Consider the following 113290-nt stretch of genomic DNA (forward strand, 5'->3'; position numbering starts at 1 on the left):
GCTGAGTAATCTGGGCTTCGGTAGCATCGGGCCGCAATAAGGTGTGGTCGATGCGGGCGGCTAGGCCATTCGTAGAGTTTTGAGTCATAGGGTGGGGCTACAAACGCGGAGTGGCAGGCAGCTCCCAAAAGCTACCTGCCACTTAATACTACTCATTTTCCGGCGGGCCGGATCAGACGGGTATCGGTGGGGGCTTTGGCGCGGGCCAACGCGCCCGGCACAAAGATAATGCCGCCCCTGCTATTTGCCCTGCGAGCAGGGTGGGCGGGTAGAATGCCTACCACAAAAAAGGCCGGTAGCTTCCGAAGAAACCACCGGCCTTTTCTGCTTGGCAAAAAGCGCCGACTTGCTTAGTCAACCAGCACGCACCGCTCGTTGAGCAGGTCGTCTTCCACGCTCTTGTACTTCACGTCGCGCACGATGCGGCCGTCCATGTACTGCACGCTTACTTTCTCGTTGCGGTTGGCAACTTTCTGGCTGCGCACGGGTACCTGCTTTTCCAGCACCGGCGTAGGCTCGGGGCCCAGGTCCTCGGGGCCGGCACCCAGCGAAACCGAGGAAGTTTCTTTCTGGGCCTTCAGCTTGGGCGCGGGAGCCGGAGCGGGCAGCTCGTCTTCCACGAAGTACTCTACCTCGTCGGTGTGGCCGGCTTCCTGGTTCATCGGAATATCGGCCTTGAAGAGGAAGGATACGGTTTCCTCGTTCACCTTGCCAATCATCTGCTTGAAGAGCTCAAACGACTCGAACTTGTAGACCAGCAGTGGGTCTTTCTGCTCGTACACGGCGTTCTGTACCACCTGCTTCAGGTCGTCCATGGCGCGCAGGTGCTTGGTCCAGGCCTCGTCGATGATGGCCAGCACCACGACTTTTTCCATCCCGCGGATGGCCTCGTGGCCGCCGTTGGCCTGGGCCTTGCGCAGGTTGGCCACGGCCGTTACCTGCTTGCGGCCGTCGGTGAACGGAATGGCAATGTTCTCGTAGGGCGCATTGTTGCTCAGCAGGTCGTTCACCAGCGGCAGGGTATTGCCGGCAATGTGCTCGTTCTTGCTGTGGTAATACCCCATGGCCTCGTCGTAGAGCTTCTGGGTGAGGGCCGGAGCCTGCTGCGCGCTGAAGTCCTGCGGGGTGATGTAGGTATCGTAGCCAAACACGCGGATGATGGCCAGCTTGAAGTCCTCGAAGTCGCCGGTTACCTTGTGGCCCACCACGATGTCCTCGCAGACGTCGTAAATCATGTTCCAGATGTCCAGCTCCAGACGCTCACCAAACAGGGCGTTGCGGCGGCGCTTGTACACCACCTCGCGCTGGGCGTTCATCACGTCGTCGTACTCCAGCAGGCGCTTGCGGGTGCCGAAGTTGTTTTCCTCCACTTTCTTCTGAGCCCGCTCGATGCTGCTCGTAATCATGGAGTGCTGAATTACCTCGCCTTCCTCCAGACCCATACGGTCCATGAGCTTGGCAATCCGGTCGGAGCCGAACAGGCGCATCAGGTTGTCTTCCAAGCTCACAAAGAACTGCGAAGAACCCGGGTCGCCCTGGCGGCCGGCACGGCCCCGCAGCTGCCGGTCAACGCGGCGGCTTTCGTGGCGCTCGGTACCGATGATGGCCAGACCACCTGACTCCTTGGAGGTTTCACGCAGTTTGATGTCGGTACCACGGCCGGCCATGTTGGTAGCAATGGTAACCGTACCTGGGTAACCGGCAGCGGCCACAATTTCGGCTTCGCGCTGGTTCTGCTTGGCGTTCAGAACCTGGTGCGGAATGCTGCGCAGCTTGAGCATACGGCTTACCAGCTCCGAAATTTCCACCGACGTCGTACCCACCAGTACCGGGCGGCCGGCTTTCACCAGCGTCTGGATTTCCTCGGCTACGGCGTTGTACTTCTCGCGCACGGTCTTGTAGACCTTGTCGTGCTCGTCTTTGCGGGAGATGCCGCGGTTGGTGGGAATCACCACCACGTCCAGCTTATAGATTTCCCAGAATTCACCGGCTTCCGTTTCGGCCGTACCCGTCATGCCCGAAAGCTTGTGGTACATGCGGAAGTAGTTCTGCAGCGTAACGGTAGCGTACGTCTGAGTGGCGTCTTCCACGCGCACGTTTTCCTTGGCTTCAATGGCCTGGTGCAAACCATCGGAGTAGCGGCGGCCTTCCATCACGCGGCCGGTCTGCTCATCCACGATTTTCACCTTGCCGTCTTCGGTCAGGATGTACTGGTCGTCGCGCTCAAACAGCGTGTAGGCTTTCAGCAGCTGGTTTACGGTGTGTACCCGCTCCGACTTCTCGTTGTAGTCGGCCATCAGCTTTTCCTTCTGATGCAGCTTGTCCTCGTTGTTGATGGACTTGTTGTTCTCGATGGCCGCAATTTCCATCCCGATGTCGGGCATGATGAACAGGTGCGGGTCTTCGCCCTGGGCCGTAATCAGGTCAATGCCTTTTTCAGTCAGCTCAATCTGGTTGTTCTTCTCGTCGATGGTGAAGAACAGGGGCATATCGGCCTCAGGCATCTGCCGTGAGTTGTCGGCCAGGAAGTGGTTTTCCACCTTCTGCAGCACGGCGCGCACGCCGGTTTCCGAGAGGAACTTAATCAGGGGCTTGCTCTTGGGCAGACCGCGGTAGGCGCGGAACAGCATCAGGCCGCCCTCCCCTTCTTTCACGCCGTCTTTGCCTTCCTTGATGAGCTTGCGGGCCTGCACCAGGTAGTCCTGCACCAGCTTACGCTGGGCATCAACCAGCATCTGAATGCGGGGCTTGAGCTGGTAGAACTCGTGCACGTCGCCGCGGGGCACGGGCCCCGAGATGATGAGCGGAGTCCGGGCGTCGTCAATCAGCACGGAGTCCACTTCGTCGACCATGGCGTAGTGGTGCTTGCGCTGCACCAGCTCGCTGGTTTCGCGCGCCATGTTGTCGCGCAGGTAGTCGAAGCCAAACTCGTTGTTGGTGCCGTAGGTAATGTCAGCCGCGTAAGCTTTGCGGCGGGCATCGGTGTTGGGCTGGTGCTTGTCGATGCAGTCCACGGTAATCTTGTGGAACTCGAACAAGGGCGCGTTCCATTCGGAGTCACGCTTGGCCAGGTAGTCGTTCACCGTTACCACGTGCACACCGCGGCGGGCCAGGGCGTTGAGGAAGGACGGCAGGGTCGACACCAGGGTTTTACCCTCACCGGTAGCCATTTCTGAAATCTTGCCCTGGTGCAGCGCCACGCCGCCAATGAGCTGCACATCGTAGTGCACCATGTCCCAGGTGATTTCGGCGCCGGCTGCGGTCCACTTGTTAGCCCAGATGGCCTTGTCGCCCTGAATGGTGACGTTGCTTTTGCGGGTCGCAATTTCGCGGTCGAAGTCGGTGGCGGTAACAACCAGCTGCCCGTTCTGGGTGTAGCGGCGGGCCGTTTCCTTCACGATGGCAAAGGCATTGGGCAGCACCTGCAACAGCACTACTTCCAGCTCCTTGTTGCGCTGCTTTTCGAGGGCATCAATCTGGTCGAAAACCTGCTCCTTCTGCGCAATATCGAGGCTGGTGTCCTCATTGATGCGCTGGTGCAGGGCCCCGATCTGCTCGTCGATGCCTTTGAGGTGCGCGTCGATGCGGCTACGCACGTCGTCGGTGTGCTGGCGGAGCTCATCATCGGAGAGCTGTGCCAGTTTGGCATATTCGGCATTAACGAGTGCCACGTACGGGATAATCTCCTTCAAGTCCCGGTCCGATTTGGTCCCGAAAATCTTGGCGACGGTCTTCCCAAAAAAATCAAACATGCTGCTAGTTTTTAACTGAAACGCCGGGGCGTACCTCAAATTTACGGCGTTTTTTGGGAATTCCCCGGCCATAGCGTCGCTCCGACCCTTTAAACGACAAAACCCCGCCACCTCAAAGAGTGTGCGGGGTTTCTACGAAAGAAAAGATGTCAGGTATTTTGGGTCGGGAAGAGTAGTTTCTGCTACAAATGACGGAGTTTGACGGTTACGAGGCCACGGCCATCGGCTCTTCCGTCGTATTCCGCAGGGCGTGCATCAATTCGCTCACGCAGCCGTGCAGGCGGTGCTCCAGGCTAGGCAGCAGGTCGCCTTCCCGGCTACCCAGCACGCTATTCATAGGCCGGGCGGCGGGCAGACCCAGGGTCTGCATGGCCCGTGGCACCACAAAGGAAGTATCCAGGCCACCCATGTCGGCGGCCAGTCGGGCCAGTTCCGCCCAGGTATAGGCGCCCTGATTTGACAGGTGCCACACGCCTTTCTCTTCGTCGATGAGCAGGTCCAGGGCCACATTCACCAGGTCGGGAATGAAGGTGGGCGAGATGCGCACATCGTCGGCGGCATCAAAAGCCTGCTGCTGCTGCCCAGCACGCAACACATTGAACACAAAGTTGTCCTCGTCCCAAGGGCCGAACAGGGCACTGGTACGCACCACCAGGGCATTGGGCATACAGTGTAGCACGTCGCGCTCGGCCAGCCGCTTGCTGTTACCATACACGCTCAGGGGCCGGGGCAGGTCACTTTCCACGTAGGCCTCGGCTTTGCCCCCATCGAAGACCAGATCCGACGAAAAAGTCAGAAAATGAACGTCGCGGTAGGCGCAGGCGGCGGCCAGTACGGCCGGCCCCGTGCTATTGGCGCGGTAGCAGCGTGCAAAGTCCTTTTCGGCCTCATCCACTTTCACGTAGCCGGCCGCATTTACCACCGCCCACGGATTGTAGCGCGTCAGGGCCAGCTCAACGGCCAGTGCGTCGGTAATATCGAGTTCAGCGCGGCTTAGTGCCACGGTTTCGATGCCCCGGATGGCGCAGATGCGCTGGAAGGCCCGGCCTAGGGTGCCGTGGGCCCCGGTAATAAGCAGAGGTTGAATCGTGGGCTGAACCGGCCCCGTATTCAGGTCACTAAAATTAAGAATTTGCATAGCTCAGGAGGTTGTGGAGGTCGGACAATGATGGTGGTAGCGGAACCGGTCGTCCCGTTCCCACCACCCTTTGGTTTGGAGCAACGGGTGATGATAGTGGCCTTCGGTGGCCAGGCTTTTTACCATGTTGAACAGGGCCGTCTTGCGAGGTTTACCCCCGCGCAAATCGAAGACGCCGCTTTCGTAAAACGCCCCGTCCTGGGTGAGCAGCGTGTTCCAGTCGTAGGCGCCCAGCAACGACCAGATGGTAATGGCGCGCATATCTACGCCCTCTGCCCGCAGCTGGTTGGCCGCTTCCCAGGCGTAGTGCACCCAGCGCATCTGCTCTTCGCGGGTGCAGTTAAGGTGCACTTCCGTTACGGCAATGGGCAAATGATACCGGTCCCAGGCTTCGAGCAGCAGGTCGTGCAGACCGGCGGTTTGCACCAGGCGCACGCGCACGGCTTCCACATCCACGTAATCAACCCGCTCGGCGCTGCGGCACAAGTGGTGGCCGGCAAAGTGCTGCAGATTTTCGTCCAGAAACCGCTCACTGGTCACGTAGTGGTTGATGCCCAGAATATCGGGTGGACAGGGCCGCTTCACGAGCTGTAGCAGCTCGGCCTCGGAAGCACCGTTTTCCCGCAAATAGCCCCACAAGGGGTGCTGGGCATCGAGTTTGCCGCACAATAAATCGAACGTGAGCCAGCGGCGGTTGTTTTCAAACTCGGCCTGGCCGGTCAGCTGGGGCGTGCAGTGCGTTTTGCCCAGGTCCTCGGTCTGCACCAGTAAGGCATCAGGCGTCACTTCCCGGATGGCCCGCATAGCGGCGCAGGTGCCCTTGATGTGGTTGAGCTGGATGCGCACAAACGTAGTGTCGTCCAGCGCGTGGGGGTACCAGATGCCGTAGAGGCCGCTGAAGCGGGCCGTAGTCAGGGGCTCGTTCACGGGCGTGTAGTGCTTCACCCAAGGGTAGCGCTCGGCTACCATGCGGGCAAAGCGGGCCAGCCCCGGCACAAAGTTTTTCTGGTGCAGCGCCGTGTAGCGCGGGCCGCTGCCGTGGTGCAGCAGCGTTACAATCGGGTCGATGCCCAACTCCCGCAGGCGCGCCATGCGCTCATCGGTCCAGGTCCAGTCGGGCGAATCAAGGCTTTCGGGGGCCACCTGTTCCCAGAGAATGGGGTAGCGTAGCTTCCGAATACCAAGCTCGGCAATCAAGTCAAGGTCTTCCGGGCGGGTGCGGTGCCCACTACTCACGAGCTGGTCAGAGTAGCCGTCCCCGATTCGTCGGATGGTGCACTCCACCCCGCCCCATACGTCAACTTTCTCCATCACAGCTTCGGTTCGTGGACGAATTCCTACCCTGCCTAGTGTTCAGGTAAGGTAGGCAGAAAACAGGACTGTCATCCTGCGCAGCCTTACAGACCAGTTCTGGGCTCCGAATTGACTTCAGAAGGCCAAAAAGTGCTGCTTGCTGCGCAGGATGACAGTTCACCTGCGGCCGGCTTGCGCCGGTGTATTTAGATACTACTCTTTGGCCGGGTCACGCGGTACAAGCTTCTCCATAATGGAGGCTGAACCGGTAATAGAGGGCTTGTCGGCCACTTTCTCGGCTTTGTCGGTGAGCTTCTTGTAGAGCGTCAGGGCCTGGGCTACTACCTGGTCCATGTTGTAGTACTTGTACGTTGCCAGGCGGCCTACGAAGTGCACGTTGGGTGTTTCGTCGGCCAGCTTCTTGTACTTATTGTACAACTCGGCGTTTTCGAGGCGCGGAATTGGGTAGTATGGGTCGCCCTCGGCTTTGGGATATTCGTACACCACGCTGGTTTTGGGGTGCTGTTGGCCGGTGAGGGCCTTAAACTCCGTAATACGGGTGTAGAGGTGCTCGTTGGGGTAGTTTACCACCGGTGCGGCCAGGAACTTCTCGGTGTTCAGCGTTTCGTGCTTGAACTCGAGCGAGCGGTAGGGTAGCTTGCCGAACTTGAAGTCAAAATACTCGTCAACCGGGCCGGTAAAGATGATTTCCTTGAAGGGAATGAAGTCGATTACGTCGTGGTAATCGGTGTTCAGCATGATGCTGATATTGGGGTGGTCGAGCATGCGCTCAAACATCCGGGTGTAGCCGTGCAGCGGCATGGCCTGGTAAGTGTCGGTGAAGTACCGGTCGTCGCGGTTGGTGCGGGTGGGCACACGGCTCGTCACCGACTTATCCAGCTCCGAGGGGTCCATGCCCCACTGCTTGCGGGTGTAGTTGCGGAAGAACTTCTCGTACAGCTCGCGGCCTACTTTGCTGACCACCACATCTTCCGAAGTCTTGATGACCGGAATCTGCTCGGCCAGCGACTCCAGGAACTGCTCCACTTCGAAGCTGTTCAGCGAGAGGCCGTAGAGTTTGTTGATGGTGTCGAGGTTGATGGGCATGGGCACCATCTGGCCATCGACGGAAGCCAGTACGCGGTGCTCGTAGGGGCGCCAATCGGTGAAATTGGAGAGGTATTCGAATACGTCTTTCGAGTTGGTATGGAAAATGTGCGGACCATACTTGTGGACCAGAATCCCGTCCTCGTTGTAATGGTCGTAGGCATTACCGGCAATATGGCTGCGCTTATCCAGGATAAGCACTTTTTTATTCGAACGAGTAGCCAGCCGCTCGGCTAGTACACTGCCGGCAAATCCGGCCCCAACGATGAGATAGTCAAACATAGCGCGCGTGTCTTGGTGGCTGAAATGTGCAGTTGTGGAAAGGATAGGTAATGGCAATACGGAGGATGAAGCTTTGCAGTTCGGTCGAGCTTACTGTTTGTGTTTCAGCTTGTCCTGCATGAGTTCCACCATGCGCTGCCAGGTCAGATCCCAGGAAATGGTGGCCAGATAGTCGTCGGTGCGTTTCTGCCAGTCCTGGTCGTCTTTCTGGACGAGGGCCTTGGCAATGGCTTTGCCGAACTCATCGGCCGTAGCGGCTATCTGAACCAGGTTCAAATCACCGTAGGGCCGTACCACGTCACGGATGGGAGTACTCACCACTGGTTTACCGGCCGCGAGGTATTCGGGCGTCTTGGTGGGTGAGATAAACTTCGTGCTTTCGTTATCGGCGAAGAGCAGCGTGGCTACATCCCAACCGCATAAATATGTTGGGAGTTCCTTGTACTCTTTGCCGCCGAGGTAATGAATGTTCTTAAATCGAGGCAAAGTGGCCGCGTCGATCTTGACTACGGGGCCAATAATGACGAATTGCCACTCCGGGTGCGCTTCGGCCAGCTGGCCCAATAATTCAATATCCAGGCGCTCATCGACCACGCCAAAGAAGCCGACGCGGGGATGGGCAATGCCAGCTTGGTCTTTGGGCTCGGGCAGCGCGGTGCGGGCCTGGCCAAAATGGTCTTTATCGATGCTGCTGGGGAAAGAATGCGCATCGCTGTGCTGCAGACTCTTGGCTTCATAGAGGCTCTGGCCGCCGGTATACACTAAATCGGCTTTCTTGAACAGCTCCTGCTCCAGCTCGCGCAGCTTGGCGGGAGCAAACTTGAAGGCGGCCAGCTCGTCCATGCAGTCGTAGACGGTGAGCAGGGGCGTGAAGTGGCGCGACTTGCTCAGCGCCATCGGGGTATAGTACCAGAAAACGTACTGGTTGATGCTATTCTCGGCAAAATACTGCGTCAGGATTTTCGCCTGCAGCGCATCCGACTCATCTTCCGTCAGGCCAGCGGGTAAATGCACGACCAGCACTTTTAGGCCGTTGCGGTCCTTTTCCTCCATGTGGGCGAATTCGGACGCCTTCTGGTCGTGGTGAATGAAGGGCTCTTCCACGTAGAAGACGCGGCCATGCTGCCCAAAGCGCGACAGCAAGTGCTGGGGGCGCTGCCACACAAAGTCCCAGTGCAGGTGCGCGAAGCACACAAAATCGGGCAGGGAATACGTAAAATCGGAACCGGCAAGGCCAGTTTTAGCGGCAGAATCAGGGTTGGCTGTAGCAGAGGAGGAAGCGCGCGTTGGTGCCTCCGCCGGAGTAGAGAGCGGCATATCAAAGAAGCTAGAAAGTAGATGCGCCGCGGGAAAAGTGTTCAACACAGTCCCTGTTTCCGCGACACTGGTTTTTACGCAAGCCCCCCGGAAAAGGATACGTTCGGCTCCGCTACCCGCAAATCATTAAATAATGCAAGCTCAACACTACCAGCCGCACGGCTTTCACGTTGCTAGGTAATACATTCGTTATCAGCTGGTTTTTTCAACCAGAATATATTGCAGCTCAATAGCATCCTGCCAGGAAAAATCTTTTCGCAGCCACTCTTTGCGCACCCCAACCCGCCGGAACCCGGCCCGCCGAAACAGCCGCAGACTGGCTTTATTATCCGCCGCCACGGTACAATACAACTGGTGCAGACGCAGAGTGTGGCGGGCATATTCTAGCAATAGTACCAATACTTCCTGAGCATAGCCCTGGCGACGGGCATTTGCCTGAATGGTAATACCAACGCCGGCGCGCTGGTGCAGCGGCTCGAAGTTGAATAAATCCAACGTGCCAACAGGTTCTTCGTTGGCACAGACCACCAGACGCAGTTGGCGCACCTCAAAAAAGTCGGCGCCGGCGTGCTGAAGGTACTGGCGCAGCGCAAACCGGGAAATGGGCGCCAGCGTGTCAGACACGCCCCAGATGCTGGGGTCGTTTTCCAGGGCGTAGAGAAAGTCCAGGTCCGTTTCCTCCAACGCCCGAAGCCGTATACTTCCGTTTTGCAGCATCACTTCAAAATAAAATACCCCGGCCCTAGCAGTCAGACATACTAGGGCCGGGGTACTAAAACCGGGAAAAGCTAGACGTCAATCGTGCCGCCGTACACGCGCCGGGCGGGGCCGATGAGGTAGACATTGGTAAACGTGCCATCGGGGCGGGGCTCGAAGGACACCCGCAGGTCGCCGCCCCGGGTACGCAGGTGCACTGGGCTGCTGGCCCCGCGCCGCGACGCCGCCAGGGCTACGGCCGTAACGCCCGTACCGCACGACATCGTTTCGTCCTCCACGCCCCGCTCGTAGGTGCGCACCTGCCAGGGCTGGTCGGCCGCGGCGGGAGCTTCCACGAAGTTGACGTTGGTGCCTTTCTCGCGGAACAGGTCGCTGTAGCGGATGGCGCGGCCTTCGGCAAACACGTTCAAATCGACCAGGGAGCTGCTGGGCATAAACCGCACGAGGTGGGGCGAGCCGGTATCCAGAAACACGCCGTGGTCTTCTATTTCCTGCTGGCCCAGCACGTCGTGCATCCGCAGATGCACGAGTCCATCGGCATCGATGTGCGCGTCGTGGGGGCCATCGGCGGCCTGAAACCGGACTTTGTCCTGAATCACGCCCAGCTGCTTGGCAAAGGCCACGGTGCAGCGGCTGCCGTTGCCGCACATCGAGCCCACGTAGCCGTCGGCGTTGAAATACACCATCTCGAAATCAAACTCGGGGTGATTGCGCAGCAGCACCAGGCCATCGGCCCCGACGCCCAGGCGCCGGTCGCAGAGGTGGCGCACGAGGGCGTGGTTGTGTTCGTCGAACTGCCGGGCGCGGTCATCCAGCATCACGAAGTCGTTGCCGGTGCCCTGGTATTTATGGAAAGTAAGCGTAGTCATGGTCATAATAGGTGCAAAGATGGCAGGAATCGGTGGGTTCAGAAGCGGGAGAATATACAGGCTGGAAAAGCAGCTTACAGGCCCAGGGCTTTGCGCAGCAGCATAATCTGGCCGGCGTGGTAAAGGTTGTGCTGGGCCAAGCCGTGCAGCAGGATATACACCGTAGAGCGGGGGCTTGGTTCACTGCTGTCCGGCTCTGCAATTACCCGTTCCAGGTCGGCGTCGGTCAGGGTTTCGACGGTTGCCAGCAAGGCCTCGTGCGCGGCCCGCAGCTGGTGCACGGCCTGCTGCCAGAATTCTTCATCGAGCCGGGCGGGCTGCGCGGGCCAGTCCACCGCATCGGCCACGGGCTGCGTCTGCAAGGTCGTTAGGCGCTGCTGTACCACTTTCACCCAGGTGGTGAGGTGCAGCACCAGCTCCCAGATACTGTGGGCCCGGGCCACGGGATGCGCCGCGGCCTGGCTGGCGGTAAGATGCTGCAGCGAGGCCAGCAGCGAAGGCCCCGACCAGGCCTGGCCGGCGAAGGCGCGCTGGAGCTGGTCGTGGATGCGGTGGATTTCGGTCATGATGTGAGAATACGCAAAGACGCGCTGATTTCGTGGCTACCCGGGTTTTATCCGGCCCCTCTCCCACTCCTGCGGGCGGTCGGGGTCGTCGTTCAGCCCGGATGTTCTACCTTTGACGGGCCGCAGCGCGGCATTTTAGCGCATTCGTATGTATTCTTTTCTGACCACCGGCAACTGGCCTGACTACGAGCTGATCGACTCGGGCAACTTCGAAAAGCTTGAGCGATTTGGCAAGCACATCCTGGCCCGGCCCGAGCCCCAGGCCATCTGGGACCCCCACCTGCCCGCCAGCGAATGGCAGCGCGCCAATGCCACCTTCACCCGCGAAAAAGGCAGCCAGGAGCGCGGCCAGTGGAAAATAAAGCCTGGCACACCCGAGCAGTGGATCATCAATTACGGCCAGGACGACCTGAAGCTGAAGTTCCGGCTGGGCATGTCCTCGTTCAAACACGTGGGCCTGTTTCCGGAGCAGGACCCCAACTGGCAGTTTATTTACGAGCAAACCCGCCAGCGCAAGGCCGCCGTGCCCCGCGTGCTGAACCTGTTTGCCTACACCGGTGCCGCCACGCTGGCGGCCCGCGCCGCCGGCGCCGACGTGACCCACCTCGACTCGGTGAAGCAGGTCAACTTCTGGGCCCGCGACAACATGGAAGCCTCCGGCCTCGACGGCGTGCGGTGGCTCGTGGAAGACGCCATGAAATACGTGCACCGCGAGGTGAAGCGCGGCAACAAGTACCAAGGCCTGATCTTGGACCCGCCCGCCTACGGCCGCGGCCCCAACGGCGAGAAGTGGCAGCTGGAAGACGAGCTGAACGAGATGCTCAAGCTCTGCCAGCAGCTGCTCGACCCCGAGGACCACTTCTTCCTGATTAACCTGTATTCTCTGGGCTTCTCGGCGCTGATTCTGGATAACCTGGTTACGGAAATCTTCCCCAAAAACCACCGCACCCGAGAAATCGGGGAAATCTACCTGCACGACCGGGGCCAACGCAAGCTGCCGCTGGGCACGTTCTGCCGCTTTGCTACCTGAGCTGTTGGTTTTTTGTTGTTTGTTGTTGGTTATTGGCCCTGCCTCGGCAACTAATTATACCGGCGGGACAAAAACCACAACCCATTGACTACACCCCAATGACCACTCCCCGTCACCGACGCCTGGCCCTGATTGACATGGGCACCAACACGTTTCACCTGCTGATTGTGGAGCTGCCCGAGGCCCGCCACCCCGAGCCGGTGGTGCTGCTGCGCACCAAAGTGGGCGTGCGCTTGGGCGAAGACGGCATCAGCAAGGGCGAAATAGCCCCGGAGGCCTACGCCCGCGCCCTGCACACGCTGGCGGCCTTTCAGGAGGAAATCGAGCTGCACCAAGTAACGGAAGTGCGGGCCACGGCCACCAGCGCCGTGCGCAATGCCAACAACGGCCCGGCCCTGGTGCGCGACATTTTCGAGCAGACCGGCATTCGGGTGGAAATCATTCCCGGTGCCCGGGAGGCCGAGCTTATCTGCCAGGGTGTGCGCCAGGCCGTGTCCCTGGGCCCGGAGCCCCACTTGATTATGGACATCGGCGGGGGCAGCGTGGAGTTTATCGTGGCCAATCAGGAAACGATTTTCTGGAAGCAGAGCTTCGAAATCGGGGCCCAGCGCCTGCTCGACCGGTTCTTCAAAAACGACCCGCTCACCACCGAAGACGTGCACGAGCTGTGGCAGTACCTGACCACCAAGCTCGCCGCCCTTACCGCGGCCGTGCAGCACTACCGCCCCTCGGCCCTGGTGGGTGCCTCGGGCACCTTCGACACGCTCGGCGACCTGCAGGCCGCCCGCGCCGGACAGCCCCGCGGCAACAACCTGCCCCCGGAAACCCCGATTTCGCTCGACAGCTTCTACCAGAGCTACCACGAGCTGCTGCACAGCACCCACGCCCAGCGCGTGGCCATGCCCGGCATGACGCCCATGCGCGCCGATATGATTGTGGTGGCCTGCGTGCTGATTGATTTCGTGCTCAAGAGCTACGATTTCCTGCACATCCGCGCCTCGGCCTACGCCCTCAAAGAAGGCCTGCTCCAGGAAATGCTGACCCAGTAGTTTCTCGTTTGAACATCATCTTGTTTAAACTGTCCTCCTGAGCTTGCGCAGGAGGACAGACGCATTGTAATGGCAACGCCTGACCGCACTTGCCTAACGTTCTTCCCTCATGACCTTTCCCTACAACCAGCTTTTCACCTTCACCGAATCGGTTTTCCTCAGCATGGGCTGCCCGCCGGAAGATGCCACGCTGGCCACGGAAGCCTTACTGTCGGCCGATTTGCGCGGTATTGACTCCCACGGCGTGGCGCGGCTTATCGGTTACGTCCGGCTCTGGGAGGCGGGCCGCATCAACGCCACGCCGCGAGTGGGTGTGGTGTACGAAACGCCCAGCACGGCCGTCGTGGATGGCGACGGGGGCCTGGGGCTGGTAGTAGCACCCAAGGCTATGAACATTGCCCTAGAGAAGGCCCGGCTGGCCGGCACCGGCTGGGTGTCGGTGAAGAACTCCAACCACTTCGGCATTGCCGGCTACCACGCCATGAAGGCCCTGGCTCACGACATGATTGGGATGGCCATGACCAACGCCAGCCCGCTGGTAGCCCCTACCTACTCCCTGGACCGGCTGCTGGGCACCAACCCCATTGCCGTAGCCATTCCGGCCGGTGAGCAGCCCGATTTCGTGGCCGACTTCGCTACGACCACCGCTGCCAACGGCAAGCTGGAAATAGCCCAGCGCAAGCAGATTCCGGTGCCCGAAGGCTGGGTGCAAAATGCCGACGGCAGCGGCTCGACCGACGCCAATGCCGTGAAAAACGGCGGCGCTCTGCTGCCCTTGGGCGGCGAAACCGGCTCCCACAAGGGCTACTGCCTGGGCAGTGTGGTCGACATTTTCTCGGCTGTGCTATCGGGGGCCAACTATGGGCCGTGGGTACCGCCGTTTGTGGCGTTTCTGCAGCCCCCCGCCGACCCGGTGGGTCAGGGCATTGGCCACTTCTTCGGGGCCATGCGCGTGGATGCCTTCCGGCCCGCCGCCGAGTTCAAGGCCCACATGGACAACTGGATCAGCACCTTCCGCAACGCAAAGGCCGTGGAAGGCAAGCAGGTTATCATTCCCGGCGACCCGGAGCGCATTATGGCCCAGCACCGTTTGCTGGGTGGCATTCCCCTGCTTGACCCGGTCATCCAAGATCTGGAGAGCGTGGGCAAGAAGTTCGGTGTGCAGTTGTAGAAGTTAACCTATAACTATAAAAAAGGCTGCCTGTGTTCTACAGGCAGCCTTTTTTTATGAAGCGTAGCAGGACACTAGCTATTGGTCGTCAGCAGCGTATTCATGGCCACGTCCTGGTTCAGGTACTTCGACGAATACGAGCTGTCGTTGCCGTTTAGGAACAGACAGGTACCATTGCCGACGGTGTCAATAATCTGAGCGTACTGGTCCATGGGCAGAGCCGGGCAGCCGAGGCTACGACCCAGACGGCCGTTCTGGCGGATAAACTCCTCACTCACGTAGTCGGCGCCGTGCATCACCACCGAGCGCATAAGGGCGTTGTCGTTGTAGCCTTCATCCACGCCGTTGAGCTTGAGTGAGCGGCCATGCTTGCCGACGTACTCGGCCTGCGTGACGTAGAAACCCAGGCTGCTCATGTTCGACTCATTCTCGTTGGAGAAGTTCGTGGCCACGTTTTCGCCCGAGTTGTGGCCGTGTGCTACCAGCGTATGAAACACGGTTTGCTTGGTTTCCAGGTCCAGCACCCAGAGCCGCTTTTCGGTGGAGGGCAACTCGAAGTCGACTACGGTTAGCAGTTGCTTGTCGCTCAGCTTGCCGTCGTTTTTCAGGTTGAAATAGCCCGTTACGGCTTTTTCGAATACTTCGTAGCGCAGGCCCTGCGCTTCCACGTTCAGGTCGCGGTAGAGGTCGTGCAGACGCTGGTCGAAGAAAGCGGCCTGCAACGCCTTGGGCGTAGGCATCTTGGTTTCCATGCCAGCTGCCGTGGTCCGGGCCACGGGAGAAGCCAGCGGAGTAGCCATAAACAACGAAGCCACAAACGGCAGGATCCGGCGCGTCAGTCGACGGGCTCGGATTTTCAGTCGCTTACGCTGGGTTACACTTGGCTTTTCCATGGATACGTATCGTTTCGGTTATCAAAATATAGCCTTTGCGCGGCACAGGCCAGGCACAAGTAGCTATACGTAGAAGCCGCCCAGACGATGTAACTATCGACGGGCAGCATATACAACAATGGCCATATTCAATTAATTCCCTGCTGATGCCGCTGGCGTAGTGCCGGGGCAGGCCACAATCTTTTACTTCTCCTGGCATAGCGGTTTATTCCTATAAGCCCTTACCTTGTCAGTGAAATTAATTACGCAAGTAATTCTTTTCATCCCCGCGCTCCTCCAACCAATTCCCACAATACGCATGCACAACTCTACCCGCCGACCCAGCCGCTGGCTGCTGGTCGCCCTGTCCCTGTTTTTATGCCTCGCCAACAGCCCGGTACGCGCCCAGAAAGTGGTACTGCAAGGCTTCTGGTGGGACTACTGGAACGCCAACTACCCAAACGGCTGGGCCAACTACATTGCCGACCTGGCCCCGCGCCTCAAGGCCATGGGCATCGACGCCGTCTGGATGCCGCCTTCCATCAAGAACGGCAACCAGGGCAACGGCTACTCGCCATTCGACAACTACGACCTCGGGGATAAGTACCAGAAAGGCTTTTTGCCGACCCGCCTGGGCACCAAGGATGAGTTGCTGCGCGGCGTGGCTATTCTGCACGCTAACGGCATCGAAGTAGTGCAGGATATTGTCCTCAATCACATTGACAATGCCGGCTCGGCTACGGGCCAGGGCGGCGTGGACCCGGCCGCCTGGGACGACTACACGACCGGCAAGTACAAGAACTTCCGGTACGTGAGCTATAACAAGCCTGCCACCGACGAAACGGCCGCCAACTACCTAGCCCGCAACGGACGCTTTTCCAAGAACTGGCAGAATTTCAACCCCAACCCCGGCAACAACTCCACCTCCGGCGACTGGAACGCGGTGTACTTCGGCCCCGACGTGAGCTACTACAACGGCTCCTACGGCACCAGCTCCAACGCCACGTTCAACCCGGTGCAGAGCGCCGACTACATGCGCACCAACACCCGCAACTGGCTGGTGTGGTACAAAAAGCAGGTAGGTTTCGACGGGGTGCGCCTCGACGCGGTGAAGCACTTCCCGGACTTCGCCATGGAGGATTTCCTCTACAACCTGCAAAGCAACGCCGGCTGGGCCAACGGGGGCGCCACCATGTACGCCGTGGGCGAATGGGTGGGCTCCTCGGGGCAGATGGACGGCTGGGTGAGCAACGTGCAGAACCGCGCCGGCACCTTCGACTTTTCCTTGCGCAACGGCCTCTACAGCATTGTGAGCGGGGGAGGCAACTTCGATATCGGCAGCCTGCCGGGCTACCAGCAGGGCACCCGCACGGTGCTCATCAACGGGCAGTACGTGCACCGCACCGTGCCCTTCGTGAACAACCACGACACCTTCCGGCCCCAGGTGGGCAGCACCGGTAACTACACCGGCTGGAACACCGGCTCAGAGTTGGCGCCCCACATCGACCCGTTCGACCCGCGCTTGTCGGCCGCTTACGCCGCCGCGCTGGCCGTGGATGGCTCGCCCCAGATTTTCTTCGAGGATCTGTTTAACGTGGGCAATACCGGCAAGCGCTACTCGCACAGCCCGAAAAGCACCGTGGATCTGCCCACCCGCTCCGACCTGGAAAACCTGATCTGGTGCCACCAGAACCTGCGCTTCAAGGACGGCGCCTACAAAGTGCGCTGGCAGGCCGCCGACCACCTCGTGATTGAGCGCAGCACCAAGGCCCTTATCGGCATCAACGACAATTTCAGCGCCTGGCAGAACAGCACCGTGTCCTGCGACTTCGCCCCCGGCACCGTGCTGAAAGACTACTCCGGCGCCAACGGCACGGCCACCGTAACGGTGAGCGGCTCCCAAACGGTGGCCATTAATACGCCACCCTGCAACGGCACGGCTGCCGGTGGCCGCCGCGGCTACTCGGTATGGGCGCCCGTAAATATCGGCACCAACTACGTGCGGGCCGCCATGGCGACGACTCAGGAGTGGGAGCTGGCCGATGACCTAGGCGACGCCGATTCCCGCTCTTTGCAGCAGGGTGGTCAGCTACCTGCCAGCTCGACGGCCCTGCGCACGGCGGGCCGCATTTACTCGGGCGCCGGCAAAACGGTGACCTACACCCTGATTCCGACCGACGCCACCCGCAGCCTGACGGTAGCCCTTTACAACAGCGCCGGCACCTTAGTTAGCAGCAAAACCGGCACCGGCACGCTCACGGGCACCTACACCCCTACCGCCGACGGCTGGATTACGCTGCGGGCCCGAAACGCCGTGGCTACCAACCCCGCCCAGCGCGCTTTTGTGAAGGCCACCTACACCGCTCCCACGGTGGTGACGGGCTCAATGTCGGCCCGTACCGCGCTGGCTACTACCTCCACAGCTACGGCAGCACCCCGCACCGAAGCCAAAGCCGAGCTGCAGCTGTTCCCGAACCCCACCACAGCTGAGCATATCGAAATGGTGCTGCAAACGGCCTCGGAACAGCCCGCCACTATTCGCCTGTTCGACGTGACGGGCCGCCTGGTGCACCAGGAAACCGTGCGCCTGTACAGCGGCTCGAACCAGATTCATCTGGCCCCGGCCAAAGCCGTTCCGGCCGGTATTTATCAGCTGTCAGTAGCCGAGTTTGGCCTGACTCAGAAGCTGGTGATAAAATAAGTTGCCTGGTAATCTGACGCGAAAAAGGCGCTGCCCATGAAGGGCAGCGCCTTTTTTGTTTAGTAGCTGTCGGTTGTTTTCCTGCTGCCGGTTCACGCAGTATGTTCTACTGCCAGCCCCGGGCCGCCAGCTGCTGTCCGGCTACCGCGCCGTCGAGCCACTTCGACACCAGGCCGGGACCACTCAGCAGCAGGCAGGCTCCCTCTCCCACGGCCTTGATGATGGCACGGTACTGCTCGGGCGGCAGGGCCGGACAGCCCCGGCTGTAGCCTAGCTGCCCGTGCTTATTCAGGTATTCCTGGCCGGCATAGTCGGCGCCGTGCAGCACCACGTACCGGTCGAGGGCATTGCTATTCTGGCCCGCATCGAGGCCGTGCAGGCGGCGCGAGAGGCCATGCTTGCCCCCGTAGGTGTCGGCGGTGCGGTAGAAGCCCAGGGCCGTGCACGCCGACTTGATACGGTTGGAAAAGCGCTGGGGCCGCACCGTGCCCGAGCCGCGGCCGTGGGCCACGTAGCTGCGGTGCAGCACCTTTTTCTCGGTCAGACTCAGCACCCAGAGCCGCTTTTCGGTGGAGGGCAAATCCATGTCGGCTACGGCCAGCACCCCGGTGCGCCGGATGCGGCCGGCGTGGCGTAGCGTAAGGTAGCCCACGCAGGCCCGCTCCAACACTTCCGGCCGCAACGCCTCCGCCTCCGGGCCCAGCGCGGCCCGCAGGGCCGCTACTTCCTGGCGCAGGGTTTCGGATACGGCGGGTAGCGGCGGCAGCGGCTCGGGCTGCAATGAATCGGTGGGGGCAGCCGCCACAGGCAGGGGTGCGGCTGGCCGGGGCAGTGTTGTCGTGGCCTGGCGCGCAGCGGACCGCTCAGTATCCGCCACCGACTGACAGCCGACCATGCTGCCCAGTAAAGTTGCTATGAGGGTGGCTCGTATTTCTTGTGTATACCGCACGTTACCTGCTTGAGTGGGGCGCCCTGGAGCGGATTATGCCAAAATTCCGCATTCCGGCCTTGCTACGCAAATTTGGTGGGGCGCTGATTTAGTGAAGGACGGTTGGATGTAGCTTGGCGTGCTACGGGTTGGGGCGTACCAATCGAAACTAAAAAGAGTAAGTACGCCTGGCGAGTCAGCCTTCGTTGCAACTCTGGTTCATTGTTGAATAATGAGCCAAATGCCAACTGTCAGCTATACAGAAGCAGATTTCCCCGGTCAGATACAGACCATCGAATAAGAGTGGGGCGCGACAGGTAACAGGGAAAAGGACACCTCGAAAAATAAAAGCAGAAGGCCACCGCAAGTTTCTGCGGTAGTCGGGGCCTAAGCAGTAGCCGGGCGTTTCCTGGCTCAGCTTCTTCTGTCCGGAATATTTCTTTTCCCCTCCCTGCCCATGACCTCACTACTTGCCTACTTGGTTTGGAACCTGGACCCCATCATTGCCCATATCGGCCCGGTGGCGCTACGCTGGTACGGGCTGCTGTTCATGTTGGGCTTTGTGGTGGGTACGCCCGTGCTCCAGCACCTTTTCCGGCGCGAGCAAGTGGCGCCGCGCTGGGTGGACGTCCTGACCATCTACGTGCTGGTGGGCACCGTGGTGGGCGCGCGCCTGGGCCACGTCTTGTTTTATGAGCCCGAAATGCTGCTGAATGATCCGCTGGAAGTTTTTAAAACCTGGCACGGCGGGCTGGCTTCGCACGGTGCTACCCTGGGCATTCCGCTAGCCTGTTGGCTGTTTGCCCGGCACCACAAGTTCGATACCCGCTGGGTGCTCGACCGCATCGTGCTGGTGGTCGGCATCGGCGGGGCGCTTATCCGCCTGGGCAATTTCATGAACTCCGAGATTGGTGGCTACCCTACCACCGCGCCGTGGGCCGTGGTGTTTCCGCGCGACACCGAGCACCTGCTGCCCGCTACCCGGCCGCTGCCCGCCGGGGCCGTGCAGGTGGCCCGCCCCGAGCGCCTGCCCAGTGGCGAGGTAAGCCACCAGCTGTTGCCCGCCGACGCGCCCATCGGCCCCGGCGCGCTAATGGCCGTGCCGCGCCACCCCACGCAGCTCTACGAGGCCCTGTATTGCGTGCTGCTGGTGGTACTCCTCTACGCTCTATGGCACCGCACCAAAGAACATACTCCCCGCGGGCTGCTGCTCGGGCTGTTTATGGCGCTGCTCTTCGTCCAGCGTTTCCTGGGCGAATTTCTGAAGGAGGCCCAGGTAGATTTCGAGAAAGACAACCTGCTCAACCAGGGCCAGCTGCTCAGCCTGCCGCCCCTTCTGGTGGGCCTGTGGCTGCTGTGGCGCGCCGGCAAAGACCCGAAAAACCCCTACGGCCATGCCCCGCGCGATTTGAACGAGCCCTTGCCAACCGGGCTGTTAGTTGCTTCTTTACCCGTTGGGAACAACAAGTAAGCGCGCCTTATTGACTTGCTTCCCCCCGCTGTTCCATGGTCCTCCAGCTGATTCCCGCGTGAGCTACTCTCCCACCGACGCCGAGCTGGTAATCCGGCTCCAGGCGGGCCAGGCAGCGGCTTTCCGCGCGCTGGTCGAGCGGTACCAGGGGCCCGTGTACCGCACAGTCCTGAGTTTGCTCCGCTCCCCCGAAGAAGCTGAAGACGTGGCCCAGGAGGTATTTGTGGAAGTTTACCAGAGCATTGCCCGGTTCCGGGGCGAGGCGGCCCTTAGCACCTGGCTCTACCGCCTGGCTACCTCCCAGGCGTTGAAACAGCAGCGGAAGGCCCGGGCCAAAAAGCGCTTTGCCTTTCTAACTACCCTGCTGGGGGCCAACCAAGAGGTCTTGCACGAGCCCCCCGATTACCGGCACCCGCTGGCTCTGCTGGAAAGTCAGCAGCAGTACCAGCAACTGCTCGATGCCATTGCGCGCCTGCCCGACAGCCAGCAGGTGGCCTTCACCCTGCGTCATGAACAGGAGCTGAGCTACGAAGAAATAGCCGCTGTGCTGGACACCAGCCGGCCCGCCGTCGAGTCTCTGCTGTTTCGCGCCCGGCAAAGCTTGCGCAAGTTTCTCCACCCTCATCTAGCCTGACCTGCCATGCCCAACCCGTTTAACCTTCCCGAAGACGACGACCAAGCCTGGACCTCGCTGCTCCGCTCGTTGCCGCAAGCCCCGCCAGAGCCCCGGCCCTTTTTCTTCACCCGGCTCCAGGCCCGCCTCGCCGCCCAGCAACCCCAGCCCCCGGCCTTGCCGACGTGGCTGCGGCGCTCGGTCTACGCTTTTTCCCTGGCCGCTATGGTGCTGGCGTTGAATGCTGACACGGCCATGTGCAATGCGTGCTGACGACTTCGGCCGCTGAAGTTGGTATCGGTCTTGGTGATTATCAGAAGACCAGTCTTCCCCTCTGTTTGGCGCTCTTCTAGAAAAATACGCTGACGTTGCCTTTCAGGAAAAACGGCGTGCCCGGGGTGAAGTGTAGCTCCGACACACCCTCGGCTCCTTCGCCGGGCAGGCGGCTCTGGGTATCGAACTGGGCTTGGTTCCACTCTACGTTCAGCAGGTTTTCGGCACTGGCGCCTACCTGAAAGCGGCCGTGGGTGTAGCTCACCAAGGCATCGAACAGGAAGTAGCCGCGGGCCCGCACCGAGTTGTATTCGTTGGCGGGCCGGTCGTTGAGGTGGCGGTAGCGCAGGCTGGCGCTCAGGCCCGAGGGCTGCTTCAGCGTCAGGCCGCCGATGCTGGTAAAGGTGGGCGCCAGCGGAATCCGGTTGGAATCGGGGTGCGCTTCCACGAGGCGGCCGTGATTGTAGTTCAGGTCGGCATCCACGAACAGCGTGCGGGTCAGCTGGTAGCGCAACGACAGGTCGGCGCCGTAGCGGCGGGTGCGGCCGGCGCTTTCCGTGAAGCCCCCGTCGCCCACGTACACCAGCTCATCCTGCAAATGCAAAGCCCACAGCGCGGTATTAACCACCAGGCTGGGCACTGGCTTGAAGGTACTGCCCACCTCGTAGCCGATGGCGCGGGGCAGCACGTTGGCACCCGGGCTCAGCACCACGGCCCGGGCATCGTTGGAGTGAAAGCCGAAACCCGAGCGGGCAAACAGCTGCACGCTGGGCGTCAGGTCGTAGTACAGGTTCAGCTTGGGACTAACGCGCCCCTTGCCGGCCCGGCCCGACTGCGCCGCGTCGCGCTGCTCCTGAAAGGCAAAGCGGAAGTAATCCACGCGCAGGGCTGCATTCAGGGTCAGGCGCTCGGTCAGGGGCAAGGTTTCATCGAGGTAGGCATTGAAATTCTGCTCGTACACACGGCCCGACACGATGGTGTCGCGCACGGCGCGGTTCACCGTCTGGCGCAGGGCCAGGTCTACGTCATCGAGGCGGGTGCCTATGCCCAGCACCGAGCGCAGCGTGCGGCTGCCCAGGCGCGAAGTGCGCTCATACGTGCCGGTGTAGCCATACACGTTGCGCTGCTCGTTCTGCTGGATTTCGTCCCCGTTTTCCGGGTTGTCCAGGAAGAAGGTGAAGTTGGAGTAAAGGTTGAAATTGTAGTTGACAAAGTAGGCCTGCTGGCGCAGCACCGCGTCGTGGGGCAGCGTGGTGGTCAGCACGGCGGTGGCATTGGTACGGTCGGTGCGGCCGCCCTCACTGGGGTCGATGCTGCCGAAGCGCGAAATCCGCCCGTCGCGGATGGCGCGTTCCGGCACCTGGCCCGAGGCATCCCAGCGGGAGGTGAAATGGGAGCCCAGCACCATCAGGGAGGTGCGCCCCGAGAGCAGGCCGGTGTATTTGGCCAGCCCGTTGAAACGGTTGAAGTGCTGCTGGGCGTCGAAGTAGGAGTTCGTGAAAGAGTACTCGGTGGCCAGGTAGGCGCTTTCCGTGTGCTGGCTTAGCAGGTGCTTGCCCTGGGGCAGCAGATCGAGCATGAGCAGGGCGCGGCGGGTATCGAACTGCCCCAGCTCCAGCTTGGCTACGCTGTTAGCTAAGCTGGTCTTGGTGCTGAACTCCCCGGCGCCGGCAGTGGCAAAATCACCGAACCGGGCGGTGTACGGGCCTTTGTATACCTTCAGGGCCTCCACCGTTTCCGGAATCGTGAAGTGAAAATCGGCGTAGCCCTGGCCGTGGGCGTGGCTTACCATGTTCACCGGCAGCCCGTCTACACTTACATTGAAATCGGTGCCGTGGTCTACATCGAAGCCCCGGATAAAAATCTGCTCGGCCTTGCCCCCACCCGCGTGCTGAGCGATGAACAGACCGGGCACCAGCGGCAGCAGGTCCTGGGCCGAGTTCAGGGGCCGCAGCACCTGGTCGATCTGGGTGATGGTGGCCAGCGACTGGTTTGGGTCGCGGGGCTGCGACACGGTGACTTCGCTCAGATTCAGCGCCACGCCCGCCAGCCGCAGGTTCATCGTTTGGGTGGCGCCAGCCGCGACAGTGACGGTAACGCCCGGGCTGCGGTAGCCTAGGGCCGTGGCGCGCAGCACATAGGTACCGGCCGGCAGGTTGTCGAGGCGAAAAGCACCCAGCGCGTCGGAGGCCGTACCGCCGGGCTGCCCCTCCAGGCGAATACCCACGCCGGGCAGGCGCTGGCCGGAAGTCGAATCGGTGATAATGCCACGAATGCCGCCGGAAATGGTGGTTTGGGCCAGCGCGGCTGTACTCAGCAGGCTGAGCAGCACAGCACCCAGCAGGTGCAAGCGTAAAAGTTGAAAATGCATAGAGCCGGGAAACACGGCTATGCGCAACGCCCCTCGCCCGAGGCAACGCCGGATAGCCTTGTGAATAGGATAAGTAGCGGGTCAGCACTTCGCAAAGCGGCGGCTGAGGCCGGGCACGCAAGTGGGCCCGGCGCGGTACTCATCCCCGGCGGGGCGGCGGGTAAAAGCTGGTCTGGAAACCGGCGGGCATAGCCTCAGCGGCAGTTACCGGTACAACCTGCGGAATAGAATAAGAATAGAGCCTGACTTCTACTGCCTCGGTCAGGCAGTGCACATCAATGCTTTTAAGCACCGACAGCATATGCCGGGTATTCTCGGCGGCTGTGCGCTTTTGCACTACTTGCTGGTCGCCGTTGCAGGTATCAAAGCAGTCGACGCGGAGGTAGTGCTGCTGCTGGCAGTCGGCGCTGTGGGTATAGGGGTGCGCGGCGGAGTAGCGCGGGGCTTCAGGCCGGTTCACGAGGCCGGCGCCCACTACCAGCAGGTAGTGCGTGAGCAGCAGCAGCACGAGCCAGGAGCGTAGCATGGAGTTGTATATCTTAAAATCAGCTTAGGCAAAAAACACGCGCTCCACGGTCCAGTAGGCGGCCACCAGGCCAATAAGCACCGAAGCCGGCACCACCACGCGCTGCTTGTACCAGGGCTTGTCGGCAAACCAGCGGCCGACCAGCAGCCAGGCCAGCAGAATCACTGTTACCTGCCCCAGCTCGACGCCCACGTTAAAGGAAATCAGGGACTCGACGAACATGGCCCGCGGCAACCCGAGCGAGGTCAGCACGCTGGCGAAGCCCATGCCGTGAATCAGGCCGAAGCCGAACACGATGGCCACGCGCCAGGGGTTGAGCTTATCGGCCATGATGTTCTCGATGGCCACAAACAGGATGGACAGGGCAATAATGGGTTCCACGATAGAAGCCGGGGGCGAAATGAGGCCGTACATGGCCAGGCCCAGCGTAATGGAGTGGGCAATGGTGAAGGCCGTAGCCTGCACGAGTACCGGCTTGAGGCGGGGCTCCAGGAAAAAAATGCTCAGCACGAACAGAATATGGTCGAGGCCGAGGGGCAGAATGTGGGTAAAGCCCAGCTTGAGGTAGGTGCTGATGATGTCGGTGCGCGAGAGTTTGCTCACGTCCACATCCAGCACGTGGGCCGCGGCCAGCTGGGGCAACAGCAGTGCGGCCAGGAGCAGCAATGCTCCGCGCAGCATGAGTTTGCGGTGGCCGTGTAATGCCTTCATACTTGCAGCCCGGCCGGGTTAGTTAAAAGCCAGCAGCTTCTTGCCTTCATCAGCTAGGTCGAAGCTCAGGTACGGGTTCAGCGCCAGGGCCTGCCGGATGAGGGCTTGGCCTTTGGCGGCCTGCCCGTTTTTAGAGGCAATCAGCCCGGCGCGGCACAGCAGCGTGGGGTTCTGCGACTTGGTGCGCAGAGCCGTGTCCATCAGCTTCTGGGCCTGCTTATACTCGCCGCGCTTGTAGTGCACCCAGGCCAGGGTTTCGCACACGTCGATGTTGTCGGGGCGGCGCTCATACTCGATTTTGGCGTGCGTCAGGGCTTTGTCGACCTCGTTGGTTTTCAGGTAGGCATAGGCCAGCTCCCGGTCGGCGTAGTGGCCCATCTGCTCGTTGTCGTCGGCTTCTTTGGCGTCGTCGGCCAGCATGCCAATGGCTTCCTTAGCCATTTGGGTGGCTTTGGCGGGCTCGTTGTTCAGGCGGTACAAATCGGTCAGCTCGTCGGCAAAGGCGTAGTCCTGCACCGTGGCGCGGGCCTTACGGAAATAGTCGATGGCGGCGGGGTAGTTTTTGCGGGCTTTTTCCACGCGGCCCAGCCCGGCCAGCGCGTAGGCGTAGTAAGGGCGCTGCAGCAACGCCATCTGGTACTGCTTCTCAGCCTGCGCCAGGTCGCCAGTATTCTCATAGAGGTGGCCCAGCGTAATGCGCGACCATTCCGTTTGCTCCAGGCCGGGGTAGCCGGCTTTCACGGCCATGTCCATAGCCTCGATGGCGCCGGGGTAGTCGCCGTGGATTTCGCGCAGGTAGGACACGCGGGAGTAGGAGCGCAGATCGGGGCGCACCTGGTTCATCTTGTCGGCCATCTTCACGGCTTCGGGGTAGCGGCCCAGTTCCACATTGGCATCACAGAGCAGGCCATACACGAAAGCATTGTGCGGATTCAGGGCTACGGCCTGCTCGGCCACAGCCAGGCCTTCGGAGAAGTGGTGCTGGGTCAGGCAGAGCGAGGCTTTGCAGCACAGGGCCTCAAAGTTTTCGGGCTCCTGCTTCAGAATGCCGTCCAGCAGCTGCATGGCGGCCATATCGTAGTACGGATGGTCGCCGGTAACGCGGGCCTCCTGCATGTAAGCCTGGGCCAGCAGGAGCTTGGCTTTGTTGTCGTCGGGCTGGGCCCGCAGCTGAGCCAGCAGGCCGCCAATGGCATTTTTGGTGTTCAGCCACTCTCCTCCCAGCGCCAGGTCGCCGTGGCGCTCCTTGAGCGTGGGAATAGGCTCGGGCTTGCGGAAGAAGAACAGGGCAGCAACGGCCGCGCCAAAGCAAACCAGCAGAATAGGGTAAAAGTATTTACGCAAAGCAGCGGGGGCTAAAAGTGGGAAAAAGAGCCCGGCACGAAACCGGGCTCTTATGTTACCAGCAAGCTAGCCGAACTCACCCGGGTCCGGCTAGCTGAGTGACTACCCGATGGCAACCGGCAGATGGAGCAAGCCCCGACTGCCGGTTGTCAGGTAGTCAATTCTGCTTAGTTGGTGTGCACCATCTTGATGGACTGCAATACCGTTTCGCCCGACCGGACGGTGGCAATGTAGGTACCGGCGGCCAGGTTCTGCACTTTCCACGGCATTTCGTAGGTGCCAGGCTTGTGCTCCTTGTTGTTCACCAGCGTGGCTACGTGGCGGCCCATCATGTCGCTGACGGTAATGGTCAGCGGACCTTTTACGCCTACTTCGTAGTGAATCGTGGTTTTGTCGGTGAAGGGGTTGGGGTAGTTCTGAGCTACTTCCACCGGCGAGGCCATCAGGCCCAGGCCCACTGCCCCACGCTGCGATGTAACCGTCGGCTGGGCTTTGGTACCGCGCCACGGCGTCTGCATGTAAGGGAAAGCCGCTTTAAAGGTCGTGTCGTTGGCTTCAACGCCGGTGCGGAAGTTGACCACGCTCAGCAGCTGGGGCGTGAGCGGGCTGGTGGCCGTAGCCGAGTAGTCGTCGTAGAACAGGCCAATAGCGGCCAGCACTACGCCACCTACAGCTTGCAGCTCGATGCGGGTTACGTCATCTTCCAGACGACGACCATTGGGGAAGCCGTCCATGTTGGGAATAGCCTGCAGCGCGGCGCTGCCGTTAAAGCGCGTGTCGGTCAGGCCCAGCACAGCGGCGGCCAGCAGGCCTTCCGAGCTGAAGTCGGGGTTGGGCGTGCCGTTGGCCAGGGTGCGGGGCGTAGCGGGCACAGCCATGTTCAGGCGCAGCATGTCGCCCAGCGTAGGCAGGAAGTTATTGATAAACGGCTTGCCAGCGGCCAGCGGGTTACGGGCGGGTTTGCCGGTAGCCAGCTGGTACGGGGGCAGGTTTGGCACACCCGTGTGGAAGATGGGCAGAATATCCACCGAGCGGGGCTTACCGGCGCGCAGCAGGTAAGGACCGAAAGTGGGGTCGGCGAAAACGGTACCGGCGCGCTGAGCGGTGGTCAGATTGGCCAGGCCGTCCTTGCCGTTGCGGAAGTCAAAGGCCTGCAGCGAGCTGCTCTGAATGCGTAGAGCCCCCAGACCGGGTACGGCCCCGCCAAAGCGGCTGTCGTCCATGTACAGCGCCAATTCGGGGTTCATGGCGTTTTCGTCGAACTTGGCTACGGCACCATAGGGGTTGCCGGCGTTCCACTCATCTTTCTGCCCAATGGGAATTACCACCTCGTTGGTCAGCGGCATGCCCAGGCGCGACACTTGCACGTAGTTGCCCGACTGCGTCTGGGTGCCATCCACGTTCAGGGTGCGGATAGCCTGACGGCTGGCCGAGGCCCACACGCCGATGATGTAGTCCGAATCCAGGATGTTGGCAGCCTGCGCCCCTGTTTTGCCGTCTTTCTGCAGCACCGAAATCGGAATCTGCAGGGCAATGGTGTGGGTGTTCTTGCGGGCTACCCCGTCGCGGGCACCCGTCTGCCGCACACCACCCAGGTCAAAAATACCACCCAGGTCCACGAAGAACGGGTCATCCACGGGGCCGCAGAATACCTTGGTGCCATTGGCCAGCGTCCGGATGGCGTTGGTCATAAGCGTGTTGTAGGGTTGCCCCAGGCCGGCGGCGCCTTCAATGGAGCGGGGACCGATGTTGGGCGGGGGCACAACACCGCCGGTGACGATGGACGTAAAGGCGCCACCGTTCACGCTCAGCTCAGCGGTATAGGTCGTTTTCTGGTTTTCCTTGCCCAGGCGGGTGCGGAAAAACGTGGTGGGGTCCTCGTTGGTGCGCGTGAACGTGAAACGATACGTCAGGTCGTCACCCGTCGAGGTCGTTTTGTTCTTGATGTGAATTTCGTAGCGTATGTTTTCCCCAAATGTGTTGTAGATGGGTCCACCCTGGGGCAGCTCCAGCGGAATGTAGTTGGCAATGATGTTGATCAGCTCCGGATTATTCGGGTCGCGGAAAGCGTACAAATCGGTGTTGTCGGCCAACGGGTCGTCGGCAATAAGTGGGGCTTCGCGGTGGCTGGAGGCCTCGATGCGGGTGTTTTGCCCGCTCCAGGCCAAGGCGCCTACGATGGCAGTAGCCGCTAGTCCCATATGGAATAGCGGGCGGGTAAAGGTGTTCTTCATGATGAAGGGGTTGAGTGGAAAAAAATAGGGCATACCTCTTCCGGCATGCCGGAAAGCATTTAAAAAAAACAGGCAGGAAACACGCGCAATACGCGCCAGACAGGCACGCTAGTGTGGGAATTCACCCGAAAGAGTCGGGCGGAACGGGGTGAGCAGGACGCTCAGCAACAGGGGTGCAGAAAAAGGTTAGCGGACTTGTTGGGCTATACGCAACTACTCGCGCGCTTGGATTGGAACTAATGGAACTTTATTCGCAAAAAATAGAACTGCCTTCAAAGCCAACGCTGCCAGTGGTTTGTTATCCGGCCTCAGCCGTATTTCTTCGCTACTTTTGCCCGCGCATCGTAGGTGAGCGTAGCCCTTTTTTCACCTTCCCGTTTAGCTTACTCCGCGCTTCGGCGCGCCGATTCCTATTACCATGGCCAAAGTCGCAATCAACCTCTCTACGGGGAGCATACAGCAGGAAGAAATCATTGTCGGTATTGACCTGGGCACGACCAACAGCCTAGTGGCCTACATCCATCCCGACAGCCGGCAGCCGCTGGCCATCAACGACCAGGGCCGCGGTACCATCGTGCCGTCGGTGGTACACTTCCCCGCCGATGCCGCCGACCCCATCGTGGGCACCGATGCCAAAGACTACCTGCTTACCGAGCCTCAGAATACGATTTACTCGGTGAAGCGCCTGCTGGGCAAGTCTTACCGCGACCTGGGCGAGCAGGCCGCGCAGCTGGGCTACAAGGTTATCGACGATAATTCCGAAGGCCTGGTCAAGATTCGCGTCGGCGACCGGTTCTACTCCCCTATTGAACTGTCGGCCGAGATTCTGAAGGAGCTGCGCACCCGCGCCGAGCACGCCCTGAAAACGCCCGTCAACCGCGCCGTGATTACCGTGCCGGCCTACTTCAACGACTCCCAGCGCCAGGCCACGCGCGACGCGGGCCGCCTGGCCGGCCTCGAAGTGCTGCGCATCGTGAACGAGCCCACCGCCGCGGCCCTGGCCTACGGCATTGGCCTGAGCCCCGACGAGGAGAAAACCGTGGCCGTGTACGACCTGGGCGGCGGCACTTTCGACATCAGCATTCTGCGCATCCAGCAGGGCATTTTTGAAGTGCTCAGCACCAACGGCGACACTTACCTGGGCGGCGACGACCTTGACCGCGCCATTTCCGACTTCTGGACCAGCGAGTATCAGCTCAGCGCCTTTCTGTTTGAGGACGTGAAAGCCCAGCAGCAGCTGCGCCTGCTGGCCGAAGAAGCCAAGCGCCACCTGAGCAGCAACAACTCGTTCGAAGTAATTTTCGGCGACACCACCCTGTTCCTGACCAAGGCCAAGTTCAATGAGCTGATCCGCCCCCTGGTAGAGCGTACCATCGACTCGTGCCGCCGTGCCTTGGCCGATGCTAAGCTTACGGCCGCCGACCTGAATGCCGTGCTGCTCGTGGGCGGCTCGACCCGCGTGCCGCTGGTGTACGAGTCGGTATCGGAGTTTTTCCAGCAGCCGGCCAACAACTCGCTCAACCCCGATGAGGTAGTAGCCCTGGGCGCCGCCATTCAGGCCGATATTCTGGCCGGCAACCGCCGCGACGTGCTGCTGCTCGACGTGACGCCCCTCACGCTGGGCATCGAAACGCTGGGCGGCCTGATGGACTCCATCATTCCACGCAACTCCAAGATTCCGACCAAAGCCGGCCGCCAGTACACTACATCGGTCGACGGGCAGGTAAACCTGAAAATCTCGGTGTACCAGGGCGAGCGGGACCTGGTGAAGGAAAACCGCAAGCTGGCTGAATTCGACCTGCGCGGCATTCCCGCCATGCCCGCCGGTTTGCCCAAGGTCGATGTGAACTTCCTGCTCAATGCCGACGGCATTTTGCAGGTCGAAGCCATCGAGCTGCGCTCCAACACTCGCCAAGCCGTGGAAATCAAGCCCCAGTACGGCCTGACCGACGAGCAGGTGGAGCAGATGCTGATGGACTCTCTGACCCACGCCCGCGCCGACGTGTCGGCCCGCATGGTGATTGAGGCCCGCACCGTGGCCGAGCAGATGCTCTACCAGGTGGAGCGGTTCGTGGAGAAAAACTCCCAGTACCTGACCGAAGACGAAATCACCCTCACGGCGGCCCAGACGCAGGTGCTGCGCGAGTCGCTGGAATCGAACGACAAGGACACGATTCTCAAGGCCGTTGATGAACTGGAACACCTCACCAGTCCGTTTGCCGAGCGGGTAATGAATATTTCCATCAAGCAGGCCATGACGGGCAAGAAAATCGAGTAGGCAGCTCCGGGCATGAATACGAATCTTACCCGGCTCTTCACGCTGGCTCAACAACCAGCGCGGCGCATTATCGGGCTGATGTCGGGCACCTCACTGGATGGTCTGGATGTGGCGCTGTGCCGCTTTTCCGGGCACGGCCCCGCTACGCAGGTAGTCGTCGAGCATTTTGCCACGGTGCCGTACTCGGAAACGGTGCGCCACGAAATCCGGCGCATCTTTGCCCAGACCACCGTGGAGCTGCAACACCTGACGCTGCTGCACGCCTGGCTGGGCACGCTGCACGCCGACATGGTGCTCGACTGCCTGGCCCGCTGGCAGGTACCGCCCGGTGAGGTCGATGCCATTGCCAGCCACGGCCAAACCATGTTTCACGCGCCCCGCCACCAGCACGGCCTGAGCAACTGGCCCAATGCCACCCTACAGCTCGGCGACGGTGACCACCTGGCTGTGCGTACCGGCATTCTGACCCTCAGCGACTTTCGGCAGAAGCACGTGGCCGCCGGCGGGCAGGGCGCCCCGCTGGCTGTGTATGGCGACTACCTAGTTTTCTCCCAGCCCGGCGAAGACCGGCTGCTGCTCAACTTAGGCGGCATTGCCAACTTCACTTACCTGGCCGGCAGCCTCGACGCCAGTCAGGTGTTTAGCACCGATACCGGCCCGGGTAACACCCTGCTCGACGCCTTCGTGCGGGAGCTGTACCCCGGCACCCAGTACGACGAAAACGGTGCTCTGGCAGCTCAGGGCCGGGTACACGAAGCTTTGCTAGCAGCCTTGCTGGCCCACCCGTTCTTCGCGGCCGATATTCCCAAAACCACGGGCCCCGAGCTATTCAGCTCGGCCTACGTGCGAGCCGCGCAGCACGTCAGCGGCTCCACTGGCCTCTCTCCCACCGACCTGCTGGCGACGCTCACGGCATTCAGCGCGGCCGGCGTGGGACGGGCCGTCCGGCAGGCCTTCGGCCCCGAGCGAAGCTTCCCCGTCTACGCCAGTGGCGGCGGCATGCACAACCCCACGCTGATGGCCGCCTTGAGCCGGGAGCTGCCCCACTGCCGCTTTTCCACCACCGCCGCCCTCGGCATTGCCCCCGATGCCAAGGAAGCCGTGCTGTTTGCCATTCTCGCCAACGAAACCCTAATGGGAGAAGCCCGCCCCCTGGGGCACGGCGCCCAGGCCGTGCCGGCCGTTGCGCTCGGCAAAATCTCGTTTCCGGGCTAAAGTGCGGCGCTACTTGCCGGAAGTTTGCGGGGCCGGAATCAACCCAAAGCTCTGAATGCGGGTGGCCGTGGAATCCCGGAAGGTAACGTCGAGCTGCACCACGGGCCGAGCTGCCAGCGTGTCGCTCTTGAACATGAAGCTGTAGAAGTTGCGCACGGTGTTGGCTTCGTCGATACGGTAGCCGAGCTTGTAGAGGTCGATGGGCAGGCCGCGCCGCTGGCCCTGGGCGTAGAGCGGCTGCGCGGCCACCCGAAACCCGTCGGCCGTAACCGCAGCCTGCACCTCGGGAGCCAGCAGCTGATAGGCCACGGCATACTCCCCGCGCAACACGGCCAGCAAAAACTGGCGGGCTACCTGCACCTGCGAGGGCCGGGCTATGCCAGGAGCCGTCAGAAGCAAACACAGAACGAGCAGGATGCTGGTACGACGCCAGAAGGGGGTAGTGCGAAAAGGGGCCATGGGGAGGGACATTTATACGAGCACGCGTTTCAAATACGGGGCCACGTCTGCGGGCTACTGACAACAAACGGCGGCACCAGCGCCGGAATTCCTTTCCAGGCTGATGCCGCCGTTACGCGGAACGCTATGTTGTCGCCGGCTATTCGATAACGATGCGGCGGGTTACGTTCAAATCATCACCCGTGATGCGCAGCATATAAACGCCGCTACCCAGGCCCGTCGTCAGAATGCGGGCCGGGCCACGGCCGCTGGTCAAGGCCAGTGACTGCAGGCTTACCTGCTGGCCGATGCTGTTGTAGAGAGCCAGCTGGGCTACTTTGCCGGTGCTGGCGCCATCCAGCCGAACCGAGAACTCACCACCGGTGGCAGGGTTAGGATAGATACTGACCGTTAAGCCATTGAGCTGCTCTTTCACCGGCGTGTTCACCGTCACCATGAAAGCTAGGCTGCCCACGTTGTTCTGCTCGTTCGATTCAGCCACGGCATTCTGGGCGTCGGCTACATACAGAATGTAGTAGCTGCCGGGAATGGTAGTGGTCGGAATAGCAAACGAAGCGGCCCGGGTCATACCCGTGTTTATGGGCATGGCAGCCGTAGCTACCGAGCCCAGCAGCACGTCGTTGGCGCTGAACACGTTGTCGGCCGACAGGTAGAAGCCCATGCTGCTGGCGTTAGCGGCCAGCGTGCCGGTGTTAGTCAGCAGGCAGGAGGCCGAGATGGTACCACCCACCGGAGCCGAAGTCGGGTTTGCCGCCATCTGCGACACGCTCAGGTCGGCCTGGGCCGCAACGATGGTTACTGTCAGCGTGGTGGTGTTGTTTGTTTCGTTGCTTTCCGTAACCAGAGCGGCGGGGTCGGCGGCGTAGAGCAGGTAATACGTGCCCGGTGTTACGTTCGTAGGAATGGAGAATACCCCCGTACGGCGCACCGAGGCGCTGGCGGCCAGGGTTCCGCCGCTGCTGGTACCCAGCAGCAGGTCGTTGCTGTCGAGCGTAGTATTCGTCGACAGGAAATAGCCCAGCTGGCTGCTGCTGGCTTCACCGGCACCCTGGTTGGCAACCGTGCCGCCGACCGTGATAGTGTTACCGCTGATAACCGTAGTAGCCGACTGGGAAGGAGCCTGCACAATCAGGTCGGGCTGCAATGCTACTACCGATACGCAGGTAACGGCGGCTTCGAAGCCCGTGCTTACCACGCTGCCATCGCTGGTGAAGACCAGCGTCAGGGCGCCGGAAGCATTCTGGGCCGTGATGGTGCCGGGCAGGGAAGTATAGGTGCCGATAATGGGCGCGTTGGTGTTGGCACCGTCATAAATCGTCAGGGCATCGCAGCAGGATTCTACCGAGAAGGAGCTGAACGTGAGGCGCACCTTGTTGCCCGCAATGCCCGGGTTGATAGTCAGGGAGCCGTTCGAATAATCAGCGTAGTCCCCGTTGCCCCCGTTGTCGGTTACGGTGGTGCCGCAGGTAGTCACGCTGGTGCTGCCGGTTTGCGGCACGAGCACGCCATTGAACGGAGCCGAGATGGTAATAGCCAACGCGGCCACGTTGTTGGTTTCGTTGGTTTCCGTTACCTGCCCCTGATGGTCGGCCACGAACAGCACGTAATAGGCGCCGGCTGTGGTAGCCGAGGGCACGGTGAAGGTACCCGAGCGGTAGCTATAATCTCCCGCGAAGAGGGTCGAGCCGTTAACCGAGCCCAGCAGTACGTCGCCCGTGCTGTAGGTATTGTCCGTCGACAAGTAGAAGCCCATATTGCTGGTCGCCGCGGAAGTGGTGCCCAGGTTGTTGATGTTGGCTCCCATGCCCAGCGCAGTACCGGCAGGCATAACCGTGCGCGACAAAGCGGCTTGGCTAACAGTCAGGTCGATGCCGGGCTGCACGACGGTCAGACCGATGGCGTACACGTTGTTGGTTTCGTTGGTTTCGGCTACCTGGTTCAGGTGGTCGGCCACAAACAGCACGTAGTAGCTGCCCGAAGCCGTACCAGCCGGAATGGCCAGCGCAGGGTACCGCGAGATATAGCCACCGGCGCCCAGGGCACCGCCCGCAACGGAAGAGAGCAGCACGTCGCCGGCCCCAAACGTGTTGTTGGTAGAAAGGTAGTAGCCAGCATCAGAAGAAGAAACCGTGGTATTACCCTGGTTGATGATGGTATAGCTGCTGTTGACCGAGCTACCCGCCGCCACCGTGAAGTTGTTCAGGTAAGCCGACTGAATAACCAAATCGAAGCCGGGCGCCTGCAGCGTCAGCGACGCGTAGGCCACGTTGTTGTTTTCGTTGGTTTCGGCCACCTGGTTCAGGTGGTCGGCGGCAAACAGCACGTAGTAGCTGCCCGAAGCCGTACCGGCCGGAATCGTCAGGTTGGGGTAGCGCGAAGAGTAGTCGTTGCCCTGCAGCGCCCCACCCGCGGTGGAGGTCAGCAGCACGTCGTTCGAGCTGAGGGTAATGTCGGTGGAGAGGTAGTAGCCCACGTTGGAGCTGCTGGCGACCGTGTTGCCCTGGTTTACGATGTAGTGGTTGGCGCTGATAAGCGAGCCGGCCGTCGTGGTGTTGGTCGAGAGGTAAGCCGACTGAATAACCAGGTCGATGCTGGGCGTTATCACGTTGATGGCTACGCTGCGCACGTTGTTGGTTTCGTTCGATTCCGTCACGGCGTTCAGATAGTCGGCCACAAACAGGATGTAGCGGGTGCCGGGCGTAGCCGAAGCGGGAATGGTGATGGCGGAGCTGGGGTAGTTGCCCTGGCTGGCGGCCAATGCGCCACCGATGGTGCTGCTGAGCAGTACGTCGTTGCTGGAGAGCGTGGCGTCGGTCGAGAAGTAGTAGCCGACGTTGCTCGAGGGCGAGGTAATGTTGCCCTGGTTGTAGGTGTAGCCGTTGGCATTGATGGTGGTACCGGCCGACATGGTGTAGGTACTCAGGCTGGCTTGATTTATCAGCAAATCCACGCTGGGCGCGGCCACGGTTATCGTCGCGCTGGCCACGTTGTTCTGCTCGTTGCTCTCACTCACTACGTTCTGGTAGTCGGCGGCAAACAGGATGTAGTAGGTGCCTGGCGTAGTGCCTGGCGGCACGTTGGTCGTCACGTTGCGGTACGACGGATAGTTGGACGTCAGCTGTCCGCCATACGCGGACGTCAGCAGCTGATCATTGGTATCAAGCGTAGTGTTGGTCGACAGGTAGAAGCCCACGCTGCTGTAAGCGGCCGTGGCATTGCCCTGATTGGTGATAGAGCAGGCCAGACTCAGCACGTTGCCGGGAGCGGTAGTGGTTGGCGTGGCCGAGGGCTGCTGAATGATCAGGTCGACGGTGGGCGGCACCACATTCAGGTACACACTCGCCACGTTGTTGCTTTCGTTGCTCTCCCCTACCACGTTCAGGTGGTCGGCGGCAAAGAGGATGTAGTAGGCGCCGGGAGTCGTGTTGGCGGGCAGCAGCGCGTAGTTGTTGCGGCTGGAGTAGCCGCCCACAGCTATCTGGCTACCGGTCGAGCTGCCGAGCAGTACGTCGGCGGCATCCAGGTTGGCATCCGTCGAGAGGTAGTAGCCCACGCTGCTGCTGCTGGCCGTCGTGCCCGAGAGGTTATAGATGGTGCTGTACAGCGAAATGCTGCTGCCGGGCACGGCCGAAACCGGGGTTACTGAGGCGCCCTGAATGGTCAGATCGGGCTGGGGTATGGTGGTCACACACGAAATATCGGCCGCAAAGCCACTGTAGCCGCTGGTGTAGTAGTCCGTGGCGAAGCGCAGCGTCAGCGTACCGGTGCTGGTGGTTGCATACACGGTGCCGGGGCTGTAGTAGTCGTAATAGGTACCAATAACCGGTGCCGAGGTCGACGAACCGTCATAAATCGTCAGCCGGTCGTAGTAGCCCACCGCAAACGAGGAAAACTGCAGCCGGACTTTGCTGCCAGCCGTAGCGGGCGTAATCGTGATGGTGCCGTTGGCATTGGCGCTGTAGTTACCCGTGCCGCCATTGTCGTAGAGCGTACCGGCGCACGTGGTAACGGCCGTTGTGCCGGTTACGGGCACGGTGTAGGTTTGGGCACTGACCTGTCCGGTCAGCAGCAGCAGCAGAGCAGCCATGATTCCCCACCACGGTTTGGTAGTGGACTTGGACGCCCGATAAGCGTAGTTGTGTTTCATACGGTTTTGCAAAGGGTATAAAGTAGGGTAAGCGCACAAGAAACGCCTGCTGGCAGAGGCTGCCAGGGCGCGAAAAAACAAAGTGGGGTGGTCGGAAATAAGCCCTAAAAAAGGCCCGGCGCCCGAAACGACGCTATTCCTCTTGCTGAGGCACGAGAATAAACACGTCCTCGCCGGGACGCTTCATAATGTATTTTTCGCGGGCAAATTTTTCCAATAGCTCCGGGCTGCTCAACAGCTCCGCCCGGTCCTTTTTCACTATTTCAATGTTATTCAGGTAGTACTCCTTTTCAGCCTGCAGCTCGCGCCACTTGGCATACATATCATATTGCTTCAGCAAATCATTGGCGTCGAAAACGACCATCCATACTAGGAAGCCTGTGCCAGCCAGGAAATAAAAGCTGCGCAAAAAGCGGGGAACACGCTGAAATAATTGAAGCAACTGCATAGCTCTCAAAGATAAAGCAAAGAGCCCGGTCTGCATGCAGACCGGGCCCTTAATTTTTACGCGTAGCCGTGGAATTGTCCAACAACTACCCGCCACCTACATCTTACGGCCGGGGAAATAAGCAATTTCGCCTAATTCTTCCTCGATGCGGAGCAGCTGGTTGTACTTCGACATTCGGTCGGAGCGCGAAGCCGAGCCGGTCTTGATTTGGCCCGTGTTCAAGGCCACGGCCAGGTCGGCAATGGTATTATCCTCGGTTTCACCCGAGCGGTGGCTCATGATGCTCTTGTAGCCGTTGCGGCGGCCCAGGTTCACGGCGTCGATGGTTTCGGTAAGCGTGCCAATCTGGTTTACCTTGATCAGGATAGAATTGGCAATCTTCTCGTCGATACCGCGCTGCAAACGCTGCACGTTGGTCACGAACAAGTCGTCGCCCACCAGCTGAGTGGTGCTGCCGATGCTGTTGGTCAGGTTTTTCCAGCCAGTCCAGTCGTCCTCATCCATGCCGTCCTCAATGCTGATGATAGGGTACTTTTTGGTCCAGTCGGTCCAGTACGCTACCATTTCGTCCGAAGTCAGCTTATCGCCGGTGCTCTTCTTGAAGTGATAGTGCGAGCCGTCGTAGAACTCGGAAGCGGCCGCGTCCATGGCAATCATCACGTCGTCGCCGGGCTTGTAGCCCGCGGCCTCAATGGCCTGCAGTACCACCTTAATAGCCTCTTCATTCGACTTGATGTTGGGAGCAAAGCCGCCTTCGTCGCCTACGTTGGTGCTCAGGCCCTGCTTTTTCAGCACGTTCTTCAGGTGGTGGAAAATCTCCGTACCCCAGCGCAGCGCCTCCGAGAAGGAAGGAGCACCCACGGGCATAATCATGAACTCCTGGAAGTCGATGCTGTTGTCGGCGTGCGAGCCGCCGTTCAGGATGTTCATCATCGGCACGGGCAGCGTGGTAGCACCTACCCCACCAATGTACCGATACAGCGGCATGCCGGCCTCCTGGGCCGCCGCGCGGGCAATAGCCAGGGAAGCACCCAAAATAGCGTTAGCACCCAGGTTAGCCTTGTTCGGCGTACCGTCGATTTCGAGCATGATCTTGTCGAGCAGGCCCTGCTCAAATACCGAGAAGCCAATTAGCTCTTCGGCAATTTTGCTGTTGACGTTTTCAACCGCGTTCAGCACGCCCTTGCCCATGTACTTCGACTTGTCGTCGTCGCGCAGCTCTACGGCTTCGTGTTTGCCGGTGCTGGCTCCCGAGGGTACCGCGGCCCGACCTACAACGCCGGATTCAGTGGTTACATCTACCTCGACGGTTGGGTTACCGCGCGAATCAAAAATCTGCCGGGCATGGATGGCTGATATAATGCTCATGTTGAAAAGAATTGTGGTGAGGAATTCGTTACCACAGCCGCCGAACCTAAACCTAGGCCCCACATCCGGCTGCGGGGCCGAAAGGTAAGGAATTCACTACGTACCCTCCTACCCTTTCAGCCACTTCAGGAGCTGCGGCACTTAGCCGGCATTGGGAATAAGTACAGCACTGCGGCTCCAAATCAGATGGCCTTGCAGTCTTTAGAGCACCCTATGGTGGCCGGCCTTGAAAAGCAAAAAGGGACGTACCAGCTGGCACGTCCCTTTTCTATCTTCGATAAGCCCGAAACTACGAAGCAGCTTCTTCGCTCTTCTCATCACGAGTTTCGCCTTCTTTCAGCGTCTCGGTTGGAGCATCCGTGGCAGCGGCGGCCTCTTCGCTTACTACGGCAGCCGGAGCTTGGGTAGCAGCTACTGGGGCGGCAGCGTCAGTCGTGTCAGCTTTCTTCTTGCCGCGCGAACGACGGGTAGTCGTTTTGGCTTCGCCGGCCGATTTGGCTTCCAGCAGGGTTTCGTTGTAGTCAACCAGCTCGATGATGCAAATCTCAGCGTTGTCACCGAGGCGGTTGTCGCTCAGCTTGATGATGCGGGTATAACCACCGGGGCGGTTGGCAATTTTGCCGGCTACTGCGTCATACAGCTCCTTGATCGACTCTTTGTTCTGCAGCGTAGCAAATACGGTACGACGCGAGTGCGTGGTGTCGCTCTTCGACTTGGTCAGCAGGGGCTCCACGAACTTGCGCAGGGCTTTGGCTTTGGCCACCGTAGTGGTCAGGCGCTTGTGCATGATCAGCGACGAAGCCATGTTCGACAGCATCGCATTGCGGTGGGAGGTGGTACGACCGAGGTGGTTGATTTTCTTACCGTGTCTCATTGTGTTGTGCTTCTCAGCAGGAATGTGTGTGCTTGCGTGTGACGACCACGGCGGGCAGCTAAAGATTAAGTGGCTACCTCATTAGAACCGTCATACCTCGGGCACACTGGTGAAAAAGTGTAAAGGAAGTATTCAAAGCAATAGGCTGACTGCTGCAGGCCAGCCCGAAGGTCAGCGTAGCGGCAATCAGCCTATCGGGGTATGCTAGTCTTCGTCGAGGCGGTACTTGCCCAGGTCCATCCCAAAGGTCAGACCCTTTTCCTCTACAAGGTTTTCGAGTTCGGTCAGCGACTTCTTACCGAAGTTGCGGAACTTCATCATGTCGCTCATGTCCAGCTGCACCAATTCGCCCAGCGTCTTGATATCCGCGGCCTTGAGGCAGTTGTAAGCGCGTACGCTCAGGTCCATATCCGCCAGGGGCGTCTTCAAAACCTTACGCATGTGCAGCGTCTCTTCGTCCACCGTCTCTTCTTCCTCGGCTTTGGCCGTTTCGAAGGTCATGGTGTTGTCCGAGAACAGCATGAAGTGTTGAATCAGAATGTTGGCAGCACCTTTCAGCGCGTCCTCGGGGTGAATCGAACCATCCGTCTGAATCTCGATAAGGAGCTTCTCGTAGTCGGTTTTCTGCTCTACGCGGGTGTTCTCAATGCTGTACTTCACGTTCTTGATGGGCGTGAAGATGGCATCGATGGCAATTTGCCCGAACACTTGGTCGGCAGGACGATTCTCCTCGGCGGGCACGTAGCCCCGGCCTTTCTGAATCGTGAACTCAAATTCCAGCTCGATTGCGGGGTCAATGTTACAGATAACCATCTCTGTATTGAGCACCTCGAAACCAGTCGAGAATTTGTTAATATCGCCGGCCTTGAACGTCTCTTGGCCCTTGATGCGGACCGTGATTTTGTCCTCGATGGCGTCGCTCACTTTCTTGAAGCGAACCTGTTTCAGGTTCAGGATGATTTCGGACATGTCCTCAATCACACCTTCAATTGTCATGAACTCGTGCAACACACTGGAAGTGCGGACCGACGTGATGGCATAGCCCTCCAGCGACGACAGCAGGATGCGGCGCAATGCGTTGCCGATCGTGACGCCGTAGCCTTTCTCCAGCGGTTTGAATTCAAATGTTCCGTAGAAGTCGTCGGATTTCTCCATCACTACTTTCTCCGGCATTTGAAAAGCTAAGATTGACATAAGTGGGGCTTTAAAAATACAACAAGGAAAAAACGAAGTAAGAACCCGACCATAAGCCGGGTTCCAGTAATTACTTCGAGTAAAGCTCGACGATGAGCTGCTCCGTGATTTTCTCCGGAATCAGGTCACGCGAAGGGGCGTTCAAGAACTTGCCCACTAATTCCTTGCCGTCCCACTCCAGCCACGAGAAAGCACGCGCGTTGCGAGCACTCAGGCTGGTGGTAATGGCTTCCAGAGACTTCGACTTTTCGCGAACACCTACTACGTCACCAGCGCGGAGCTTGTACGAGGCGATGTTTACTACTTCACCATTCACCGTGATGTGCTTGTGCAACACCAGCTGGCGAGCAGCACGACGGGTCGGAGCGATACCAAAACGGTAAACCGTGTTGTCCAGACGCGACTCGAGCAGCGCCAGCAGGTTGTCGCCGGTGATGCCGGGCAGAGTAGCTGCTTTGTGGAACAGGTTTTCGAATTGCTTCTCCAGTACACCGTACATGTACTTTACTTTTTGCTTCTCCATCAGCTGCACCGCGTATTCCGACTGCTTCTTGCGGCGGCCACGGCCGTGCTGGCCTGGAGGGTAGTTCTTTTTGTTGAGTGCCTTGCTTGGGCCGAAGATTGGCTCTGCGAAGCGACGGGCAATCTTGGTTTTAGGACCAGTATAACGTGCCATTTCGGGGTATTTGAGTTTTGCAGGGGTTGAACCACGCGTGTCGGGCTCCTCGGATGCGGCTCACCCGTAGGGCAAGCCGGATCGGAAACCCGACACAAGGGCGAACAGAATAGTTCGCGAGTTCAGTATATCAGACGCGACGACGCTTAGGAGGACGGCAGCCGTTGTGGGGCAGCGGGGTCACGTCGCGGATGGTGGTTACCTCAATGCCCACGTTCTGGAGGGTACGGATAGCCGACTCACGGCCAGCACCCGGACCTTTCACGAATACTTCGGCCTTGCGCATGCCCAGGTCGTGGGCCACTTTGGCGCAGTCCGTAGCTGCCATCTGAGCAGCGTAGGGCGTGTTCTTCTTAGAACCTTTGAAACCCATCTTACCAGCCGATGCCCAGGAAATAACCTGACCATTGTTGTTGGTGATGGAGATGATGATGTTGTTGAAGGAAGCCTTGATGTGAATCTGGCCTACCTGCTCAACAACGACAACGCGCTTTTTGGCTTTGTCTTTTCTCTTTTGTGCCATTTGGTTATCGCAAAAAACTGCGGAAGGTGTTGAAGCCGGTTCAGAATCCTGAACCGGCTTCGATTCCCGCTACAATTTATTTAGTAGCTTTTTTCTTGTTGGCAACGGTTTTCCGCTTGCCTTTGCGCGTGCGCGAGTTGTTCTTGGTACGCTGACCACGAACTGGCAGACCTTTGCGGTGACGCAGACCACGGTAGCAACCGATGTCCATCAAACGCTTGATGTTCAGCTGCACTTCCGAGCGCAGAACACCTTCGGTCTTAATTTCGGCAGCAATGATGCTGCGGATTTCGCCAGCTTCTGCTTCCGTCCAATCCTTTACTTTCTTGTTCAGGTCGATGCCGGCCTTGATCAAGATTTTCTGTGCGGATGGACGGCCGATGCCGAAAATGTAGGTCAGCGCGATTTCACCGCGCTTGTTGTCCGGGATATCTACCCCTGCAATACGAGCCATTTGCTTTATTAAAAAGTCTGGTGCTACTAACCCTGACGCTGTTTGAAGCGTGGGTTCTTTTTGTTGATGACGTACAGCTTGCCGTTGCGGCGAACCAGCTTACAGTCAACACTGCGTTTCTTGACCGAGGTTTTGACTTTCATGTCGTCGGGTTATTTGTAACGGTAAACAATTCGGCCCTTCGACAAGTCGTAAGGGGACATTTCCAGCTTCACCTTATCGCCCGGCAGGATTTTGATGTAGTGCATTCGCATTTTGCCCGAAATGTGAGCAACGAGCTGGTGACCGTTTTCTAATTCCACGCGGAACATGGCGTTTGAAAGGGCTTCCAGAATGACTCCGTCCTGTTCAATGGAGGATTGTTTGGCCATAAGGCTACTGTAAGGCTTTTTCTATGTATTCAAAGGAAGTGAGAATCTCCGCTTTGTCTTTACGTACTACTACTGTGTGCTCAAAGTGAGCCGAAGGTTTGTAATCCTTGGTTCGGATAGTCCAGCCATCCTTCTCTTGCACTACATTCTTCGTTCCCAGATTCACCATGGGCTCAATGGCCAGAACCAGCCCTGCCTGCAGCTTTAGTCCCGCCCCACGCTTACCGTAGTTTGGCACTTCTGGCCGCTCGTGGAGCTTCTGACCAATTCCGTGGCCAACAAGTTCCCGCACAACTCCATAACCCTGTTTCTCAACGTGATTCTGGATGGCGTAACCCAGGTCGCCCATTCGGTTGCCCGCCACTGCCTGTTCAATGCCCAGATACAGTGACTTTTTGGTTTCCTCCAGAAGCTTGAGCACTTCTGGCGCCACCTCCCCTACTGGGTAGGTGTAGGCACTATCGGCGTGGTAGCCGTTCAACAAGACTCCGCAGTCAACCGATACAACATCTCCGCTCTTGAGCTGATAGTCACTCGGGAAACCATGCACCACGACTGAATTAGGCGAGATGCAGAGACTGTATTCAAAACCATTATACCCTTTGAAGGAAGGTAGTCCGCCATGGTCCCGGATGAATTCCTCCGCTCGCTGATCGAGTGCGCGCGTCGTAACTCCTTCCTTGATCATGCCCGCAACTTCTCCGTGGGCTTGAGCCAGCACTTTCGCGCTGGCCCGGATGAGTTCTATTTCTTCTTCGGTCTTGTAAACAATCATGACCGAATTAAGAGGCTAAGGCAACGTTAGGCGTGTTACGGCCGCGTAGCTTACCCGTCTTCATCATGCCATCGTAATGACGCATGAGCAAGTAGCTTTCCACTTGGTTGAGCGTATCCAACACTACCCCTACCATGATGATCAGTGAAGTACCACCGTAGAAAGCAGAGAACGGGCGCGTAACACCAGCAAGCAAAGCCAAAGCCGGGAAAATGGCAATCAGTGCCAGTACAATTGCACCGGGCAGCGTGATGTGCGTCAGAATCTCGTCGATGTGCTCTGAGGTGTCACGGCCGGGTTTGACACCTGGTACGAACCCTCCACTGCGTTTCAGGTCATCCGCAATCTGATTGGGATTAACGCTGATAGCAGTATAGAAGTAAGTGAAGACAATAATTAGGGTAGCAAACACAAGGTTGTACTGCCACGAGGTATAGTCCGAAAACTTCTGCCCAATGTAGCTGGCTGTATCACTATCGTTCTGCCATACCGAGGCCACAATGGCGGGGACGAACATCAACGATTGAGCAAAGATGATTGGCATTACGCCAGCAGCATTCACCTTAAGAGGAATAAACTGACGCTGGGCGTTGAGCTGGGTAGTACCACCGACTTGCTTAGCATACTGCACCGGAATCCGGCGAACAGCCTGCGTCAGCACAATTACGGCCATTACTACCAAGAACAGCACAACCAGTTCGATCAGGAAAATCAGTGAACCACGCATGCCTTTGGCAGCAGCCTCACCAATAATAGCTCCTGGAAAGCGCGATACAATCCCGATCATAATGATCATGGAAATACCATTGCCGATGCCCTTGTCAGTAATCTTCTCCCCTAACCACATGCAAAACAGCGTGCCGGCTGTAATGATGAGCATTGTGGAAAAGGTAAAGAAGGTGCCGGGAGCAATAATAGCATCCTGGCTGATGGTTGCAATAAAGCCGACCGACTGAGCCATTACGATCGGAATAGTAAGTATCCGAGTGTATTGGTTGATCTTCTTACGGCCTGACTCGCCTTCTTTCTGCAGCTTCTGAAAGTATGGTACTGCAATGGTTAGCAGTTGCAATACAATTGATGCCGAGATATACGGCATGATGCCCAAAGCAAAGATTGAGGCATTGCTGAAAGCACCGCCAAGCAGCGTATCCAGAATACCAAACAACCCCTCTGCCCCACCATCTTTCAGGCGCGTCGGATCGACACCAGGCAGGACTACGAAGGAACCCAGCCGATAGATGGCAATGAAAAAAAGCGTATTGAAGATCCGCGTACGCAGATCTTCAATCGCAAAAATGTTCTTTATCGTTTCGATAAACTTTTTCATCGCCGATAAGACTTTACAGCGTCACAGCTTTACCACCAGCTTTCTCAATGGCTTCAACAGCCGATTTCGAGAATGCATGGGCGTGTACTTCCAGAGCAGTGGTAACTTCACCACGACCCAGAATTTTGATTTTGGCGTTTTTCGACACCAAACCAGCTGACACGAAGTAAGCAACGTCCATAGTGGAAGTGCTGCTCTTCTCGTTCAGGCTGGTCAGAGCATCCAAATTGATGCCTTTGTATTCCACACGGTTGATGTTCTTGAAGCCGAACTTCGGAACTCGACGCTGCAGAGGCATCTGGCCACCTTCGAAGCCAGACTTCTTGGAATAACCCGAACGAGACTTTTGACCTTTGTGACCACGCGTCGACGTGCCGCCGCGGCCGGAACCCGTACCACGGCCAAGACGCTTATTATTGCGCGTTGAGCCTTCGGCGGGTGAGAGATTGCTGAGATTCATATCGAGGGTAATCCTAGAGTTCAGTTACTTCCAAGAGGTGCTGCACAGCGGCCACCATACCGGCAACCTGAGGCGTGTTTTCAACAGCCTTCGTGCTACCAATTTTACCGAGGCCCAGGGCCTTAACGGTACGCTTTTGACGCTCAGGGCGGTCAATAACGCTTTTCACGAGTTTGATTTGGATCTGCGCCATCGCTGCTTAACCGTTAAAAACTTGGGCAAGAGTGATACCACGCTGCTGGGCAATCTGCATGGGGTCACGCATCTTCAACAGAGCGTCGAAAGTTGCCTTTACTACGTTGTGGGGGTTCGAAGAACCTTTCGACTTAGCAAGTACATCCTTGATACCAGCGCTTTCAAATACGGCACGCATAGCACCACCAGCAATTACACCGGTACCAGCTGCGGCTGGCTGTACCAACACGAAGCCACCGGAATATTTGCCTTCCATCACGTGGGGAACGGTGTGCTTATACAGCGGCACCTTCACCAGGTTCTTTTTAGCGTCGTCAATGCCTTTGGCAATAGCATCGGTTACTTCGTTGGCTTTGCCGAGGCCGTAGCCTACAGTGCCGTTGCCGTCACCTACTACTACGATGGCCGAGAAGCTGAAGCGACGACCGCCTTTTACTACTTTGGCAACGCGGTTGATAGCTACTACCTTCTCTTTCAGATCGGATTCGCCGGCGCGAGGCGCCTGGTCACGGTTGCCACCACGGTCATTGCCACCACCCCGACGGTCATTACCGCCACGGTCATTGCCACCACCACGGGGGTTGTTGTTAAATTCTGCCATGATGATTTAGAAATTGAGGCCGCCTTCGCGGGCTCCTTCTGCCAATGATTTTACGCGGCCGTGGTAGAGGTAACCCGAACGGTCAAATACCACTTTCGAAATTCCTTTTTCCTGAGCACGGGAGGCAAGTTCTTTGCCTACTGCGGCAGCTAGGGCGACTCCGTTGCCCTCTTCCACCGAAACGTGCTTCGAGGAAGCAGCCGCCAACGTACGGCCAGTGGTGTCGTCAATAATCTGAGCATAGATGCCCGTATTGCTGCGGAACACTGACAAACGTGGACGCTCGGACGTGCCAGCCACCTTGGTGCGGATGATGCGCTGGATCCGTTTTCTTCTAGTTGCTTTATCGAAAGCCATGATGCGAAATTATTTCGAAGCCGTTTTACCAGCCTTACGACGAATTTGCTCACCCACGAAACGCACGCCTTTGCCTTTGTAGGGCTCAACTTTGCGCAGCGAGCGAATCTTAGCAGCTACCTGACCCAGCAATTGATTATCAATGCTGTTCAGCGTAACAATTGGGTTCTTACCTTTTTCGGTTACGGCCGTAGCAGTAACTTCTTTCGGCAGGGCCAGGAAGATGTTGTGCGAGTAACCCAGCGACAATTCCAGCGTAGTACCGGCCATTGCTGCTTTGTAACCTACACCTACCAGCTCCAGCTTCAGCTCAAAACCGTTGCTTACACCATTGACCATGTTGTTGATCAAAGAGCGGTACAAACCGTGCATGGCCTTATGGCGCTTCTGCTCGGTAGGACGCTCAACAACCAGCTGGCCATCGGCTTGGGTAAGGGTAATGTCGCGGTCAACCGGGGTAGTCAGGGTGCCTTTCGGGCCCTTCACCGTAACGGTGTTTTCGTTGCTTACTTCAACCTGAACGCCCGAAGGCAGGCTGATCGGCAGTTTACCAATGCGTGACATAGTCTCGTTTTTCCTCGATTAGTAAACGTGGCACAATACTTCGCCACCCACGTTCTGGGCTTTCGCCTCTTTCTCCGTCATTACCCCTTTCGAGGTCGACAGGATGGCAATACCCAAGCCGCTGAGTACACGCGGCATGTTCTCCACGTGAGCATACTTACGCAGACCAGGGGTGCTTACGCGCTCCAGTTTGGTGATAGCAGGCAGCTTCGTAGTAGGGTTGTACTTCAAGGCAATCTTGATGGTGCCCTGTACCGAAGAGTCATCAAAGCGGTAGCTCTGGATGTAACCCTTGTGGTAAAGCACTTTCGTGATTTCCTTTTTGATGTTGCTGGCCGGAATTTCGACTACCCGGTGGTTTGCCTTGATGGCATTGCGCACCCGGGTCAGGAAGTCGGCAATTGGATCTGTATTCATTGTGTAGATGAGAGCAGCCCATTTTTTAGGGAGCCGCAAAGATATGAAAATTTCGCCGCCATTTGAAAGTGGCGACGAAATTTTCGGTTAAGACTACTTGGCTCGACTTATTGAGGCTCGGCCAATGGTTTCTTTCGGCAACCTGCCAAATATCACTGCCTTAGTGTGAGTAAGGCAAAAGCTGTATTACCAGCTCGACTTCGTTACGCCGGGGATCTTACCAGCCAGCGCCATTTCGCGGAACGTAACGCGGCTGATGCCGAACTTACGCATGTAACCACGAGGACGGCCGTTAATCTTATCCCGGTTGTGGACGCGTACGGGCGAGGCGTTGCGGGGCAACTTATCCAGGCCTTCGTAGTCGCCGGCGGCTTTCAGAGCCTTACGCTTCTCAGCATAACGCTCTACCGTGGCGATGCGCTTTCTTTCTCTTGCTTTGACGGATTCCTTAGCCATTGTTCTGTTTCTTGGCGTTAGCGAACGGCATTCCGAAAGCTTTGAGGAGCTCATAGCTCTGCTCGTCGTTCTCGGCGGTCGTTACGAAGGTAATGTCCATACCCGAGATTGACTTGATCTTGTCGATCGAAATTTCGGGGAAAATGATCTGCTCCTTGATGCCGAGGGTATAGTTACCACGGCCGTCAAAGCCCTTATCATTGATGCCTTTGAAGTCACGCACCCGGGGGAGAGCAACCGTCAGCAAACGGTCCATGAACTCGTACATCTGCTCACCGCGCAAGGTTACGCGGGCGCCGATGGGCATGCCTTCACGGAGTTTGAAGTTCGACACCGAACGCTTGGCAATGGTCGCAACGGCTTTCTGACCGGTGATGGTCGTCAACTCGTCCACGCCATTGTCAACCAGCTTCTTGTCGGCTACTGCCGAGCCAATACCGCGGTTGATGCAGATCTTGGTGATGCGTGGTACCTGCATGATGCTCTTGAACTGGAATTTCTCCTGGAGCGCGGGTACTACTTCTTTTTGATATATATCTTTCAGTCGGGCCATTGTCGTCGTACCGGGTTAGGCGTTTTTCGATTCAACTGCCTTCACGTTGGATACGTGGATGGGAGCTTCGATCTTGGTGATACCCCCTTGCGGGTTCTTAGCACTGGGTTTGTTGTGCTTGGTCACCAGGTTCAGGCCTTCCACGATAACGCGCTGCGTTGAACGGTTTACCGACTTGATAACGCCGGTCTTGCCACGCTCATCACCAGCAATTACCAGAACGGTATCACCGGTTTTGACGTGCAGTTTCACGGGCTGAGCTTTCGTCTTCGTTGCCATATGCTTAGAGAACTTCAGGAGCTAGTGAAACAATCTTCATGAACTGACGCTCACGCAACTCACGAGCTACGGGGCCGAAGATACGGGTGCCACGGGGCTCATCGTTGTTGTTGAGCAGCACGGCGGCGTTGTCGTCGAAGCGGATGTACGAACCGTCCTTGCGGCGTACTTCCTTCTTCGTACGAACTACCACAGCCTTCGATACAGTGCCTTTTTTGGCGTTGCCCGAAGGAATAGCCGACTTGATCGAAACAACGATCTTGTCGCCTACGCTGGCGTATTTCTTGCCCGTGCCACCGAGGACACGGATGCAGAGAACTTCTTTGGCGCCGCTGTTATCAGCGACGGTCAGACGGGATTCTTGCTGTATCATCTTACTTGGCGCGTTCTACAATTTCTACCAATCTCCAGCGCTTGTTCTTGCTCAGCGGGCGGGTCGACATAATGCGAACCGTATCGCCTTCGCCACACTCGTTATTTTCGTCGTGAGCCATAAACTTGGTCGACTTGGTAACGAACTTGCCGTAGATCGGGTGTTTCATTTTGCTTTCCACTACTACCGTGATGGACTTGTCCATTTTGGTAGAAGCTACGCGCCCGATGATTTCTTTCCGCAGGTTCCGCTCTTCGGCGGTTGCTACCTGCTGTTCTTCGTTGCTTGCCATCGTTATTTAGCAGTTTGGTTTGCCTGCTCGTTTTCGCGACGGGTCAACTCAGTCTGCAGACGAGCTACGTTACGGCGGCTATGCTTCAGGCGAACTGGGTTTTCCAGGGGAGAAATGGCATGCGCGAAACGCAGTGCCTGGCCGCTGGCTTGTTCAGTTTTGATTTGCTCCTTCAGCGCTTCTAGCGAAAGGGCTTGGATTTCTGCGTTCTTCATCTTACTTGTTCTCTTCGTAGTCGCGACGAACAACAAACTTAGTTCTCACTGGCAGCTTCTGCGCAGCTAAACGCAGGGATTCCTGAGCCACTTCCAGCGGCACACCGTCCGACTCGAACATGATGGTACCGGGCTTCACGCAGGCTACCCAATATTCTGGGGAACCCTTACCCTTACCCATGCGAACCTCAGCGGGCTTCTTGGTGATTGGCTTATCGGGAAAAATACGGATCCATACTTGACCTTCCCGTTTCATAGCGCGGGTCATGGCGATACGAGCTGCCTCAATCTGGCGAGCCGTAATCCAAGCCACTTCCAACGACTTGATAGCGAAGGAACCGAAGTCTATGGAGCTGCCGCGGTAGGCTAGGCCTGTTACGCGACCCTTTTGCATCTTGCGATACTTGGTCCTTTTCGGTTGTAACATGAGTTATCGAAAATTGAAATTCAGAAAAAGAGAAAAGGACTAGCGACGTGGGCCGCCTTGACCGCCACCGCGGTTAGCACCACCAGCACCTGGGGCACCACCGCCACGACGCTGACCACCGCCGGCTTGACCGCCACGGTTGTCGCCGCCACCCTGACCACCGCGGTTGTCACCGCCACGGTCATTGCGAGGGCCGCGTGGGCCACGGTCACCACCACGGTCACCACGCTCACCGCGTGGGCCACGGTCGTTACCACCGCCACGCGTATCGTTACCCTGGTTGGCAGGCTGCTGGTTAGGCGACAAGTCGGGCTTGCCAAATACCTCACCACGCATGATCCACACCTTGATACCGATTTTGCCATACACAGTCTGAGCTTCCGACAGAGCATAGTCGATGTCAGCGCGCAGCGTGTGCAGCGGGGTACGTCCTTCTTTGTACTGCTCGGAGCGGGCAATCTCAGCACCACCCAAACGACCACCGCACTGCACCTTGATGCCTTCAGCACCCACGCGCATTGCGCCTTGGATGGCCTGCTTCATGGCGCGACGGAAGGAGATACGAGCCTGCAGCTGCTGGGCGATGCTTTCGCCTACCAGCTTGGCGTCGAGTTCCGGACGCTTAATTTCAAAGATGTTGATCTGAACGTCCTTATTGGTGATCTGCTTCAGCTCGTCTTTGATCTTATCAACCTCTGCACCGCCTTTACCGATTACCACACCCGGACGAGCCGTGTTGATGGTAATGGTGATGCGCTTCAGAGTACGCTCAATCACGATGCGGCTAATGCCACCTTTCGGGATACGAGCCATAACGTATTTGCGGATTTTTTCGTCCTCCACCAGTTTGTCGGCAAAGTCCTTGCCGCCATACCAGTTCGAGTCCCACCCTTTGATGACGCCCAAACGGAAGCCAACCGGATTTACTTTCTGTCCCATAGTGCTTATACGGTGGCTTCAGCCGAGGTTTCGTTGGATTTCTTAGCCGAGCTGCGACGAGTAGTTTTCTTCGGAGCCTCAGCAACAGCGTCGGTAGCTGGTTTGGTTTCAGCAGCCTGCTTTACAGCAGCCTTGCTTCCCAGAGCCTCTACTTTCGTGTCGATAGTCAGCGTCACGTGGTTGCTACGCTTGCGGATGCGGTGGCCACGGCCCTGAGGGGCGGGACGCAGACGCTTCAGCTGACGCCCTTCATCAACGAAAATCTCTTTGATGTAGAGGTTAGCATCCTCGATGCGCTCGTCCTCGTTCTTCTGCTGCCAGTTGGCCAGAGCCGACAGGAGCAGTTTCTCGATTTTCTCAGCACCCGAGTTAGCTTCGAACTTCAGCAAGCCCAGAGCACGGGTCACTTTCTGACCACGTACCAGGTTGGCTACCATACGCATCTTGCGAGGCGAGGTAGGCACATTACGGAGTTTAGCGGTAGCTTCCATATTAGCGCTTGCCTTTATCTTTCTTGGCGATGTGGCCGCGGAAGTTACGGGTGGGAGCAAACTCACCGAGTTTGTGACCTACCATGTTCTCCGTTACATACACCGGGATGAACTTATTGCCGTTGTGAACAGCGAAGGTGTGGCCTACGAAGTCGGGCGAAATCATCGAGCGGCGAGACCAGGTCTTCACCACCGACTTTTTGCCGGAATCTTCCATTGCCGTGACTTTCTTCTCGAGCCGGAAGTCAATGTACGGCCCTTTTTTTAGCGAACGTGCCATTGGTTACTTCTTGCCTTTACGGTTAACGATGAGCTGCTCGGAGTACTTGTTCTTGTTGCGGGTCTTCTGACCCTTGGAGAAGATACCGTTGCGGCTACGCGGGTGACCACCCGACGACTTACCTTCACCACCACCCATTGGGTGATCCACTGGGTTCATGGCAACACCACGAACACGTGGGCGACGACCCAACCAACGGTTACGACCGGCTTTGCCGAGACGAACGTTCATGTGGTCACCGTTAGAAACCGTACCAACCGTAGCCATGCAGGTAACGAGTACCATGCGCATCTCACCGGAAGGCAATTTCAGGGTTGCGTATTTCTCTTCACGAGCTACCAGCTGGGCATAAGTGCCAGCCGAGCGCGCCATCGAAGCACCGCCACCGGGCATCAGCTCGATGTTGTGAACGATCGTACCCAGCGGAATTTCGCGCAGGGTCAGAGCATTACCAACTTCAGGAGCAACACCAGGACCCGATACGACTACCGTACCTACAGCCAGACCGGCGGGCGCAATGATATAGCGCTTTTCGCCGTCAGCGTAGCTCAGCAGAGCAATGCGGGCAGTGCGGTTCGGATCGTATTCAATCGTCTTGACAGTAGCTGGAACACCAGCCTTGTCGCGCTTGAAGTCGATTACCCGATACTTCTGCTTGTGACCACCGCCGATGTAGCGGTTAGTCATTTTTCCGGATTCATTCCGGCCACCGGATTTTTTCAGGGGTGCCAACAGCGACTTCTCCGGCGTCGACGTCGTAATCTCGTCGAACGCGGGTGCGATGCGGAAGCGCTGACCCGGTGATGTTGGTCTTAGTTTTTTGAGTGCCATTTTATCTTAAAATGCGCGTTTCGTTCGGTTGCCCGAACCTTAGATACCGTTATAGAAGTCGATTACGTCGCCTTCCTTCACGGTTACAATAGCCTTCTTTCCGTGGGGGCGACGACCCGAAACGGAGCCGCCCTTCGTGAATTTCGACTTCAGCTTGCCGTTGGTGCGGATCGTGCTAATGCCCGTTACCGTTACACCGTACAGCTGCTCGATTTCCTTTTTGATCTGAACCTTGTTGGCAGTGCGCTCTACTTGAAAAGAGTACTGACCTTTTTCGTTCAGGGCCGTGGCCTTCTCGGTCACGATAGGTTTCTTCAGCGTGCTCATTACTCAGCGGTAGTATAGAGTTGTTCCAAGGATTTCAACCCGTCTTCCGACAGCAGCAGAGTGTCCGTGTTCAGCAAATCGTGCGTGTTCAGAGCTACGGGAGTAGCGACTTTCACGCGCTGAATGTTACGGGCCGACAGCACCACGTTCTTGTCGACTTCGCCGGTCACGAGCAAGGTTTTCTTGCCGTTGTTCAGCTTCAGACCCGACAGGATCGAGAGGAAATCTTTCGTTTTAGGAGCGCTCAGCGAGATGTTCTCTACCAGAGCGATTTTGCCATCCTGGGCCAGTACCGACAGAGCGGACAGACGAGCCAGGCGCTTGGTCTTTTTGTTCAGCTTGAAGCCGTAGTCACGGGGCTCGGGACCGAATACACGGCCACCACCGATGAACACTGGCGACTTCATGCTACCAGCACGAGCACCGCCCGTACCTTTTTGCTTCTTGAGCTTCTTCGTAGTGCCGTGCACTTCGTTGCGCTGCTTCGACTTGTGCGTGCCCTGGCGCTGGTTGGCCAAGTACTGCTTCACGTCGAGGTACATCACGTGCTCGTTCGGCACTTGGCCGAAGATGGCGTCGGACAGGGTAACCTTGCGGCCGGTGTCCTCACCTTTGATGTTATATACTGAAAGTTCCATCTTGCGTTATTTTTCCAGGACCACGTAAGAGTTCTTGGCACCGGGAATAGAGCCGCTCACCAGAATCAGATTCTTGTCGGCTACTACGCGCATTACTTTCAGGTTCTGCACTTTTACCCGGTCGTTGCCCATACGGCCACCCATGCGCATTCCTTTGAATACGCGCGAAGGCCAGGAGCAAGCACCGATAGAACCAGGGTGACGCAGACGGTTGTGCTGACCGTGGGTCTGCCCGCCTACACCGGCAAAGTTGTAGCGCTTAACTACGCCCTGGAAACCTTTGCCTTTTGAGGTGCCTACTACGTCTACGAACTCGCCTTCTTCGAAGAGGCTCGCGTCGATGGTGGCGCCTGCAGCGTAAATTGACTCCGCGTCGAGGCGGAATTCAACCAGCTTTTTCTTGGGGGTGGTACCGGCTTTAGCGAAGTGACCAGCCAAAGCTTTGGTCGTGTTCTTCGCTTTTTTCTCGCCGTAGCCGATCTGAACGGCGGTGTAACCGTCGTTGGCCAGCGTTTTAACCTGCGTCACTACGCACGGACCCGCCTCGATGAGCGTGCAGGGAATGTTTTTCCCGTCCGGAGTGAAGAGGCTTGTCATACCGATTTTTTTACCGATGATGCCAGGCATTCTGTTAGATTTTGTGAAAAGACGCAATAAGAAAACGCCCAAATAGCGTTTTCGGAATGGGAGTGCAAAGCTAGGCAATTGTTACCTCATAATCCAACCCCGTTCTGAAATATTTTCAGAATCACCTAGTTGGCTTATCCGTGTTCCTATTCTCTCAGTCTCAGGCCCTTCCTAAATCTTTGTCCAAGTTAGCCCTGACGGCAAGGCAATGTCTGTTTGGCAACAGCACAAGGCTGCACTTACCACGGCTACAAAAAAGTACAATAATTGGCTATAGCATCTTGCCTAGCTGGGGCGCCAGCTGGCAGAGTCGTTTGGTGCCGGCATCAGGCCATTTAGACCCAGCAGAATAAAAAACAGAGAGTACGTTAAGCCAATCTGGGTCTCCAGAGTGTACTCCACCAGAAATGACAAGGAGACAATAGCGTACTGCATAACCACCAGCGGCGAGAAGCGCGGCCAAGTCCAGAGCAAAGGGTAATAGAAGCTTAGAGTGAATATCAATACTCCGATAAGCCCGAATGCTACTGCCGAATAGATAAACTGATTGTGAGGCTGTATATAGGAGGCCGTGCGGATGGTGGGGTAATCCTGCTGGTAATGAACGGCCATCTCCCCTTCCATATCGGCTTTTCCCACCCCAAACCAGGGATTGGCATGTACCAGCTTGGCTGCTACTTTGTAAGAGTACACCCGCGCTACGAGGGAATAATCGTTAGCGGCAGCCGTATTGTTCACCTTGCTAAGGTCCTCCCGTGTGTTGGTAAACTTGTTCCGAAATGTAGGAAAGGCCAGATAGCTCGCAGCCGGCAACAAGAGCAAAACCACTGCTAGCAGAACCGCTCGTTGAAACTGCCGGGCCTGAACTATCAGCCAGCCAATCGTTAGCAAGCCAATCGCATAAAAGGTAACCAAGCCGCTACGCACCGCTAGCAGATGCTGGAACAAGGCAAGTACTACGGCAGCCAGAATCAATAGCCGACGTTGCAATGAGGAATGCTCATCGTCGAAGCATAGTAGCACCAAGGCCGCCGCTGTAGCCAAAGTTACCATGAGACTAAACCGAATATGGTCAGGTTCGGTGGGCATAATCTTCGAGTGTAGATACATCTCATTGATTTCAGCCGTATGAAGCAAATAGTTGCCGGTAGCTACCAACGCAGCCACCACGACACAACCAATGAAAAGCTGCCACAGCCTTTTCAGGTAGCAGGTAGGCAAACCAGGCAGCAGCCAGAACGACAACGGCAACAAAAGAAACGGGGACTGCAGCACCACGTCCTGTCCATACTTTCCCAGGTTAGCTGCCTCCGTGTTCAAGCCAGCTGCTACGTGCAATAGAAACACGACCGACAGCGCCGCAAACACTTTCCAGTCCTTCCGAACAGTCTCCTGCCTCCGATGTAAAGCGGCGTAACAGGCAGCCGTTAGCGTAAGACCAACAATGCCGATACTGGGCAGAATCCGAAAAAAGCTGGCGACGAACAATCCCACAATAATGAAGGAGCAAAAAACTGCTGCGGCCAGGGTTAGACGTGGAACTGTTAGAAACGACTGCATAGATACTGGAGAGTACAAACAACTAGAGTTGGTGACGAATTTAGGTCAACTCAACGGTGCAAGTTGGCTAGTATATATAAGAAAACACCCCATCGGTCCGAAAACCAATGGGGTGTTTGTCTTAATTAACTAGAGAAACCGGTCCTCAGACTTTGATTTCAACGTCAACGCCGCTGGGCAGCTCAAGCTTCATCAGGGCATCTACCGTCTTCGACGAAGTCGAGTAGATATCCACGAGGCGCTTGTAGGTGCAGAGCTGGAACTGCTCACGCGACTTCTTGTTCACGTGGGGCGAACGAAGAACGGTGAATTTTTCCTTGTCGGTCGGCAATGGAATCGGACCGCTTACGATAGCGCCCGTAGCCTTCACCGCCTTCACAATCTTCTCCGACGATTTATCCACCAAGTTGTGGTCGTAGGATTTGAGTTTAATGCGAATTTTCTGGTTCATGTGATTTTGAATGAAAGCGGATTAGCGAATGGCGTTACCCTTTTGCTTGGCAATGATGCCTTCGGCAAGGTTCTGGGGAACCTGGTCGTAGTGCGAGAACGTGAGCGACGCCGAAGCGCGGCCCGACGAAATCGTACGCAGGGTGGTTACGTAGCCGAACAGCTCCGACAGCGGAACGTCAGCCTTGATAACGTTGGCGCCACCTTTGGTATCCATGCCTTTCATGATACCACGACGACGGTTCAAGTCACCCGTTACGGAACCCGTGTACTCGTCTGGCGATACTACTTCTACGGCCATGATTGGCTCGAGCAGTTTAGGACCAGCCTGACGACCTGCTTCGCGGAAACCACCGCGGGCAGCCAATTCGAACGACAGAGCGTCCGAGTCAACGTCGTGGTAGGAACCGTAGAACAGACGCACGCGCATGCCTTCGATGGGGAAGCCAGCCAACGGGCCGTTCTTCATGGCTTCTTCGAAACCTTTCTGAACCGGAGCAATGAATTCGCGGGGAATAACACCACCCGTGATGTCGTTGACGAACTCCAGACCGGGTTTCTCCGGATCGGTCAGTTTCGGACCGAGTTCGAAGACGATATCACCGAATTTACCACGGCCACCCGTCTGCTTCTTATAGGTCTCGCGGTGTTCCACGGACTTCGTCAGAATCTCTTTGTAGGCAACCTGAGGAGCACCCTGGTTGATTTCAACCTTGAACTCACGACGCATCCGGTCGATGATGATTTCAAGGTGAAGCTCACCCATGCCTTTCAACACAGTCTGGCCGGTCTCGGGGTCGGTCTGAACAACCAGCGTGGGGTCCTCTTCCACGAGTTTGGCAATAGCCATACCCATTTTATCAACGTCAGCCTGAGTTTTGGGCTCAATGGCGTAGCCGATTACGGGCTCAGGGAAGCTCATCGACTCCAGTACCACGCGCGACTTCTCGTCGGTCAGCGTGTCGCCGGTTTTGATGTCTTTGAAGCCAACACCAGCAGCAATGTCACCCGCCTGAATCTTATCGATTGGGTTCTGCTTGTTGGAGTGCATCTGCATCAGACGCGAGATACGCTCTTTCTTGTTCGTGCGGTTGTTGTGCACGTACGAACCGGCGTCCAGCACGCCGCTGTAGCAGCGGAAGAAGCACAAGCGACCTACGAAGGGGTCAGTTGCGATTTTGAAGGCCAGAGCGGTGAAAGGCTCGCTATTGTCGGGGTGACGCTCCACTTCAGCACCGGTCTCAGGATCGGTACCGATGATGGCGGGCATGTCGAGCGGCGAGGGCAAGTAAGCCATAACGCCGTCCAGCATGGACTGCACACCTTTGTTTTTGAAGGCCGAACCGCACATTACGGGCGAGAACTTCATGTCGATAACCGCCTGGCGGATAACAACCATCATTTCCTCACGCGTGATGCTTTCTGGGTCTTCGAAGAATTTCTCCAGCAGACGGTCGTCGTATTCGGCAACGCTTTCTACCAGCTTCTGACGCCACTCGGCTACGGTCTCTACCAGATCCTCGGGAACGGGGATTTCGTGGTACGACTTGCCCTGAGTAGCATCATCCCATACGATTGCCTTACCAGTCAGCAGATCGACAACACCCTTGAAGGTATCCTCGGCACCGATTGGAATCTGCAGCGGCACGGGGTTAGCGCCAAGCTTATCCTTAATCTCGTTAACGGCCTTGAAGAAGTCAGCACCGGCACGGTCCATCTTGTTGACGAAGCAGATGCGGGGCACCTTGTACTTGTCAGCCTGACGCCATACAGTTTCCGACTGGGGCTCAACACCCGATACGGCACAGAACAGAGCAACAGCACCGTCGAGTACGCGCAGCGAACGTTCTACTTCTACCGTGAAGTCAACGTGGCCGGGGGTGTCGATGAGGTTGATCTTGTACTGCTTGGTCTCCGCCGTTGGGTCACCGTTTGCGTCGGTGGGGTAGTTCCAGAACGTGGTGGTAGCAGCCGAAGTGATGGTGATACCACGCTCCTGCTCCTGCTCCATCCAGTCCATCGTGGCGGCACCTTCGTGCACTTCCCCGATTTTGTGGGTCTTACCGGTGTAGTAGAGAATGCGCTCCGAAGTCGTGGTCTTACCGGCGTCGATGTGCGCCATAATCCCGATGTTCCGGAGATATTGCAGGTCTTTATTAACAGCCATTGCTTTTATTGGGGTCTTAGATACTTAAGGTCTTAAGGTCTTGGGCTACTCAACAGAACAATCCGTCAAAAAAATCCAAGCCCTTAAGACCCTAGAGTGCCTAATAACAATTGTTAGAAGCGGAAGTGCGAGAAGGCCTTGTTGGCTTCAGCCATGCGGTGGGTGTCGTCCTTCTTCTTAACAGAAGCACCTTCACCTTTAGCCGCGGCAATGATTTCGCCAGCCAGCTTGTCCTTCATGGTTTTCTCACCACGACGACGAGCGTACTGAATCATCCACTTAGCACCTACCGAGATACGACGGTCGGGGCGAACTTCGATTGGCACCTGGAAGGTAGCACCACCTACGCGGCGGCTCTTTACTTCTACGGTGGGCATTACGTTGTTCAGAGCCTTGCGCCACATTTCGAGACCGTTCTCCTTGGTGCGCTGCTCAACCAGTTCGCAGGCATCGTAGAAAATGGTGTAGGCAAGGTTTTTCTTTCCGTCATACATCATGTAGTTGACGAAACGAGTTACCAACGTCTCCTTGTACTTCGGGTCGGGAAGCAGGATGCGCTTCTTTGGTTTTGACTTTCTCATGAGTTTAGAAATGAGGGTGAGCAGCGGGAAGTGGGATAAGAACCATGTGCTATCCAGCACTGCGCGCTACCACACTCGTATCAATTACTTTTTCTTGCCGGGTGCTGGTTTGCCGCCTTTGCCCGTAGCAGCAGGCTGACCTGGCTTGGGACGCTTGGCGCCATACTTCGAACGACGCTGGGTACGGCCGTTAACACCAGCGGTGTCAAGAGCACCACGGATGATGTGGTAACGCACGCCGGGAAGGTCTTTCACACGGCCACCACGGATCAGCACGATGCTGTGCTCCTGCAGGTTGTGGCCTTCACCGGGGATGTAGGCGTTAACTTCTTTGCCGTTGGTGAGACGCACACGGGCCACTTTGCGCATGGCCGAGTTCGGCTTCTTAGGCGTGGTGGTGTACACGCGGGTGCATACGCCACGGCGCTGCGGGCACGAGTCAAGAGCCGGCGACTTCGACTTCGTCGTCAGCTTCTCGCGGCCTTTTCGTACTAATTGGTTAATGGTAGGCATCTACGGATTGGTTTGTCAAGGAGGGTTCTCTCCCAAAAAATTAGGCTTGCAAAGGTATAAAAGCTACTCGGAAATAGCAAACAGGTTGAAATAGTTTGTTTTAGGAAACAAACGAAGTGCTTCTTCTGGTCGGTTTCAGACTTCTATCAAATGCAAAAAAGCCTTACGGATGAGTTCATAAGGCTTTTTTAGAGTAAATACGTTCGTTGACGAGGAGCCTTTTGCTCTACAGTTCTTTTGTCATACAGCCCGACTTGGCTCGTTCATTTTATCCTGCTTTTGTATTCAACGAAGAGCCGGCCTCTGTTTCCTCGATAAAAGCCGCTTCAGTTACTGTATTATTCCGAGGGATTAGGCCTCCCCCATCGTGCCACCGAAACCTACCGGGTAGCTGGGCATGTCGTTTTGCTGCTTGATCGGGCCGAAGGTCTGCTCGAAACGTTCTACGTTATCCGCTAGGGCTGAGAGCAGCCGCTTGGCGTGCTCAGGCGTGACGATGATGCGGGCTTTCACCTTGGCTTTAGGTACACCCGGCATCAACCGAATAAAGTCGATGACAAACTCGCTGCTGCTGTGGGCTATCATAGCTAGATTGGCGTACTCGCCTTCAGCTATGGCTTCTGAGAGTTCGATGTTGATGGCATTAGGGTCCTGAGGTCCGGGAATTTCCTGGGGTTCGTTCATGGGGTGTTTTTTTTACTGATTGCTGAAAGTAGACTCGATGAAGTCCATTACTTCAGCTACTGTTACGCTAAATGTTCCGGCTTGTCCGGCCAGAAAAGCTTCCCGCCAAAGTCCATAGCCTCCTTCAAACTCAGGAAGCGGGTCTGCGTGGCGTACTACATGTGTGACACTGGCAGTCAAAGCTTCCTCCGAAAAAGGCAGGTGGGACGCCGTAGTGCCGGGCTTTCCGTTCGGGTCAGCCGTTTTTAGCCTTAACCCATCTACGTGGACATGCACGACAACGGCGGTTCCGTGCTGCAGTTCCACTTTGACTACGGTCAACAACGAATCTGTTTCGGCTGGTCTCGTGTGGTACTCCCAAACTTGTCCGACCTGAAACCGGGAAGTAGTAATGTCAACTAAAGGAACCGGAGCGTCGGCTGCCATACATAGTAATTAAGAAGAGGATGAGTTGCTGCTAAAGCTAGTAAAAAGAAAAAGCCGACCGGATTTCTCCAGTCGGCTTCTCCAGTATTCACTTCAGCCTACTCAGCCGACACCTCACGCTTGGCACGCGAAGCACGAGTCTTCGGCTCGGGAGCATCCGACTTGGCAGGAGCCGTAACCTCGGGCTCATCTTTCGAACCGACAACCTGACGCGTGTACTCGCGCAGACCGGTACCGGCCGGGATGAGGTGACCTACGATTACGTTCTCCTTCAGGCCCAGCAGTTCGTCGGCCTTGCCACGGATGGCGGCTTCCGACAGCACCTTGGTCGTTTCCTGGAAGGACGCGGCCGAGATGAACGACTGGGTACCGAGCGAAGCCTGGGTGATACCCTGCAGCGTGGGCCGCGATACGGCCGGCTGGGCTTCCCGAACTTCTACCAGTGCCAGGTCGCGACGACGCAGCGAGGAGTTCTCGTCGCGCAGGCGACGGGCACTCACAATCTGGCCGGGCTTCAGGTTCGTCGAATCGCCGGCATTCGTTACCACCTTCATGTCGATGATGGTATCGTTTTCTTCCATGAAGACGATTTTGTCGATAACCTGGTGCTCAAGGAAGGTCGTGTCACCGGCGTCCAGAATCACAACTTTCTGCATCATCTGGCGAACGACCACCTCAATGTGCTTATCGTTGATCTTCACACCCTGCAAGCGGTATACTTCCTGAATCTCGTTCACGAGGTATTCCTGCACGGCGCCGGGGCCCTGAATGCTCAGGATGTCCGAAGGCGTAATGGCACCATCCGACAGCGGCATACCGGCGCGGATAAAGTCGTTGTCCTGCACCAGAATGTGCTTGGACAGCGGCACCATGTACTTCTTCTTCACGCCGTCTTTCGACTCGACGAAGATTTCGCGGTTACCACGCTTCACGGTACCGTAGGTTACTACACCGTCGATTTCCGACACAACAGCCGGGTTCGAAGGGTTACGAGCTTCGAAAAGCTCGGTAACGCGGGGCAGACCACCAGTGATGTCGCGGGTTTTACCCACGGCCCGAGGAATCTTAGCCAGAATGTGACCAGCCTTGATTTTCTCGCCGTTGTCGACGTTGATGTGCGAACCTACCGGGATGCTGTAACCACGCTGGCCTTCCTCGGCGTCCTTCTTCCCAGCCTTCACAATGATGGAGGGGTTCTGGGCCTTGTCACGGCTTTCGATAATTACTTTCTCGCGGTGACCGGTCTGCTCATCCGACTCCTCACGGTAGGTGACACCTTCCGTAATAGCGTCGTACTGGATAGTACCGTCAAACTCGGCCAAGATAACGGCGTTGTAGGGGTCCCAGTTGTTGAGCTCCTGACCTTTCTCTACCTCCTGGCCTTCATTGACCAGCAGGAACGAGCCGTACGGCACGTGGTTCGAGATATAGACCTTACCGGTGCCTTTCTCCACGATGCGGATTTCGCCCGAACGACCCATTACCACTTTCACCGGCTCGCCTTCGGCGTTTACGGAATCAACGGTACGGATATCTTCGAACTCAACCACACCGGCGAACTTGGCGCGCAGGCTGGCTTCAACGGCAATGTTGGAAGCCGTACCACCTACGTGGAAGGTACGCAGCGTGAGCTGGGTACCAGGCTCACCAATCGACTGAGCGGCAATTACACCTACAGCTTCGCCTTTCTGGACCATGCGGCCCGACGACAGGTTACGGCCGTAGCACTTGGCGCAGATACCACGCTTCGATTCGCAGGTCAGCACCGAGCGGATTTCTACCGATTCGATAGCCGTAGCATCGATGCGGCGGGTAATTTCCTCGGTAATTTCCGTACCAGCGGGCAGGATAACCTCGTCCGTCAGCGGGTCCACGATGTCGTGAACGGCTACGCGACCCAGGATACGCTCAGCCAGCGGCTCTACTACGTCCTCGTTGTCTTTCAACGCGAAGGTCTCGATGCCACGTAGGGTACCGCAGTCGTTTTCGTTTACGATTACGTCCTGCGACACGTCCACCAGACGACGGGTCAGGTAGCCGGCGTCAGCCGTCTTCAGAGCCGTATCGGCCAGACCCTTACGGGCACCGTGGGTCGAAATGAAGTACTCGATTACATCCAGGCCTTCTTTGAAGTTCGACAGAATCGGGTTTTCGATAATCTCACCAACCGAACCCTGCAGCGACTTCTGCGGCTTAGCCATCAGACCCCGCATACCGCCGAGCTGACGAATCTGCTCACGCGAGCCACGGGCACCGGAGTGCATCATCATGTAAATCGAGTTGAAGCCCTGGTTCTCCTTTTCGAGGCGACCCATGAGGGTTTCAGTGATTTGGTTGTTGATACGCGTCCAGATGTCGATAACCTGGTTGTAACGCTCGTTGTCGGTAATCAGACCCATCTGGTAGTTCTGAGTAACGGCCTTCACGTCGTTCTGCGCCTGCAGAACCAGAGCATCTTTCTCTTTCGGAATCTGGATGTCGCCCAGACCCATCGACAGACCACCTTTATAAGCCGACTGGAAGCCCAGCGTCTTGATGTCGTCGAGGAACTGTGCGGTGCGGGCCATACCGGTCCGCTTGAACACCATCGAAATGATCTGCTGCAGCTTTTTCTTGGTCAGCAGCTCGTCCACGAAACCAACCTCGGCTGGTACCATTTGGTTGAACAGCACACGGCCGGCAACCGTCTCGATGATCTTCGTTACGAGGTTATCTTTCTCGTCGCGAATCTGCGTGCGCACCTTGATATAGGCGTGCTTCGAGAGCTGACCTTCGTTGAGGGCAATAACAACTTCCTCGTCGGAATAGAAGATGCGGCCTTCGCCCTGAATCTTCTCCTCGTCGGTGCTGCGCTTGCCTTTGGTCACGTAGTACAGACCCAGAACCATGTCCTGCGACGGTACCGCAATGGGCGCGCCGTTGGCAGGGTTCAGGATGTTGTGCGACGCCAGCATCAGCATAGAGGCTTCCAGGATAGCGGCCGGTCCCAGGGGAACGTGCACTGCCATCTGGTCACCGTCAAAGTCAGCGTTGAAGGCCGTACAAACCAGGGGGTGCAGCTGAATAGCTTTACCCTCGATGAGGCGGGGCTGGAACGCCTGAATACCCAAGCGGTGAAGCGTAGGAGCCCGGTTGAGCAGCACTGGGTGGCCTTTCAGCACGTTCTCCAGAATGTCCCATACCACGGCGTCCTTGCGGTCCACTATTTTCTTGGCCGACTTTACCGTTTTCACGATACCGCGCTCAATGAGCTTACGGATGATGAACGGCTTAAACAGCTCGGCCGCCATGTTCTTAGGCAGACCGCACTCATGCAGCTTCAGCTCAGGACCAACGACGATTACCGAACGACCAGAGTAGTCAACACGCTTACCGAGCAAGTTCTGACGGAAGCGGCCCTGCTTGCCTTTCAGCATATCGGACAGCGACTTCAGGGCACGGTTGCCTTCAGCGCGCACGGCGTTAACCTTACGCGAGTTGTCGAAGAGCGAGTCAACGGCTTCCTGCAGCATGCGCTTCTCGTTCCGCAGAATCACCTCGGGAGCCTTGATTTCGATCAGGCGCTTAAGACGGTTGTTACGGATGATAACGCGACGGTACAGATCGTTCAAGTCGGAAGTGGCAAAACGGCCACCGTCCAGCGGTACGAGGGGGCGCAGCTCCGGCGGAATAACGGGCACCATGCGGATAACCATCCACTCGGGCTTGTTTTCCACGCGGGTCGCAGCGTCACGGAAAGCTTCCACTACGCGCAGGCGCTTCAACGCCTCAGCTTTACGCTGCTGCGAAGTCTCGTGGGCGGCTGAGTCGCGGAGGCTATAGGACAGCTCGTCGAGGTTGGTGCGCTCCAGCAGGAGTTGCAGCGCATCAGCACCCATGCGGGCAATGAACTTGTTAGGGTCCTCGTTTGGCAGCATCTGGTTCTCGCGGGGGAGCTTGTCGATGATGTCGAGGTATTCGTCTTCGGTCAGGAAGTCCAGCTGCTGTACGCCTTCTTCGGCAAGCACACCAGGCTGCACAACTACGTACCGCTCGTAATAGATAATTTGGTCGAGCTTCTTGGTGGGCAGGCCCAGCAGGTAGCCGATTTTGTTTGGCAACGACTTAAAGTACCAGATGTGCGCTACGGGCACCACCAGTTCGATATGGCCCATCCGCTCCCGACGTACCTTCTTCTCGGTCACCTCCACGCCGCAACGGTCGCAGATGATGCCCTTGTAGCGAATCCGCTTGTACTTGCCGCAGTGGCATTCCCAGTCCTTCACAGGACCGAAAATCCGCTCGCAGAACAGGCCGCCCATCTCGGGCTTGTACGTCCGGTAGTTAATGGTCTCCGGCTTCACAACTTCGCCGTTCGACCGCTCCAGAATGGATTCGGGCGAGGCCAGCGAAATAGTGACTTTCGAGAAGTCCTGTACCAGTTTTTTGTTTTTTGCAAACGCCATGTAGTAGAGCTGTTAGCTGTTGGCTTTGTGGCTGCCTTGAATAATCGGCTCTTCTTAAGAGGAGTCCGAAAAACCAAAACAGTTCGACTCTGATAAAAGTGCTCTGCCGATCGGATAGGTACGTCAGGCAGCAGGTTCGACCAGGTCTGATGGGTAATAGCGCAGGTTTTGGCAAACCTGAGCTTGTTGCGGCAAGCTACTTTCAGCTGGTAATGCCGTTCTGACCATATCTCGGAACGACGCTGGGAGTAGCTATTCTCGGTTGCCCGAACCGCGGTACTCTTTATGGTATAAAGCCCGAAATAGGAGTTGCCGGTACCAAGGCACCAACAACTCCTAATTTCAACTGGCCTTACTAGTCAAGCGTGATTTCCAGGGCCAGACCGCGCAACTCGTGGATGAGTACGTTGAAGGACTCGGGAATATTCGGCTTAGGCAGAACGTCGCCTTTTACAATGGCTTCGTAGGCTTTGGCCCGACCGATAACGTCATCCGATTTCACCGTCAGGATTTCCTGCAGTACGTTCGACGCACCGAAGGCTTCCAGAGCCCACACTTCCATTTCACCGAAGCGCTGACCACCGAACTGAGCTTTACCACCCAGCGGCTGCTGCGTGATGAGCGAGTAAGGTCCGATGGAACGGGCGTGCATCTTGTCGTCGACAAGGTGACCCAGCTTCAGCATGTAGATAACGCCTACGGTTACTGGCTGGTCGAACTGCTGACCGGTCAGACCGTCGTGCAGATACGAGCGGCCGAAGGTTGGCAACCCGGCTTCCGTCAGTTCGCGCGATACTTCCTCTTCGGTAGCACCGTCGAAAATCGGGGTAGCGTAGGTACGGCCCAGCTTGAGGCCGGCCCAGCCCAGTACGGTTTCGTAGATCTGACCGATGTTCATGCGGCTTGGTACACCAAGCGGGTTGAGCACGATGTCCATCGGCGTACCGTCGGCCAGGAAAGGCATATCTTCATCACGCACGATGCGGGCTACTACACCCTTGTTACCGTGACGACCAGCCATTTTATCACCCACCTTCAGCTTACGCTTCTTGGCGATGTATACTTTGGCCAGCTGTACGATACCGGCGGGCAGTTCATCCCCTACTTCCAGGGTAAACCGGTCACGCTTGAAACGAGCCGTGATGGTGTTGCGGCGCTTGGTGTAGTTTTTCACCAGTTGCAGCACCATGCCATTCACTTTCTCGTCCGCGGTCCAGTTCTCCAGGATCAGGTCCTTGAACATGTTCACCTCTTCCGGTACGGCGTAGTTGCTCTCATCCTTATAGGGGTTCTTTTCGGGGAACAGCGCATCGGCAATGTTCTTCTTACCAAATTTCACGCCCTTGCTCAGAATCTCGTCGCCGAACTTGTGCTTTACACCCTGCGACGTCTTGCCTTCTAGCAACTGCACCAGCTTGTCAACCATCACGGCTCTTACACCGCGCAGCTCCTTGGCGTAAGAATCCTTCAACTCTTCTACTTCCTTCTTCGACTTGGCCCGCAGGTTTTTGTCTTTTTTCGGACGCGAGAACAGCTTGGTGCCGATAACAACACCGTTCAGGGATGGCGGCGCCTTAAGCGAGGCATCTTTCACATCGCCGGCTTTGTCACCAAAAATGGCGCGGAGCAGCTTCTCTTCCGGAGTCGGGTCCGTCTCGCCCTTGGGCGTGATTTTACCGATCAGAATGTCGCCTTCCTTCACTTCAGCACCCAAACGGATAATACCGTTGTCGTCGAGGTTGCGAACGGCTTCTTCGCTTACGTTCGGGATTTCCGACGTCAGCTCTTCCTCGCCGCGCTTGGTTTCGCGCACTTCGAGCTCGAACTCCTCAATGTGAATCGAGGTGAAGATGTCGTCGCGGACAACCCGCTCCGAAATAACGATGGCATCCTCGAAGTTGTAACCCTGCCAGGGCATAAATGCCACCTGCATGTTACGACCCAGAGCCAGCTCACCGTTGTTGGTGCCGTAGCCTTCGCACAGCGGCTGACCCTTCGTCACGCGCTGACCGCGCTTAACAATAGGAGTCAGGTTGATGCACGTATCCTGGTTGGTCCGACGGAACTTGATCAGATCATAGGAAATCTTCTCCGCGTCGAAGCTTACCAGAATGTCGTCCTCGGTCAGGTCGTATTTCACTACGATCTTGTTGGCATCAACATAGTCGATGATACCATCACCTTCGGCAACCACCAGGGCACGCGAGTCAATAGCGGTACGACCTTCCAGGCCGGTGCCCACGATGGGCGCCTGCGGACGGAGCAGCGGCACAGCCTGACGTTGCATGTTCGAACCCATCAGGGCCCGGTTGGCGTCATCGTGCTCCAGGAATGGAATCAGCGAAGCAGCCACCGACACAATCTGGTTCGGCGCTACGTCCATGTAGCTGTACTCGTCGGGACCAACCACGGGGAAGTCACCTTCGAAACGGCCTTTTACCAGCTCGTTGATGAAGTTACCGTTCTCATCAATGCGGGCGTTGGCCTGGGCAATGTGGTGAGTATCTTCCTCTTCGGCAGTCAGGTATTTTACGTTCGAGCTGGTATCCACCTTGCCGCTCTCTACCGTGCGGTAGGGCGTTTCAATGAATCCCATCGAGTTTACCCGGGCGTGCACGCACAGCGACGAAATCAGACCGATGTTCGGTCCCTCCGGCGTTTCGATGGTGCACAGGCGACCGTAGTGCGTATAGTGAACGTCACGTACTTCGAAACCAGCCCGCTCACGCGACAGACCTCCTGGCCCCAGTGCCGATACGCGACGCTTGTGCGTCACCTCGGCCAGCGGGTTGGTTTGGTCCATGAACTGCGACAACTGGTTGGTGCCGAAGAACGAGTTGATTACCGACGACAGCGTACGAGCGTTGATCAGGTCAACGGGCTTGAAGTCCTCGTTGTCCCGCACGTTCATACGCTCCTTGATGGTACGGGCCATCCGAGCCAAACCTACGCCAAACTGGGCATAGAGCTGCTCGCCTACGGTACGTACCCGACGATTTGACAAGTGGTCAATGTCGTCGACTACTGCCTTCGAGTTGATCAGGCCAATCAAGTACTTTACAATCAGGACGATGTCCTCGTTGGTCAGTACCCGAGCTTCCCAGTTCTTGTCGAGGCCCAGCTTCTTATTGATACGGTAGCGGCCTACGTCCCCGAGGTCGTAGCGCTTATCCGAGAAAAACAGCTTTTGAATGATGTCGCGGGCAGTTTCTTCGTCGGGAGCTTCCGTGTTCCGGAGCTGACGATAGATTTGCTCCACGGCTTCCTTCTCCGAGTTGGAGTTGTCTTTCTGCAGCGTGTTGTAAATAATTGCGAAGTCCGCAATGTTCACGTTCTCACGGTGCAGAATTACCGACTTGGCTCCTGCATTCAGGATGGTGTCGATGTCGTCCTCCTCAATGGTCGAGTCGCGCTCCAGCAGCACTTCGTTGCGGTCGATAGATACCACTTCACCGGTATCCTCGTCCACGAAGTCTTCCGTCCAGGTGCGCAGTACCCGGGCAGCCAGCTTACGGCCCACGGCTTTTTTCAGAGCCTTCTTCTCAGCCTTTACCTCTTCCGACAAACCGAACAGGTCCAGAATGTCTTTGTCGGTACCGTAGCCGATGGCCCGCAGCAGCGTGGTCACCGGAAATTTCTTCTTCCGGTCGATATAGGCGTACATCACGTTGTTCACGTCCGTGGCAAATTCAATCCACGAGCCCTTGAACGGAATGATACGGGCCGAATACAGCTTCGTGCCGTTGGTGTGCTTGCTCTGGGCAAAGAACACACCGGGCGAGCGGTGCAGCTGCGAAACGATAACCCGCTCGGCCCCGTTAATAACGAACGAGCCTTTTTCGGTCATGTACGGGATGTTGCCCAAGAACACTTCCTGCTCAATCGTTTCGAAATCCTCGTTGTCCGAGTCATTGCAGACCAAGCGCAACTTAGCTTTCAGCGGAACTGAGTACGTTAGGCCACGGTCGATGCACTCGTCAACCGAATACTTCGGCGGATCGACGTGGTAGTCCATGAACGTCAGTACGAAGTTCTCGCGTGAGTCCGAGATGGGGAAGTTCTCGGCGAAAACCTTAAACAGGCCCTCGTCGGTGCGGCTTTCGGCCGCCGTCTCCAGCTGGAAGAAATCCATGAACGAGCGAACCTGCACGTCCAGGAAATCCGGATACTCGATAACTTTCTTAATCTTGGCGAAATTGATTCGCTCGTCGGCTTTCTGCAAAGCCTGTGCTTTCGGTGTAGCCAATGCGTTGAAGGTTAAAAATGGACACTGAAGCGTACTATACTATCGGCAACCCTTGCCGCGCCCTCGTCCGTTACCCGTAGGCACAAAAAGCCGCAATGCGGCGTCTGGGGGCAACCTGGTAAAGCTTGTAGCCTACAAACAGGAAAAGACCTGGCTTAGTTGCCAGGCCTATCCATGTTTCTAAGAGAAAAAGCGCGGGGCAGCTTACTTAACTTCTACTTCAGCGCCGGCTTCTTCCAGTTGCTTCTTCAACGAATCAGCTTCGTCTTTAGCAACACCTTCTTTCAGGGGCTTAGGAGCACCGTCAACCAGTTCTTTGGCTTCTTTCAGGCCCAGACCGGTCAGGTCTTTCACCAGCTTAACTACGGCCAGCTTGCTTGCGCCAGCCGACTTCAGGATTACGTCGAACGACGTCTTCTCCTCGGGAGCTTCAGCAGCAGCGCCTGCGCCACCACCAGCCATCATTACGGGAGCAGCAGCAGCGGGCTCAATGCCATACTCGTCCTTCAGGATAGTAGCCAGTTCGTTTACTTCTTTCACCGTCAGGTTAACGAGCTGCTCAGCGAATGCTTTCAAATCTGCCATTTCTGTAGATTGTTAAAAAAAGAGGGGGTTGTTGAATTTGATTGAGGGGGAAAAAGGTAGGGGCAATTAAGCAGCCGCCTCTTCTTTTTCGGAAAGCGTCTTGAGGATGCCAGCCAGTTTATTGCCACCGCTCGACAGAGCACTGATAACATTCTTAGCAGGCGACTGGAGCAGACCGATAACTTCACCGATAAGCTCATTTTTGCCTTTCAGCGTGCTCAGGGTTTCGAGCTGCTCAGCACCCAGATAGATGCTGGCATCGATGTAAGCACCCTTCAGAGCAGGCTTTGGAACTGCGTTCTTACCGTAGTTCTGAGCCTTATAGAAGTCCTTCAGCAGTTTGCCAGGTGCGTTGCCGGCCTCTTTCGAGAACAGTACACCCGACTGGCTTTTCAGCGCTGCGTCCAGTTCTGCCGTGTCGGTGCTCAACGTATCGAGTGCCTTACGGATCAGCGTGTTCTTGTACACTTTGAACTCCAGGCCACGGTTGAAGCACAACCGGCGGAATTCATTGATTTTCGCCACCGACATTCCCGAAGCATCGGTAATGTAGAACGCGTTGTGCGATTGAAACTTTTCGCTCAACTCGTCGACGAGGGCTTGTTTTTCTTCCCGGGTCATATCGTCTTGATTGTGAATTAAGCGGAAGTAACCGTGGTGTCAACCGGAACGGCGGGGCTCATCGTGCTGCTCAGCGTGATGCTCTTGATGTAAGTACCTTTAGCCGACGAAGGCTTCAGACGGATAAGCGTCTGGATTACTTCGATGGCGTTTTCAGCCAGCTTCTGGTCATCAAAAGACACTTTGCCAACGCTGGTGTGAATGATACCGGTTTTGTCAACTTTGAAGTCGATTTTACCAGCCTTCACTTCCTGTACTGCCTTGGCCACATCGGTCGTTACCGTACCCGACTTAGGGTTTGGCATCAGACCACGGGGACCAAGCACGCGGCCCAGGCGACCTACTTTGGCCATAACCGACGGCATCGTGATAATCACATCGATGTCGGTCCAGCCCTTCTCGATTTTCGAGATGTAGTCGTCCAAGCCTACGAAATCAGCGCCGGCAGCGGTAGCTTCGGCCTCCTTGTCGGGAGTAACCAGAGCCAGAACGCGGACGGTTTTGCCGGTACCGTGGGGCAGCGTGGCGACGCCACGCACCATTTGGTCGGCTTTGCGGGGGTCAACGCCCAGACGTACGTCGATGTCAACGGAAGCGTCAAACTTGGTGTAGGTAATGTCCTTCACCACTTTGGCTGCCTCAACAAGGTTGCGTACCTGCGTCAGGTCGTGTTTGGCAAGGGCTTCCTTGCGCTTTTTGCTAACTTGTGCCATCAGTTTTCTTCTCCTTTAAAGTTATTCAGCAAAGGGAGAATCGCCCTTGATGGTAATACCCATGCTGCGGGCCGTACCTGCCACCTGCTTCATGGCCGACTCCACCTGGAAGGCGTTCAAGTCGGGCATTTTCACTTCGGCAATCGTGCGGATTTGGTCCCACGTAACCGAACCTACCTTGTTCCGGTTTGGCTCTTTCGAACCACCCTGAAGCTTGGCAGCTTCCAGCAGCATTACTGGCGCTGGAGGGGTTTTCACCACGAAGTCAAACGACTTGTCGGTGTACATGGTGATCAATACGGGACATACTTGGCCGGCCTTATCCTGGGTGCGAGCGTTGAACTGCTTGCAGAATTCCATGATGTTAAGGCCTTTGCTACCAAGTGCAGGTCCAACCGGCGGCGAGGGGTTCGCAGCGCCTCCCTTTATCTGAAGCTTCAGATAACCTCTAATTTCTTTGGCCATTGGTTTGAAAGGCTTCGGGCTGTATGTCGTAACACAAGCAACCCTCCGTTTATTTTAAATGTGCTCTAGTGGAAGCCCCGCCGGTTCAGAGCGAATAACCGACGACGTTCTTTGCAGAAGTTAGATCAGAGAGCGTAGAAATAGGAGGAGTCTCCCACTTCTACGCTCTCGTCTTGTACTAACTGACTTATGACTCTTTCTCGACCTGGGTGTAGCTTAGCTCCATGGGCGTGCTACGGCCGAATATTTTCACAATTACGTTGAGCTTCTTCCGCTCTTCGAACACTTCCGAAACGTTGCCCGAGAAACCGCTGAAGGCTCCGTCAACAACTTTCACTAGCTCTCCTACTACAAAAGGAGTTTCAAGGCTGGCCGTTTCTTCTTCGGCTTCATCCACAATGCCCAGAATCCGGTTTACCTCGGACAGACGCAATGGAATCGGCTTGGTGTTGGTGCTCTTGCCTTCTTTGTCGCTCAGGAAACCAATTACGCCTGGTGTGCTAGTAATAATGTGGTCAACTTCACCGTGGGTCAGATCGGCGTGGATTAGAATATAGCCGGGAAAGAAGTTCCGTTCCCGAACACGCTTCTTGCCGTTGCGCATTTCGTAAACCTTCTCGGCCGGAATCAGAACCTGGGGTACTAACTCGGAAAGACCGTGGCGGCCAATCTCAGTTTCCAAGTACTGCTTGGCTTTCTTCTCTTGTCCGCTAACCGAGCGAACCACGTACCACTTCAACTCTCCCATCTCTTCTGAATTCGATTAACGGAATGAGTTGTAAAATGCTTCGAGGCCAGTTTTGAACACGATGTCCATAATGCCCACGACGGCAGCAAACACGAGCGAACCGATGAGCACCAGACCGGCACTCTTCTGCAGTTCCTCAAAAGAAGACCACGTTACTTTGTAACGCATCTCCTCCGTGGTATCGCGGAAATATTTCGTCAGCTTGCTCATGGTGCCGGTTTTGGCTTTAACTACTGCAGTCACTTCTCCGTGACCAAACTTGCACGGGCGGAGAGATTCGAACTCCCATCAAAGGTTTTGGAGACCTCTATTCTACCCTTGAACTACGCCCGTGGATGCGTCCTAAACCGAGTAAAGCCGGATTGGGACTGCAAATGTACAGAACTCTTTATACAAAACAAATCCGCCCCTGAAAAAATCAGAGGCGGATTGTATTGATTTACTGGAATTCCAGCAGAAACTAGTCGAGGATTTCAGTTACCTGACCGGCACCTACCGTACGGCCACCTTCGCGGATAGCGAAACGCAGACCTTTCTCCATTGCCACCTTGTTGAGAAGCTCAACTTGGATGGTGATGTTGTCACCGGGCATTACCATTTCAACACCTTCTGGGAGGGTGATGATACCGGTTACGTCAGTGGTACGCAGGTAGAACTGAGGACGGTAGTTGTTGAAGAAGGGCGTGTGACGGCCACCTTCTTCTTTCGACAGCACGTACACCTCAGCTTTGAACTTCTGGTGAGGCGTTACGGAGCCTGGCTTGCAAATAACCATACCACGACGGATGGCTTCTTTTTCAATACCACGCAGCAACAGACCTACGTTGTCACCAGCTTCGCCACGGTCGAGGATCTTGCGGAACATCTCAACACCGGTTACGGTCGATTTCAAACCTTCAGCACCCATGCCGAGGATGTCAACCTGCTCACCCGAGTTGATGATACCACGCTCGATACGGCCGGTAGCTACCGTACCACGACCCGTGATAGAGAATACGTCCTCTACGGGCATCAGGAAGGGCAGGTCGGTCAGACGAGCGGGAATCGGAATGAACGAGTCAACAGCGTCCATCAACTCTTCGATCTTGGGAACCCAGTTGGCGTCGCCGTTCAGGCCACCCAGAGCAGAGCCCTGAATAACTGGAATGTTGTCACCGTCGAAGTCGTAGAACGACAGCAGTTCGCGGATTTCCATTTCCACCAGCTCGAGCAGCTCGGGGTCGTCTACCATGTCCACTTTGTTCATGAACACTACCAGCTGAGGTACACCTACCTGGCGAGCCAGCAGGATGTGCTCACGCGTCTGGGGCATTGGACCGTCGGTAGCAGCAACTACCAAGATAGCGCCATCCATCTGGGCAGCACCCGTTACCATGTTCTTCACATAGTCAGCGTGACCGGGGCAGTCAACGTGAGCGTAGTGACGGTTCTCAGTAGCGTACTCTACGTGAGCGGTGTTGATGGTGATACCACGCTCTTTTTCTTCGGGAGCATTGTCGATCGAAGAGAAGTCACGCTTAGCAGCCAAACCTTTGTTCGCCAGTACCGTGGTGATAGCAGCAGTCAGGGTGGTTTTGCCGTGGTCGACGTGCCCGATCGTACCGATGTTCACGTGCGGCTTGGAACGATCAAAATTTTCTTTGGCCATTGTAAAGAGATTAAAAGGAGATTTTGTGGGATGAGAGTAAAACGCGACTGAGCTATACTACAAGAAAGCGAAACGCAGCTCCACCTATGGCCTGCACGTCGCTTTACCTGTTTGTCAGATCCAAACAGTGCAGTCGCGCTGCTCCGTCGGTATTTGTAATGTAATGTGAGCCATTTATGGGATTTGAACCCATGACCTCTTCCTTACCAAGGAAGTGCTCTACCACTGAGCTAAAACGGCTGATTGGTTGTACTCGGTATTCGCTTGCGAGCGGGAGACGAGGTTCGAACCCGCGACCTGCAGCTTGGAAGGCTGCCGCTCTACCAACTGAGCTACTCCCGCGGTTGTGAAGTTAGAGTAGTGTTTCGACGAACTTAACTCGTCGAATCACTACTCTAATCTTTTCACTTACTGTGGGGGTAACAGGACTCGAACCTATGAACCCGAAGGAGGTGAGTTACAGTCACCCGCAATTGCCGCTATGCGATACCCCCAGTTAGTTTTTCAACACCGTTTGTGTTGACTTTCTCCCTTTTCAGCCGACCCTTAAAAGTGGGGTGGTTGCTAAAGGAGTTGCAAAATTAGTGGCTTTCTGATGCAAGTCAAGCCTATGACCAAAAATCGTTGCAATATTTTTCTGCTGGCAACCCAGGCTTTCTTCTGATTTGGCAGCTAAGCGCCTGATTTCAGCAGACTAACGGCTCTGACTTACCAAATCCTGCCCCACTCATTTTTTTTCAAAATTTATTGCAGCAGGCTGTAAAATGCTTTCAACTGTGTGTCTTTCTCCTTGGCTTTGATATCCTGCAAGACTGGTTTCAGACTCGGAGTGCTTGCCACAAGTGTATTCAGCGCACGGTAGGCCCCCAACTTTACGGTATAGTTGGCGTGGGTGCGGGCCAGGGTTTCGAGCTTTGCAATACCCTTCTCCCGCTCAATGGGCGGAATGCGCGTCATCAGAGTCCCGAAGTTCTGCAAGTAGTTGTACAGGTCTTCCTCTGGCACATCGTTCAGGCGGCGCAGGAACCAAGGGTAGTGGTCGAGGTTGCCGTTGAGGGAGTAATAGTTGGCCAAGGAATTTAGGATGGTCGTGCTGCTGGTTTCCTGCAAGGCATTAACCCGCTCCCGGGTGTTTACCGTTGGGGCTTTGGCCAACGCATCAATGGCAGCACCGGCCACGAGGTAAGAACTGTCGTTGAGGGCGGTGCTGTATACATCCCCAAAGTCTTCGTTGGGAAAGGCCGACAGCGTAGCTAGAGCCGTAGCCCGTACTTGGCTTTTAATGTCGGTAGCAGCCACCCGCCGGATATCCTTGCGCACGGCATTGCCTTCCGGACCCTTGTATTTGCGCAGAGCTTCCAAGGCAGCATTGCGCACGGCCCAGAAATTATCATTCAACGCGTTGCGCAGCATGCCGCTCACGGCAAGGTCACCGACCTTGGTGCGCAGACCGTCAATAGCCTCGTACTTCTGCAGGTAGCTGCGGGCGTTGTAGTACTGGAACAGCAGCTCATCCTGCGTGCGCTCCTCCTGGATTTTTGCCAGCAACTGCCCTTCCGAATCGAACTTGACCAAGTTAGGGCGCTGCGGAGCCGCCCACTGGAACGTCTGATCGGCTTTGGTCACGACAATGCGCGTGTCGGTAGGCTGCTTGTTAATCCAAGTAGTGACCGTGAGGGGCAGCCGGTAGATAGGCGTGAAGGTGGAATCCTGGAGCTGCTGCACGCGCATGGTCACCTGGCCGTTGGCGTACGAGTGCGTTACTCGCAGCTCGGGATGGCCCCGCTGCATAAACCACTGGTCGAAAAACCACATCAGGTCTTCACCTGTCGTTTCCTCGAAGGCGATGCGCAGCTTGGCAACTTCCGAAGCCGAAAACTTATTGGCGGTCAGGTAGCGGTTTAGCGAGGCGAAGAAGGCGTCGTCGCCGACATATTTGCGCAGCATGTGCAGCACCCGTCCCCCTTTATCGTAGGAGTGCCGGTCGAACATGTCTTCCCGCTCCGCATAGTGGTAGCGGATGAGCGGCTCCCGCTTGCTTTCGGCTTCGGTCAGGTATTGGGTCACCTTTTCCTGCTGCACCAGTTCGGCCGCGTCGGCGCCATACTTGTGTTCAGCCCAGAGCAACTCCGAATAGTCGGCAAAAGCTTCGTTCAGGGGCAGGTTCGCCCACGATTCGGCCGTCACGTAGTCGCCAAACCACTGGTGAAACAGCTCGTGGGCAATGGTGCCTTCGGTGATGTAGGTCTTGTCCAGCATTTCCCGCGGCGTCAGCTGCGTCCACTCCTGCCGGATGGTGGTAGCCGAGGTGTTTTCCATGGCTCCCGACACGAAGTCGCGGATGGAAACCTGGGCGTACTTCTCCCAGGGGTATTCTACGCCCAGCTTTTTCGAGAAAAAGTCCAGCATAGCGGGCGTGTTGCCAAAGATAGTCTTGGCCGTATTCTGAAACTTAGGCTCGACGTAGTAGTCTACGGCCTTGCCGTGCCAAGAATCATTCACCACGGCGAAGTCGCCGACGGCCATCATCGTCAGGTAAGGCGCCGCGGGCAGGCTTTGCTTCCAAATGTCAGTGCGGGTGCCATCGGCGTTTTTCTTGGAAGAAATCAGCAGACCGTTCGACAGCGTTTTGTACTGCGCGTCAACGGTCATGGCAATTTCCTGGGTCATGCGCTGATTGGGCTTGTCAATCGTCGGAAACCAGCAGGAGTTGGCTTCCGTCTCGCCCTGGGTCCAGATCTGCTTGGGCTTGTTCTTATCGGTGCCCAGCGGGTTGATAAAGTACAGGCCCTTGTTGCCGGTAATGGCCGCGCTGCCTCCAGCCTCCAGCTCGTTCGGCTTGGCCGTGTAGCTGATGCGGATCTGGTAGGTTTCGGTGCGCGTGTACTGCCGGTCGAGGTTGACGGTAATCTTACGCTTGTCGTAGCTGTAGTTCAGACTTTTTTCCTTGCCGCCCGTCAGCAGCCGCACGCTCTTTACGTCAAAGCCCTTGGCGTCGAGCACCACCTGGTTCTGGGGGTAAAAGTGCGGGCGCAGGGTCAGGGAAGCCGTTCCGAGCAGCCATTGCTTGGCCCAGTCGAAGCGCACTTCCAGCTTGGTATCGAGCAGATCGGTAACGATAGTAGCCGCGGGCTGCACCGGGTTAGTGGGTGGCAGCCAGGATGGTACGATGATGGTGCTCGTCGTAGATTCCGTGGCTGGCAGTTCGGCAGCAGGCGTAGCTTTCTTGCGTGCAGCTGGCTTCTCCGAGGACGGTTTGGCCGTTTTCGAAGTCTGGGCGGGAGCTGTCAGATGGCACGTAAGGACCAGGCCAAGAATGCCGAGGACCGAATATTTCATGCAGTGGGGCAATAGGGGTATGTGGGCTAAAGTTCCGAAAATATTTCAGATTTGGCCTATCTTTAAGCCCTTTTCCGCCCTCACTGCCCTCTTGCTATGCTCCAGATCAGCACCGGTTCTTCCCAGACCTGGGATATTGACTATCGTCCCAACGGTTCCACGCTCGTCAATGGGGAGGACTTTGCCTGGGATTTGGTTTCGCTGGGCAACGGACGCTACCACGTGTTGCACGAGGGCCGCTCCTACTCGGCCGAGCTGATCAGCGCCGATTACACGGCTAAAACCTTCGTGCTGAAGCTAAATGGTCAGCTACTGGAGCTGCAGGCCAAGGACCGTTTCGACTTGCTGCTCGACAAACTGGGCATGAGCAACGCGGCGGCCAGCAAAGTAAACGAGTTGAAAGCCCCCATGCCGGGCCTCATCGTGGCTATTCGGGTAGAAGCCGGGCAGCAAGTGCTGAAAGGCGACCCGCTGCTGGTGTTGGAGGCCATGAAAATGGAGAACATTCTGAAAGCCCCCGGCGACGGTACCATTGGCAGCATCAAGGTCACCCTGCGCGACAATGTTACCAAAGGTCAGGTGCTCATTCAATTCAGCTAAGATTTTAACCTGTTCGTTGATTGGCAGTATACGCTTGCAGGCTGCTTTACTCAGCCGGCATATCTGTTTGCAACCAACATTTCACGCTTAACCCCCCCACCTTTGAAGTACAACCGAATTCTGCTGAAACTGAGCGGTGAGGCCTTGATGGGCCAGCAGCAATATGGCATTGATGCGGTCCGCCTGATGCAATACGCCGAGGAAATCAAGACGGCAGCAGCTACCGGGACGCAGGTGGCCGTTGTCATTGGCGGGGGCAACATCTTCCGCGGAGTGCAGGCCGAAGCTTTCGGTCTCGACCGGGTGCAGGGCGACTATATGGGTATGCTGGCCACGGTTATCAACTCCATGGCCCTGCAAAGCGCCCTGGAAAAGCTCAACGTCAACACCCGGCTGCTGTCGGGCGTTACGATTCAGCGGGTGTGTGAGCCCTACATCCGTCGCCGGGCCCTGCGCCACCTGGAGAAAGGCCGCGTCGTCATCTTCGGGGCCGGCATTGGCTCCCCCTACTTCACCACCGACTCGGCCGCTTCGCTGCGGGCCATCGAAATCGAGGCCGACGTGGTGCTGAAAGGAACCCGCGTGGATGGCATTTATACCGCCGACCCGGAGAAAGACCCTACGGCCACGCGTTACCCGGAAATTACGTTTGATGAGGTGATGGAGAAGAACCTGAACGTAATGGATATGACGGCTTTCACGCTGTGTAAGGAGAATAACCTGCCCATCATCGTGTTCGATATGAACAAGGCTGGCAACTTGCAGCGCCTCATCGAAGGCGAAACTGTAGGTACCCGCGTGTCGATGCACGGTTCCAACGCCAAGCCCCTGGACGCAAAGCACAGCGCGCTCCAACCTACGATTACCACACCGACCGAGTAAGCGCAAGCTCTCGGCCCCTTCCCCGTCACTACTTTCATTCACCGTTTTACTATGGACGAAGAAATTCAGTTCTACCTCAGCGAAGCCGAAGAGTCAATGGCCAAGTCGCTGCAACATACCAGCCTTGAGATGAGCCGCATCCGGGCCGGTAAAGCGTCGCCCGCTATGCTCGATGGCCTGCGGGTTGATTACTACGGCACCCCGACGCCCGTTAGCCAGGTAGCCAACATCACCACTCCCGATGCGCGCACCATCTTTATCAAGCCCTGGGAAAAGAACATCATTGCGGAAGTAGCCAAGGCTATCAAGAACAGTGACCTGGGCCTGAACCCACAGTCGGATGCGGAAGGCGTGCGCCTGAACATCCCGCCCATGACGGAAGAGCGCCGCCGCGACCTGGTGAAGCAGGCCAAAACGGAATCAGAGTCCGGCAAAGTGCGCATCCGTGGCATCCGTAAGGACGTGAACGAATCGCTGCGCAAGCTTCTGAAGGATGGGGCCGCTGAAGACTCTATCAAAGACGCCGAAGCCAAAGTGCAGAAGGCTACCGACTCGTATATCAGCAAGGTCGATGACCTGTTGAGCAAGAAAGAGTCTGAAATCATGACTATTTGATTTCAAACATCATCAAAAAAGCCCCGCCAGGTATCTGACGGGGCTTTTTCGTTTTCAGGGGCTCTCAAACTCAGTGTAGCCTAGTGCCAGAAGCCCTTCTCCAGAATCCGGGCCTCTACGGCCTCGGGCACCAAGTATCGAATGGATTTATTGGTCCGGACACAGTCGCGGATAAACGTGGCGGAAATGTCCAGCAGCGGGGCATCGACTACCTGCACGCCCGGATGCGTATTCACGTCGGTAGCATCTACGCCCGGGCGCGGGTACACATACACGGCATGCTCTGCCAGAATCCGGTCGGCCTGCTTCCAGCGGGGCAAACCCGGTAGGTTGTCTTCACCCATGAGCAGCACGAAGCTATGATCGGGGTACTGCTGGCGCAGCTCGTCCAGCGTGTCGATGGTGTAGCTGGGCTTGGGCATGGCAAACTCAATATTCAGGGCCCGGAGCCGGTCGTTGTGCTGAATAGCCAGGCTGACTAGCTCAAACCGCTCCTCCTCCCCTAACATCTCCTGCCCTACTTTAAACGGGCTTTGGGGCGATACAACCAGCCACACCGCATCGAGGTCGGTGTGCGTAGCCATGAAATGCGCCAGTATTAAGTGGCCGGTATGAATGGGATTGAACGAGCCAAAGAGCAGCCCGACTTTAGGGGCTTGCTTCACAAAATGGCGGGCTCCATGGTAATAAAGTCGCGCACCAGTTTGGCTGCTTCTGCCGTGGCATGGTCGAGGTCGTCGTTTACCACGGTCACATCAAACCGATCCTCAAAGGTCAGCTCGAAATTAGCTTTGTACAGGCGGGCGGAAATACTGGATGCCGAATCGGTGGCGCGGGTGCGCAGGCGTTCCTCCAGGATTTCCAGGGATGGTGGCTTTACGAATACCGCTAAGGCACGGTCCTTGTAAAACTCCTTGATGCTAAGCCCGCCTTTTACGTCCACATCCAGAATGGCATGCTTGCCGCTTTCCCAAATCCGCTCAATCTCTGATTTGAGCGTGCCGTAGAAAGCGCCTTCGTATACCTCCTCCCACTCGACAAACTCGTCGTGACGAATTTTCTCCTGGAATTCCTGGACGGAAATGAAGTAATAGTCTTTTCCATTGGCTTCAGTGCGGCCGCGCTTGTCACGCGTGCAAGCCGAAATGGAAAAGCTCAGCTCCGGAATCTGGTCCATGAGCCGGTGGACGATAGTCGTTTTGCCAGCCCCGGAGGGAGCCGAAAATGCTATGATTTTACCCTGCATGGGGTAAAATTAGGCCATTTCTGCTTGAACGCGCGAGAGAATTGTTTGCGAAAGCGAAGATGGCACCCCTTTCCGGCCTACGTGCTGAGCCAGGAAGTCAATGAAAATCTGCTGCTTATCAATGCTATCAAAGCATGGCGAGCAGTCTTCGGCGTGGCTCACAAAGTATTCTTCGTCTTCCACGCTCGGCTCATGGCCTACGATGATTTGGTCGAGAATTGTATTCACGCGTTCACAATCGGCCCCTTCCACTTGAGAAGCAGCTTGCTGATTGGTTGATGTAGTAGCAGTGTTTTCCATAACCGAGCCCGGTGTAAAGTTTATTCGTTTTCGTCCTCAACATCAGAGCCATCGATATCGTTACCGTAGCCCATTGATTTTGCGTATTTTTCTAATTTCTCCTTCAAAAAATTGCGCGCCCGGTGCAGGCGGGAGCGGACAGTCCCGATCGGAATATCCAAAACTTTCGCCATTTCCTCATACGTGAAGCCTTCCAGGTCACAGAGGATAATGACGGTACGAAAGTCAACGGGCAGCGAGTTCAGGGCGCTGGCCACCTCATCGCCGATAAGGTCGCGCACGGCCTGCTGCCGCATGTCCGACGACGTGCTACCCGCGTCGCCTTCGGCCTCCACATCTTCCGTATTGTAGTAGCCCTCTATCTCGCTGTAGTCGACTTTAGCGGGCTGCTTGCTTTTCTTGCGGAAGTCGTTGATGAACGAATTTTTCAGGATGCGAAACAGCCAGGCTTTGGCGTTGGTTCCCTGCTCGAAGTACTCAAAGAAGCGATACGCCTTCAGATACGTCTCCTGCACGAGGTCATTGGCATCGTCCTCGTCGAGGGTCAGGCGAAAAGCAAAATTGTACAAGGAATCGAGCACGGGCATCAATTCCGCCTGGAAACGGCGGTCTTTTTCCTCTTTGCTCAACTTCGGAACCCGTTCGGGAGAATCGCTCATGGGCGCTAAAAGATTGCGGCTGCGTCAGGTGTGAGGTGGCAGTCGTGTAAACAAATGTACAGATTATACTAATCCGCTCAAGAAGGGTTTTGTTGGGCCATTTGGACTTCCCTTTCCGTGCTTACTACGAGAAACCCGTAGAGAAAAACGAAAAGGTTGAATCCAATCTGCACTTCCAACAAGGAATCGACCAGCATAGCCGCTCCCATAATCAATAAGAAATGCACTACGTACGGGTTCTGCCGCTGTGCGGGTTGCAGCAAGGGCGTGAGAAGCACCAGCAGCCAGAGAAACAGCCCGACAAAGCCACCCGCTACCAAGTAGTGCAGGTATTGGTTGTGAATCATGGCCCGGTTTTCGGGTTTAAGGCCGTAATCGTGCCAGTCGTACTCGCGCATCATGGCCTCATGAGCGTCGGCGGCCCCCACGCCTAGCCACGGGTTGCGGCCCGCAACATTCTGCGCGGTCTGCCAGGCCGCCAGCCGCTGCGAGAGGGAAGACGTGTTGATATCCTGCTTCAGGGTAAACTGTTCGATGTCGTAGAGCGACCCGCCCACCCGGCGCTGCACGGAAGGCAGGCTGCGGTAGGCTACCAGCGGAATAATAACCAGGCAGGCCAGTAGCACTAAGCCCATGGTGAACTGCCGCTTAAGCACCACAACCAGCACCGCATCGGCCAGCAGCGTGGCGTACAACGCCAGCAGCCCCGTGCGGTAGGCCAGCACGTGCAAGACGACCACTGCTACCACCACAGACAGGCGCAGCAGCCACCGCACCAGCACCGGCGCGGCCTTCTCGCGCTGAAGCAGGAAGCCAAAATACACGGCCAGCACCAGCATGATGCTGAAATGGATGTGGAAGATGCGGGTGACCGACGGAATATTCTGGCCCTGGTCAATGAGAAGGTTAGCCGGAGCGGGGTCCAGCAGGTACTTTCCCAGCGTGACGGCTCCAATCAGGGCAACCCCAACAGTGAAAAAGCAGCCCACGGTATAGCGCTGGGCACGTGTGAGCGGCACCGCCAGCGCGAAAATCAGCGGCACCCCGAGCAGTGGAAGTTGCCGGAACACCTCGTGCCGCCAAACTTCCCAGGCCGTAGTGTAGAGCCCACTAACCAGCAGCAGCGCATAAAGCAGGGCCAGGCGCAGGGCAGCGCCGTTGCGGAGCCAGCGCGGCACTGCCTGCCGAAGATTAGGATTAAGCAAAGCCGCTACTGCCCCAGCCACTGGGCTCAACGATACCAGAGCCCGCGCGGCAAATAGCCCGATGATGCCGGCAAGGCAGGCCACCACCAACAAATACTGCGACAGGCGCCCATCCTGATAAGCCCGACTGAAAGCACTCCCCGATGAGGATGGCATCATAGCATAGAATTGAAAGCTGCAATAACGTCAGGATTGGGCACAGGGCAACTGCTTCCAGCGCAGAACCCGGGCCGCTACCGTCACGGGCTCTATGGCCTTGATGCAGGTGCAGGCGGCGGGCATTTTCCGGCAGTCGGAACAGTCGGGACGGTCGAAAACCAGATATTCAGCGTGTGCCCCCAGGGGAGCCCAGCGGCCGGGGTGCGTGGGGCGCATAGGCGGGTAAAGGCCCAGGGCATGGCGCCCCAGTGCCGCTGCCAGGTGTAGGGGCCCAGTGCTGGCCGCTACCAGACCATCGGCCTGCTGAATAAAGCTGAGTAGCTGGGCCAGCGTGAGGCGCCCGGTCAGATTGCCGGCCAGAAAAGCCGCATGCGCGTGCAGCCAGGGAGCTAATTCTTCTCCTTCGGCGGCTGTACCGGTGATAAAGACTCGGTGCCCGGCCTGATGCAGCAGCCGTGCTAGCGTCCCGAAATGGTCGAGGCCCCACTCCCGGGCGCTGCCCCGGCTACGGGGATGCAGCACCACATTCAGCTGCCCGGCTTTGCGGGCCGCCAACAGAGCATGTACGTCAGCAGGCAGCTCGGCGGTGGCGCGCAACTGCACCAGTGGGGTAATCTCAGTCAGGGCAAGCTCGGTGGGCAGCCCCAGGGGCTGCAGCAGCTTCAGGTTGAGCTGAGCTTCGTGGAGCAACGAGTTGCGGCGGCTTAATGACACCAGCCGGTTGCAGGTAAGCCAGTGAATCCAGCGGTTGCGCGTTCCTACCCGGATAGGAATGCCGGCTTTCTGGGCTACCCGCGCCAGCAGCTTATTCGGAAAAACGTGCAGTATGGCTTCGGCCTTATACTGGCGCAGGGCCGCCACCTGACCGGCTTCCGGCAGCTTTATCAGCTCGTCATAGTTGAGAAAATCATCTACCCAGGGGCAGGCTTCGGCCACGGCCTGGGTGTAGGTGCGGCCCACGAGCACCACCCGGCAGCCGGGCACCAGTTGCTTGAGCTGACCACACACGGGCAGCGTCAGTACGACGTCGCCAATGGCATCGGTACGACTAACCAGAAAAGTCCTCATGCGGGCAGAGCAGCGGTGGCAGATTTGGTACGCAACTTGGCAAATTTCAGGAAAACGCCCCAGGCCGAAATTGTCGCTATGCACAAGCCGGCAAAGCCGTCCAGAAAGCCCAAGCGGAAGAAATAGCCGTGCACAAACTTCCAGACGGGCTTCAGCAGCAGGTGAAACAGCGTGACGCGGTACTTGCCGCGCAGAGTCAGCTCGGCGGCCGAAATACTGGTAAACCGGTTGAGCTGACTCACGTGCTGTTCCACGGAATGGTAAGAGTAGTGCAGCGCGTCGCCAGCCAAAGCGCCCACCGACTGCCCAGCCGCCACTTCGAACCGCTCGTGCAGGAGCAGCCCTTCCCACTGGCCAAGGCGCCGGTCGTAGAGGCGCAGCTTCCGGTCAGGATACCAGCCGCCGTGCCGCACCCAGGTTCCGCAGTAGTTGGTGAGACGGGCCAGCATGTAGCCCGCGTGCTGCCAGCTGCTCTTTACAGCCCTGATAGAGGCCCGCAGCTCGTTGGTCAGCACTTCGTCGGCATCGAGCTGGAGCACGTAGTCGTGGCGGGCCTGGGCGGTGGCGTAATTTTTCTGCTCGACGTAGCCGGCAAAGGCATGCTGCACTACCCGCGCCCCGTGCTGCCGGCAGATGGCAACGGTCTGGTCCGTGGAGAAAGAATCGACCACGAGAACTTCGTCGGCTATATCCCCTACTGCCGCCAGGCAGCGGCCAATGTTGGCTTCTTCATTGAAGGTGATGATGACGACGGAGAGGAGAATTGAAGGCATACGTGGAGCAAATATCGGCAGGAATACCGGGCAAGTTGTAGTTTTACTCAGGTACGGTCTTGCCGAGCCGACTACACTCTTCTTCTGCCATCATATGCGTTTAGCGTTTCGTTTGCTGGCCTTGTTGCTGCTGTTGGCAGTACCCGGTTTTAGTCAGAGCCAGTACTATTTGTACGGCAATGTGGCGGTTTTGCCCCGGCAGATAAATACCGTCAACCTGATTCATGTAAACTTCGACTCCAGTATCCGGAAAGGCGACACTATTGAGAAAGGCCAAAGAATAGGCACCACAAGCCTGACGCCCAAGGTGCGCTCGGCACGGTACGGACTCCAGATTCTGGATTCAGAAGCAGCTTACAAAAAGGGAGACTATGCCACGGCCGCCGCCGTGCTGGAAGATGCCGCGCAGCAAGAAGCCGATAATCCGTTTATCAGCTACCAGCTGGCCCGCGCCCTCTACAAAATGGACGCCAGCAAGCCCCGGGCGTACACGCTCTACCAACGGCTCATTACCCAGCTCGATAAGGCTGGCGAAACCAACGATTCGACCCTGAATGTGGATGTCTGGTTTGCTGAGGCCTATTGGAAACTGGGCACCCTGTACATGGATAATGCCCAGTGGCCAGAAGCTATTCTCAGCATTTCCCAGGGAATTATAGCGGCGCCCAAGGAGGATCTTGCCAATACTCCCTTGCAGGAAGAAATGCTGGCATACTTGACCGAGTGCTTCTACCATATCGGCGACCGGGCCATGTGCCAGCACTACGGGCAGCTTACCCTGAAGCTATTTCCGCAGAACCAGTACGTGAAACCATATCTGGCGCAGCTGCGCCGCACTGCCCCCCCGCAGGCACAAAAAAAGCCCGCCCGAAAAGCTTCGGGCGGGCTGCAAAAAAAGCGCTAGGCCGTTATTCCTAGTAGCGGTACAGGTCCGACTTGAACGGGCCCTGTACATCGACGCCGATGTACGAAGCCTGCTTGGGCTTCAGCTCGTCCAGCTCCACGCCGATTTTGGCGAGGTGCAGATACGCTACTTTCTCGTCGAGGTGCTTAGGCAGGGTGTACACCTTGTTTTCGTAGGCGGCCGAGTTCTGCCACAGCTCCAGCTGCGCGAGCGTCTGGTTGGTGAACGAGTTCGACATCACGAACGACGGGTGACCGGTGGCGCAGCCCAGGTTTACGAGACGGCCTTCAGCCAGAATGATTACTTCCTTGCCGTCGATGTTGTAGAGGTCCACCTGGGGCTTCACCGTGTCTTTGGTGTGGCCGTAGTTGTTGTTCAGCCAGGCCATGTCGATTTCATCGTCGAAGTGACCGATGTTGCAGACAATGGCCTTGTCCTTCAGGGCACGGAAGTGCTCCTCGGTGATGATGTCGCAGTTGCCGGTAGCCGTTACCACGATATCGGCTTCCTTGATGGCGTTGCTCATCTTCTTCACCGCGTAGCCGTCCATAGCGGCCTGCAAGGCGCAGATGGGGTCAATTTCGGTTACGATAACGCGGGCCCCGGCACCACGCAGCGAAGCGGCAGTACCTTTTCCTACGTCGCCATAGCCAGCTACTACGGCAATTTTGCCGGCCATCATCACGTCGGTAGCACGGCGGATAGCATCCACTGCCGACTCTTTGCAGCCGTACTTGTTATCGAACTTCGACTTGGTAACCGAGTCGTTGATGTTGAAGGCGGGCATGGGCAGCGAACCATTCTTCACGCGGTCCAGCAGGCGCAGTACACCGGTCGTGGTTTCTTCCGAAATGCCTTTGATACCGGCAGCCAACTCGGGGAAGCGGTCCAGCACCATGTTGGTCAGGTCGCCACCATCATCGAGAATCATGTTCAGGGGCTGACGATCTTCACCGAAATACAGCGTCTGCTCGATGCACCAGTTAAACTCTTCCTCGTTCATACCCTTCCAGGCATATACCGGGATGCCAGCGGCAGCAATAGCGGCGGCGGCGTGATCCTGGGTCGAGAAGATGTTGCAGGACGACCAGGTAACGTCGGCGCCCAGGGCGATAAGCGTTTCAATGAGAACCGCCGTTTGAATGGTCATGTGCAAGCAGCCGGCAATACGCGCGCCTTTCAGGGGCTGCGAAGCACCAAACTCTTCGCGCAAGGACATAAGACCCGGCATTTCGGCCTCAGCCAACCGGATTTCTTTGCGGCCCCATTCGGCCAGCGACATGTCCTTTACTTTGTACGGTACGTACGTTTTCGTCGTGGTTTCAACCATGATGCAGAAGATATTTGCGATTCAACTACAAAGGTAGCCAAAATGTTAGCGAAGCCAAGAAGCCTACCCCGACGGAGTAGGCTTCTTGGCTTCGCTAGCAGGGAGTTAAGCGAAAAAAGCGAGCTTAGTTATTCTCGATGAGAATAGCTTTCAACCGCTGAGCGTCGGGGATGCTGTTGTTTTTCACACCGCGCAGAACCACGGTGTAAATTTTGCCCGCGGCGTATGCCTTAGTCGCCGTGGAAGAATTGGTGCCGCCGGTGCCGTCACCCACCGAAGCCTCGGTGGTAGCCGTGGCGCCCGAGCCAATCGATACGGCCAGGTTGTAGGTGCCTGGGTTGATTTCCGTGAAGCCGGAAGCCGTGCTGAAGGCTACATTGGAGATAATATCGGTGGTGCCAATGGTGGGATTGGGTACCGACAGGCTTACCGAGTTTGGCGAGCCTACGCCGAGGTGTACCAACCGGATTTTGGCTTTGCCGGTAGCAGGAGCCGTCAAGTCGTCAGATACGGCCAGGCTGGCTACCGAGCCCAGCGCCGAGGTGGGCGAATAGGCAAAAACGGAGTAGCTCTTATCCTTCTCCACGGCCAGAGCCTGGGTCAGGGCCGTGGTGCCAGTAGTGGCATCGTTGATTTTGATGGACTGGGCACCGGCCACCACACTGGTGTAAGGCGAGTTGGTGCCGAAGGTGAGCGAGCCCACTTCTTTGTTATCGTTGGCGACAAACTTCACGGCGCCAGCAGAGGAAGCTGCCGCGTGCACGAAGAGTACTCGACCTTGGTCAGGCGTAGGCGTGACGGACTCGTCGTCTTTGCTGCAGCCGGCGAAGACCAGAGCAGCTGGTACTACTGCCAATAAAAAACGGCGCTGCAGGATGTTTACGATGGTTTTCATACGCTAGAAAAAAAGTAAGTGCGGTTTCAACTGCCGACAGAACGTAAGACCCGTTGTTTTTGTTGGATGGGGTAAGCAAAGTTTTTCCGGACGAATAGGATTATTTCCTCGACCAACGTCTTAGCTAGCTATTGCACAGTGTAGTACATTTGCATTCACGCCTATTCCTTCCTTGCAACATCCTATGTCTCTTCTTCGTCGTTCGGCGCTTGCGCTTTGCTTTTCGCTACCCGCTACCGCCGTTTTTGCCCAGCAGGCTCCCGCCAGCACAGCTCCCGTCATCCGGTTGAGCCCTGAAGATCAGGCCCGCGGGCTGAACGGGGCACAGCGCAATTTCTTCTTCACGACGGGAGAAAGCACGCGCGAGGAAGACTATATCAATGCCGGCTTTTTCGGGCAGCGGCTACGGCCTTACTTGGCGGGCAACCCGGAAGCTTTGGCCAACCTGAATGCTTATCGGGCGCAGAAGTGGCTGTACCTGGGTGAGCGGCTCACGTTTGTGGGCGCTGTGGCTTTCTACAGCCAGCAGGTACTCTCCAGCGACAGTGAGCATCAGTACTTTAAGGACACGCAGAAGGCAGCTATCGGAGTTGCCACGCTGAGCTTGCTGTCGAATATTTTTATTACCCGGCATACCAATGAGCGGTTTCAGCGCGCGGTATCGACCCACAACGCCGGGCTTTCCTCGGCGCACAACATGCTGCAGCGCCTCACCCCGACCGGCGTTGGGCTGGCGGCATCGGCAACTGGCCAGCCGCTGCTAGCTTTGCGCTGGAACGTGCGGTAAGCCGTTTGCGCTGTTTTCCCGTAATTACCTTTCATGAACTATCCGCTTGCTGCAGCGGCCCGGCAATACGTTGCCGACCATTTGCATGACGACCCCGCTCAACTGGCTTTGCAGGCCCGGCGCTATCCGGGCCTGCCGGTGCCGGACTTGGTGCGGCAAATCCAGGCCCGCCAGAAAGCCCGTACCAAGCTTCCGTCCTGGGCCGATAACCCCGACCTGATTTTCCCCCCGGCTTTATCCGTCGAGCAGGCTTCTTCGGCCCGCTCGGCGGCGTTTAAAGCCAGTTTGGTGCAGGGCCAGCGCCTGGTAGATCTGACCGGCGGCTTCGGGGTGGATGCCACGCACTTTGCCACCCAGATTCCGGAGGTGCACTACGTGGAGCGCGACCCGGCGCTGGTGGCGGTGGTGCAGTACAATCTGGCCCAGCTCGGCATTACCAACATCACCTGCCACGCCGACGACGCGCTGAGCTTCCTGAAAAGCACGCCCGATACGTTCGACTGGATTTATCTGGACCCAGCCCGTCGTAGCTCCGCCGACAAGAAGATTTACCGGCTGCAGGACTGCGAGCCGGATGTGCTGCGCATTCTGCCCCTGCTGCTGCACAAAGGCCGGCGCGTGCTGCTCAAGACCTCGCCGATGCTGGACATTGAGCAGGCATTGCTGGAGCTGAAGCAGGTGCGGCGCTTGTGGGTCGTGGCCGTCGATAATGAGTGCAAAGAGGTGCTTTACGAACTCGGCCCCGAGGCGGCCGTCGACCCGGAACGCTACACGGTGAATCTGCTGCGGAACGGGCAGCAGCAGGAATTCCGGCTGAACAAGGCCCGCGAAACCCGCGCCATTGCCCGCTACGCCGAAGCCCAGGGGTTCCTCTACGAGCCCAACGTGGCCATTCTCAAGGCCGGTGGGTTCAAGAGCGTAGGCACGGCCTTCGAGCTGCTCAAGCTGCACCAGCACAGCCACCTCTACACCTCCGACACGCTCCGGGCTGACTTCCCCGGCCGCATTTTCCGGATTGTGGCCACCGAGCGCTACGACCGGGACGCGCTGCGGGCCCATCTCGGCCCCGAAGCCCGCGCCCACGTCACAACCCGCAACTTCCCCGACTCGGTAGCTGATTTCCGCCACCGTACCGGTATCCGCGAAGGAGGCAATCTGTACATGTTTGCCACCACTGACTTGCAGGGCAGACTGGCGGTGCTGGTGTGCGAAAAGCTGTAACGATACAAGTGACTATAAACGGCTGTGGGGGAGCATTCCAGAACTTGGAATGCTCCCCCACAGCCGTTTATAGTCATTCCGAAATCCGGAACGGCACCTGACGGCCGTTTACCAGCATTCCCAAACACGGAATGGTGCCTGACGACCATCAGACGGCATTACGGATTTCGGAATACTGATAAATGGCGCGTTAGGCACTCATTATTCCACCCTCTCACCGTGCCGGGCTGGTCCAGGGGCTGCCTTTGAGACGAAAGCGCCAGGGTAGCGCGGCATCATCTCCGGCGTAGTCGATGCCGACGCGGGGGCTAGCAATGATTAGATCTTGCGCGATTGGCTCCTGGCGGTCCTCCATCCAAATCAGGTCGCCGGTTAGGTCGGTGCCGTAATGCTTGGTAGTAATGCCCAGGGCCTGGGTGAGCAGACCGGGGCCGCCGGTGAGGTTGCGGGCCGGTTGCGTGAGGCCCCGGCGCAGCAGCATTTCCGCAATACCTTCGGTGGGCTCCAGGCCCCGGATCAGGACGGCATCGGCCTTACCGGCTTCGTTGGTAATGATGTTGAAGAGTACGTAGCGACCATAAATCAGGTAGGTGTAGGCCACGCCGCCGGGCTCGTACATCACCTTGGTGCGGGCCGTATAGCGGCCCAGGTGCGAGTGGCAGGCCTGGTCGTTGAGGTGGGCGTAGGCCTCGGTTTCCACGATGCGCCCCCCGGTCAGCACGCCGTCGATGGTGGTGAGCAGGTACTTGCCGAGCAGGTCGCGGGCAATCTGCACGACGTCGGAGCCCTGGTAAAAGGCGAGGGGAAGTTTGGGCATACAACTACAGGAGCAAGGGCGGAAAGAGGTGCCGCGGGGCGCCGACTCCTGAGCCAAACGATTTCCCGACCCCGACGGTTAGGCCGCACTTCGCAAAAACGCCTTATCTTTGTCCCGTTATAGGTGGCCAGACCCTAATTGCGGGGCGCGGCTGAAAAGGGAATCCGGTTCAATTCCGGAGCTGTCCCCGCAACTGTACGCTTCTAGTATTGGTAGGCCACACGCTGCCACTGTTTCGCCGAAGGTTGTTCTACTAAGAACGGCCCGAGAAATGGGAAGGCGGTCTACCCGAAGCAAGCCAGGAGACCTGCCTATGCATTTCTTAGTGTTCAGCGCTTTCGGGTGAAAGGCGGAGAATGATGACAGTGGCGCCTGGCTTTGCGGGCTGCTATTCCCTGTTTTCAGGCTCGGCTTCGCGTTGGTTTTCCCAGCCGGGACGACGTACGTGAGGTTTTGAACCGAATTTTCCTCCACTGGAAGTTTGGTTCGGATGATTGTTTTTTACGGTTTGCGGCCGCTTCGGCTCCCGTTCCTTCGGTGGCGGCCAGCATTGCTGGTAGCGGCGGCAGCCTGGCCGGCCGCTACCCACGCCCAGCAGCCCGCCCCCGACTCGGCGAGCCAGCTCACGCGCATGCAGCAGCTGCCCGCAGTGCGGGTGCAGGGCACCAAGCCCGGCCGCTTTGCCGTCGGCAGCCACGTCACCACCATCGACTCGGTAGCACTGGCGCAGTACCGCAACGGCACGGTGGCAGATATTTTGTCGGCCCGCACGCCCATCTATATCAAGAATTACGGTCCGGGGCAGTTGGCCTCTATTTCCATCCGGGGCACCTCGGCCCGGCATACGGCCGTGCTCTGGAATGGGCTCAATATCAGCCTGCCATCATTGGGCGAGTCCGACTTTGCCCTTTTCCCGACCAGTGGCGCTACCCAGGTGCAAGTGCAGCACGGGCCCGCCAGCGCCTTGTATGGCAGCAGCGCCATTGGGGGCACGGTGCTGCTTTCGTCGCCGGCGCGGTGGGCAGCCGGTCCGCAGGTATCAGTGCAGACAGACGTGGGCAGCTTTGGGCTGGTGGCCAATAGCCTGGAGGGCAGCTTTAGCAACGAGAAGCTGGCCGTGCGCACGGCAGCTTCGCACCGCGCGGCCGACAACGACTTTCCCTACGAAGTGCGCGAGGCCACCGGGATGGTGCGGCGGCGCCAGGAAAACGCGGCCCTGCGCCAGTGGAGCCTCGCCCAGGACATCATGCTGCGTACCGGCCAGCACAGCGAGTGGCTGGCCGCGGCTTGGCTGACCGATGCGGACCGCCAGATTCAGCCTTCGACGGGCTCGGCCAACAGCCAGGCCACGCAGCACGACCAGAGCCGCCGCCTGCTGGCGGGCTACCGGCACGTGGCCGCCCGCCACGAGTCGGGGGTGCGGGTGGCGTGGTTTGAGGACGTGCTCAACTACCGCTCCGATGCCGTAACCAGCAACTCCCGGGTGCGCACCACCCAGGCTCAGGCCGAGCACACGTTCACCTTTCGGCCCACGATGAGCCTGCGGCTGGGAGCGGAAGCCCAGCACTTCAGCGGGCTGGTGGATGGGTATAAGGAACCCATTAACGAAAACCGGTACGCGGGCTTTGCTCTGCTGCGCTATGACCCGCGCCCCACGCTGCACCTGACGGCCAACTTCCGGCAGGCCGTGCTGCCCGGCCGCCGTGCCCCGCTGGCCCCTACACTAGGCGCCGAGTGGCAATTCTGGCAAACCGAAGCGCAAACTTTCTCGGCCAAGGCCACGGCCTCGCGCAGCTACCGCGCCCCCACGCTGAACGAGCGGTTCTGGCCCACCGGCGACCCAAATCTGGCCCCCGAATCGGGAGTTGGCTACGAGGCGGGCCTGACGCACGCGTGGCACCCGGCCACCGACCTGACGCTGAAGACGGAGCTGACTGCTTATCACCAGCTCGTGGATGACTGGGTGCAGTGGCTGCCCGACCGCCAGGGCCGCTACACGCCCAAAAACCTGCGCCAGGTGCGGGCCCAGGGTCTGGAATTCAGCTCCCGCCTTGAGTGGCAGCACCAGCGCTACCGCCTGCAGGCCAGGACCGAATACGCCTATACCCAGTCGCGGAAAGTGCGCGGCTACCTCGACGACCCCGACCCGCTGGGCCAGCAGCTGGCCTACGTGCCGCTGCACGCCGCCTCGTTCAGCACCGACCAGCACTGGCGGCACTGGCAGCTCTCGACGGTACTTACCTACACTGGCATGCGCTTTATCGATGCCACGGCCAGCAATCAGCTACCGGGCTACACGCTGCTCAACGCCACCGTGGGCCGCACGTTGCAGGTGGCCCCCACTTGGTCGGTAACGGTGCTGGCCCAGGGCTTCAACCTGACCAATCTGATTTACCAGAGCTATGAATACCGCGCCATGCCCCGCCGCTCCGGCAGCGTGAGTGTGCGCCTCAACTGGCACTAAGGCTACTTCCCGACACTCTTCACCTTACTCTTTTTTATACGCATGTTCTCCGCAAAACCCTTTTCGACCCTGCTTTCCCGCTTCGTGCTTACCGGCGCAATGGCCCTGGCCCTGGCCAGCTGCTCCGACGACCCACAGGATGGCCCGCTCTACAACATCATCAAGGATGGCAACAACGTGTTTGTGCTCAACGAGGGCAAGTTCCAGACGCCCAACGGGGCCGTGTCCTACTTCAGCAAGGCCAGCAAAACGGTGGTAGACCGCAGCATTTTCCAGACCGTGAATCAGCGGGAACTGGGCGACGTGGTGCAGTCGATGCTGGTGGTGGGCAACCAGGGCTACATCGTGGTCAACAACAGCAAAAAGGTGGAAGTCGTGAACCTGACCACCTTCAAAACCGTGGCTACGGTGAATGGGCTGGCCTTGCCGCGCTACGCAGTGGCCGCCACCGCCGACAAAGCCTATATCACCGAGTGGGTGAGCTACTCGACTCCGGGCCGGCTGTCGGTGCTGGACCTGCGCACCAATACCATTACCAAAACCATTCCGGTGGGCAAGCAGCCCGAGCAGCTGGTACTGCTGAACGGGAGAGTATACGTGGCTAACTCGGGCGAGAATACCATCAGTGTTATCAACCCGACTACCGATGCCGTAGAAAGCACCATTACCGTTTCCGACGGCCCTAGCAGCTTGGTGGCCGACAACAGCGGCACGCTCTGGGTACTCGGCGCGGGTTTCACCGTCTACGATTCTAATCCTCCTTATCCGGTACTGTCGTCTACGCCGGGCAGCCTGACCTCCATCAACCCTACAACCAACACGGTACGGGCAGTAAAGACTTTTGCCAGCAACAACCCCGGCGGCCTGCGCATCGACGGCACGGGCACCCAGCTTTACTACCGCTACAAAGGTGCCATCTACCGCATGAACACCACTGACGCCACGCTGCCCACCACCCCACTGATCCGCCGCGGCTTCAGCGGCTTCGACATTGACCCGAAAGACAACACAATTTATGCCGGCGTGACGCCCTCCTACACCACCAACGGCCGCCTCGTCCGCTACCAGACCACCGGCACCGCCATCGACTCCTTTGAAGTGAATATTGCCCCCAACGGCTTTATCTTCTACTAGCCCGCCCCGCCTTTCTGAGCTATGAAAAAGCCCTGCCGCTCGATGAGCGGCAGGGCTTTTTCGTTGGAACAGGAGCCAGAATTAATCCTCCAGTCCGTCGTTGTTGCGGTCTTTGGCTTCCCCGGCACGGTCGTAGAGGTCCTGGCCGGTCGTGACTTTGGCCGTGTCGCCGGCCATGCCATTGGTGTTGGAAGTACCCGCCTGGCCGGGGTCGGGGTCTTTGGTTTTGTCGGCGCCTCGCTCAACGTTGGTGTCGCCGGCGTCGCTACCGGTATTGCAGGCCGTGAGGGATGCCGAAGCCAGCAGGAAAGCCAGGGCCAGGGGTCGGAGCAGAAAGGTTTTCATGGGTTGGGGCTGAAAAGTAGAGAGCTGAGGTATATCCTACGGCTGACCGCCGCAGTGGTTCTTGCGTATGCCGATAAGGCGTCTCGACAGTGGCCCGAATATAGGTGGCGGGCTGGTTTGCTAACAGCCCCGCCGTCCGAACCCTGGCTTGTTCGTCCTGCAACTCTACGGAGCCGGCCCGCGTTGGGGTCGGCAGTGAAGCACCGCAACTGCTTAACCAATATCTTTGTTGCTCAGTTGTGCTTATGAATCGTTTCGTTTCTTCTTCCTGGTTTACTCCTGCCCTGCTGCGCCGTGCCGGGGTGTTGGCGGGCGTAAGTTTTTTATTGGCGCTGCTGCTCGTCACCTACGTTTTTGGCTTCTCCAACCATTTCTTTGGTCGATTATTAAGCGCTTTTTTCGTAATATTCTGGCTCTTAGCTGTTACGTTTCTGGGCATTGTGCCCTTTGTAAACTGGGCAGCTACTCGTTGGTTTGGTAAAGAATGGTCGGCTACGCCCGCAGAGTCAGTGCGACGTGCCCGGCCCGTTTCGGCTACGGTTGCAGTAAATAATCGGAAACCCACGCGGCCTGTGCCGCGGCAGAACACTCCAAAACACCCGTGAAAACGACACTCCTCCACATTAAGAACATGGTGTGCCCCCGGTGCATCGACGCGGTGCGGCACCTTCTCGAGCAGGCTGGCTACCGCCCCACCCAGGTAACGCTGGGCCAAGCGCAGCTCGATCACACCACGCCCGCCGACCCGGCTGTGCTGGCCCCGATTCTGCACGAAGCCGGCTTCGAGGTGCTGATGGGCCGGGCCGACCAGCTCACCGAGCAAATCAAAGGAGCCCTGGGCGAATATCTGGAGCACCTGCGCACCGCCCGCATGCCCCTGACTACCTCGGCCTTTCTTACCGAGCGGTTTGCGGCCACCTACTCGCACCTGAGCAAGGTTTTCTCGCGCACGGCCAATCTGACTATCGAGAAATACCTGATTCGCCTGAAAATCGAGCGGGTCAAGGAAATGCTCAGCTACGGCGAAATGACCCTGAGCGAAATTGCCGACCAGATGCGCTACAGCAGCGGCCAGCACCTGAGCAACCAGTTCCGCCAGGTCACCGGCCGCTCCGTCAGTGAGTTTCGGCGCGACCTGATGCCCAAGCGCATGTCCTTGGATCAATTGGCTTAGTGCCTGGTCTACAACCTAGCCTCCCCATTGTTGGGGGAGTTGAGAAACCAGTTTTCTCGGCTCCCCCAATTGCTTTACAGATGGTTTGGCCCCACGGCTGAACCAACACCTGCGGCTGCGCTGTTCGGGCGTATCTTTGTGGTTCCCCTTGCCGTGCTGCCGTGTCTATTGCCTTGCCCCGAATCCTGCTCATTACCCCGCCGCTTACCCAGCTGAATACGCCCTACCCGGCCACGCCCTACATCAAGGGGTTTCTCGGGGGCCGGGGCTACTCGGTTACGCAGGCCGATCTGGGTCTGGAGCTGGTGCTGACGATTTTCTCGGAAGCGGGGCTGCGGCGGGTGTTTGCCGCCATTGAGGCCGGCGGCTTCGAGCTGTCGGACAATGCCCGGCGTATGGTGCGCCTGCAGCGCAGCTACCTGGCTACCATCGGGCCCGTCATCCGGTTTTTGCAGAACAAGGACAATACGCTGGCCCCGCGCATCTGCCACAGCCGGTTTTTGCCCGAGGCCGCCCGCTTCGACAACATTGCCGACCTGGAAGCCGCTTTCGGCACGCTCGGCCTCACCGACCAGGCCCGCCACCTGGCCACGCTCTACCTGGAAGACCTCGGCGACCTGATCAAGGAAACCGTGGGGCCGCAGTTCGGCTTTTCGCGCTACGCCGAGCGGCTGGGCATGTCGGCCACCTCCTTCGATGCCATGCACGAGGCCCTGCAAGCCGCTCCCAACCTGCTCGACCAGATGCTGCTGGAGCTGCTCGATGCGCTACTGGCCCGCGTGGAGCCCGACGTGGTAGGCTTCTCGGTGCCGTTTCCCGGCAACCTCTACGGCGCCCTGCGTCTGGCGGGCCGGGTGAAAGAGCTGCACCCCGCGGCCAAAACCCTGATGGGCGGCGGCTACCCCAACACCGAGCTGCGCCAGATTAAGGAGCCCCGCTTTTTCGACTATATCGACTTCCTGACCCTGGATGATGGAGAAGGCCCGTGGCTGCGCCTGCTGCAATACCTGGGCGGCACCCTGACCGAAGCCGATTTGCAGCGCACCTTCCGCCGCAATACGCAGGGGCGGGTAGAGTACCTGAACACGGCTCAGGCCGTGGATATTCCGCATACCGAAGTCGGCACGCCCGATTACAGCGACTTGCCGCTGACCGAGTACCTCTCGGTGATTGAGGTGCTGAACCCCATGCACCGGCTCTGGAGCGACGGGCGCTGGAACAAGCTCACCATTGCTCACGGCTGTTATTGGAAGCGCTGCTCATTCTGCGACGTGACGCTGGACTACATTTCGCGCTACGAAACCGCCCCGGCCACCCTGCTCGTGGACCGGATTGAGCAGATTGTGCAACAAACCGGGCAGACCGGCTTTCACTTCGTGGATGAGGCTGCCCCGCCCCTGGCCCTGCGGGATTTGGCCGTCGAGCTGCTCCGGCGGCAGGTAAAAATCACGTGGTGGGGCAATATCCGCTTCGAGAAAACCTTCAGCCCCGATTTGTGCCGGCTGCTGGCGGCCTCGGGCTGCATTGCCGTATCGGGTGGTCTGGAAGTGGCTTCCGACCGGCTGCTGGCCCTCATGGAGAAAGGCGTAACCATTGCCCAGGTGGCCCGCGTCACGGATGGCTTCACCCAGGCGGGCATCATGGTGCACGCCTACCTGATGTATGGCTTCCCGACCCAGACCACCCAGGAAACCGTGGACTCCCTGGAAATCGTGCGGCAGCTGTTCGGGGCGGGCATCGTACAGAGCGGCTACTGGCACCGTTTCGCCATGACGGCCCACTCGCCGGTCGGAAAAAACCCGGCCAAGTACCAGGTGGTACCCGTCGGCCCCGAGCCCGGCGACTTTGCCTGGAACGACCTGTGGCACGAGGACCCCACCGGCGCCAACCACGAAAAGTTTGGCCCCGGCCTGGCCAAAGCCCTCTACAACTACATGCACGGGGTGGCCCTGGACGAGCCCCTGAGCTTCTGGTTCGACTTCAAGACGCCGCACGCCAAGGTGCCCCGCCACTTGATTCAGCAGGCCCTGCAGGATCCGGGCAAGCCCGATTTTGCTAAACAGAACCAGCGCCTGTTCTGGCTGGGCAATGCGCCCGAACTGAGCCACACCGAGCACAAAAAAGGCGAGCGGGCCGTGCTGACGTTTTACGAACAGGCTGAGGACTTCGAGGTAAAAACGTCCGCTCCGATTGGTGCCTGGCTGCACCAGCTGCTCCTCGGCCTTACCACCGATTACGACACCAAAGTGCTGCTGAAAGAAGCGGCGGCTACTTTCCCAACCAGCGTCGCGGGCATGAGCTTCGAGGCCTTCCTGACAACGCCCACCTGGCAGCTGCTGCGCGAGAAAGGCTTGCTGATTCTGTAGGACTCCGCAGCCGGAGCCTAGCGCTGGCCGCGCTGACGCAGCCACGTGGTTAGCCCTTCCACGAAGTTTGGGGCGGGCTGGGGCCAGGTCCATTTGCCGTCGGCGCTAAGCCGGCCGGGCACAATGAAATCGGCATTGGCCTGCGGAAAGGTGCGGACCATTGAGCCCCGCCGGCCGCCCAGGGCCGTGCGCAGCCGACGGCTACTCTCGCGCACGTTCAGGCTGGTATCGGCGGCAGCGTAAAGGGCTAGCACCGGCAGTTGCCGACTAACTTGCAGAAAAGGCCGGGCCTGGACCGTTGAGGCAGCCGGCACGTTTTCCAGGACGACGAAAGCGGCTTTGGGCTGAGCCAAACCAGCGGCTCCGACCAGGGCGGCTGCACTACTGCCGCGCAGCCACAGTCCGATTTGGGTCGAATCGGCAGACGGCTCTTTGCGCAGGGCCTGCACTACGGCAACCGCTCGGTACAAGGCCGCCGAATCGGTTTCTGAAACTGGTGCCGTGAGGGGAACAACTACCGCTAGAAAACCCTGACGGGCCAGCAGGTCGGCGCGGGTGGCCGCCGAGCCGGCCGAAGCCGCATCGGCCAGCAAGGCCACCACCGGGTGCCGGCTACTCGTATCGGTGGGTACCAGTAGCGTCAGGCGCTGGGACTGGCCCTGGAGTTGGAAGGCAAACGCTTTTTCCTGGTAGACCCGCGCTGCGGCCTGCCCGCGCCGCACCCACACAAACTCGGTTTTGACACTGTCGAGCGTGAAAACCCCGCGCAGAAAATCACCCTCCCGAATAGCATTGACGGCTATTGCACTTGGCTGCCCAGGCTGCTCAAACATGAGCTGGGGCTCTTTGTAGCGCACGTTGGCCGCCGCAAAGCTCAGCCCGGCAATTTCCGGAAAATGCAAATCGGCCGAGAGCTTGCCAGGCGACTCCTCGCGCAGATCCAGGGCCACGCGCAGCTCCGCGCCCTGGTAGCTGATCGGGCCCTCGTAGTGGCCCGTGGGCAGCGGCAGCGTCGTGGTTTGGCCGCCGCCCGAAGAGCACGCACTCCACATTCCCGCCATCAGTCCGCACACTAGCCAGGAGCAGCGCTGGAACGGCAGAAAGGGCAAAGGCGGCGGTTTTCTCACGAGGGGCGGAAAGATGGTCGGGCCGCAAAGGTAATGCGCGCCGGGAATGTGGAGCGCCTACAACCCTTTGCGCAGAATCAAATCGGTTTGGATATCCTGCCCCAGCCGGAAGGTGTGCTGCCCTATTTCGCGAAACCCAAAGCGGCGGTAGAAGGCAATAGCGGGCTCATTCCGCTCCCACACACCCAGTACCACCGTGCGGCAGCTGTGCAGCCGCGCTTCCTCAATGGCCCGCCGCATTAGGGCCGCACCCAGGCCGGTGCCAATCCAGTCCTGCTGCACGTAGAGCCGCTCGATTTCCAGCCGGCCGCTTCCTTCCTTGCCTTCCTCCAAGCCCAGCGTCGAGCCGAGGCGCAGCTTGGCATACCCCACGGGCTGCTGCTGCATATGGGCCAGCAAAAAGGTGGTTTGGGAGTCGTTCAGCTCGGCTAGCTGCTTTTCTTCGCTGAACGTGGCGGCCAGAAACTCGGCCATATCCTCGGCTTTGTTATCGGCGGCGAAGGTATCGTGGAAGGTTTGCCGGCCCAGCTCAGCCAGCTGAGCAGCAACTGCGGGCGTGCGTTTGGCAACGGAAATGCGAAGCGGAGAAGACATAGAGGGAAAAAGCGAAAAACGGCGCGGGGCTAGTCGATTACGTCGTTCTGACGGTTGTTGCGGCGCAAGCGCCAGCCCATACGCAGCATAAACAGAGCTCCGACCAGAAACACCAGACTCAGGCCGGCCCGGCTGCTCGTCAGCGTGTCGGTTTGCCAGGCGGCATACAGCTCGGGCGAACGGTAAGCCAGGGCAATGAGCAGCAGCACGCCCGCCAAAAGATACAGCGTGCCGGTGGCGGCGGTGCGGCCGGAAGGAGGATATGCCATGGTGCGAGGCGTTAGATGGTCAAACTTAATAGGAAATTCCCACGGCCCGCCCCACGAAGGCATCCGTAGCCAGCTGCTTGAGCATGAACTGCGCGACATCGGCGCGAGAAACCCGGCCTTTGATCTTGGCATTAGCAAAGCTGAGGGCAATTTTGTAGCCTCCCGTTGCCTTGCCGTTGGTCAGGCCCGCGGGGCGCACGATGGTCCACTCTAGGCCGCTGTGCTGAATAAGGGCCTCCTGCCGCTCTTTGTCGGCCATGATGTGCTTGAGAAAAAGCGGGGCAATGAGCTTGCTGAATAGAAATCCTGATTCGTTTTTGCTGCTTCCTACCCCCAGCGACGTCTCGCAGATAAGCCGCCGCACCCCGTAGCGCTGCATACACTCAATGATATTCTGCGTGCCATCCGACAATGTAGTGTCGCCCGACTGATTTTTCTTCACGCCCAGAGCCAGCAGCACGGCATCGTGCCCGGGCACGGCCTTTTGCACCGTGTCGCTCCGGAGTATGTCTCCCTGCACCACCTGCAGATTAGGGTGGCGTACCGTCAGCTTGGCCGGGTCGCGCACAAAGGCCGTCACGCTAAACTGCTGGTCGAGGGCCTGCTGCACCAGCTGGCGGCCAGTGGCACCGGAAGCACCGAAAACAAGTATTTTCATAGGGCGGGAGAGGTAAGAAAAACCATCTGTTGCCGTGCGCAGCAGAATTTACCTCCTCATACGGATTGTCCGCTGTTGAGTCGCGCCGCCGCGTCTGCAAGCCTCACCTACCTCTCATTCGGCGCCAAATTTTCCGAAACAGTGCGGCTCAAATATATTGCCATCAGCCCGGGGCGCTTGTTTCTTGTTTGGTTAATGCTGCGTACTTTTGCCGGTACCAACATCTAAGCGAGAGTAGCTCAGTTGGTAGAGCATCAGCTTCCCAAGCTGAGGGTCGCGAGTTCGAACCTCGTTTCTCGCTCATTGTGAATCAGCCACTTGCCCGTTGAGGTGAGTGGCTGATTTGCTTACTGGATCGACTGGCCATTTTTGTACGAAGAGCCCCGTACGCCCTATACGCATACTGGTTAGCCCTGCCCCGACTCGGGTATGTTCTTCAAATTCGTGCTGGCCGGCTACCAGTCAAGTACTGTGCTTTGCCTCTCGATATTCTTTATAGAGTAGCAGGCCATCGGCCACGTTCGGACACTGCTGCTAGGGCTAGCTGAGCCAGTCGCCGGCGGCCTCCGGCTGATGCAGAATGGCTTCCACCCAGTAGCTGACCAGCCCATGTGGCGAGGGCCATTTCACCTTGTCGCCGAGCCGCGCACCCAGTACCGCCACTGCCACCGGATTGAGAATAGAAATCCGGTGGCGGGCCGGGTCAGCTTGCGGCGGGTACACCAGGGTAATCTGTAACTCGTCGGTGCTGTTTAGGTCGCGCAGCTTGATGCGGGAATTCATGGTCACTACGTCGGGCAGAATATCGTAGGAATCGACCAGATGGGCACGCGCCAGCTCCTGATTCAGCGCGGCCACGGCCTCGGCGTCGGCCGCCGGGTGTGCCTGGTGTACCAGTTGCAGGAGCCGCGCATAGTCCAGCTTAGTCACGTAGATATCGGAGGGCGAATGCATGATTTTCGGGAGGTTGTGAAGTGCGGGTTCAGGTAGCATGGCAGCAGGTAAATGAGGGGCGAAAGAATCAGGCGGCTATTGCCAGCCGCCCCCTAGGGCACGGTACAAGCTCACGCTTTGCAGTAGCTGCGTTTGGCGCGACTCGGCCAGACTCAACTCCGCTTCGAGCACGCTGCGCTGGGCCGTAATGACTTCGAGGTAGCTGGCGTAGCCGGCCACGAACAGCTCGTTGGACGTCGCCACGGCTTTGCTGAGCAGTTCCACTTCCTGCTGGCGGGCAGCCGAGGCGGCACGGTAGTTTTCCAGCCCCTGCAATCCGTTCACCACTTCCCGAAAGCCAGTTTGCAGCGACTGCTGGTAGCGGTAGTACGCCTCGTAGCTACCGGCCGTGGCCAGGCGGAAGTCGGCCTTGAACTGGGCCCGGTTGAGCAGCGGACCGGTGAGGCCGGCCAGGGCCCCGTAAGCCAGCGAGGTGGGGTCGAATAGGGTGGCACTGCGGTAGGAGTTGAAGCCTATGTAAGGCATAAGCGTGAGAGAAGGCAGAAAGGCGGCGCGGGCGGCGGCCACATCGGCGCGGGCGGCCTGCATTTCCAGCTCGGCCTGGCGCACATCGGGGCGGCGCAGCAGGGCCGTGACGGGCACGCCGGCGCTGAGGCGCTCGGGCAGCACCTGGCCAGGCAGCGGGCGCCCTCGGGTGATAGTGCGCGGGTAGCGCCCCAGCAGCTGGTTGAGGCCGGTTTCGGCTTCCGTTACGCGCTGGCGGGCTTCGTGAGCCAAGCTTTCGGTGCGGGCTACCTGGGCCGCAAACTGCTGCACGGCCAGCTCGGTAGCGCGGCCGGCCTGCTTCTGTACGCGCATCAGGCCCAAAGCCTCGCGCTGCAGGGCGATGTTGCGCTCCAGCACGGCCAGCTGGTTATCGGCCGTCAGCAGTTCGTAGTAGAGGCGGGCTACTTCGGCCACTACGTTGGTAGTGACGAGGTGGCGGCCCTGCTCCGACGCCAGCACGCGCAGGTAGGCGGCCTGGCGGCGCTGGCGCAGCTTGCCCCAGAGGTCAATTTCCCAGGAGCTGCGCAGCCCTACGAAGAACTCCGGCGTGACGGGCCCCGGGATGCGCTGCTGCCCGTCGATGTTGGGCGAAAGGTTGGTGTCGTAGTTGCCCACCCCATTCAGGGTGTAGCGCCCGTACCGGTCACCGCTGGCCGAACCGGCCGCGGAAACGATGGGCAGCAGTGCACCGCGGCGGGCCAGGTAGTTGGCACGGGCACTTTCCACGCGCTGCAGGGCCAGTTGCAAATCCAGGTTCTGGCGCAGCGCCGTGTCGATGAGAGCCGTCAGGGCGGGGTCCTGGAAAAACTGCTGCCAGGGCTGGGCGCCGGCACTGGTGGTATCGGCCGTGGGCTGGGTGAAGGTAGTGGGGACGGCCGGGGCGCCGGTGGGGGCGTCGGGCGCGGCCACACGGCAGCCGGTGGCGAGGATAAAGACGGAGAGAAAGGCAGGAAAGAAACGCATGAAATGTGCTGGCTTGGCGCCTCACCCCCCGGCCCCCTCTCCTTAGGGAGAGGGGGAGCCACGGCGGTGCGGGCTGTAGCGCGGACTTTTAGTCCGCGAATGAGTTGAACTGGTACAGGTATTCAATCCGCGGACTAAAAGTCCGCGCTACAAATCGTCCGGCCCCCTTTCTCCAAGGAGAGGGGGCCGGGGGGGTGAGGTTAATGCGCCACCAACTCCCGCACTTCCTCCACCTCCACCAGCTCATCGTCCTCCGGGTTTTTCACTTTTTCGAAGGAGGCAAACAGCACGTACAACCCGGGAATGAGCACCATGCCGAACAGCGTGCCGATGAGCATGCCGCCCGCCGCGGCCGTGCCGATGGAACGGTTGCCCAGGGCGCCGGCTCCGCTGGCAATAACCAGCGGAATCAGGCCCGCAATGAAGGCGAAGGACGTCATCAGAATCGGCCGCAGGCGCGACACGGCCCCTTCCACAGCAGCATCGAGCACGGAAGCTCCCTGGCGCCGCCGCTGCTCGGCAAACTCGATGATGAGGATGGCATTCTTACCGAGCAAGCCGACGAGCATGACCAGCGCTACCTGGGCGTAGATGTTGTTTTCCAGGCCTAGCAGCTTGAGGCTGAGGAAGGCACCGAAGATGCCGGTGGGCAAACTCAGCAGCACGGGCAGCGGCAGCAGCAGGCTTTCGTACTGGGCCGCCAGCAGCAGGTACACGAAGATGAGCACCACGCCGAACACGTACAGGGCCTGGTCGCCGCTCAGGATTTGCTCGCGCGTCATGCCGCTCCACTCATAGGCGTAGCCGCGGGGTAGCTCGTTGGCCGCTACCTTCTCGATGGCCGTGATGGCGTCGCCGGAGCTGAAGCCGGGGGCCGCGTCGCCGTTGAGCATGGCCGAGGTGTACATGTTGTAGCGCGTGAGCTGGTCGGGGCCGAACACGCGCTCCATCTTGATGAAAGTGGAGAAAGGCACCATCTCGCCGCGGTTGTTTTTCACGTGCAGGGCCAGCAGGTCGTCGGGGCGGCTGCGGTACTCCGGGCCGGCCTGCACCATCACCTTGTACATCTGCCCGAAGCGGATGAAGTTGGAGGCATAGTAGCTGCCCATCAGCGTTTGCAGGGTGCTCATGGCCGCGTCGATGGTCACGCCCTTCTTGGCAGCCATGTCCTGGTCGACGTGGATGAGGTACTGCGGGAAGTTGGGGTCGAAGCTGGTGAAGGCGCCCCCAATGGCTGGGTCCTTGCGCAGGGCGGTGAGGAAGGTCTGCGACACAGCGGCCGTTTTCTGCAAGTCGCCCGTGCCCGACTTATCCAGCAAACGCAGCTCGAAGCCGCTGCTGTTGCCGAAGCCCGGCACCGTGGGCGGCGGCAGAAACTGGATGTCGGCGTCGGCAATGTTCTTGGTTTTCTCTTCCAGCTCGGCGATGAACTCGGCCACCGACTGCTCGCGCTTATCCCAGGGCTTGAGGTTAATCATGCCCATGCCGTAGCTGGAGCCGGCCACCTCGTTCACCAGGCTATAGCCGGCCAGCGTCGACACCGACTCCACCGGGCCCAGCTGGCTGGCAATGCGCTGCACCTCGTCGAGCACGGTCTCGGTCCGCTCCACGGTGGCCCCGGCGGGCGTGGTCACGTTCACGTACACCATGCCCTGGTCCTCGGTCGGGATAAAGCCGGAGGGCAGGATTTTATTCACGCCCCAGGTGCCGACGCAGAACACCAGCAGCACCAACAGCGTCACCATCCGGCGTCCGGCAATAGCCCGCAGCAAGCCCTGGTAGCGGCCCGAAAGCGCGTCGTACCGTTTGTTGAACCCAGCAAAGAAGCGCGCCATCAGTCCTTTGGGCTTAGCCCCCGCCTCGGCCGGTGTGTGCTTGAGCAGCAGCGCGCACAAAGCCGGGGTTAAGGTCACGGCGTTGATACCCGAAATGACAATGGCTATGGCCAGCGTGAGCGAAAACTGCCGGTAGAACACGCCCACCGGCCCGTCCATGAAGGAAACCGGGATGAATACGGCCGACATCACCAGCGTGATGGCAATGAGCGAGGAGCTGATTTCGCCCATGGCCTCGAAGGTGGCGGCGCGGGCCGGCAGGTGCTTTTCCTGCATCTTGGCGTGCACGGCCTCCACCACCACAATGGCGTTGTCGACCACGATGCCGATGGCCAGCACCAGCGCAAACAGCGTGAGCAGGTTAATCGAGAAGCCCAGCACCTGCATGAAAAACAGGGTGCCAATCAGGGCCACCGGCACCGCCAGCGCCGGAATCAGCGTGGAGCGCCAGTCCTGTAGAAACACGTACACGATGACAAACACCAGCAAAAAGGCCTCAAACAAGGTGCGCATTACCTCGTGAATACTCGCGTCGAGGAAGCGCGACACGTCGTAGGCAATGCTGTACTTCATACCGGGCGGAAAGCTTGTGGCCTGTAGCTCGGCCATGCGGGTTTTCACGTTGGTAATAACGTCGGAGGCATTGGAGCCGGGGCGCTGCTTGAGCATGATGGCCGCCGAGGGCTTGCCGTCGGTTTTGGAGGCCATGCTGTAAGTGAGCGAGCCAAACTCCACGTCGGCTACCTCGCGCAGGCGCAGCACCGAGCCGTCGGCGTTGGCCCGCACCACGATGTTGCGGTACTGCTCGGGCTCGAAAAACTTGCCGGTGTAGCGCAGCACGTACTGCATCGACTGCGCCTTGTCGGCGCCCGAGCTTTCGCCCGACTTGCCCGGCGCGGCTTCCACGTTCTGGGCCCGGATGGCGCCCACCACTTCGTCGGTGCCCACGTCGTAAGCCGCCATGCGGTCGGGCTTGAGCCACACCCGCATCGAGTACTCGCGCGAACCCATGATTTCGGCAAAGCCCACGCCGTCGATGCGCTTGAGCTCCTGCAGCACGTTGATGTCGGCGAAGTTGTAGATGAACTTCTCGCCGGCCGCCTTGTCGTCGCTCGTGATGTTGAGGTAGAGCAGCATGGAGTTTACCTCCTTTTCCGTGGTCACGCCGGCCTTGATAACCTCCTCCGGTAATTCATCAAGGATGGTCGTCACCCGGTTCTGCACGCCCACGGCGGCCAGGTCGGGGTCGGTGCCCACCTTGAAAAACACGGTGATGAGTGTCACGCCGTTATTGGAGCTCACCGAGTTCATGTACGTCATGCCCGGCACCCCGTTGATGGCACGCTCCAGGGGTGTGGCAACGGCCTTGGCGCACACCTCGGCGTTGGCGCCGGTGTACTTGGCCGTCACCGTCACCGAGGGCGGCACGATGTCAGGGAACTGCGTGATGGGCAGCGTGAACAGGGCCAGCCCACCCAGCAGCACCAGAAACACCGAAATTACCAGCGACAGAATGGGCCGGCGAATGAAGATATTAAACATGAAAGTCGTTGTTAGAAGAGCAATTGACTTGCTGCGTGGACGAAGCCCCAAACAGCCATGCGCAACGCAGTCGAAGCATCTCTACCGCTCCGTTGCAGCGAATCGAAAGCACTCACCAAATTTTACTCTCGTGGTAGAGATGCCTCGACCGTGCTGCGCATGACGATTTGAAAGGTTTAGTAGGCTGCTATGCGCTACCCAGCGGCCAGCAGCGAGTCGAGCACCACGGGGCGGGGACTGATGCGCTGCCCGTCCTTGAGGCTCTGCACGCCTTCATAGACCACCTGCTCGCCGGCTTGCAGGCCCTCTTTCACCACGTAGAAGTCGCCGGTGCGGGTCTGGGGCGTGAAGTTGCGCATGTGCACCGCACCGGCCCTGTCGACCACGTACACGTAGTTTTTGTCCTGAATCTCGAACACCGACTTCTGGGGCAGCAGCAGCGCCGTGGGCAGGTTGGTCGTCAGCCGGATGCGGCCCGAGGCCCCGTGCTTGAGCATGCGCTTTGGGTTGGGGAAGCGCGCCCGGAACGCCAACGAGCCGGTGTTAGGGTTAAACTCACTCTCGGTGGTTTCGATGCGGCCGGCCAACGGATAAACTGAGCCATCGGCCAGCGTGAGGCGCACCGAGTCGGAGTGGCGGTCGGGATGCTTTTGGCGGGCCTTGGTGTATTGCAGATATTCGCCCTCGCCCACGTTGAAATAGGCGTACACCTCGTGCAGATCGGACACGGTGGTGAGCAGGGTACCTTCTTCCACCACGCTGCCCATCTTAAGCGGAATCCGGTCGATGATGCCGTCGAAGGGCGCCCGGACGAGCGTGTAGCTCAGATGCAACCGGGCAGCCGCTTCGCCGGCCCGTGCTTCGGCCACGCGGGCTTCGGCATCCTTAAGCTTGCTGCCGGCCAGGGCCAGCTCGGTTTTGGCAATGACGTTTTTATCGACCAGCAGCTTCACCCGGGTCAGTTCCACTCCGGCCGCCGCGGCCTGGGCCTGGGCACTGGTCAGGGCGGCCCGGGCCTGGCTCAGCTTGTTCTGGTAGGCGCTGGCGTTCAGACGAAACAGGGGCTGGCCTTTCTTTACCGGCCGGCCTTCGTCGACGTAGATCTGCTCCAGAAAACCGGCTACCTGGGCCCGTACTTCCACGTTGCGCACGGCCTGCACATCAGCCACGTAATCATGAAACAGCTCCTGCTCCGTAGCTTTCAGCGTCACGACGGGCAGCACGTCTGGCGCGGCCGCCCTTTCCGGGTTCTTGCCATCCACCGTGCAGCCGCTGATTCCGGCGGCCAGCATTATGGCCAGCGTACTAATCCACTGCCCGCGGCGCAGCAGCGCCCCCGGATTTCTCGATACTGAATACATGCGCGGTGTCAAAGGTGTCGGGCTCATTTAGAGGGGGAAAAAGCGGATGGTTGTTCCGCCAAGGCCGGGCTGGCCTGTTCGGCCCGCAGCTGCACCAGCACGCTGTCCTGCCGCATCTGCTGCTGTTGGCACTGGGCCAGCAGGCGCTGCGTGAGGTGCAGGTCGGCGGTGGTGGCGGTCAACTCGTCGTCTTCGGCGGGCCAGGTTTCGGGCCGGGCACTAAGCAACACCCCGTTCAACCCCAACGACAGCACCAGCGCCCCGCCGAGCAGCAAGGCCAGCAGATTCGTCGGCTGGGGGTGAGAAGATGTCATAGCAGTCGGGGCCGCAGGGCCAGGTGGAACGTGCTGCAAAGGAGCCCCCGCGACATTAGAACGAGATGAGAACGGTATTAGAAAACATGAAAACGGCCTTCACTCACCCTTTTGCAAGGAATGACGAAGGCCGTTTCGGGCTCCGCATGAAGAGTTGCTAGCCCCGTCTCAGAGCGGAGCAGCCGGCAGCAATACCGTGGCCGTGGTGCCCTGGCCGGGGGCCGAGGTAATTTCCAGCCGCCCGCCGTGGCGCTGCACCACGCGCTGGGTCAGGGGCAGCCCCAGGCCGTAGCCGGGGCGGCCCAGGGCGCCTGAGGCCCGGTACAGCGGCTCGTAGATCTGGCGCAGCTCGTCGGAGGACAGGCCCGGACCGGCATCGGTGATACGCACCCGCAGCGTGGCGGCAGTGGCATACGACAGCTCGGTGCGCACAGGGCCGCCGGAGTATTTGCCGGCGTTGTCGAGCAGGTTGAGCAGGGCCGTAACCAGCAGCTCAGCGTTGCCGGGAAGCATAAACAGGTCAGCGTCGGTTTCGGTGGGAAAGTCGCCGAAGGTGAGGCGCCACTCGCGGCCGGGGTACTTGGCGCGGGCAAATTCCAGGGCCTGGTTCAGGCACTCATCCAGGCGCACCGGGGCAAAGGCCGGCAGGGCACCATCGGCTTTGGCCAGGTTCAGCAGGCCGGTGGTAAGGGCGCTCAGGTGGCGGGCCGCATCCAAGCTCTGGGCCAGACTTTGGCGGGCTTCGGGCAGCGTGGTATCGTACTCAAGGGCCGTTTCCAACGTGCCGGTGAGGGTAGTCAGCGGGGTGCGCAGCTCATGCGAGGCATGGGCCAGAAAGCTTTTTTGTCCTTCAAACGCCTTTTCCAGACCCGCCAGCATGGTATTGAAGGCGTGGGCCAGCTGGGCCAGCTCGTCGCGCCCGTTACCTTCCGAGAGGCGGCGGCCCAGGTTGGTGGCCGAAATCCGGCCGGCCTGCCGCGTGATGCGCGCCACCGGCTGCAGGGCCGAGCCGGCAAAAAACCAGCCGGCCAGAATGGTGAGCACCAGCGCGCCCACGTTGCCTAGCACCAGCAGCAGGCCCAGTTGCCGCAGCTGCGCCCACCCCACCCGGTCTTCGGCCGACACGAAAATACGGTACAGCCCCGCCTCGGATTCCTGCGCAAACACCAGCCCGATGGACTCACGGTGCCCCACGGCCGGGTACACCGCAATTTTGCCGGGCTGCAGGCTCGCCAGCCGGGCCCGGTTGGCCTGCTGGTCGATGGAGTCGGCGCTGCTGTAGCGCAACGAGTTGTCGGGGCCGTAAATGCTGATTTCCTCCTGGGGCAACGTTAGCAGGTCGCCGCGGCGCAGGCTGCCCAGCATGCCGGTTTCGAGCTTGTGGGTGCGCACCAGCAGGCGCCCCGCCAGCAGGCCACTGTTGGTCAGGCGCTGCTCGAAGCGCTGGGTCCGCACGGTGGCGTTGAAGTAGTAGATAAAGGCCGAAAAGCTGACCTGGATGCCCAGCACCAGCAGGGTAAAGCGCAGCATCAGCTTATTGCGAATCAGCATGGGCTCCGGCGGGTTACTGTTCGCGCATGACGTAGCCCATACCCACCACCGTGTGAATCAGCTTCGAGGAGAAGTCCCGGTCAATCTTCTTGCGCAGATAGCTCACGTACACGTCGATGACGTTGGTCGTGGTGTCGAAGTCCAGTTCCCAGACCCGCTCGGCAATATCCACCCGCGACACGATGTGGCCCTTATGGCGCAGCAGGTGTTCCAGCAGGGAATATTCCCGGGTGGTCAAGTCGATGCGCTGCCCGGCCCGGGTCACGGTTTTCGACTCCAGGTTCAGCTCCAGGTCGGCCATGCGCAGCAGCTGCGGGGCCCCCGTTTCGGCGTAGCGCTTGGTCAGGGCCCGGGCCCGCAGCAGCAATTCCCGGAACGCAAAGGGCTTGGCCAGGTAATCATCGGCCCCGGCCTCGAAGCCGGCTTCCTTGTCGGCCAGGCTGTCGAGAGCGGTCAGCATCAGCACCGGCACCCGGAGCCGGCCCGCCCGAATCTGCCGGCAAAGCTCCACTCCATTAAGGTAGGGCAGGTTCACGTCCAGGATAATCAGGTCGTAGGGCTGCTGCTGGTAGAGCGACCAGCCCGTGCGCCCGTCGTAGGCCACGGTTAGCTCGTAGCCCTCGTGCTCAAACCCTTTTTTAACAAAGGAAGCTAGCTGCGGCTCATCTTCGACCAGTAGAACTTTCATAAGCGGCGTGCCTGTAGGTGAACCCGTACGAGGGGTAAAGGTACGTATCCGCCGGCCAGGGGTCAATGAGACGGCCAGGGGCAGGCCGCAGCTTCCGTGCTTAGGCCGTATCTGGAAGGTAAACCAGAGAATAGCCGCACCCCACGAAAACGGCTGATACGCTGGGCTCTTTTACTTCGTAAAGAGCTCCGCTTCCCGTAAAACCATTCCGGGGCCGCCCCGCACCGCGCAATAACGGGCCACTTATACTTCAGGGGCTCCCGGGGCCAGAAAGAATGCCCGGGGTGCCGGAGTGCCGGCGCTGGCGGGTACTATGGGACGCTGGACCGGCTCGGCGCTGGGCTGGAGCTTGCTCAGGAGCAGCGGAATAATAACATCGGCGTCGGGTAGCCCTTGGTGGCGCCACAGCTCCACGCCCTGTTGCACGAGTACCAGGGCCGGCAGCTCGGCAAGCTGAAAACTCCGCACCACGGCCGGGTGATGCGCTTCCTGAATGCGCATCACCCGGATGGCCGCGCCCAGCTTGTGCTGCAAGGCGTGGAGAAAGGCATTGGTGGCCGTCTGGGTCGGGTGCGCGGCGCCCGCCACTCCTACCGGCAGCAATACCAACAGCACGGGTGTTGCCGCGGGCCCCACCGGAAGTGATGTGGAAGTAGTCATCGGACGTGAAACAAGCATGGAGACACAAATTTAGCCGCCCTGCCTGGCCCTCCGGATGACGTCCCTCAGTGGGCCACCTGACTTTTATCAGCTGAGGCGGCACCCGGTCCGGCGGCAGACCGTGTATCTTTAGAAGCAGAATTAGTACTTATTTAGCGCCTCGCCCCTATTTTGCCCGCTATGCCGCCACCTGCGCACGCCACTGCCCTACTGGAACTGCTGTATGCCCAGGCCCCGGAATTTGTGGGCGTCTATGACCTGAGCCAGAACTGGTTTACCCAGGTCAACCGGGCGGGTGTGGAGCTGCTGGACTACCCTTCGGAAGCAGCCTTTCTCGCCGACCCCGCCCGAACTGCCCCGATAGCCGCCGGCCAGTGGGACGCCTTGTGCACGCAAACCCAGCGCGCCGGCCGCCAGGAAACGGAAGCCGAAATTCGGCGCTACCGCGGCGACACCTTCTGGGGCCGGGTCGAGCTGGCGTACTTCGAGGCCGAGGGCCAGCCCTTGCTGCTGGTGCGCCTCACCGAGCAAAACCGCCTGCAGCAGGCCGAGCGGGAGCTGGCCCACAGCGTGCGGCGCTTCGAGGCCGTGTTTGCCAATGCCACCATCGGCATCATCGTCTGCGACCGGCCGGGCACGATTGTGTCGGCCAACCAGCTCAGCGGGCAGCTGTTTGGCTACGACGCCGACGAGCTGCCGGGCCACAGCATCGACGTGCTGGTGCCCAATGCGGCGGGCCGCAACCATGCCAAGCTGCGGCAGTCCTTCAACGAGCGGCCCTCCGTGCGCGGCATGGGCCACAACCGCGACCTGCTGGGCCAGCGCAAAGACGGCTCGGTGTTTCCGGTGGAAGTCAGCCTGAGCTATTTCTACCTCGATGAGGAGCTGTACGTGGTGGCCTACGTGCTCGACATCACCTTTAAGAAGGAAGCCGAGCGGGAACTCATTGCCCAGCGCCAGCACGTGGAACGGCTCAATGCCGACCTGGAGCAGAAGGTAGCCGACCGCACCCACGCCCTGCTCAGCACCCTGGAGCAGCTGGAGCAGCGCAGCCAGGAGCTAACCCAGGCCCTGGCTGCCGAGCAGGAGCTGGGCGAGCTGAAATCCCGCTTCGTGAGCATGGCTTCCCACGAGTTCCGCACCCCGCTCACGGCCGTGCTGACCTCGGCCACGCTGATTGAGAAGTACCCGGCCACGGAGCAGCAGGATAAGCGCCTGAAGCATTTGCAACGAATTCGGGCCTCAGTGAACCACCTGAACGACATTTTGGAGGAGTTTCTCTCGGTGGGCCGCATTGAGGAAGGCAAGATTGAGGCCCACCCCGTGGAACTCGACCTGGCCGCCCTGCTGGAAGAAACCGTGGCCGACGTGCAGGGCCTGCGCAAGGCGGGCCAGCACGTCGACCGGCAGGTGCGCTGCCCCGGCCCGGTGCGCCTGGATCCGTCGTTGCTGCGCAAAATCCTGGTCAACCTGCTCTCCAACGCCCTGAAGTACTCGGGCGAAAACTCGGTGGTGAGCGTGCGGGCCGAGTGCCGGCCGGGCCTGCTCACGCTGCGGGTACAGGACCAGGGCGTGGGCATTTCCCGCGAGGACCAGGAGCACCTGTTCGAACGGTTTTTCCGGGCCCGCAATGCGGCTAATATTCCCGGCACGGGCCTGGGCCTGTATATTATTGCCCGCTACCTGGAGCTGATGAACGGCACCATCACCCTGGAAAGTGAGCTGAACGTGGGCACCACCGTCACCCTAACCATCCCCTATGAAGACCATTCTGCTGATTGAGGACAACGAGCTGATCCGGGAAAACACGGCTGAGATTCTGGAGCTGGCTGGCTACGCAGTCATGGTGGCCGAAAACGGCAAGGTAGGCGTGGAAAAAGCCCTGGCCACCAAGCCCGACCTGGTAGTGTGCGACATCATGATGCCGGTGCTCGACGGCTACGGCGTGCTGCAGATTTTCAACCAGAACCCCCAGCTGGCGGGCGTGCCGTTCATCTTTTTGACGGCCAAAACCGAGCGGGCCGACCAGCGCCGGGGCATGGAGCTGGGCGCCGACGACTACCTGACCAAGCCCTTCGACGAGGCCGAGCTGCTGAGCGCCATTACCGGCCGCCTGGCCCGTTTCCGCCACCTCAAGCCCGACTACAACCTGCAGGCGCCCGAAGGCCTGAACGAGTTTCTGGACGATGCCCGCGCCGTAGCCGGCCTGGACAGCCTCTCGGCCGACCGCAAAGTGCACACCGTGCGCAAAAAGCACGACATCTACCTGGAAGGCGACGAGCCCACGCGGGTGTACTTCGTGAAGGCGGGCCGGGTGAAAACGG

The 113290-nt window shown here is 58.4% G+C and carries 111 protein-coding genes, 5 tRNA genes and 1 riboswitch (2 of these 117 running past the window's edge); of the genes, 23 read left to right on the forward strand and 93 right to left on the reverse strand.

The genetic code is table 11. The features are described 5' to 3' along the window. The 9 genes from deoC to LGH70_RS01010 all read right to left on the reverse strand — a co-directional run. Positions 1–88, reverse strand: partial view of a deoxyribose-phosphate aldolase gene (gene deoC / locus LGH70_RS00970; protein WP_226181825.1) — the beginning only. The gene continues 596 nt to the left of window position 1, outside the view; only the first 88 of its 684 coding nucleotides appear in the window; it begins with the start codon at positions 86–88; the stop codon falls past the left edge of the window. Positions 89–350: 262 nt separating this feature from the next. Beyond that, the gene (gene secA, locus LGH70_RS00975) at positions 351–3752 is read right to left on the reverse strand and encodes a preprotein translocase subunit SecA (protein ID WP_226181827.1); all 3402 of its coding nucleotides are present in this window, start codon (positions 3750–3752) and stop codon (positions 351–353) included. Positions 3753–3957: 205 nt separating this feature from the next. After that, positions 3958–4890, reverse strand: coding sequence for an SDR family oxidoreductase (locus tag LGH70_RS00980; protein WP_226181829.1), 933 nt, complete (start codon positions 4888–4890; stop codon positions 3958–3960). Positions 4891–4893: 3 nt separating this feature from the next. Continuing rightward, a complete protein-coding gene (locus LGH70_RS00985) occupies positions 4894–6201 on the reverse strand; it encodes a family 1 glycosylhydrolase (protein ID WP_226182668.1) in 1308 nt (435 codons plus the stop codon). A gap of 195 nt (positions 6202–6396) precedes the next feature. Next, positions 6397–7572, reverse strand: a complete 1176-nt coding sequence (glf, locus tag LGH70_RS00990) for a UDP-galactopyranose mutase (protein ID WP_226181831.1) — start codon at positions 7570–7572, stop codon at positions 6397–6399. A 90-nt stretch (positions 7573–7662) separates the two neighbouring features. Then, complete coding sequence (locus LGH70_RS00995; RefSeq protein WP_226181833.1) at positions 7663–8889, reverse strand: glycosyltransferase family 1 protein; 1227 nt, start codon at positions 8887–8889, stop codon at positions 7663–7665. A 192-nt stretch (positions 8890–9081) separates the two neighbouring features. Beyond that, positions 9082–9606 carry a GNAT family N-acetyltransferase gene (locus tag LGH70_RS01000; protein WP_226181835.1) on the reverse strand — a complete coding sequence of 175 codons (525 nt, stop codon included), beginning with the start codon at positions 9604–9606 and terminating at the stop codon, positions 9082–9084. A gap of 71 nt (positions 9607–9677) precedes the next feature. Beyond that, positions 9678–10475, reverse strand: coding sequence for a diaminopimelate epimerase (gene dapF, locus LGH70_RS01005; protein ID WP_226181837.1), 798 nt, complete (start codon positions 10473–10475; stop codon positions 9678–9680). Between the two features lie 74 nt (positions 10476–10549). Continuing rightward, entirely contained in the window at positions 10550–11041 is a 492-nt protein-coding gene (locus tag LGH70_RS01010) for a DinB family protein (RefSeq protein ID WP_226181839.1), read from the reverse strand. Between the two features lie 148 nt (positions 11042–11189). Here LGH70_RS01010 and LGH70_RS01015 point away from each other — a divergent pair, with 148 nt between their 5' ends. The 3 genes from LGH70_RS01015 (at position 11190) to LGH70_RS01025 (ending at position 14291) form a co-directional block, all read left to right on the forward strand. Continuing rightward, positions 11190–12071: a class I SAM-dependent methyltransferase gene (locus tag LGH70_RS01015; protein WP_226181841.1), complete on the forward strand. Its 882-nt coding sequence runs from the start codon at positions 11190–11192 to the stop codon at positions 12069–12071. Positions 12072–12169: 98 nt separating this feature from the next. After that, positions 12170–13120, forward strand: a complete 951-nt coding sequence (locus LGH70_RS01020; RefSeq protein ID WP_226181843.1) for a Ppx/GppA phosphatase family protein — start codon at positions 12170–12172, stop codon at positions 13118–13120. 109 nt (positions 13121–13229) lie between these two features. After that, positions 13230–14291, forward strand: a complete 1062-nt coding sequence (locus LGH70_RS01025) for an Ldh family oxidoreductase (protein WP_226181845.1) — start codon at positions 13230–13232, stop codon at positions 14289–14291. A 74-nt stretch (positions 14292–14365) separates the two neighbouring features. Here the strand turns inward: LGH70_RS01025 and LGH70_RS01030 are convergent, their stop codons facing one another. Then, entirely contained in the window at positions 14366–15091 is a 726-nt protein-coding gene (locus LGH70_RS01030; RefSeq protein ID WP_226181847.1) for a murein L,D-transpeptidase catalytic domain family protein, read from the reverse strand. Between the two features lie 391 nt (positions 15092–15482). Between LGH70_RS01030 and LGH70_RS01035 the strand changes: the two genes are divergently transcribed. Beyond that, the gene (locus LGH70_RS01035) at positions 15483–17864 is read left to right on the forward strand and encodes a T9SS type A sorting domain-containing protein (protein WP_226181849.1); all 2382 of its coding nucleotides are present in this window, start codon (positions 15483–15485) and stop codon (positions 17862–17864) included. A 106-nt stretch (positions 17865–17970) separates the two neighbouring features. On the opposite strand, the gene LGH70_RS01040 is transcribed toward LGH70_RS01035, so the two are convergent. Continuing rightward, complete coding sequence (locus LGH70_RS01040) at positions 17971–18669, reverse strand: murein L,D-transpeptidase catalytic domain family protein (protein WP_226181851.1); 699 nt, start codon at positions 18667–18669, stop codon at positions 17971–17973. Positions 18670–19249: 580 nt separating this feature from the next. On the opposite strand from LGH70_RS01040, the gene lgt reads away from it, so the two are divergent. Genes lgt through LGH70_RS01055 form a run of 3 tightly spaced genes read left to right on the forward strand, consistent with a single transcriptional unit; the run spans position 19250 to position 21149 of the window. Beyond that, entirely contained in the window at positions 19250–20263 is a 1014-nt protein-coding gene (gene lgt, locus LGH70_RS01045; protein ID WP_226181853.1) for a prolipoprotein diacylglyceryl transferase, read from the forward strand. Between the two features lie 58 nt (positions 20264–20321). Further along, positions 20322–20897 (forward strand): RNA polymerase sigma factor, encoded by a 576-nt coding sequence (locus LGH70_RS01050; RefSeq protein ID WP_226181855.1) that lies wholly within the window; start codon positions 20322–20324, stop codon positions 20895–20897. Positions 20898–20903: 6 nt separating this feature from the next. Further along, on the forward strand, positions 20904–21149 hold the full coding sequence (locus LGH70_RS01055) for a hypothetical protein (protein WP_226181857.1): 246 nt from the start codon (positions 20904–20906) through the stop codon (positions 21147–21149). A gap of 76 nt (positions 21150–21225) precedes the next feature. On the opposite strand, the gene LGH70_RS01060 is transcribed toward LGH70_RS01055, so the two are convergent. From LGH70_RS01060 to LGH70_RS01080, 5 genes are all read right to left on the reverse strand, one after another. After that, entirely contained in the window at positions 21226–23520 is a 2295-nt protein-coding gene (locus LGH70_RS01060) for a TonB-dependent receptor (RefSeq protein ID WP_226181859.1), read from the reverse strand. Positions 23521–23659: 139 nt separating this feature from the next. Then, positions 23660–24046 (reverse strand): hypothetical protein, encoded by a 387-nt coding sequence (locus LGH70_RS01065; protein ID WP_226181861.1) that lies wholly within the window; start codon positions 24044–24046, stop codon positions 23660–23662. Positions 24047–24070: 24 nt separating this feature from the next. After that, complete coding sequence (locus LGH70_RS01070; RefSeq protein ID WP_226181863.1) at positions 24071–24757, reverse strand: HupE/UreJ family protein; 687 nt, start codon at positions 24755–24757, stop codon at positions 24071–24073. Positions 24758–24775: 18 nt separating this feature from the next. Next, positions 24776–26101: a tetratricopeptide repeat protein gene (locus LGH70_RS01075; RefSeq protein WP_226181865.1), complete on the reverse strand. Its 1326-nt coding sequence runs from the start codon at positions 26099–26101 to the stop codon at positions 24776–24778. A 167-nt stretch (positions 26102–26268) separates the two neighbouring features. Beyond that, positions 26269–28335, reverse strand: coding sequence for a DUF4331 family protein (locus LGH70_RS01080; protein WP_226181866.1), 2067 nt, complete (start codon positions 28333–28335; stop codon positions 26269–26271). Between the two features lie 418 nt (positions 28336–28753). Here LGH70_RS01080 and hscA point away from each other — a divergent pair, with 418 nt between their 5' ends. Together hscA and LGH70_RS01090 are read left to right on the forward strand one after the other, a co-directional pair. Further along, positions 28754–30613, forward strand: coding sequence for a Fe-S protein assembly chaperone HscA (gene hscA / locus LGH70_RS01085; protein WP_226181868.1), 1860 nt, complete (start codon positions 28754–28756; stop codon positions 30611–30613). 12 nt (positions 30614–30625) lie between these two features. Further along, entirely contained in the window at positions 30626–31828 is a 1203-nt protein-coding gene (locus tag LGH70_RS01090) for an anhydro-N-acetylmuramic acid kinase (protein ID WP_226181870.1), read from the forward strand. A 9-nt stretch (positions 31829–31837) separates the two neighbouring features. Here the strand turns inward: LGH70_RS01090 and LGH70_RS01095 are convergent, their stop codons facing one another. From LGH70_RS01095 to LGH70_RS01360, 54 genes are all read right to left on the reverse strand, one after another. Continuing rightward, complete coding sequence (locus LGH70_RS01095) at positions 31838–32287, reverse strand: hypothetical protein (protein ID WP_226181872.1); 450 nt, start codon at positions 32285–32287, stop codon at positions 31838–31840. A gap of 139 nt (positions 32288–32426) precedes the next feature. Beyond that, positions 32427–36434, reverse strand: a complete 4008-nt coding sequence (locus tag LGH70_RS01100; RefSeq protein ID WP_226181874.1) for a CARDB domain-containing protein — start codon at positions 36432–36434, stop codon at positions 32427–32429. Between the two features lie 133 nt (positions 36435–36567). Further along, the gene (locus LGH70_RS01105) at positions 36568–36918 is read right to left on the reverse strand and encodes an FtsB family cell division protein (RefSeq protein ID WP_226181876.1); all 351 of its coding nucleotides are present in this window, start codon (positions 36916–36918) and stop codon (positions 36568–36570) included. Positions 36919–36978: 60 nt separating this feature from the next. Continuing rightward, on the reverse strand, positions 36979–38250 hold the full coding sequence (eno, locus tag LGH70_RS01110; protein WP_226181878.1) for a phosphopyruvate hydratase: 1272 nt from the start codon (positions 38248–38250) through the stop codon (positions 36979–36981). A gap of 289 nt (positions 38251–38539) precedes the next feature. Then, a complete protein-coding gene (gene rplQ, locus LGH70_RS01115) occupies positions 38540–39124 on the reverse strand; it encodes a 50S ribosomal protein L17 (protein ID WP_226181880.1) in 585 nt (194 codons plus the stop codon). Between the two features lie 204 nt (positions 39125–39328). Next, positions 39329–40318 (reverse strand): DNA-directed RNA polymerase subunit alpha, encoded by a 990-nt coding sequence (locus LGH70_RS01120; protein WP_226172181.1) that lies wholly within the window; start codon positions 40316–40318, stop codon positions 39329–39331. Positions 40319–40388: 70 nt separating this feature from the next. Next, positions 40389–40994 carry a 30S ribosomal protein S4 gene (gene rpsD / locus LGH70_RS01125; protein WP_135464453.1) on the reverse strand — a complete coding sequence of 202 codons (606 nt, stop codon included), beginning with the start codon at positions 40992–40994 and terminating at the stop codon, positions 40389–40391. 130 nt (positions 40995–41124) lie between these two features. After that, positions 41125–41517, reverse strand: coding sequence for a 30S ribosomal protein S11 (gene rpsK / locus LGH70_RS01130; protein ID WP_100337301.1), 393 nt, complete (start codon positions 41515–41517; stop codon positions 41125–41127). Between the two features lie 76 nt (positions 41518–41593). Continuing rightward, positions 41594–41971, reverse strand: coding sequence for a 30S ribosomal protein S13 (gene rpsM, locus LGH70_RS01135; protein ID WP_226181882.1), 378 nt, complete (start codon positions 41969–41971; stop codon positions 41594–41596). A 26-nt stretch (positions 41972–41997) separates the two neighbouring features. Beyond that, on the reverse strand, positions 41998–42114 hold the full coding sequence (gene rpmJ, locus LGH70_RS01140; RefSeq protein WP_046246595.1) for a 50S ribosomal protein L36: 117 nt from the start codon (positions 42112–42114) through the stop codon (positions 41998–42000). A gap of 9 nt (positions 42115–42123) precedes the next feature. Then, positions 42124–42342 (reverse strand): translation initiation factor IF-1, encoded by a 219-nt coding sequence (gene infA, locus LGH70_RS01145; RefSeq protein WP_086592757.1) that lies wholly within the window; start codon positions 42340–42342, stop codon positions 42124–42126. Between the two features lie 4 nt (positions 42343–42346). Then, positions 42347–43117: a type I methionyl aminopeptidase gene (gene map / locus LGH70_RS01150; protein WP_226181884.1), complete on the reverse strand. Its 771-nt coding sequence runs from the start codon at positions 43115–43117 to the stop codon at positions 42347–42349. Between the two features lie 7 nt (positions 43118–43124). Continuing rightward, positions 43125–44447, reverse strand: a complete 1323-nt coding sequence (gene secY / locus LGH70_RS01155; protein ID WP_226181886.1) for a preprotein translocase subunit SecY — start codon at positions 44445–44447, stop codon at positions 43125–43127. A 13-nt stretch (positions 44448–44460) separates the two neighbouring features. Next, complete coding sequence (gene rplO, locus LGH70_RS01160) at positions 44461–44907, reverse strand: 50S ribosomal protein L15 (protein ID WP_226181888.1); 447 nt, start codon at positions 44905–44907, stop codon at positions 44461–44463. A 13-nt stretch (positions 44908–44920) separates the two neighbouring features. Then, complete coding sequence (rpmD, locus tag LGH70_RS01165) at positions 44921–45100, reverse strand: 50S ribosomal protein L30 (protein WP_100337296.1); 180 nt, start codon at positions 45098–45100, stop codon at positions 44921–44923. 6 nt (positions 45101–45106) lie between these two features. Next, positions 45107–45703 carry a 30S ribosomal protein S5 gene (rpsE, locus tag LGH70_RS01170; protein WP_226181890.1) on the reverse strand — a complete coding sequence of 199 codons (597 nt, stop codon included), beginning with the start codon at positions 45701–45703 and terminating at the stop codon, positions 45107–45109. A gap of 6 nt (positions 45704–45709) precedes the next feature. Further along, positions 45710–46060, reverse strand: coding sequence for a 50S ribosomal protein L18 (gene rplR / locus LGH70_RS01175; protein WP_100337295.1), 351 nt, complete (start codon positions 46058–46060; stop codon positions 45710–45712). Positions 46061–46069: 9 nt separating this feature from the next. Continuing rightward, a complete protein-coding gene (gene rplF / locus LGH70_RS01180; protein ID WP_100337294.1) occupies positions 46070–46624 on the reverse strand; it encodes a 50S ribosomal protein L6 in 555 nt (184 codons plus the stop codon). Positions 46625–46642: 18 nt separating this feature from the next. Then, positions 46643–47041, reverse strand: a complete 399-nt coding sequence (gene rpsH, locus LGH70_RS01185) for a 30S ribosomal protein S8 (RefSeq protein WP_226181892.1) — start codon at positions 47039–47041, stop codon at positions 46643–46645. Positions 47042–47227: 186 nt separating this feature from the next. Continuing rightward, positions 47228–47497, reverse strand: a complete 270-nt coding sequence (gene rpsN, locus LGH70_RS01190) for a 30S ribosomal protein S14 (RefSeq protein WP_135464447.1) — start codon at positions 47495–47497, stop codon at positions 47228–47230. Next, a complete protein-coding gene (rplE, locus tag LGH70_RS01195; protein ID WP_100337291.1) occupies positions 47490–48050 on the reverse strand; it encodes a 50S ribosomal protein L5 in 561 nt (186 codons plus the stop codon). Before rplE ends, rpsN begins: the two co-directional genes overlap by 8 nt. 15 nt (positions 48051–48065) lie before the next feature. Then, on the reverse strand, positions 48066–48329 hold the full coding sequence (gene rplX / locus LGH70_RS01200) for a 50S ribosomal protein L24 (protein WP_100337290.1): 264 nt from the start codon (positions 48327–48329) through the stop codon (positions 48066–48068). A 4-nt stretch (positions 48330–48333) separates the two neighbouring features. Next, a complete protein-coding gene (rplN, locus tag LGH70_RS01205; RefSeq protein WP_073107059.1) occupies positions 48334–48702 on the reverse strand; it encodes a 50S ribosomal protein L14 in 369 nt (122 codons plus the stop codon). 1 nt (position 48703) lies between these two features. Then, complete coding sequence (rpsQ, locus tag LGH70_RS01210) at positions 48704–48994, reverse strand: 30S ribosomal protein S17 (RefSeq protein WP_226181894.1); 291 nt, start codon at positions 48992–48994, stop codon at positions 48704–48706. A 2-nt stretch (positions 48995–48996) separates the two neighbouring features. Further along, entirely contained in the window at positions 48997–49209 is a 213-nt protein-coding gene (rpmC, locus tag LGH70_RS01215; RefSeq protein WP_226181896.1) for a 50S ribosomal protein L29, read from the reverse strand. A gap of 1 nt (position 49210) precedes the next feature. Beyond that, entirely contained in the window at positions 49211–49636 is a 426-nt protein-coding gene (gene rplP, locus LGH70_RS01220) for a 50S ribosomal protein L16 (protein ID WP_135464445.1), read from the reverse strand. A gap of 39 nt (positions 49637–49675) precedes the next feature. Beyond that, positions 49676–50575, reverse strand: a complete 900-nt coding sequence (gene rpsC, locus LGH70_RS01225) for a 30S ribosomal protein S3 (RefSeq protein ID WP_226181898.1) — start codon at positions 50573–50575, stop codon at positions 49676–49678. Between the two features lie 5 nt (positions 50576–50580). Continuing rightward, positions 50581–51066, reverse strand: a complete 486-nt coding sequence (gene rplV, locus LGH70_RS01230; protein WP_226181900.1) for a 50S ribosomal protein L22 — start codon at positions 51064–51066, stop codon at positions 50581–50583. A 1-nt stretch (position 51067) separates the two neighbouring features. Continuing rightward, complete coding sequence (gene rpsS / locus LGH70_RS01235; RefSeq protein WP_044515463.1) at positions 51068–51346, reverse strand: 30S ribosomal protein S19; 279 nt, start codon at positions 51344–51346, stop codon at positions 51068–51070. A gap of 3 nt (positions 51347–51349) precedes the next feature. After that, positions 51350–52177, reverse strand: coding sequence for a 50S ribosomal protein L2 (rplB, locus tag LGH70_RS01240; protein ID WP_226181902.1), 828 nt, complete (start codon positions 52175–52177; stop codon positions 51350–51352). Between the two features lie 39 nt (positions 52178–52216). Continuing rightward, positions 52217–52504 carry a 50S ribosomal protein L23 gene (gene rplW, locus LGH70_RS01245; RefSeq protein ID WP_226181904.1) on the reverse strand — a complete coding sequence of 96 codons (288 nt, stop codon included), beginning with the start codon at positions 52502–52504 and terminating at the stop codon, positions 52217–52219. Continuing rightward, positions 52504–53142 carry a 50S ribosomal protein L4 gene (gene rplD / locus LGH70_RS01250; RefSeq protein WP_226181906.1) on the reverse strand — a complete coding sequence of 213 codons (639 nt, stop codon included), beginning with the start codon at positions 53140–53142 and terminating at the stop codon, positions 52504–52506. Before rplD ends, rplW begins: the two co-directional genes overlap by 1 nt. 6 nt (positions 53143–53148) lie before the next feature. After that, positions 53149–53769 carry a 50S ribosomal protein L3 gene (gene rplC, locus LGH70_RS01255; RefSeq protein WP_226181909.1) on the reverse strand — a complete coding sequence of 207 codons (621 nt, stop codon included), beginning with the start codon at positions 53767–53769 and terminating at the stop codon, positions 53149–53151. 285 nt (positions 53770–54054) lie between these two features. After that, positions 54055–55329 carry an O-antigen ligase family protein gene (locus LGH70_RS01260; protein ID WP_226181911.1) on the reverse strand — a complete coding sequence of 425 codons (1275 nt, stop codon included), beginning with the start codon at positions 55327–55329 and terminating at the stop codon, positions 54055–54057. A 145-nt stretch (positions 55330–55474) separates the two neighbouring features. After that, on the reverse strand, positions 55475–55780 hold the full coding sequence (rpsJ, locus tag LGH70_RS01265) for a 30S ribosomal protein S10 (RefSeq protein WP_022822123.1): 306 nt from the start codon (positions 55778–55780) through the stop codon (positions 55475–55477). A 21-nt stretch (positions 55781–55801) separates the two neighbouring features. Next, the gene (fusA, locus tag LGH70_RS01270; RefSeq protein ID WP_226181912.1) at positions 55802–57946 is read right to left on the reverse strand and encodes an elongation factor G; all 2145 of its coding nucleotides are present in this window, start codon (positions 57944–57946) and stop codon (positions 55802–55804) included. A 113-nt stretch (positions 57947–58059) separates the two neighbouring features. Next, a complete protein-coding gene (gene rpsG / locus LGH70_RS01275; protein ID WP_100337277.1) occupies positions 58060–58527 on the reverse strand; it encodes a 30S ribosomal protein S7 in 468 nt (155 codons plus the stop codon). Positions 58528–58611: 84 nt separating this feature from the next. Continuing rightward, positions 58612–59040 carry a 30S ribosomal protein S12 gene (gene rpsL / locus LGH70_RS01280; RefSeq protein ID WP_100337276.1) on the reverse strand — a complete coding sequence of 143 codons (429 nt, stop codon included), beginning with the start codon at positions 59038–59040 and terminating at the stop codon, positions 58612–58614. A 351-nt stretch (positions 59041–59391) separates the two neighbouring features. Then, positions 59392–59724, reverse strand: a complete 333-nt coding sequence (locus LGH70_RS01285; RefSeq protein ID WP_226181913.1) for a DUF3467 domain-containing protein — start codon at positions 59722–59724, stop codon at positions 59392–59394. Positions 59725–59736: 12 nt separating this feature from the next. Continuing rightward, positions 59737–60150, reverse strand: coding sequence for a hypothetical protein (locus tag LGH70_RS01290; RefSeq protein WP_226181914.1), 414 nt, complete (start codon positions 60148–60150; stop codon positions 59737–59739). A gap of 98 nt (positions 60151–60248) precedes the next feature. After that, positions 60249–64595, reverse strand: a complete 4347-nt coding sequence (rpoC, locus tag LGH70_RS01295) for a DNA-directed RNA polymerase subunit beta' (RefSeq protein ID WP_226181915.1) — start codon at positions 64593–64595, stop codon at positions 60249–60251. A 355-nt stretch (positions 64596–64950) separates the two neighbouring features. Continuing rightward, on the reverse strand, positions 64951–68841 hold the full coding sequence (gene rpoB, locus LGH70_RS01300) for a DNA-directed RNA polymerase subunit beta (RefSeq protein ID WP_431357412.1): 3891 nt from the start codon (positions 68839–68841) through the stop codon (positions 64951–64953). A gap of 204 nt (positions 68842–69045) precedes the next feature. Continuing rightward, positions 69046–69426: a 50S ribosomal protein L7/L12 gene (gene rplL / locus LGH70_RS01305; RefSeq protein WP_135464438.1), complete on the reverse strand. Its 381-nt coding sequence runs from the start codon at positions 69424–69426 to the stop codon at positions 69046–69048. Between the two features lie 66 nt (positions 69427–69492). Beyond that, complete coding sequence (rplJ, locus tag LGH70_RS01310; RefSeq protein WP_226181916.1) at positions 69493–70047, reverse strand: 50S ribosomal protein L10; 555 nt, start codon at positions 70045–70047, stop codon at positions 69493–69495. Positions 70048–70064: 17 nt separating this feature from the next. Further along, positions 70065–70760: a 50S ribosomal protein L1 gene (rplA, locus tag LGH70_RS01315; protein ID WP_135464437.1), complete on the reverse strand. Its 696-nt coding sequence runs from the start codon at positions 70758–70760 to the stop codon at positions 70065–70067. A 21-nt stretch (positions 70761–70781) separates the two neighbouring features. Next, positions 70782–71225 (reverse strand): 50S ribosomal protein L11, encoded by a 444-nt coding sequence (rplK, locus tag LGH70_RS01320; RefSeq protein WP_100337268.1) that lies wholly within the window; start codon positions 71223–71225, stop codon positions 70782–70784. Between the two features lie 187 nt (positions 71226–71412). Then, on the reverse strand, positions 71413–71973 hold the full coding sequence (nusG, locus tag LGH70_RS01325) for a transcription termination/antitermination protein NusG (protein ID WP_226181917.1): 561 nt from the start codon (positions 71971–71973) through the stop codon (positions 71413–71415). 15 nt (positions 71974–71988) lie between these two features. Then, on the reverse strand, positions 71989–72216 hold the full coding sequence (gene secE / locus LGH70_RS01330) for a preprotein translocase subunit SecE (RefSeq protein WP_226181918.1): 228 nt from the start codon (positions 72214–72216) through the stop codon (positions 71989–71991). A 19-nt stretch (positions 72217–72235) separates the two neighbouring features. After that, positions 72236–72306, reverse strand: a tRNA-Trp gene (locus tag LGH70_RS01335). A gap of 127 nt (positions 72307–72433) precedes the next feature. Continuing rightward, complete coding sequence (gene tuf / locus LGH70_RS01340; protein ID WP_226181920.1) at positions 72434–73621, reverse strand: elongation factor Tu; 1188 nt, start codon at positions 73619–73621, stop codon at positions 72434–72436. 168 nt (positions 73622–73789) lie between these two features. Next, positions 73790–73861, reverse strand: a tRNA-Thr gene (locus LGH70_RS01345). Positions 73862–73890: 29 nt separating this feature from the next. After that, a tRNA-Gly gene (locus LGH70_RS01350) sits at positions 73891–73963 on the reverse strand. 72 nt (positions 73964–74035) lie between these two features. Next, positions 74036–74115 (reverse strand) — tRNA-Tyr (locus LGH70_RS01355). A 250-nt stretch (positions 74116–74365) separates the two neighbouring features. Further along, positions 74366–76960, reverse strand: a complete 2595-nt coding sequence (locus tag LGH70_RS01360) for a M1 family aminopeptidase (protein WP_226181922.1) — start codon at positions 76958–76960, stop codon at positions 74366–74368. A 96-nt stretch (positions 76961–77056) separates the two neighbouring features. Here LGH70_RS01360 and LGH70_RS01365 point away from each other — a divergent pair, with 96 nt between their 5' ends. From LGH70_RS01365 to frr, 3 genes are all read left to right on the forward strand, one after another. Further along, positions 77057–77560: an acyl-CoA carboxylase biotin carboxyl carrier protein subunit gene (locus tag LGH70_RS01365; protein ID WP_226181924.1), complete on the forward strand. Its 504-nt coding sequence runs from the start codon at positions 77057–77059 to the stop codon at positions 77558–77560. 102 nt (positions 77561–77662) lie between these two features. Next, positions 77663–78442: a UMP kinase gene (gene pyrH, locus LGH70_RS01370; RefSeq protein WP_226181926.1), complete on the forward strand. Its 780-nt coding sequence runs from the start codon at positions 77663–77665 to the stop codon at positions 78440–78442. Between the two features lie 51 nt (positions 78443–78493). Next, complete coding sequence (frr, locus tag LGH70_RS01375; protein ID WP_226181928.1) at positions 78494–79057, forward strand: ribosome recycling factor; 564 nt, start codon at positions 78494–78496, stop codon at positions 79055–79057. Between the two features lie 80 nt (positions 79058–79137). On the opposite strand, the gene nadD is transcribed toward frr, so the two are convergent. The 7 genes from nadD to LGH70_RS01410 all read right to left on the reverse strand — a co-directional run bounded on the left by nadD (position 79138) and on the right by LGH70_RS01410 (position 84467). Then, positions 79138–79722, reverse strand: a complete 585-nt coding sequence (nadD, locus tag LGH70_RS01380; RefSeq protein ID WP_226181930.1) for a nicotinate (nicotinamide) nucleotide adenylyltransferase — start codon at positions 79720–79722, stop codon at positions 79138–79140. Further along, positions 79719–80303 (reverse strand): guanylate kinase, encoded by a 585-nt coding sequence (gene gmk / locus LGH70_RS01385; RefSeq protein WP_226181932.1) that lies wholly within the window; start codon positions 80301–80303, stop codon positions 79719–79721. Before gmk ends, nadD begins: the two co-directional genes overlap by 4 nt. Before the next feature lie 9 nt (positions 80304–80312). Further along, positions 80313–80603: a hypothetical protein gene (locus tag LGH70_RS01390; protein ID WP_226181934.1), complete on the reverse strand. Its 291-nt coding sequence runs from the start codon at positions 80601–80603 to the stop codon at positions 80313–80315. Between the two features lie 20 nt (positions 80604–80623). Next, positions 80624–81262: a sigma-70 family RNA polymerase sigma factor gene (locus LGH70_RS01395; RefSeq protein WP_226181936.1), complete on the reverse strand. Its 639-nt coding sequence runs from the start codon at positions 81260–81262 to the stop codon at positions 80624–80626. 77 nt (positions 81263–81339) lie between these two features. Continuing rightward, positions 81340–82626 carry an O-antigen ligase family protein gene (locus LGH70_RS01400; protein ID WP_226181938.1) on the reverse strand — a complete coding sequence of 429 codons (1287 nt, stop codon included), beginning with the start codon at positions 82624–82626 and terminating at the stop codon, positions 81340–81342. Between the two features lie 27 nt (positions 82627–82653). Then, complete coding sequence (locus LGH70_RS01405) at positions 82654–83694, reverse strand: glycosyltransferase family 9 protein (protein WP_226181940.1); 1041 nt, start codon at positions 83692–83694, stop codon at positions 82654–82656. Next, a complete protein-coding gene (locus LGH70_RS01410; protein WP_226181942.1) occupies positions 83691–84467 on the reverse strand; it encodes a glycosyltransferase family 2 protein in 777 nt (258 codons plus the stop codon). The genes LGH70_RS01405 and LGH70_RS01410 overlap by 4 nt, the downstream gene beginning before the upstream one ends. A gap of 94 nt (positions 84468–84561) precedes the next feature. Here LGH70_RS01410 and LGH70_RS01415 point away from each other — a divergent pair, with 94 nt between their 5' ends. Then, positions 84562–85371: a tetratricopeptide repeat protein gene (locus LGH70_RS01415; RefSeq protein ID WP_226181944.1), complete on the forward strand. Its 810-nt coding sequence runs from the start codon at positions 84562–84564 to the stop codon at positions 85369–85371. 10 nt (positions 85372–85381) lie between these two features. Here LGH70_RS01415 and ahcY read toward each other — a convergent pair whose 3' ends face one another. Both ahcY and LGH70_RS01425 read right to left on the reverse strand, forming a co-directional pair. Then, positions 85382–86701 carry an adenosylhomocysteinase gene (gene ahcY / locus LGH70_RS01420; RefSeq protein WP_226181946.1) on the reverse strand — a complete coding sequence of 440 codons (1320 nt, stop codon included), beginning with the start codon at positions 86699–86701 and terminating at the stop codon, positions 85382–85384. A gap of 124 nt (positions 86702–86825) precedes the next feature. Next, positions 86826–87596 carry a DUF4397 domain-containing protein gene (locus LGH70_RS01425; protein WP_226181948.1) on the reverse strand — a complete coding sequence of 257 codons (771 nt, stop codon included), beginning with the start codon at positions 87594–87596 and terminating at the stop codon, positions 86826–86828. A 184-nt stretch (positions 87597–87780) separates the two neighbouring features. Here LGH70_RS01425 and LGH70_RS01430 point away from each other — a divergent pair, with 184 nt between their 5' ends. Together LGH70_RS01430 and LGH70_RS01435 are read left to right on the forward strand one after the other, a co-directional pair. Next, positions 87781–88383: a hypothetical protein gene (locus LGH70_RS01430; protein WP_226181950.1), complete on the forward strand. Its 603-nt coding sequence runs from the start codon at positions 87781–87783 to the stop codon at positions 88381–88383. A 33-nt stretch (positions 88384–88416) separates the two neighbouring features. After that, positions 88417–89604 carry a class I SAM-dependent methyltransferase gene (locus tag LGH70_RS01435; protein WP_226181952.1) on the forward strand — a complete coding sequence of 396 codons (1188 nt, stop codon included), beginning with the start codon at positions 88417–88419 and terminating at the stop codon, positions 89602–89604. 214 nt (positions 89605–89818) lie between these two features. On the opposite strand, the gene LGH70_RS01440 is transcribed toward LGH70_RS01435, so the two are convergent. Beyond that, complete coding sequence (locus LGH70_RS01440) at positions 89819–90421, reverse strand: DNA-3-methyladenine glycosylase (RefSeq protein ID WP_226181953.1); 603 nt, start codon at positions 90419–90421, stop codon at positions 89819–89821. A gap of 104 nt (positions 90422–90525) precedes the next feature. After that, a riboswitch (cobalamin riboswitch) is annotated at positions 90526–90750 on the forward strand. A gap of 161 nt (positions 90751–90911) precedes the next feature. Here LGH70_RS01440 and LGH70_RS01445 point away from each other — a divergent pair. Together LGH70_RS01445 and LGH70_RS01450 are read left to right on the forward strand one after the other, a co-directional pair. Further along, positions 90912–92885: a TonB-dependent receptor gene (locus LGH70_RS01445; RefSeq protein WP_226181955.1), complete on the forward strand. Its 1974-nt coding sequence runs from the start codon at positions 90912–90914 to the stop codon at positions 92883–92885. Between the two features lie 42 nt (positions 92886–92927). After that, positions 92928–94019 carry a YncE family protein gene (locus LGH70_RS01450; RefSeq protein WP_226181957.1) on the forward strand — a complete coding sequence of 364 codons (1092 nt, stop codon included), beginning with the start codon at positions 92928–92930 and terminating at the stop codon, positions 94017–94019. 81 nt (positions 94020–94100) lie between these two features. Here LGH70_RS01450 and LGH70_RS01455 read toward each other — a convergent pair whose 3' ends face one another. After that, entirely contained in the window at positions 94101–94364 is a 264-nt protein-coding gene (locus LGH70_RS01455; RefSeq protein WP_226181959.1) for a hypothetical protein, read from the reverse strand. 245 nt (positions 94365–94609) lie between these two features. On the opposite strand from LGH70_RS01455, the gene LGH70_RS01460 reads away from it, so the two are divergent. The 3 genes from LGH70_RS01460 to LGH70_RS01470 all read left to right on the forward strand — a co-directional run bounded on the left by LGH70_RS01460 (position 94610) and on the right by LGH70_RS01470 (position 97904). Continuing rightward, positions 94610–94969, forward strand: a complete 360-nt coding sequence (locus tag LGH70_RS01460; protein ID WP_226181961.1) for a hypothetical protein — start codon at positions 94610–94612, stop codon at positions 94967–94969. Then, entirely contained in the window at positions 94966–95538 is a 573-nt protein-coding gene (locus LGH70_RS23755) for a helix-turn-helix domain-containing protein (RefSeq protein WP_226181963.1), read from the forward strand. The genes LGH70_RS01460 and LGH70_RS23755 overlap by 4 nt, the downstream gene beginning before the upstream one ends. Before the next feature lie 167 nt (positions 95539–95705). Further along, positions 95706–97904 carry a B12-binding domain-containing radical SAM protein gene (locus tag LGH70_RS01470; RefSeq protein WP_226182672.1) on the forward strand — a complete coding sequence of 733 codons (2199 nt, stop codon included), beginning with the start codon at positions 95706–95708 and terminating at the stop codon, positions 97902–97904. 17 nt (positions 97905–97921) lie between these two features. Here LGH70_RS01470 and LGH70_RS01475 read toward each other — a convergent pair whose 3' ends face one another. The 4 genes from LGH70_RS01475 to LGH70_RS01490 form a co-directional block, all read right to left on the reverse strand. After that, a complete protein-coding gene (locus LGH70_RS01475) occupies positions 97922–99013 on the reverse strand; it encodes a hypothetical protein (protein WP_226181965.1) in 1092 nt (363 codons plus the stop codon). Between the two features lie 75 nt (positions 99014–99088). Beyond that, positions 99089–99625 (reverse strand): GNAT family N-acetyltransferase, encoded by a 537-nt coding sequence (locus LGH70_RS01480; RefSeq protein ID WP_226181967.1) that lies wholly within the window; start codon positions 99623–99625, stop codon positions 99089–99091. Between the two features lie 29 nt (positions 99626–99654). Further along, positions 99655–99894, reverse strand: a complete 240-nt coding sequence (locus LGH70_RS01485; protein WP_226181969.1) for a hypothetical protein — start codon at positions 99892–99894, stop codon at positions 99655–99657. A gap of 25 nt (positions 99895–99919) precedes the next feature. Beyond that, positions 99920–100552, reverse strand: coding sequence for an NAD(P)-dependent oxidoreductase (locus LGH70_RS01490; RefSeq protein ID WP_226181971.1), 633 nt, complete (start codon positions 100550–100552; stop codon positions 99920–99922). Positions 100553–100780: 228 nt separating this feature from the next. On the opposite strand from LGH70_RS01490, the gene LGH70_RS01495 reads away from it, so the two are divergent. Further along, a tRNA-Gly gene (locus tag LGH70_RS01495) sits at positions 100781–100853 on the forward strand. Positions 100854–101092: 239 nt separating this feature from the next. Here the strand turns inward: LGH70_RS01495 and rnk are convergent. The 8 genes from rnk to LGH70_RS01535 all read right to left on the reverse strand — a co-directional run bounded on the left by rnk (position 101093) and on the right by LGH70_RS01535 (position 110966). Beyond that, the gene (gene rnk / locus LGH70_RS01500) at positions 101093–101506 is read right to left on the reverse strand and encodes a nucleoside diphosphate kinase regulator (protein WP_226181973.1); all 414 of its coding nucleotides are present in this window, start codon (positions 101504–101506) and stop codon (positions 101093–101095) included. 75 nt (positions 101507–101581) lie between these two features. Beyond that, the gene (locus LGH70_RS01505; protein WP_226181975.1) at positions 101582–103015 is read right to left on the reverse strand and encodes an efflux transporter outer membrane subunit; all 1434 of its coding nucleotides are present in this window, start codon (positions 103013–103015) and stop codon (positions 101582–101584) included. 200 nt (positions 103016–103215) lie between these two features. Beyond that, positions 103216–106392 (reverse strand): efflux RND transporter permease subunit, encoded by a 3177-nt coding sequence (locus LGH70_RS01510; RefSeq protein WP_226181977.1) that lies wholly within the window; start codon positions 106390–106392, stop codon positions 103216–103218. A gap of 194 nt (positions 106393–106586) precedes the next feature. Further along, the gene (locus LGH70_RS01515) at positions 106587–107753 is read right to left on the reverse strand and encodes an efflux RND transporter periplasmic adaptor subunit (protein WP_226181979.1); all 1167 of its coding nucleotides are present in this window, start codon (positions 107751–107753) and stop codon (positions 106587–106589) included. A gap of 23 nt (positions 107754–107776) precedes the next feature. Beyond that, positions 107777–108067, reverse strand: coding sequence for a hypothetical protein (locus LGH70_RS01520; RefSeq protein WP_226181981.1), 291 nt, complete (start codon positions 108065–108067; stop codon positions 107777–107779). A gap of 168 nt (positions 108068–108235) precedes the next feature. Continuing rightward, positions 108236–109618 carry a sensor histidine kinase gene (locus LGH70_RS01525; protein WP_226181983.1) on the reverse strand — a complete coding sequence of 461 codons (1383 nt, stop codon included), beginning with the start codon at positions 109616–109618 and terminating at the stop codon, positions 108236–108238. 13 nt (positions 109619–109631) lie between these two features. Next, positions 109632–110306, reverse strand: a complete 675-nt coding sequence (locus tag LGH70_RS01530; protein ID WP_226181985.1) for a response regulator transcription factor — start codon at positions 110304–110306, stop codon at positions 109632–109634. Positions 110307–110549: 243 nt separating this feature from the next. After that, positions 110550–110966 carry a thioredoxin gene (locus tag LGH70_RS01535; RefSeq protein ID WP_226181987.1) on the reverse strand — a complete coding sequence of 139 codons (417 nt, stop codon included), beginning with the start codon at positions 110964–110966 and terminating at the stop codon, positions 110550–110552. Between the two features lie 180 nt (positions 110967–111146). Here LGH70_RS01535 and LGH70_RS01540 point away from each other — a divergent pair, with 180 nt between their 5' ends. Both LGH70_RS01540 and LGH70_RS01545 read left to right on the forward strand, forming a co-directional pair. Beyond that, entirely contained in the window at positions 111147–112748 is a 1602-nt protein-coding gene (locus tag LGH70_RS01540) for a sensor histidine kinase (RefSeq protein ID WP_226181989.1), read from the forward strand. Next, positions 112726–113290, forward strand: partial view of a response regulator gene (locus tag LGH70_RS01545; protein ID WP_226181990.1) — the 5' portion only. It continues 488 nt past the right edge of the window; only the first 565 of its 1053 coding nucleotides appear in the window; its start codon is at positions 112726–112728; the stop codon falls past the right edge of the window. The genes LGH70_RS01540 and LGH70_RS01545 overlap by 23 nt, the downstream gene beginning before the upstream one ends.

Source organism: Hymenobacter nitidus, from assembly GCF_020447315.1.
In the GTDB taxonomy this organism is placed as follows: Bacteria; Bacteroidota; Bacteroidia; order Cytophagales; family Hymenobacteraceae; genus Hymenobacter; species Hymenobacter nitidus.

Excerpts from the sequence above, each read along its gene's own strand:
- secA (WP_226181827.1), bottom strand. The coding sequence starts at position 3,752 with ATGTTTGATTTTTTTGGGAAGACCGTCGCCAAGATTTTCGGGACCAAA.
- LGH70_RS00980 (WP_226181829.1), bottom strand. The coding sequence starts at position 4,890 with ATGCAAATTCTTAATTTTAGTGACCTGAATACGGGGCCGGTTCAGCCC.
- LGH70_RS00985 (WP_226182668.1), bottom strand. The coding sequence starts at position 6,201 with ATGGAGAAAGTTGACGTATGGGGCGGGGTGGAGTGCACCATCCGACGA.
- glf (WP_226181831.1), bottom strand. The coding sequence starts at position 7,572 with ATGTTTGACTATCTCATCGTTGGGGCCGGATTTGCCGGCAGTGTACTA.
- LGH70_RS00995 (WP_226181833.1), bottom strand. The coding sequence starts at position 8,889 with ATGCCGCTCTCTACTCCGGCGGAGGCACCAACGCGCGCTTCCTCCTCT.
- LGH70_RS01000 (WP_226181835.1), bottom strand. The coding sequence starts at position 9,606 with ATGCTGCAAAACGGAAGTATACGGCTTCGGGCGTTGGAGGAAACGGAC.
- dapF (WP_226181837.1), bottom strand. The coding sequence starts at position 10,475 with ATGACTACGCTTACTTTCCATAAATACCAGGGCACCGGCAACGACTTC.
- LGH70_RS01010 (WP_226181839.1), bottom strand. The coding sequence starts at position 11,041 with ATGACCGAAATCCACCGCATCCACGACCAGCTCCAGCGCGCCTTCGCC.
- LGH70_RS01015 (WP_226181841.1), top strand. The coding sequence starts at position 11,190 with ATGTATTCTTTTCTGACCACCGGCAACTGGCCTGACTACGAGCTGATC.
- LGH70_RS01020 (WP_226181843.1), top strand. The coding sequence starts at position 12,170 with ATGACCACTCCCCGTCACCGACGCCTGGCCCTGATTGACATGGGCACC.
- LGH70_RS01025 (WP_226181845.1), top strand. The coding sequence starts at position 13,230 with ATGACCTTTCCCTACAACCAGCTTTTCACCTTCACCGAATCGGTTTTC.
- LGH70_RS01030 (WP_226181847.1), bottom strand. The coding sequence starts at position 15,091 with ATGGCTACTCCGCTGGCTTCTCCCGTGGCCCGGACCACGGCAGCTGGC.
- LGH70_RS01035 (WP_226181849.1), top strand. The coding sequence starts at position 15,483 with ATGCACAACTCTACCCGCCGACCCAGCCGCTGGCTGCTGGTCGCCCTG.
- lgt (WP_226181853.1), top strand. The coding sequence starts at position 19,250 with ATGACCTCACTACTTGCCTACTTGGTTTGGAACCTGGACCCCATCATT.
- LGH70_RS01055 (WP_226181857.1), top strand. The coding sequence starts at position 20,904 with ATGCCCAACCCGTTTAACCTTCCCGAAGACGACGACCAAGCCTGGACC.
- LGH70_RS01060 (WP_226181859.1), bottom strand. The coding sequence starts at position 23,520 with ATGCATTTTCAACTTTTACGCTTGCACCTGCTGGGTGCTGTGCTGCTC.
- LGH70_RS01065 (WP_226181861.1), bottom strand. The coding sequence starts at position 24,046 with ATGCTACGCTCCTGGCTCGTGCTGCTGCTGCTCACGCACTACCTGCTG.
- LGH70_RS01070 (WP_226181863.1), bottom strand. The coding sequence starts at position 24,757 with ATGAAGGCATTACACGGCCACCGCAAACTCATGCTGCGCGGAGCATTG.
- LGH70_RS01080 (WP_226181866.1), bottom strand. The coding sequence starts at position 28,335 with ATGAAGAACACCTTTACCCGCCCGCTATTCCATATGGGACTAGCGGCT.
- hscA (WP_226181868.1), top strand. The coding sequence starts at position 28,754 with ATGGCCAAAGTCGCAATCAACCTCTCTACGGGGAGCATACAGCAGGAA.
- LGH70_RS01090 (WP_226181870.1), top strand. The coding sequence starts at position 30,626 with ATGAATACGAATCTTACCCGGCTCTTCACGCTGGCTCAACAACCAGCG.
- LGH70_RS01095 (WP_226181872.1), bottom strand. The coding sequence starts at position 32,287 with ATGGCCCCTTTTCGCACTACCCCCTTCTGGCGTCGTACCAGCATCCTG.
- LGH70_RS01100 (WP_226181874.1), bottom strand. The coding sequence starts at position 36,434 with ATGAAACACAACTACGCTTATCGGGCGTCCAAGTCCACTACCAAACCG.
- LGH70_RS01105 (WP_226181876.1), bottom strand. The coding sequence starts at position 36,918 with ATGCAGACCGGGCTCTTTGCTTTATCTTTGAGAGCTATGCAGTTGCTT.
- eno (WP_226181878.1), bottom strand. The coding sequence starts at position 38,250 with ATGAGCATTATATCAGCCATCCATGCCCGGCAGATTTTTGATTCGCGC.
- rplQ (WP_226181880.1), bottom strand. The coding sequence starts at position 39,124 with ATGAGACACGGTAAGAAAATCAACCACCTCGGTCGTACCACCTCCCAC.
- LGH70_RS01120 (WP_226172181.1), bottom strand. The coding sequence starts at position 40,318 with ATGTCAATCTTAGCTTTTCAAATGCCGGAGAAAGTAGTGATGGAGAAA.
- rpsD (WP_135464453.1), bottom strand. The coding sequence starts at position 40,994 with ATGGCACGTTATACTGGTCCTAAAACCAAGATTGCCCGTCGCTTCGCA.
- rpsK (WP_100337301.1), bottom strand. The coding sequence starts at position 41,517 with ATGGCACAAAAGAGAAAAGACAAAGCCAAAAAGCGCGTTGTCGTTGTT.
- rpsM (WP_226181882.1), bottom strand. The coding sequence starts at position 41,971 with ATGGCTCGTATTGCAGGGGTAGATATCCCGGACAACAAGCGCGGTGAA.
- rpmJ (WP_046246595.1), bottom strand. The coding sequence starts at position 42,114 with ATGAAAGTCAAAACCTCGGTCAAGAAACGCAGTGTTGACTGTAAGCTG.
- infA (WP_086592757.1), bottom strand. The coding sequence starts at position 42,342 with ATGGCCAAACAATCCTCCATTGAACAGGACGGAGTCATTCTGGAAGCC.
- map (WP_226181884.1), bottom strand. The coding sequence starts at position 43,117 with ATGATTGTTTACAAGACCGAAGAAGAAATAGAACTCATCCGGGCCAGC.
- secY (WP_226181886.1), bottom strand. The coding sequence starts at position 44,447 with ATGAAAAAGTTTATCGAAACGATAAAGAACATTTTTGCGATTGAAGAT.
- rplO (WP_226181888.1), bottom strand. The coding sequence starts at position 44,907 with ATGAATCTCAGCAATCTCTCACCCGCCGAAGGCTCAACGCGCAATAAT.
- rpmD (WP_100337296.1), bottom strand. The coding sequence starts at position 45,100 with ATGGCGCAGATCCAAATCAAACTCGTGAAAAGCGTTATTGACCGCCCT.
- rpsE (WP_226181890.1), bottom strand. The coding sequence starts at position 45,703 with ATGGCAGAATTTAACAACAACCCCCGTGGTGGTGGCAATGACCGTGGC.
- rplR (WP_100337295.1), bottom strand. The coding sequence starts at position 46,060 with ATGGCTTTCGATAAAGCAACTAGAAGAAAACGGATCCAGCGCATCATC.
- rplF (WP_100337294.1), bottom strand. The coding sequence starts at position 46,624 with ATGTCACGCATTGGTAAACTGCCGATCAGCCTGCCTTCGGGCGTTCAG.
- rpsH (WP_226181892.1), bottom strand. The coding sequence starts at position 47,041 with ATGAATACAGATCCAATTGCCGACTTCCTGACCCGGGTGCGCAATGCC.
- rpsN (WP_135464447.1), bottom strand. The coding sequence starts at position 47,497 with ATGGCTAAGGAATCCGTCAAAGCAAGAGAAAGAAAGCGCATCGCCACG.
- rplE (WP_100337291.1), bottom strand. The coding sequence starts at position 48,050 with ATGGCCCGACTGAAAGATATATATCAAAAAGAAGTAGTACCCGCGCTC.
- rplX (WP_100337290.1), bottom strand. The coding sequence starts at position 48,329 with ATGGCAACGAAGACGAAAGCTCAGCCCGTGAAACTGCACGTCAAAACC.
- rplN (WP_073107059.1), bottom strand. The coding sequence starts at position 48,702 with ATGATACAGCAAGAATCCCGTCTGACCGTCGCTGATAACAGCGGCGCC.
- rpsQ (WP_226181894.1), bottom strand. The coding sequence starts at position 48,994 with ATGGCAAGCAACGAAGAACAGCAGGTAGCAACCGCCGAAGAGCGGAAC.
- rpmC (WP_226181896.1), bottom strand. The coding sequence starts at position 49,209 with ATGAAGAACGCAGAAATCCAAGCCCTTTCGCTAGAAGCGCTGAAGGAG.
- rplP (WP_135464445.1), bottom strand. The coding sequence starts at position 49,636 with ATGTTACAACCGAAAAGGACCAAGTATCGCAAGATGCAAAAGGGTCGC.
- rpsC (WP_226181898.1), bottom strand. The coding sequence starts at position 50,575 with ATGGGACAGAAAGTAAATCCGGTTGGCTTCCGTTTGGGCGTCATCAAA.
- rplV (WP_226181900.1), bottom strand. The coding sequence starts at position 51,066 with ATGGAAGCTACCGCTAAACTCCGTAATGTGCCTACCTCGCCTCGCAAG.
- rpsS (WP_044515463.1), bottom strand. The coding sequence starts at position 51,346 with ATGGCACGTTCGCTAAAAAAAGGGCCGTACATTGACTTCCGGCTCGAG.
- rplB (WP_226181902.1), bottom strand. The coding sequence starts at position 52,177 with ATGGCACTCAAAAAACTAAGACCAACATCACCGGGTCAGCGCTTCCGC.
- rplW (WP_226181904.1), bottom strand. The coding sequence starts at position 52,504 with ATGAGCACGCTGAAGAAACCTATCGTGACCGAGAAGGCCACGGCCCTG.
- rplD (WP_226181906.1), bottom strand. The coding sequence starts at position 53,142 with ATGGAACTTTCAGTATATAACATCAAAGGTGAGGACACCGGCCGCAAG.
- rplC (WP_226181909.1), bottom strand. The coding sequence starts at position 53,769 with ATGCCTGGCATCATCGGTAAAAAAATCGGTATGACAAGCCTCTTCACT.
- LGH70_RS01260 (WP_226181911.1), bottom strand. The coding sequence starts at position 55,329 with ATGCAGTCGTTTCTAACAGTTCCACGTCTAACCCTGGCCGCAGCAGTT.
- rpsJ (WP_022822123.1), bottom strand. The coding sequence starts at position 55,780 with ATGAACCAGAAAATTCGCATTAAACTCAAATCCTACGACCACAACTTG.
- fusA (WP_226181912.1), bottom strand. The coding sequence starts at position 57,946 with ATGGCTGTTAATAAAGACCTGCAATATCTCCGGAACATCGGGATTATG.
- rpsG (WP_100337277.1), bottom strand. The coding sequence starts at position 58,527 with ATGAGAAAGTCAAAACCAAAGAAGCGCATCCTGCTTCCCGACCCGAAG.
- rpsL (WP_100337276.1), bottom strand. The coding sequence starts at position 59,040 with ATGCCTACCATTAACCAATTAGTACGAAAAGGCCGCGAGAAGCTGACG.
- LGH70_RS01285 (WP_226181913.1), bottom strand. The coding sequence starts at position 59,724 with ATGAACGAACCCCAGGAAATTCCCGGACCTCAGGACCCTAATGCCATC.
- LGH70_RS01290 (WP_226181914.1), bottom strand. The coding sequence starts at position 60,150 with ATGGCAGCCGACGCTCCGGTTCCTTTAGTTGACATTACTACTTCCCGG.
- rpoC (WP_226181915.1), bottom strand. The coding sequence starts at position 64,595 with ATGGCGTTTGCAAAAAACAAAAAACTGGTACAGGACTTCTCGAAAGTC.
- rplL (WP_135464438.1), bottom strand. The coding sequence starts at position 69,426 with ATGGCAGATTTGAAAGCATTCGCTGAGCAGCTCGTTAACCTGACGGTG.
- rplJ (WP_226181916.1), bottom strand. The coding sequence starts at position 70,047 with ATGACCCGGGAAGAAAAACAAGCCCTCGTCGACGAGTTGAGCGAAAAG.
- rplA (WP_135464437.1), bottom strand. The coding sequence starts at position 70,760 with ATGGCACAAGTTAGCAAAAAGCGCAAGGAAGCCCTTGCCAAACACGAC.
- rplK (WP_100337268.1), bottom strand. The coding sequence starts at position 71,225 with ATGGCCAAAGAAATTAGAGGTTATCTGAAGCTTCAGATAAAGGGAGGC.
- nusG (WP_226181917.1), bottom strand. The coding sequence starts at position 71,973 with ATGGGAGAGTTGAAGTGGTACGTGGTTCGCTCGGTTAGCGGACAAGAG.
- tuf (WP_226181920.1), bottom strand. The coding sequence starts at position 73,621 with ATGGCCAAAGAAAATTTTGATCGTTCCAAGCCGCACGTGAACATCGGT.
- LGH70_RS01360 (WP_226181922.1), bottom strand. The coding sequence starts at position 76,960 with ATGAAATATTCGGTCCTCGGCATTCTTGGCCTGGTCCTTACGTGCCAT.
- LGH70_RS01365 (WP_226181924.1), top strand. The coding sequence starts at position 77,057 with ATGCTCCAGATCAGCACCGGTTCTTCCCAGACCTGGGATATTGACTAT.
- frr (WP_226181928.1), top strand. The coding sequence starts at position 78,494 with ATGGACGAAGAAATTCAGTTCTACCTCAGCGAAGCCGAAGAGTCAATG.
- gmk (WP_226181932.1), bottom strand. The coding sequence starts at position 80,303 with ATGCAGGGTAAAATCATAGCATTTTCGGCTCCCTCCGGGGCTGGCAAA.
- LGH70_RS01390 (WP_226181934.1), bottom strand. The coding sequence starts at position 80,603 with ATGGAAAACACTGCTACTACATCAACCAATCAGCAAGCTGCTTCTCAA.
- LGH70_RS01395 (WP_226181936.1), bottom strand. The coding sequence starts at position 81,262 with ATGAGCGATTCTCCCGAACGGGTTCCGAAGTTGAGCAAAGAGGAAAAA.
- LGH70_RS01400 (WP_226181938.1), bottom strand. The coding sequence starts at position 82,626 with ATGATGCCATCCTCATCGGGGAGTGCTTTCAGTCGGGCTTATCAGGAT.
- LGH70_RS01405 (WP_226181940.1), bottom strand. The coding sequence starts at position 83,694 with ATGAGGACTTTTCTGGTTAGTCGTACCGATGCCATTGGCGACGTCGTA.
- LGH70_RS01410 (WP_226181942.1), bottom strand. The coding sequence starts at position 84,467 with ATGCCTTCAATTCTCCTCTCCGTCGTCATCATCACCTTCAATGAAGAA.
- LGH70_RS01415 (WP_226181944.1), top strand. The coding sequence starts at position 84,562 with ATGCGTTTAGCGTTTCGTTTGCTGGCCTTGTTGCTGCTGTTGGCAGTA.
- ahcY (WP_226181946.1), bottom strand. The coding sequence starts at position 86,701 with ATGGTTGAAACCACGACGAAAACGTACGTACCGTACAAAGTAAAGGAC.
- LGH70_RS01425 (WP_226181948.1), bottom strand. The coding sequence starts at position 87,596 with ATGAAAACCATCGTAAACATCCTGCAGCGCCGTTTTTTATTGGCAGTA.
- LGH70_RS01430 (WP_226181950.1), top strand. The coding sequence starts at position 87,781 with ATGTCTCTTCTTCGTCGTTCGGCGCTTGCGCTTTGCTTTTCGCTACCC.
- LGH70_RS01435 (WP_226181952.1), top strand. The coding sequence starts at position 88,417 with ATGAACTATCCGCTTGCTGCAGCGGCCCGGCAATACGTTGCCGACCAT.
- LGH70_RS01440 (WP_226181953.1), bottom strand. The coding sequence starts at position 90,421 with ATGCCCAAACTTCCCCTCGCCTTTTACCAGGGCTCCGACGTCGTGCAG.
- LGH70_RS01445 (WP_226181955.1), top strand. The coding sequence starts at position 90,912 with ATGATTGTTTTTTACGGTTTGCGGCCGCTTCGGCTCCCGTTCCTTCGG.
- LGH70_RS01450 (WP_226181957.1), top strand. The coding sequence starts at position 92,928 with ATGTTCTCCGCAAAACCCTTTTCGACCCTGCTTTCCCGCTTCGTGCTT.
- LGH70_RS01455 (WP_226181959.1), bottom strand. The coding sequence starts at position 94,364 with ATGAAAACCTTTCTGCTCCGACCCCTGGCCCTGGCTTTCCTGCTGGCT.
- LGH70_RS01460 (WP_226181961.1), top strand. The coding sequence starts at position 94,610 with ATGAATCGTTTCGTTTCTTCTTCCTGGTTTACTCCTGCCCTGCTGCGC.
- LGH70_RS01480 (WP_226181967.1), bottom strand. The coding sequence starts at position 99,625 with ATGTCTTCTCCGCTTCGCATTTCCGTTGCCAAACGCACGCCCGCAGTT.
- LGH70_RS01485 (WP_226181969.1), bottom strand. The coding sequence starts at position 99,894 with ATGGCATATCCTCCTTCCGGCCGCACCGCCGCCACCGGCACGCTGTAT.
- LGH70_RS01490 (WP_226181971.1), bottom strand. The coding sequence starts at position 100,552 with ATGAAAATACTTGTTTTCGGTGCTTCCGGTGCCACTGGCCGCCAGCTG.
- rnk (WP_226181973.1), bottom strand. The coding sequence starts at position 101,506 with ATGCATTCGCCCTCCGATATCTACGTGACTAAGCTGGACTATGCGCGG.
- LGH70_RS01505 (WP_226181975.1), bottom strand. The coding sequence starts at position 103,015 with ATGCGTTTCTTTCCTGCCTTTCTCTCCGTCTTTATCCTCGCCACCGGC.
- LGH70_RS01510 (WP_226181977.1), bottom strand. The coding sequence starts at position 106,392 with ATGTTTAATATCTTCATTCGCCGGCCCATTCTGTCGCTGGTAATTTCG.
- LGH70_RS01515 (WP_226181979.1), bottom strand. The coding sequence starts at position 107,753 with ATGTATTCAGTATCGAGAAATCCGGGGGCGCTGCTGCGCCGCGGGCAG.
- LGH70_RS01520 (WP_226181981.1), bottom strand. The coding sequence starts at position 108,067 with ATGACATCTTCTCACCCCCAGCCGACGAATCTGCTGGCCTTGCTGCTC.
- LGH70_RS01525 (WP_226181983.1), bottom strand. The coding sequence starts at position 109,618 with ATGCTGATTCGCAATAAGCTGATGCTGCGCTTTACCCTGCTGGTGCTG.
- LGH70_RS01530 (WP_226181985.1), bottom strand. The coding sequence starts at position 110,306 with ATGAAAGTTCTACTGGTCGAAGATGAGCCGCAGCTAGCTTCCTTTGTT.
- LGH70_RS01535 (WP_226181987.1), bottom strand. The coding sequence starts at position 110,966 with ATGACTACTTCCACATCACTTCCGGTGGGGCCCGCGGCAACACCCGTG.
- LGH70_RS01540 (WP_226181989.1), top strand. The coding sequence starts at position 111,147 with ATGCCGCCACCTGCGCACGCCACTGCCCTACTGGAACTGCTGTATGCC.